The organism is Corynebacterium breve, from assembly GCF_030252165.1.
Lineage (GTDB): Bacteria > Actinomycetota > Actinomycetes > Mycobacteriales > Mycobacteriaceae > Corynebacterium > Corynebacterium breve.
This window is the reverse complement of the sequence record NZ_CP126969.1, coordinates 286,039-398,880: the sequence shown is the minus strand read 5'-3', so window position 1 is coordinate 398,880 and position 112,842 is coordinate 286,039. Positions and strand designations below refer to the sequence as shown.

Below are 112,842 nucleotides of genomic sequence, written 5' to 3'. Positions count from 1 at the left end.
CCGCTGCAGTTGCCGGCTCTTCCCTGCTTTTCGGCGCAGGCGCTGCGCAGGCCGAGCCAGCTCCGGTTACTGTTGTTGCACAGGCTGAAGAGTCTGCAAAGTCCGACGAGGAGGCATACCCGAACTACTCGCCAATGATGAGCGCTGGTCTTCCTTGGGTTGGCGGCCTCATGATTGCAGGTGGCGTCTTCCTAGTCGGCTTGATCGTGACGATCTTCCTGTCCGGTCGCAACAGCCGCCACGTCGGTCAGCTCTAACGCTTCGGGCGCAAGAAGCCCGTCTTTTCGTAGACATCCTCGAGTAGCGGCTCCGATACTTCGCGAGCACGCTCCGCACCCTGCGCGAGGATGTCTTCTAGTTGTGCCCTGTCGGCCATCAGCTCGTCGAAACGCGCCTTGAGCGGGGTGGTAAACGCCTCCAAGGCATCAGCCGTGTCGCCCTTCAGCGCACCGTAGCCCTGCCCCTCATAGCCTGCGACGATGTCGTCGATCGGTTTACCGGTCAGAGCGGACTGAATCGCCAGGAGATTAGACACACCGGGCTTCGCCTCGCGGTCAAAAGCGATCACGCCGTCGTTGTCAGTAACGGCGGACTTGATGCGCTTGGCCGAGGTCTTCGGTGCGTCGAGCAGGTTGATGATGCCCTTCGGATTCGCACCAGACTTACTCATCTTGGCAGTTGGCTCCTGTAGGTCGTAAATCTTTGCGGAGCCCTCCGGGATCAATGCTTCCGGAACCACGAACGTCTCTCCGTAGCGAGAATTAAACCGCTCTGCAAGAGTGCGGGTCAGTTCAAGGTGCTGACGCTGGTCTTCGCCCACCGGCACGAGCTGTGGCTTGTACAGCAAGATATCCGCTGCCATTAGGACCGGGTAGGTGAACAGACCCACGGAAGTCCTATCTTGGCCCTGCTTCTGGCTCTTGTCTTTGAACTGGGTCATGCGCGACGCCTCGCCAAATCCCGTTAGGCACTGCAGCACCCAAGTCAGCTCTGCGTGTTGTGGGACATGCGATTGGACAAACAAAGTCGACTTCGCTGGGTCGATGCCGAGCGCGATCAACTGTGCTGCGCCCGCAACCGTGCGGTGGCGCAGTTCTTCCGGATCCTGATCAACAGTGATCGCATGCAGGTCAGGGATGAAATAGAACGCATCGAAATCCTCTTGCAGGTCAATCCACTGCTTCAGCGCTCCCAAGTAATTGCCCAAGTGGTAGGAGTCGGCCGTGGGTTGGATTCCGGAGAGGACGCGTTGCTTTTCAGTCATGTGTTGAAAGTGTAGTCGCAACACTATTGCCATTTCAGCAAGCCCGTTATATGGTTATCCACATGAGTGGTAAACCCATATACCAACAGATAGCCGACGAACTCCTTAACCTCATCGGCTCTGGAGAACTCGGACCAGGCGATCGAGTCCCCTCCACCAACGAACTATCCAAGTTTCACTCCGTCAACCCCACCACGTCAGCAAAGGCCCTCACAGAACTTTTCGATGCCGGCCTCGTCGAAAAGCGACGCGGACTCGGCATGTTTGTCCTCCCCGAAGCACGCGACAAGGTCCTCCATGCCCGACGCGCAGCCTTTGCCCAGCGCTTCATCCATCCCCTGCTCACCGAGGCCGACCACCTCGGCTTGAGCGCCGCCGAACTCCAGCAACTGATCGATCACGAAAGGTCCGCACGATGAAACCCGGAAACTATGGCCTCATCGGCCCCAACGCCGCAGGAAAAACGCACTACCTGCGCTCCCGCTTCACTCACGGCGCGGCGTTCGTACCCGCGGCAGCCGATGCCCACTTCGCAGGGCGCACCGTCGCCGACCACCTCCGCGCCGCACACGCCGTGCGCCCGCTTAACGACGACCTCCTGGCCGACTTCAACCCTGGCGCTAAGATCCGAGACCTCTCCGTCGGCCAACGCCGTCTGCTCACCATCTGCACGGCACTCGCGGCAGAGGAAGACCTCCTCCTTCTCGACGAACCATTCGACGGCCTCGACGTGGACAACCGCGCACGGATCCGCGAACTGCTCATCGACACCTACACGCCAGAGCGCACCATGATCATCGCGTCGCATCGCTCTGACGACCTCGCAGGCCTGGTCGATAGCGTCATTACTGTCTTTGACCAAGAGGTCTCCGAGCCGATCTCACTCGACAAAGTGCGCCGGAACTTCCCTACCCTGCTCGGCCGAAAGGATGAGGTGCGGCAGCTCGTCGAGAAGCGAAAAGTTGTCCGCGAAGACGTCCTTGGCCCCACTGTGCGCGTCACGTTTGCGGAACCGCTTGACCATCCCAGCGCCACCTACCCCTCCGATCAAGAACTGATCGATCTCCTCGCATCCGGAAAGGCAAACCGATGAAACTATTCACCAGCCCAGTACACCCTGCGCTTCCGTGGGCGATCTTCCTCCTTGCTGCTATCGTCGCGGCCGTCGGTCGCGAGTGGACCTTCGACGGGCAGTCATGGACCGTCGGCGCCGGCCTAGTACTCGCTACAACCATGGCTTACTTCGCCTCCCGATGGCCCGCCCTCGACCAGTTAGGAGCCAAGTTCAGCGCATGGCTCGCAGGAGCCCTGTCCACCGGAGTTGGCGGCGCTGCAATCATGGCGCTGTTCATCACCCCGATGACAATCTGGAATTCACTGCGCAACCCTTGGTACAACCGCTTTGACGCCTTGCTAGTCACATCCGGCGATGCCCCGTTCTTCGACACGAACGGCGAGCCCTACCTAGTCCCCAATGCCGGCCAGAATCCGACAACGATGGCGCTTACAGCGCTGATCATCTTCCTTTTCCTTGCCACCGCTGCGTTGGTCGGGCTCGCGATTGGGCTCGCTACAACCGTGACCACCAAAGTCATCATTGTCGGCGCGGCAATTGTTGCCGGCTTCGCTACTGTGGTGTGGTCTTCCGCCCCAAGCTTCTACAACATGTGGCAAAAACCTGTCGCGATAGCAATCGGCTGCGGAGTCTCCCTCCTTGCGTGCGCATGGGTCTTCACGCGACAACGCAAGCAGGCGTCCTACTCCTGATCGTCCTTCTTACTCATTCGTCGCAATGCACGGTACGCCTTTCGCGCCCCCGGAACACGGTTTGCATTGCGTCGAATTTGGTACGACAGCGCCATCTTCGGATCGAACTGCGCCGCGACTTCATCATCAAACTCAAACACCGGCAGTGACCAGTTGTACTTCAACGAAAGCAAGCGCACCGCCAAGACAAACACCACTGTCGCGATGGCATTGATCCAGCTCGGCACGCCGATCCACATTAAGCAGAAATACAGCAACGTGCCCATCACAGCGATCGACGCGTAGAGCTCCTTACGGAACACCAGCGGGACCCGGTCGGACAGCACATCGCGCATCACGCCACCGGACACGCCGGTAAGTACGGCAGCTACCGCGGCGATGATAATCCCGTAGCCAAGATTCAATGCTACTTCGATGCCGAGCACCACGAACGCCGCTAATCCGATGGCATCGGCCACCAAGAAGAACTTACGCAAGTGATACATCAACCAGTTGATCTTCACCGTAAGAACCGACGCCACGATCACGACGATCAGATACCGTGGCTCCTCGACCCAGGTCAACGGATAGTCGTCGAGGATAATATCGCGCACCGTTCCACCGCCAAGCGCCGTCAAAGCACCCAGCGTGATCACGCCGAACAGGTCCATGCGCATGCGTCCGGCGGCCACCGCGGCAGTCATCGACTCGGCAGTAATCCCGATGATGAACAGCGCAGTGAGTAGGTGCGCGGTATCTGCACTACTCATAGGTCACCAGCAATGGAGAGTGATCCGACCAGCGCTCCTCGACGCTCTGCGCCTTTTCCACCCAGGTCTTTTCAGCCCGGTCGAGCATGCTCTTCGTCGCCGCTTGGTAGTCGATGCGCCACCCTGCGTTGTTGTTAAACGCCTGGCCACGGTAGGTCCACCAAGTGTACGGCGCGTCCTCCGGCTGCAATCTACGAGCCACGTCGAACCATTTCGGATCCGCGTTTGCTTCACGACGACGATCCGAACTGTATTCCACCGCACCAAAGTAATCTCCGGCCGTCGGCTTCGGTTGCGCTTCCTCATCAGGGAAGGACCCGAATACCGCGTCCATGAAGGCACGCTCGTCCGGCAGGACGCCTGACTTCTTTTGATTGGTCTTAAAGTTCTTGAGGTCCTGCTCGCGGTGGCAGATGTTCCAGTCCCCGCCGATCACCATGTCGTCGTAAAGCCCGGCCCATTCTTCGAGCTTGACCTCGAACTCGTCGAGGAAGCGGTACTTCTCGTCCTGCTTCTCGGTGTTCTCACTGCCAGACGGTAGGTAGAGGCTGGCCACACGAACACCCTCAAAGTCACCCGCAACGTAGCGACCTGCGTCGGAAAAGCTGCCGAACCCGATTTCGATGTCAGTGAGCGGCTTCCGCGACAAGATGCCCACGCCAGCACGTCCTTTCGCCTGGGCTGGCGCGACGATCAGGTGCCACCCTGCTTCCAGAGCGGGTGCCAAGGCTTTCTCTGACTGGTCTTCGGTGGCGCGGACTTCTTGCATGAGCACGATGTCCGCTGGGGTTTCCTGCAACCAAGTGTTCATGCCCGGGTTGATCTCGCTGCGCTGCTTGGTGGCCGCGCGGATTCCGTTGACGTTGACGCTAGCAATCGTGACACTCATGGCTGCCTATGCTAGTCGAGACCGCACCTTGACTACCATCCACACCGCACCCGCGATGACTGCGACGAGCAGGATAAGCGCCAGGATCGGCGCGAGGATTCCCAGTACAGAAAGTGACAAGCTCGCAGCGTCGCCCACTGACGACACCACCACTGTGCCTGTGCCCAGCGTGCCCGCATCAACCACAGGCCTTGTCGTTGCTTTAGTAAGGTGCACAACCAGGGCAATCGCTACGCCCGCAGCGACCGCCCACCAATTGATCTCGCCGGTGCCATCGATCGCGGCACTCGAACCAAACATGATGCCGCCCGAAGTAGGCCTGATCAGTGTCTGAATGATGTCATTGACGGAATCCACCGCCGGGATTTTGTCTGCGACCAGCTCCACGATCAGGAGCAACGCGACGATTCCCAACAGAATCGGGTGCGCGAGCCACTCCCAGCCCGCAGGTAAAACCACGAGGTCGGAATAGCGGGCCAGCAGTCCAAAAACGAGCAGGGGGATATACGCGTTCAGCCCCGCAGCTGATGCAAGGCTAATGGCAGTCATGAGAGTCATAAGGGAAACCTTACTAGCCGTTCCGGGGGTACAAATCTATGATCTGTCCCACCTATCTGCGGGGATCGGGGGTGAGCAGGTACGCTGGCATGCTGAAGAATTATCACATATTTACAGGGAGTGACATTGGCTAAGATCATTTGGACCCGTACTGACGAGGCCCCGCTTCTGGCGACCTACTCGCTGAAGCCTATTGTTGAGGCTTTCGCATCCAACGCAGGCATCGACGTAGAGACCCGCGACATCTCTCTCGCAGGCCGCATCATCGCACTGTTCCCGGAGCGCCTGACCGAAGAGCAGAAGCTTTCCGACGACCTTGCCGCGCTCGGTGAACTTGCGAAGACCCCTGAAGCGAACATCATCAAGCTTCCAAATATCTCCGCTTCTTTGGTCCAGCTCAAGGCTGCTATCGCAGAGCTCAAGGCTGCTGGCTACGACATCCCTGAGTACGAAGAGGCTCCTGAGAAGTACGCCAATGTTATCGGCTCCAACGTGAACCCAGTTCTGCGTGAGGGCAACTCTGATCGTCGTGCGCCGCAGGCAGTCAAGAACTTTGTGAAGAAGCACCCGCACTCCATGGGCGCATGGTCCGCAGATTCCAAGACCAACGTTGCAACCATGGATGAAAACGACTTCCGCCACAACGAGAAGTCCGTCATCATGCCTTCCGCTGACACGCTCCAGATCAAGCTGGTCAAGGAAGACGGATCCGAGGAGATCCTCAAGGAGGAACTCAAGGTCCTTGAAGGCGAGGTCATCGACGGCACCTTCATGTCTGCGAAGGCTCTCGACGAGTTCCTGCTCGCCCAGGTCAAGCGCGCAAAGGAAGAGGGCATTCTCTTCTCCGCTCACCTGAAGGCAACGATGATGAAGGTCTCCGACCCGATCATCTTCGGCCATGTTGTGCGCGCATTCTTTAAGGACGTGTACGACAAGTACGGTGAGGAGCTCCTCGCTGCGGGCTTGAACGGCGAGAACGGACTCGGCGCAATCTTCACCGGTCTGGAGCAGCTGGACAACGGCGCTGAGATCAAGGCGGCTTTCGACCAGGCTCTGGCTGACGGCCCTTCCCTGGCAATGGTGAATTCCAACAAGGGAATCACCAACCTGCACGTTCCTTCCGACGTCATCATCGACGCTTCCATGCCTGCGATGATCCGCACCTCTGGTCACATGTGGAACGCAGATGACGCTGAGCAGGAAGCACTGGCTGTCATTCCGGACTCCTCCTACGCCGGCGTTTACCAGGTTGTCATCGATGACTGCAAGGAAAACGGCGCATACGACCCAACCACTATGGGCACCGTTCCAAACGTTGGTCTGATGGCTCAGAAGGCTGAAGAGTACGGCTCCCACGACAAGACTTTCAAGATTCCTGCAAACGGCACCGTCCAGGTAGTCAACTCCGCAGGTGATGTCCTCATTGAGCACAACGTAGAGGAGGGCGACATCTGGCGCGCATGCCAGGCCAAGGACGCTCCGATCCAGGACTGGGTCAAGCTCGCCGTCAACCGTGCTCGCCTGTCCGGCATGAAGACCATTTTCTGGCTCGACCCAGAGCGTGGTCACGACGCAAACCTGGCAACCCTCGTTGAAAAGTACCTCAAGGACCACGACACCGAAGGCTTGGACATCTCCATCATGTCCCCAGTCGAGGCAACCAAGGTCACCGTCGAGCGCATGCGCCGTGGCGAGGACACCATCAGCGTTACCGGCAACGTGTTGCGTGACTACAACACCGACCTCTTCCCAATCCTCGAGCTTGGCACCTCCGCGAAGATGCTTTCCGTTGTTCCGCTGATGGCTGGCGGCGGTCTCTTCGAGACCGGTGCAGGTGGCTCCGCTCCAAAGCACGTCCAGCAGGTTCAGGAAGAAAACCACCTGCGTTGGGATTCCCTGGGCGAGTTCATGGCGCTGGCAGAATCCTTCCGCCACGAGCTCAACGAGAACGGCAACGCGAAGGCTGGCGTTCTCGCGGACGCTCTGGACCGCGCAACCGAGTCCCTGCTCAACGAGGGCAAGAGCCCATCCCGCAAGGTTGGCGAGATCGACAACCGTGGTTCCCACTTCTACCTGGCCAAGTTCTGGGCAGACGAACTCGCAGCACAGACCGAAGACGCTGAAATTGCAGCAGCGTTTAAGCCTGTCGCTGAAGAGATCAACGCCAATGTTGAGGCGATCGACAAGGAGCTCCTCGACGCACAGGGAGAACCTGCTGACCTCGGCGGCTACTACTTCCCTAACGAGGAGAAGCTGTCCGCAGTCATGCGTCCTTCTGAGACCTTCAACAAGCTTATCGACGAGCTGAAGAAGTAATCACCAACCGCGTGAGGCGAGGCGGTGTGGCGCAGGAACGTCAGCGACGTTGATTCCCACCATCGCTTCGCCTAGTCCGCGCGACACCTCCGCGAGAATCGCCGGGTCGTCGTAGGCAGTCGCAGCCTTAACGATGGCCTTGGCGCGCGCCTCTGGGTTTCCGGACTTGAAGATTCCCGACCCAACGAAGATGCCTTCCGCGCCCATCTGACGAACGAGGGCTGCGTCGGCCGGAGTAGACACACCACCGGCAACGAAGAGCACTACAGGAAGCTTTCCTGTCTCCGCCACATTGCGAACTAAGTCATACGGTGCCTGCAGTTCCTTGGCAGCTACGAAGAGTTCGTCGCGATCAAGCTTTTCCAATCGTGAGATGTCCGCTTTGATTGTGCGCAGGTGACGCACGGCCTCGGACACATCGCCCGTTCCCGCTTCGCCTTTAGAGCGGATCATGGCCGCGCCCTCTGTGATGCGGCGCAAGGCCTCGCCCAGATTGGTCGCACCGCAGACGAACGGCACTGTGAAATCCCACTTGTTGATGTGGTGGGTGAAATCCGCTGGAGAGAGTACCTCGGATTCGTCGATGAAATCCACGCCGAGTTCGGCAAGAATCTGCGCTTCCACGAAATGGCCGATGCGCGCCTTCGCCATCACTGGGATCGACACAGCATTGACGATCCCATCGATTAAATCTGGATCCGACATCCGAGCGACGCCGCCTTGTGCGCGGATATCTGCCGGGACGCGTTCCAGCGCCATGACCGCGCTGGCTCCTGCATCCTCGGCAATCTTCGCCTGTTCGGCGTTGACCACGTCCATGATGACGCCGCCCTTGAGGTTGTCCGCGAGTGTTGAAGTCTTGATTTCAGTCATGAGATCTATCCAACACCGCCAAAGTGGTGCAACGCCAGATCCATTTTCCGCGAGTTGAAGTGGACCACTTATGCTGATGCCATGACGCTGCCCCTAAGAATCGCCGCCGAAATCCGCACCGCTGTTGCCAAAGGCGCGCTCCTGCCCGGCGACCCCGTAGAATCCACCCGCCAGGCGGCTCGTCGTCTAGGCTGCTCACGCGGAACCGTAGTCAACGCCTATGAACAACTCATCGCCGAGGGCTACCTCGTCGCCGAAGCCGGCTCCGGGACGCGTATCAACCCCGAGCTGACCACGCTGCATCCCACGCCATCTAGCTTGCCGGAGAGCAAGCCAATTGAGCCTTCCGCTCTGACCGAACTCACCCCTGGCCGTCCTGACGTCTCCGGCATCATCACCCCGGAGTGGCGCGCAGCTTGGCGCGAAGCCGCATCACACCCACCAACCCCAACCGACCCGCTCGGTTCGATGCCTTTTCGCCGAGAGATCGCCAACCACTTGCGGCTCATGCGTGGATTGATTGTGGATCCTGCACGAGTCGTCGTCACCGCGGGCGCGAGAGAGGGGCTGGCCCTATTCCTTCGTGCACTCCGCATCTCGAGCGTGGGTGTCGAGACCCCCGGATACCCCAGCCTGCGTCGTGTACCTGAGGTCTTGGGGTGCAATGTTGTCGAAGTTCCCGTCGATGAATCGGGCGTAACAGCTCCACGTAGCTCGCTCGAAGCGCTTCTTGTCACTCCGAGCCATCAGTACCCGCTCGGGGGATCGATGCCTGCGGCACGTCGCACCGAACTCGTCGCCTGGGCAAGAGACAACGACGCATGGCTGATTGAGGACGACTTCGATTCGGAGCTCCGCTATGTCGGGCATCCGCTTCCTGCCCTCGCCGCTCTCGCGCCCGAGAAGACGGTATTGCTCGGCACGTTTTCGTCGGTCATTTCTCCAGCGCTGGCATGCGGTTACCTGGTTGTGCCCGAGCAAACGCTCCCGTCTGTGGCCCAGATCAGAGCGATCCTCGGACAGCCCGCGAGTGCGATCACCCAGGAAGCACTTGCCCAGTTCCTGGCTAGCGGCGCTCTTCGTCGGCATACCGGCCGAATGCGAAAGGCCTATCAGCGTCGTCGCGACGTCTTGACCGGCGCCCTCGATGACTGCCCCAATCTTCAATTAGTCCCCGTCGTCGGAGGCTTACATGCGGTAATTCGATGCCTCGATGTCGATGCCTCCGACGTAGTCGCACGCTGCGCAGCCCAGGGCATCGGAATCACCGCCCTGCAGGATTATTGGGCCGGAGTCGGCGCTGACAACGGCCTGGTCTTAGGATTTGGACAGCTTGACGACGAGCACCTGCGCTTTGCACTTGATGTGCTCATCCAAGCGGCTTCCGCCTCTCCCCGGCTATCGTCGGGAACATGAACATCATTCTTCTCGGACATTCCACCGTTGCCGTCGATGCGCCAGAAGGCCGCTTTGTCATCGACCCAGGCAACCTAACCGATGACCCGCAATTAGAAAAAGCCCAGGCAGTTCTCATCACCCACATCCACCCTGACCATTGCGATACTGCAGCAATCCGAGCCTCGGGTCTACCGGTTTTTGGTCCGCACGCCGTAGTCGACGAATTGGGTACGGGCACCGTCGTCCGGTCCGGCGAGCAGATTACGGTGCTTGGCCAGGAAATCTCCTGTGTGGGAGAAATCCATGAGATGATCCATCCAGATCTTCCCCGTCCAGAAAACGTTGGCTATTTCTTTGACGGCGTTCTCCACCCCGGCGATGAATTCATCGAGATCGAAGGCGTGCGAACTCTTCTCATGCCGATTGCTTGCCCTTGGGTAAAGGGAGAGTTTGCTGCAAATTGGGCGCGTGAGATCAACGCCGAGCGAACGATCCCGATTCACGACGAAGTCTTGTCCGACAAGGGCCGCAACCTGTACGACAACGTATATGAGAACCTTGGCGTTCCAGGCTACACAAGGGTCCCCCAGGGAAAGAACTTCAAGACTGCTTAGTCTAATTATATTCATGCCCCTACCCCGAGGTTATTGGCGAAAATAGACCGCTTAGTTTGCACCGGCACAGCGTCGACGTACACTCTTACAAAACCGACGTAGTTTCATTGCAAGGAGGGCCACGATGCCTCAGTACGATAACGCCAACGCCTCTGAATGGGCTTTTGAGACCCAGTCCATTCACGCAGGTCAGCACTTAGATTCCGATTTCGGCGCACGCAATCAGCCGATTTACATGACCACCTCGTACGTCTTCGATGATGCACAACACGCGGCCAACCGCTTCAACCTTTCCGATGCCGGCCCGATTTACACCCGCCTGGGCAACCCAACGACCAGCGCTCTCGAGGACCGCATCGCAACCTTAGAGGGTGGCGTCGCAGCCGTCGCGTTTGCGTCCGGCCAAGCAGCCCAGACTTCTGCGCTGATCAACCTCGCGTCTGCGGGTGATCATATCGTGACCTCACCACGCCTCTACGGTGGCACTCATACCCTGTTCTTTACCACCCTCGCCCGTTTAGGCATTGAGGTGTCCTTCGTAGAGAACCCTGACGATCCTGAGTCTTGGCAAGCCGCGGTCCGCCCGAACACCAAGGCATTCTACGGTGAGACTTTTGGCAACCCGATCGCTGATGTCCTTGACATTCCAGCAGTAGCCGAGGTCGCACACAAGAACGCCGTCCCCTTGATCGTCGATAACACGATGGCTACCGCTGCTCTCGTGCGTCCGATTGAGCTTGGCGCCGACCTCGTTGTCGCGTCCTTGACCAAGGTCTACTCCGGCAACGGCTCCGTTATGGGCGGCATTGTCGTCGATGGTGGCAAGTTTGATTGGACAGTAGAGCGCGAGGGCGAACCTGTCTTCCCGTACTTTGTAAACCCTGATGCCGCGTACCACGGCCTGAAGTACGCAGACCTTGGCGAGGCAGCCTTCGCACTCAAGCTCCGCGCAGGCGTCCTTCGCGATACCGGCGCATCCCTTTCTCCATTCCATGCGTGGGTCACGCTCCAGGGCCTAGACACCCTGAGCCTACGAATTGAAAAGCACAACGAGAATGCACAGAAGGTCGCAGAGTTCCTCGCGTCCCACGACAAGGTTGAGTCCGTCAATTTCGCAGGCCTCGAAGCTTCTCCGTGGTTTGCAACCAAGGAGAAGCTGGGCCTCAAGTACACCGGCGCAGTTCTCTCCTTCAACATTGCCGGTGACCAGAACGACCGCACCAACGCTTGGGCATTTATCGATGCGTTGAAGCTCCACTCCAACGTCGCCAACATCGGTGACGTTCGCTCCCTCGTCGTCCACCCGGCATCAACCACACACTCCCAGTCCGACGAAGAGGGCTTGGCGCTCGCGGGCATTTCTCAATCCACCGTCCGCCTGTCCGTCGGCATCGAGAACGTCGACGACATCATCAACGATCTCAAGCTCGGTTTCGAGGCCGTCCAGTGCTAAATCTCCCCAAAGAGGGAGTTCTCAGCCACCAACCCATCGGCGATTTCATCACCGAGGCTGGTGCCGTAATCAACGACGCGACAGTTGCTTTCCAACGATGGGGCGAGTTTCGCGGTGACCCTCATGGCAAAAACAACATCGTGCTTGTCGAGCACGCCCTCACCGGCGATTCCGACGCCGCGACATGGTGGGAAGGGCTCATCGGTCCTGGCCTCGCTTTGGATACCGATGAGTGGTGCATCATCTGCACCAACGTCATCGGCGGCTGCTCGGGGACTACCGGCCCTACCAGCATCCATCCTGACGGCACGCCTTGGGGATCACGGTTTCCCGCTACCTCAATCCGCGATCAGGTCCGCGCGGAGCAAATCTTCCTAGAAGAACTCGGGATTACGCGATTTCACGCCGTCCTCGGCGGTTCCATGGGCGGTGCCCGCGCGCTTGAGTGGACGATTCTCTTCCCCGACGCCATGGGGTACGCCTGCGTCATCGCTGTTTCCGCGCGTTCCAGCGCTTGGCAGATTGGCATTCAGTCCGCCCAGATTTCTGCGATTGTCCGTGACCCAGCCTGGGCGAACGGCGATTATTACTCCACCGGTGCCTCCCCGCAGAACGGCCTCGCCGCCGCTCGTCGCATCGCCCACCTTACTTATCGCGGTGAGCAGGAGTTAGACGAGCGATTCGGCACCATCCCGCAGGCCGGAGAAAACCCGCTTGGAGCTTATCGACGAGACGATCAGCGGTTTGCAGTGCAAAGTTACCTTGATTACCAAGGAGACAAGTTAGTCGAGCGTTTCGATGCTGGGTCCTACGTCGCGCTGACCGACGCGCTCAACAGGCATGACATTGGCCGCGGGCGTGGTGGGTTGAACAAGGCCCTAGCTAGCTCAATCGTTCCGACCATGATTGTCGGAGTAGACACAGATATTCTGTATCCTTACCACCAGCAGGAACACCTATCACGCAACCTTGGCAACCTACTTGCGATGGCCAAGATTGTATCCCCTGTGGGACACGACGCTTTTCTCGTCGAAACGCGCCAGATGGATCGCATCCTGCGCAACTTCATCGCGCTTACCCAGCAAGTCCCCTCCCCGAATGAGCTTGCCGAGCGCAACGGTATCTATGACATCTAGCTACCCAGCGAGTCGATAGATACCGACATCCAAATCATTGCTGCGCCGAGAAGGCTGCTGAACAGCACATCAAACCGCCTCGACCGTACCGCGATGAGTCCGATCACTTTTGAATCGCAGGTTATCCGCAGCACTGCTACCCAGAGCATTGACGCGCCAAGGACAAACGTGGCTCGTCGCCAATGCTCTGTTAGCGCGTATGCCGTGGCCACAATCAATCCGACGAACAGCGCAACGACCCCGCCCCACTGTGCCCACTTGGGGAATACAGAAGGACGGTTGTCTAGGTCGTGTGGGTTGTCCAGCGAGAGGTTAGCCAAGCTGTTCCGCCCGTTCCACAACGTTGCGTACCAAGAACGCACGTGTGAGCGGGCCGACGCCACCTGGGTTCGGGGACACCGCGCCGGCAACCTCCCATACGTCTGGGTGAACGTCGCCAGTGGTTTTTCCGTCCACGCGTGAAACGCCCACATCCAACACAGCTGCGCCCGGCTTTACCATGTCCGCTGTGAGCATATGCGGGACGCCAGCCGCCGCAATAATGACGTCTGCCTCGGTGGTTTCTGCTTTCAGATCCTTGGTGCCGGTATGACATAGAGTCACGGTTGAGTTTTCGCTGCGACGGGTCAGGATCAAACCAATCGGACGACCTACGGTCACGCCACGGCCAATAACAACAACCTTCGCTCCATCGAGCTCCACGCCGAACCGCTTGAGTAGGTGAATCGAACCGTTTGGTGTGCAGGGCAGCGGAGCCGGCTCATTGAGCACCAGCTTGCCTAGGTTCACCGGATGCAATCCGTCCGCGTCCTTCGCAGGGTCGATGCGTTCTAGGATCGCGTTTTCGTCAATATGCTTCGGAAGCGGAAGCTGCACAATGTAGCCGGTGACCTCGTCGTCCGCGTTGAGCTCGTCGATAAGCGTTTCAACATCTTCCTGCGTTGCATCTGCCGGGAGCTGCTTTTGCACCGAGCGAATGCCCAGCTTCTCGCAATCCTGGTGCTTCATGCGCACGTAATTCTGCGACGCAGGATCCTCGCCGACCAGCACTGTCGCCAGCCCTGGGATGATGCCCTTTTCACGCAAAGCGGCAACGCGCACCTGTAGATCCGCGAAGATTTCGTCGCGGTAGAGTTTTCCGTCCAATTTGATAGCAGTCACGTTCCCTATCCTAGACTGAAGCGCGTGTCAGAATTGCATGTCATCTTCGATAATCCCGTCATCCCGCCGAATACTGGCAACGCCATTCGCATGTGCGCCGGAACGGGTGCCACACTTCACCTTGTTGAACCGCTGGGCTTCTCCCTCGATGACAAGCATCTACGCCGTTCAGGACTGGATTACCACGACCTCGCACACGTTGAAGTCCACCCTGATATCGACGCATGCTTCGATGCACTGCCAAACTCCCGCATTTTTGCATTTACGACGAGAGCTACCACCCGATTCACTGATATCGAGTTCCGCCCCGGAGATGCATTGCTGTTTGGCACGGAGCCTACTGGCTTGCCGGACGAGCATCTCGCGAAAACTCGCGTCACGGCCGAGCTGCGAATTCCGATGTTGCCTGCGCGACGCTCGATGAATCTGTCCAACTCTGCGGCCGTTGCGTGTTACGAAGCGTGGCGACAGCTCGGCTTTCCCGGCGGGGTTTAAGAATGTAACGCTTTGATAACAAACACGTTCCCGACTAGAACTACTGTTCGAATCGGGTATTGTTGAAGACAGAACATCAGAGCGATTCCACGTCAGGGGGTGACGTGTCCGTGTCTTCCAACTTTTATTCCATCTGCTCAACGCAGCATCCGCTAGCAATCCACCAAACAGAGATTCGCCGCGCCGAATACAACATGTGGCAAAGCATCTACGCCTCTGTCCAAACTCAAGCCGACGTTCGCGATTGGACCGAACACGCCGCATCCTTACGTGCGCACATCGGGGGCTCCGACCACGCCAATGCAAACAACCTTCTTGCGCTCGAGACGCTCGAGTACCTTCCGAATTTCTCAGCGCTAGTCGAATCGATGATGCATGTCAGCATCCATGTTTTACGTCGTATCGGTCTTACTCTTTGCTGCGATACCTTCTGGGGCGATACAGACAATCAGGCCTCAATTGACCAGTTTCTGGTCGAATTTCTTACGCCAACACGCCCAAATCAGGCGATGCCTGGCACGACGAAAATCTGCAATAAACTCACCGAGTTCCTCCGGCTACTTGCCGTTGAAGAAGGCACAGAACCCGAGGACCCTTATGCCAGATACTCGAATGTAGAGAATTCGGACGGCACGTTCACAGTTTCATCCACTTGGGATCCGGTTACTGCCGGGCGAGTCGACGCGCTCATCCGCAAGCACGCAGCGAACAACGATCTCACCTTGGCGGAAGCACACGCCGAGCTTTTGCTGGGCAAGGCCGATATCAAGATCGTCATGAACCTTTATCGTGCCTCCGACATAGTCGACTCTCCCGTCTGGATGCCTGGTGTCGGATTCCTCGGTCAAAGTGGCTCCGCTCTCGCCGACGAGTTGACCACCTACTCCCGCGACATTCTCGCGGCTGCAACCGAACAGACCACTGCCTATCGCGTCACTTCTCGGATCCGTGCCTACCTTGAGGGCCGCGACGGTACATGTCGCTGGCCTGGGTGCTCACGGCCTGCACACCGCACTGAGAAAGACCACCGCGTGAACTGGGACGAAGGCGGCCCAACTACGCCGTGGAATATGGTGTGCCTCTGCGCTCACCACCACAATCGCAAAACTGACGGGGTCATCAACTACATCCTCGACCCCATTACAGGTGATGTTTACTGGCTTTTTTCTGACGGCACTTGGTCAGTCGATGAAGCTTCGGGGCCTCTCGCACCCAAGAACGCACGTTGGATTAGCACACTTAACCACCGCAAACAACGTCGCAGGATGAGGAAAGGGCCACTACGCCCACCGAAAGACCCGCGACGGTACGCCAGCATCGGTGATCCCAACGCCCCGCCGTTCTAGCCAAAACGACGATCGAGACGATGCTGCAACATTGGCGGAAGTATCCGCGCTTCCCACACCTTTCTTGCTAGCTCCTGATCCCCCATCTTGGCTCGGAACGCCATTCCCATGGTGATGCCATGATCGGGGCGATCAAGGAGCTCTAAGCCGTCCCCGGCAACGATTTCACCTGGCTGGATCACGCGAAAGTACGCTCCGCAATCGCCACTTGCGGTGAACCGTTTCTGCCACTTGTCAACCCCAATCCAGCCCGCGAAAGTACGGCATGGACTGCGCGGAACCGACACTTCCAGGACAGTCGATCCCACGGCAATGCGCTGGTTAATCAACAATTCCGCGAGATCAATACCAGTTGTGGTGAGATTCTCCCCGAAGGAACCGCATGCAAACGAGCGATCAAGCTTTCGCTCCCACCAGTCCAAGCGTTCCCGCGAAAATGCGTAAACGGCTTTATGCTCACCGCCGTGATGCTCAGTATCACCGACTGTGTCCCCCGCGACACCGGAACCATCACCGTAGTTTGGTCCTGGCTTATCGACGACCAATCGCGCCACTGGACGCTTATCGATTCCACTAACCCGCTCTGCCCCACCTGGATCAAGGCGAGCGACCGCAACGTTGGTACTGAGAATCCTCATGTGCCCAGTGTAAGGCTTGGCAACTCACGTGTGCGTAGCCTGTCGACCAGAATCTCAGCTTCCTGGACGTCCATATCGCGAGCAACCATTTTCACGGGGCCAGGAACCAAGTCGAAGCGGACGTTCGACAGTCCCAACAGATTCTGAACTGGTCCTCGACGGAGCGACAACTCTTGGATGTGTTCGACCTCGATCATGGAGACACGCCGCACGAACTTCCCGCAATGAGTGATAGCAACGTTTCGATGCATCGTGGTCGCCTGTTGACGCAGGTCGATCGGTGAAACTATCCAAGCGCGCTTCGGAGAGGTGAACGTAGGATGTGTCGCTCCTTCGGGTGCAGCGTACCCCTCTAATTCGGCACGATCTAGGGCGCCCACGAGAGCAACAAGGCTCATTGCCTGCTCACGAGTACCCACCGGAAGAATCTTGGTAGTGCCAGAGCTTTTGTTTGACGCACCTCCATAGCCCGCAACAGAGACGGACACGCTCCACCACCCAAACAATCGCCACAACATGGGCTGCGAGATCGAGATTCCATGGAAGTGAGCAAGTGGGACGGATTGGCGTCGTCGAGAAGCAAGCCCGTACGACAGGTGCAGTACTTCGTCGTCTAAGCGTGCGTTGAAGCGCCATGAACGATCAATCATTTCCCAAGCAGGAGGAACGAAAGCTACCAATAATGGGATGATCGTGGCGGTAGCCAGCGGGGCCGCGAGCGTCAGCAAGATCCACACGATACCCACTGCAGTTGAGCCGCGAAGCAGCGCGCCGACGAGAGAGCGCATGATCGGGATCGGCTCGATGACATAATCTGGGTTCTCGATCGTCTCGCCACCGACTCGGATGAGAAGTTCCTCTCGGAGCGACTCGGCCTCGTGGCGATTGAGGTAGCCGATTTCGATTGCGGAGGAGGATCCGCCGGCGGTTTCGACGCGGACGGAAGCGAGTCCGAAAAGCCGGGCAATCAGTGGCTCGACGACATCGACAGCTTGGATTCGGTCGAACCTGGCCGTGCGCAAGTGCTTGGAGATGACACCGTGCTTAAGACGCACTTCCTCGTCGTCAAGCTGAAATCCGATTGCAGCCCACCAGATTTGCGAAACCACGAACACTGCCAAGAAAACTAGCGTTACGCCACCGACGATGTACCAGTTGAACGCGTCACTCAGTCGGTTGAGCATAGCCTCGTTGAGGTTCGCAAGGAGCGCTGCGGCGAGGGCGAGGAGAACCGTCCAGAAGCGCAACAGCGGAGTAAGCCGGTGAACGCGACGATATGTCACAGGCCGCTCATTCTCTCGCGGGCCTTCACTGTAAGTCGTTGGCGCAGAGCGTCAGCGTCGGCAGCGGGAAGGCCCTTAATCTTGGAGTCAGATGTGGAGGAGGCAGTGTGCAGGACGACATTCTTCAGCCCAAAGATACGCATGATGGGGCCGGCCTTTACGTCGACGAACTGGATGCGACCATATGGAACCACGGTGAATTTATGCCAGAAACGACCTTTGGCGATGAGCAACTCGTCGTCGGTTTCCTGCCATTTCATCAGTTTGACCTGGTTCGGAATCAGCCACGCCTCCCAAAGTGCAAGCATCGCCGTGGCTGCAATGCCAATCCACCACCACGCGTCAAAACGCCCGTACGCAATCACGAAGCCGATGAGCAAAAGCACGAGCCACAGCAAGCTGGAGAGGTACTTGACGTAGGTCAGTTTCGGCGAAACCGGGTTCATCGTGTGACTCGAATCGCGCCGAGGGAAGATTCGGACAGCGGGATGGTGTCACCGGAGCTGTTGGTCACCTGGAGGATTCCCGCGACCGCAGCTTCAGGCACTGTCAATGTAGCCTCGGGGATCAAGCCATGCGATGCCAGGTAGCGCAGGAGCTCGGGGTCGCTGTCATCGACTTGAGCAATCGTGACGGTTGCGCCCGGCTCAATTGTTGCAAGGGTGTGCACGTCCTGGCGAGGAAACGCACCGGTTGCATCCGGGATCGGATCGCCATGTGGGTCGCGGGCAGGATGCCCTAGGTAATCGTCGATACGCTTAAGCAGCAGGTCAGAGACACCATGCTCGAGCATGTCGGCATCGTCATGGACTTCATCCCAAGAGTACCCGAGCACTCGGACCAAAAACGTCTCGATGAGGCGGTGGCGACGCACCATCTGCAACGCGAGGTCTTTGCCCGAGGGGGTAAGCGTGACGCCCGCGTATGGCTCATGGTGGACCAGTTGTTGATGGCCCAGTCGCTTGATTGCCTCAGATGCGGTGGATGTCTTCTGCCCCACTCGCTTAGCGATTTCCCCCAACGCCGCAGGCCCACCGGTGTATTCGGTGATGTCCCAGACGACCTTGATGTAGTCTTGGGTGCGGTCAGGGAGATCACGAATGTGCATGCACTCATCCTAACGAAAGTCCCTTGAGCCCCGCGAAAGCACTTCGCCCAGCTCTAGTGGCTCGAGCTTGTCCGCGACCACGGTGACCGCGCCGGAGGCATTTTGCACGATGCCACGAACAACCAGCGCGCGAGCGGTCCGTGCGAGGATGCGATGCCGCTTCCACAATCCAGGGGTCACCATTACGTTGATCAGACCAGTCTCGTCCTCCATCCCAAGAAAAGTCACACCCGACGCTGTTTGCGGCCGCTGCCTATGCGTTACCACCCCGCCGACACGAATCCGGCTGCCGTCTTCGGCCGTGCGCAGATCAACGGCGGAAAGGATCCCCCGCTGAGTCAGACTTTCTCGCAGATATGCAATCGGTTGAGTCTCGGGCGTCACTCCAGTAGCGACAACATCTGCCGCGAGCAGTTCCAGCGCAGTCATCCCCGGCAATGCGGGGGCCTCGATGGCGCTGATGTGCGGAAGCATTCCTTCTTGCTCGGTCGCTGCCACTCCTGCCTGCCACAACGCTTGCCGACGATCCACCCCGAAACAATCTAACGCCCCCGCACGGGCAAGCGCCTCTACATGCTCAACTGTGAGGTCCGCACGACGAGAAAGGTCAGGGATCCCCCTATAAGGCTGGTGGCCCTCGATTCGTTGGGCAGGTTTCTCCCCAAGACCATTGATTAGGTTCAGCCCCACTCGGATGGTGGAGGAATCGATGACACGCGCCTCGCAGCCAGAATCATTGACAGATACGGGAAGGACGGTCACCCCGTGGCGTCGGGCATCCTGGATCAGCGACTGCGGGGAATAGAACCCCATCGGCTGCGCGCGCAACAGGCCCACGCAAAACTCCGCAGGGTGATAGCACTTGAACCACGCCGAGAAGAACACGATCGAGGCGAACGACTGCGAGTGCGATTCCGGAAAACCGTAGGCGGCAAACGCTACGATCTTGTTCCACAGCTTCAGCGAGGTGTCATGGTCAATGCGGTTGGTGTCCCAGCAGCCATCAAAGAACCGCTGCCGGAGTGCTTCCATCTTTGCGGGTGAACGTTTGGACCCCATGGCTCGTCGTAAAGCATCTGCCTCGGTGCCGGAAAAGCCCGCGGCATCCACTGCGATTTGCATGAGCTGTTCTTGGAACAGTGGGATTCCCAGTGTCTTGCCCAGCGCTTTCTCCAACACGGGGTGGTCATAAGTCACAGGCTCCTGGCCATCACGGCGACGCAGATACGGGTGCACGCTGCCGCCTTGGATCGGACCGGGACGAATCAGTGCGACCTCCACCACAAGGTCGAAAAATGTGCGCGGCTTCAAGCGCGGGAGAGTGGAAAGCTGTGCGCGGGACTCAACCTGGAACACTCCCACGGCATCGGCGCGGCACAACATGTCGTACACATTGGCATCTGCAAGGTCGAGGTCCCAGAGGTTCACGCGCCGCCCCGTGGTCTGTTCCACAAGGTCGATCATGTGATGCAGCGCCTCGAGCATGCCCAAGCCGAGGAGGTCGAACTTGACCAGGCCCGCAGAGGCGCAATCGTCCTTGTCCCACTGCACCACCGAGCGATCCTCCATGCGTGCCCACTCGGTGGGAACAACGTCCGCGATGGGGCGATCACAGATCACCATGCCACCGGAATGGATTCCTAGGTGGCGAGGCTGCCCCTTAAACTCGGCAGCCAGCTCAGTGACATCGTTGGGCGGATCGGTCAGCCCCTTTGACCACGAATCCGCCGCGCCCTGCGGGTAGCCCAGCGCGCGGGCGGCATCACGCACAGCGCCTTTCGTGCGGTACGTAATGACATTGGCTACCTGCGCCGCGTTATCTCGGCCGTATTTGGTGTACACATACTGGATGACCTGCTCACGGCGACCAGATTCGATATCAATGTCGATGTCCGGTGGCCCGTCGCGCTCCGGAGAAAGGAAGCGCTCGAACAGCAAACCGGCGCTGATCGGCTCAGCATTAGTGATCCCCAGTGCAAAACACACAGCGGAATTCGCTGCGGAACCTCGTCCCTGCGCCAGGATGTTATTCTCGCGACAAAAATCCACCAGATCCGTAACGATCAAGAAATACCCTGGAAAATTGAGCTGTTGAATGACGCTCAACTCGTAATCGATCTGCCTTTCGGCACGTTCGCGCACTTCAGCGGAACGATTCTCGTAGCGGTGCTTACCCCTTTCCCGCACAAGCTGTCGCAGCCAGCTCATCTCATCATGCCCCGGAGGCGTTTCGCATTCGGGGAGATTCGGCGCGACAAGATTCAGGGTGAAAGCGCATTCATCTGCAATCGCAACGGTGTGGGCGATCTGCGCTGCTCGATCGGGAGCCATCGCAAGGATTTGCTCGCCCGAGCGGAGCCAATTGGCTCCCATTGGATGCAGACTACTGTGGGCCTCCGCAACCGATTGCCTGCGCGCCAACGACCGCTTTGCCACCGCCAGGCCGGTCTGGGCTCTCGTCGCCGCCGCGGGTTGAGCAGTGACAATCCCAGGAACGTGCGGGTAAGCATCAAGAAGCGCGTGATGATCCGCGTCCTCCGGAGTCATCGACACTTCATATTCCAAAACCACTCGGTCTAACCCAAAAACGTCGATCATATGATCGATCTGCCCCGCCCATTGCCAACCAGCCAGCACATAACATTCCCCCGCCAAGCGTTCCGCGATTTCGCTTAACGACGAATAGTTCACCTTCCCCTTCTCGCCGGTCAGCATATGCGCGTCCGCCATCAGACGCGAAAGCCGTTTATACCCCTCGGGACTGCGCGCAAGCACAGGAAGGACCCGATCGCCAAGTGTGAGTTCCGCCCCGAAAATTGTCGGCAGATCAAGCTTGGCCGCAGCCTCCGCAAACTTCACCGCGCCGTAAAACCCATCACGATCTACCAGCGCCAATGCATGGAGGCCAAGCTCTTTAGCGCGCCGCACGAGGTCTTCCGGCTCACTCGCGCCACCGAGAAAGCTATAAGACGAGACCGCATGCAGTTCGGCGAACGGAACAATTGAAGATCCGGAGACGTAGGCCTCGTCGTCAAGCAGGTGCTCTACCGAGACTGGCGTGGGCGAAGGGCGGCCCGACAGAATGCGTTCGAGCCGCGACCACGAGAGCGGTGCACCACCGTTAAACCTCATGGAGGAAAGCGTAACCCATTTCGAACATTTGTGCTATATTTAATTATATTCAACCTTTAGACCCCAACTAGACTAAGCTGTCCGTTAAGTGCTAGGTTGACCCCCATCGAAACACGTTAAATCACCAAGGAAGTTACCCATGCGTTTTACACGAATCGTTGCAACCGCCGCAGCGGCAACCATCGCTGCAACCGGACTTGTCGCCTGCTCCGGCGCTGACGACAGCTCCACCATCAAGATCGGTACCACCGACGCGGACCAGAAGGCTTGGTCAGTCTTTACCGACATCGCGGCTGAAGAAGGCATCGAACTCGAAGTAGTCCCATTCTCTGACTACTCCCCCGTCAACGAGGCTCTCGCGCAGGGCGAACTCGACGTGAACAAGTTCCAGCACATCAAGTACCTCGCTGAATACAACGTCGGCTCCGGCCAGGATCTCAAGATCGTCGGATCCACCGAGATCTACCCACTGGCACTGTTCTGGAAGGATCACTCCTCCATCGACGGCATCGACGGCGAAGAGGTAGCGATCCCGAACGACCCATCCAACCAGGGTCGCGCAATCAACGTTCTCGTACAGGCTGGCCTCGTCACCCTCAAGGAAGGTGAAGTAACCGACCCAACCCCAGCCGACATCGATGCGGCAGCTTCCAAGGTCAAGGTCACTCCGATCGACGCAGCGCAGACTCCAACCGTATTCAACGAGGGCAAGCCAGCGATCATCAACAACTCCTGGCTCGACCGCGCGGGCATCACCCCAGATGAGGCGGTCTTCGAGGACGATCCGAACTCCACCCAGGCAGAGCCATACATCAACGTATTCGCTTCCCGCTCCGAAGACATCGACGACGAAACCCTGAACAAGCTCGTCGAGCTGTGGCACTCCGCCGAGGTCATGGCCGCAGTAGACGAGGACTCTAAGGGCACCGCCGTAGAGGTCTCCCGCGACAAGGAAGAGCTCAACGACGTCCTCGCACGCCTTGAGGAAGAAGCCAAGTAGTGAGTTCCACCGGCACACGGATCGAATTCCGAGACATCACCAAAGTCTTCACCTCCGGATCACAGGAGATCAAGGCCCTCGACAACATCACGCTCACCGTCGAACCTGGCGAGGTACTCGGCGTCATCGGATACTCCGGTGCCGGCAAATCCACCCTCGTCCGCCTCATCAACGGCTTGGACACCCCCACATCCGGTGAGCTTCTGCTCGACGGCACCGACATCGTCGGCATGCCCGAATCAGAGCTGCGTGGCATCCGCCGCAACATCGGAATGATCTTCCAGCAGTTCAACCTGTTCTCGTCTCGCAACGCCGCTGCGAATATCGACTACCCACTCAAGCTCGCAGGAATGGACAAAGCTAAGCGGAAAGCGCGCGTGGCTGAACTTCTCGATTTCGTCGGACTTGGCGACCGCGGCAAGAACTACCCCGAGCAGCTCTCCGGTGGCCAGAAGCAGCGCGTGGGCATTGCACGTGCTTTGGCGACCAACCCAACGCTCTTGCTTGCCGACGAAGCAACAAGCGCCTTGGACCCCGAGACCACGCAAGAAGTACTTTCGCTGCTACGCCGCGTGAACGAAGAACTCGGTCTTACGATTGTCGTCATCACACACGAGATGGATGTCGTGCGTTCCATCGCCGACAAGGTCGCAGTAATGGAAGACGGACGCATCGTGGAATATGGCAGCGTCTACGAGGTCTTCTCCGACCCACAGACGCATGTGGCGCAGCGCTTCGTATCTTCGTCGCTACGCAATACTCCAGATCTAGTCGAAGCTAAGGACCTCCTCGCCCACGAGGGCAGACTGTTCACCATCGATCTCACTGAAAACTCCGGATTTTTCGAAGCCGCCTCGGCGCTGAAGGACAACGGTGGAAGCATCTCGATCGTGCACGGTGGCGTGACAACGCTGCAGCAACACTCCTTTGGCAAGATGACCGTTCGTCTAGGAGGAAATCCAGAGGCAGTGAACAATTTCTACAACTCACTGCAGCACACCACCGAGATCAAGGAGATTGTGCGATGAACCAGATGATCCTTGCTGAAGCCGATTGGGACCGCCTTGGCCCCGTATACGTCGACGCGATCGTCGACACGCTGTACATGGTGGGCATCACGATGGTTGTTGGCGGATTCCTCGGCCTTATCTTGGGTACGCTGCTGTACACGACACGCCCCAGCGGAATCCTGAAGAACAAAGCCATTTACTGGACCATCAACGTCCTAGTGAACTTCTTCCGCCCCATCCCTTTCATCATCATGATCGCAATGTTGTACCCGCTCACAATCAACGTGGTGGGCACCTCCATCGGGCGTGATGCGGCGACATTTGTCATGTGCTTTACAGCGACATTCACGGTTGCGCGTATCGTCGAGCAGAACTTGGTCTCGATTGATCCGGGCATGATCGAGGCAGCTCGTGCGATGGGTGCTGGACCGTGGAAGATCATCACGTCGGTGATTTTGCCGGAAGCTCTCGGCCCGTTGATTCTGGGCTACACCTTTATCTTCATCGCGGTGATTGATATGTCCGCGATGGCTGGCTACATCGGCGGTGGTGGCATCGGTGACTTTGCCATTGTCTACGGCTACCGTTCCTTCGAACCACAAGTTACATTCGCCGCGGTGCTCGCGATTGTCGTGATCGTGCAGCTTGCGCAGTTCCTGGGTAACTGGCTCTCCAAAAAGGTGATGCGCCGATAAGGTAGGCGGCATGCCTGTCAAAATTGCCGCCCTAGATTTCGACGGAACACTACACCGCGGTGGAACCATTGCCCCACAAGACATCGCAGCAATTGATGCCTGGCGTAAAGCCGGGCATCTTGCCATTTCTGCTACCGGGCGATCACGCTCGTCGCTTACGCGGGGCCTTACAGGGCTTAACCGCACCTTCGACTACAACGTACTTTCCAACGGCGGATCCTCTACCGATGCCGAAAACAACCTGCTCTTCGGCCACCCACTGCCAAGCTCGGCGGTACGTACACTGGTGTCCACGTTTCACCAGCTTGATGGATTAGCGGTCTACGGCACCACCTTGGGCGATAACGACGGCGTGTTCAGCAACAACACTGGCCAGAAAAGAAACAAACTCACCGAGGGTTTCATCGAGATGACAGTTGACGATATCCCCTTCCATGACTTCGCCGTGGTGCCATTCTGGGTACCCACGGATATGAATCTGCGTGAGATAGTCATTGACTGGATTCGCAAGCATCTGCCACACGTAGCAATTACGACGAACCACAACTTCATCGACATCATGGCTGCGGGAGTAAACAAGGGTAGCGGGATCCAGCAGCTCTTGGCCTATCTGGGAATCAATGACTACGAGTTGTACACCTTCGGTGACTCGTGGAATGACATCCCCATGCATGAAATCGCGCACCGCTCGCACAGTTTCGACTTCTCTCCTACTGATGTGAAGGATGCGTCGCATCAGGTCATCAGACGCGTCTCCGACTGCCTGATGGACTACGCGTAAATCTCGATCGATCCCGTCAAAGTATTCAGATCGACCACAGCCCGACCGCCAGTGAATTCGCGGGAATACTGGCCCGGCTCATGGGTTGTGAACAAGGGCGATAAAGGATCGCCAAGGTCAACGTCGCCCAAAGGAGTCCACGGCATGGCGTCCGCGTGGTCATTCCATGTGGCTGTCACCGCAAGATCGGCCTGCGGTGCGAACACCCAGGCTGCTGCTAGGGCGAGTTCAACGTTGGTTCCAGGGATGCGCGCGATCACCAAACCGGGCCCATGGAGTTGATCTACCTGCGCAAGCATGTCGTCGAGGGATAGGCGCTCCCCTGGCTCGGTGCCCCAGGCGAAAAGACATTCTTCAAAGCCACCACCGAACCTCGCGTGTGAGCGCCAACGACCGGGTTTGACACGGCCTTCAGCGATATTCGGGATCAGTAATTTTCCACGGTCATTCAACGCTTGACCAGCCTTGGTGATCAACGCATCAAGCCCCCGACGCATCAGTCGGATGTCGATGCCTGTGCCGTAATAGTCGTCGAACACATCGTTGTCTGCAAAGACACCGTCGAAGGGGCTTTCGTCGATGAGCGAGACCACGTTGTTTACCCAAGCGTCGGCGTAGTCGTCTCGCCACACCTCCTGTTGGAAATGGCCGGGATAGCCCTGCCATTCCATACCAGTGTTGGTTCCCAACGCGGAAGCTTGCGCAGCAGACAGCCCTGAGCTGAAAACTGGTCCGGGCTCGTAAACCCGCACGCTGGAAAGGCACTGGTACGCCAGCACGGTAGTGCCGTGCTCAGAGAGGTAGCGTGCGGCCTCGGTTTCCCAAGGCTGAACGATTGCTACTCGGAATTTCCCGGCGGCTTGCTGCACCTCTTCCGGCTCAATCGGATTACCGTTTCTCAACCAAGCAAGGCATGGCATCTAGAATCCTAGAAGTCGGCGTCTGAAGTAGCTGCCCCCGAACAGGCTTCGCTTTCTGCCCGGATAGACCTCGATAGGATCCCTGCGCGGTGCGGGTGACTCGGGCAGCATCGGCTCGCGTTGACGCTCGCCACGTGCGCGACGCGATTGGGGAAGCTCGTGCTCGGAAGTTCTGCCTGGCACGAGCGGGGTGCCAGCTCCAAGTTCGCGGTACAAGGAGTTGTAGCGCTTCATGATCTTTTCCATCATGAACGCGGCGCGCACACGTTCCAAAGCGTTTTCGTGGAACGTCGTATACAAGCCAGGGGTTGCGATGAGTTCCTCGACTGCATCGGCAAACGCAGACACATCGCCGGGGGCCACCAGGCGGCCTGCGGGACCGATGGCGGTGCCGTCGTCGGCACGCAGTGGGCGCGTGACAGTCATCGCCATGCCGCCGACTTCGGTGCCGATCACAGGGAGTCCAGCAGACATCGCTTCGAGGACGACGATCGGCTGGCCTTCGTTATAGCTAGAAAGGACTAGCGCGTCATAGTCGTGGAGGACTTCCGGGACGACTTGTGTACCGCGGAAGCGAATGATTCCTTCGAGATTGCGCTTTGCTACGTGCTGCTGGCACTTTTCGGCGTACTCGAGATCATGCTCAAGTGGGCCGAGGATGTCTAAGGAGAGGTTGTTAATGCCGCGGTCCCGCAACACCGCAATGGAGTCGATCATCTCGATAATCGCCTTAATCGGGACGACACGGCTGATCGCAACAAGATTCCAGTGGTGGTGCGCGCCTGCTGCGATATCAGCAACGACGTCTTCACGTTCGCGGCGAGTGTGCTCGAATTTTGACCACTCAAGGCCGTTGGGAAGGATCTCGGCTTTGGACTCGTTCGCACCCAGCGACTGAGCTTCGCGCACCGCACCTGGGTACAAGTAGGTCAAGTGATCGGCTGCTGGGTAGGCCCACGCGCCAAGCGCGGTCCACCACAGGGCCCACATCCGCTCGGTAGTCGTGGTCGGCAGTTCTTTCCAGCTGTCTTGAGTCACGATTTGATCTTGACGACGACCAAACAAGGCGTTGATGGTATCGCGAATGTGCAGGTTGTGTTCCGTGAGCAGGACTGTCGCCTCGTGTTGGCGAGCAGCGCACGCAGCGACGAGTGCCGCGTAGCCCTGAGTATGTGCGTGGTAAACGTGCGCTGGGGCGTGTACCCGATCCATTAGGGCGTAGGACAATGTGAAGAAGTCACGAAGAGTCCAGAAGAGTTGTCCGATACTAGTGTCATCGTCGTTCGGCAGCATGCGCATAATGCTGTCCATGAATGGTTTGGTCGACAGAACTGGCCAGAGGCGCCACGTGCGGGTCTGCGGGTTGATTGCTTCGTCGTAAAGCTCCCACATCGGCTGTGTTTTGCCGTTGCTCAGCGAGCGTGCTGCGCGAAGGAGTTCGTTGGTGGCCTCTTTGGCGTCAAGTTTTGGCCGGTCGAACATCTCAAGGAAGTCTTGCTTGAACTCGTTGAGCGACAGGTAGATGACGTCGACCCAGGCGACGTTGGCGGGCATGCCATAAATGTCTTTGCCCACGGTTTTGGAATCCCACGAAATGTGTATCACGCCGAAAGTGAGATCGGGATTATTCACCACAATATCGTGGACAACTGCCGAAACTCCGCCCTTCAGAAATGGGTAGGTGGACTCCATGACGAGGGCAACGTCAACGCAAGGGAGGTCAAAGTCGTCACCGGGAAAACGGAAAACAGGTCCGCTCACGACAACACCACCTCTCCTGCGACGACAAGCAAGCTCTAGTCTATATTATGCAATAACTTAGGCCATTTCCTTAAGTTATTCTTTTCTTAATATTTTCTTTCGGCTAATTAATTTGCGTAACGGACTCGACTTCCCACACGTCCGCCTGTTTTGGTTCTGCGCCGCATGAAGAAATGACCCCATCGACCGTGCGCGCACTTAGGACCACAGTGTAATTATCACCAGTATCGATATCTGTAACGCCAACCGTTGCGACTCCGGCAATGGCAACTACTGCGTCATCCCCTACATCGAACTGCCCATATCGCACAGGTTTACCGGCCTGGGAAAGCTGACGAGCAACCGCGATCTCGGCAACTTGGCCTGTCGGACTGAGTGTGCCTCGTCCGCGATTACCAGGGACAAAGTACTCCCCCGCCAATGCAGCTTGAAGCATCGCAAGAGTCGCTGTCTCATTCATCCGTCCGAAACTGTACCCCCACGGTATCAGCAGCAGTGATGGCGCAAAGCGGTGTCCTTTTGTGTGCGATGTTTCCCACACCACGTCGCCATTCTCTGCGAAGGGGTACATCGACTCCATTTCCATCACCAATGGGCGCCCCTTTATCGCGCAGCAGGCATCGCGCTTCGCATGGGTGCAGATCAGCAGAAGTGGTTTCTCCCGTTCCTCTGCACCGTTGCGGCCAGGCCCCGAAAGATCGAGGTGAAGAATTGCTCCCGGCCCATCGACGTGCAGAACTTCGGTGACTGCCTCGTCGGCGAAAACAAGATAGAGGTGGTGGTCCTTGATCTGGCGGCCTTCTCGCGTCGGATGACGGATCAATTGCAGGCTCGCACCATAGCTATCTAGGTGGGCTTTCAGTTTTTCGGTCAGCTCAGGGCCGAAGGTGCCACCGTCTAGAACATCGTGGCTCCACCCGCCTGTCCACTCAAAGATCACATAGACGCGCGCTCTTTTGGCAGTTCCTGGCAGAGGCTCAGGTGCTACGTCGGAGCACCTCACCATGGAATCCGTCATCTTGGCCATATTCCTAGGCTAGTAGTTTTGCAACGTTTCGGTTAAGTTTCCTGAATTACGCCCACTCAATTGTGCATTCATCACCAATCTCGCTAGCGTATTTATTCATGGAACATCTGCGCTCGCTACTCGGTAGCGTTGTTGTGCTGTCCGCAGCACTAACGCTTTCCGCATGCGCTGGCGACGAAGCAGATTCAGCCCATTCTCTCTCCGCAGCCCTGCCTCACAGCACCGGAGGAGTCACACCGCTTGGCGATGCCGACGTTGCATCCAAAACCCATCGCCCCGAAGCTCCTTCGCAGCTGGTTGTCACCGATGTCCGTTTAGGCACCCACGATGGTTTCGATCGCGTCGTCTTTGACCTTGAGGGCGAGGGCAAACCCGGCTGGTTCGTCGACTATACAGTTGCTCCGGCACGCCAGGGATCCGTGTACCCGATCGAAGTTGAAGGCAATGAGTTTCTCTCTGTCAACATCGACGGCATCGTATTCCCCGACGACATCGGGATTGACGACCCGCAATTAACCACCACCCCCGGTGTCGGCAACATCACCGAAGTAGTAAACACTGGCGTCTTCGAAGGTCGCAACCGCTTCATCGTCGGACTGGATAACGAATCCCCCTACTCGGTCCAGATCCTCGAAGACCCGCTGCGCATCGTCATCGACATCATCTACCACTAGCTATACATCGCCTCCACCCGCCACCGGCCTCGCATCCAAACAAGAAGCCAGGCACACGGAACGTCGTCGCCCTCTCGCTTGCCGACGACCTGCAGGCGCGCCACACGCTGCGGAAGCGCTACCGGCCACGGCCCCGCCCACCCAGTGACTAAGTAGTATTGCGAGCCCCATCGCAACGCATATGGAACCGAACTCAGCAGCGCTTCGGCATTGACGATGATCCGGTTGGCGTGTTCGTCGATAAGCGTCACTTGCGCCGCTGGGTGAAGACGCGCAGGAAGTGGCGCTGGAATAGCACCAGGCCAAGATGCCTCTTTGGTTTCTGGAAGCTGCTCGCCAAATGGCACAAGCGCGATACGCTCCGCGACTCCCCTTCCGCCTACGCGGACCGGTTGCACCACCGCGTCGCTACCTAGTGTTGATTGCACCCTCTCAACCACTCGGCGGGCGATATCGGTGTTCGTGCCGTCTCGCCAGAGCTCACCCACAGGCTCCGGGGCTGCAAGTTCCAGCGGCTCCAAGATAAGCGAGGTGATCTCGCCCGCCCCTCCATTGGTCAGCCAACCATCTAGCTGCCAGCGGACGCGGTCGGCGGTGGCAGCTTCAGTCAACGCTTCGCGGGTGCGCCAGATCCGCTCGACCCGGGTTCCATCGGCCAGCTCGGCTACTATTTTCAGGCGCAGACAGTTCTGCCCGATCGCCGCAAGCTTGCTGTGCAGAGCTGCCGCCATTTTACGCGCGGCGAAAGCGGCCGCATCAACGCGCTCGATCGGCTCTTCCGGCGTAACCGCAACCGCCAAGTCAGCCATGGGCAGCTCGGGTGCTACGCGACGATCCGGTGCGGCACGTGCGATTCGATGCGCCAGCAGCCCGGCAGCACTAAAACGCGTGGCGACTGCGGTCGAAGGCAGCTCTGCCAGTTCGCCCAAAGTGCGCACGCCAAGTTGGGACAGCGAACGAACAAGCTCTGGGTCCACCCCCAGTGCCACTTCTGCCGCCAGCGATTCGATCGGCTGCACTGAAAGGAAAGCCCGGGAGCCCTCAGGATCAACCACTGTGTTGGAGCGCGTCGCGATGATGGCCGTGGCGATCTCATCCGCTGCTCCTGCGAATGCATCGATCCCCTTACGTGCTGCGGCATCGAGCATCATTTCCAGCGCGGCAGATTCACTCCCGTGGAACTTTGCTGCGGCTGCAAGGTCGATGACAACAAGGCCGGGGCGCACGACCTCCACAGACGCGGCGACATCATCAAAACTCGCGGCTAGGGCAGAAAACATCCGGCCATCGCGGTCGGGATCGTCCTCGATCACAGTCACTTGCGGACACACAGCTTGCGCTGCCCGCACCTTCATCTCCCGTCGGATTCCCTCCCGGCGCGCCTGCGCCGAACACACCTTGACTCGGTGGTGCTGGACGATCGCCACGGGCCCGCTCACATCTTGGACAGCCTGGATCGGCCAGTCAGGGAACCAGATCGCTGCCACACGCATCTTATGGCACCGCCTTCAGTCGGCGTTGCGGAGCAGCACCCAACGCCACCGTGCCACGCCCAGGCCGGTACCCCTTGGCTTCAGCGCGGATCGCAATGTCCATCCCGGTGATCCGCCCGCTGCCCTGTCCGATCCCCCGGAAAGCTGTCACCTCCGCTTCCACCGTGAGCGTTGGCGACTGTACTTGAGTGCCGACGAGCAGCAATGCAGCATGTCCTGCTCGCAGTTTTCCCAGCAGCGGCCTCGCACGTGTAGGCGAGAGCTGAGCTGCCGCCCCACGATAGACAACTAGATCCAACCCCTCCACTAGAACGGTCAAAACAGACAGGGGATCCATGCCAGGATCAGGCACCGCCACCACATGGTGCAGGTTATTGATGCCCGCATAAGAAAGTTCAGGCCAGCCCACCACACCGGCGTAGCTCCCCTGTCGCGTTGCTTGCTCTAAAAGCTCGACTACCAGCGACGGAGTTTCACTCATGTGGGTCACGGATCTGCGGGGAAGGCCTCGCATGGGAAGTACCCTCCCGAGCCCCTCCCCCACAGAAAGCACGTCAGTGGCATCAAGAACGCGTTCAGGGACTTCGCCACCGAGTTCGGCCATGCGGGAGCGCAGGGCTGCGACCTTCTCAGCCTGACTAAGCCCCTCCACTTTCCGAACAGATGTTCCCCTCATGGGTGCCAGTATGCTCCGGCATGCTCACTAAGTCAACCTGTTGGTAGCGTTAGGTTTTATGACCTCTTACGGCGATATGCGCGCACGGATCACTCCGATCCCCACACCCCCTGCAGTACGTCTCATTGGTGCTGCCCTAGTCGGGCTTTCCGTCGCAATTCTCACCTCTGACCTTGGCATGGGCACCCGCGTGACTATTGCGCTGGTCGCTGTAGTCGCAGTCTTTCTCCTTGTGCTGCGACACCCTTACCGCACAAAAATGAATCTTTTCGCCCTAAGCAAAAACGTCTCTCGCATGCCGACGATTGGCCAAGCCATTCCCCTCATGATCTGGTGGCTATTGCTGATGCTCGCACCGGTTGTAGCCCCTTGGCCGCCGATCGGTGTCACCGTGGCATGGGTCGCCCTCTCCGCCTTAGCGTGGGTGGTTTTCCCCCACGTCGACGGGACTCGGAAACTGGCTTTTGCTTAGTCTAGGTCGCGATCCGCTGCCCAGCGTGTGAGCTGGTGACGGTTGGACATCTGCGTCTTGCGCAAGATATTTGAAGCATGCGTTTCCACAGTCTTAATGGAGATGAACAGTTCCTCTCCAATCTCCTTGTAGGTGTATCCACGCGCAAGGAACCGCAAGACTTCCAGCTCACGACGAGTTAGAGCATCCACCACGGGATCATCAACCTTGACCGGCTCGCCCACTGGGTCTTCCGCCACGTGGCCGGTAGCAAAAGCATCGAGCACAAAGCCGGCTAGCCGTGGGGAGAAGTACGCATCGCCACCGTGGACACGCTCGACAGCCTGGGCGAGTTCGTCGCCGTTGATGTTCTTGGTCACGTAGCCACGGGCACCCGCACGGATCAGTGCGATGACATCCTCCGCAGCGTCAGACACGGAGAGGGCGAGAAACTTCGCGTCGGTGTGCGCGTTCTTAATCACTGCCCGGCCACCCCCATCGGGCATGTGTACGTCGAGAAGCACTACGTCAGGGTGCGTGCTTTCAATCCCGGCGATGGCTTCGCGTACCGTGCCCGCGTCTCCGACGATCTCTACTTTGTCGACAAGCTCGGCTTTTACTCCAGCACGAAATACGGAATGGTCATCGACCAGGAAGACTTTCACCATAAGCTTTAGGATACCGGCAAGCTCACAGCAATTTCTGTACCAGACTCATTTGAGCGGATCTTTGCCGAGCCTCCGGCACGCTCCATCCGCCCGATAATGGAATCACGGATACCATGACGATCTTCCGGGATCGCGTCGGGATCAAAACCGGGGCCTCGATCGCGCACGTAAATACTCAACTCCCCCGCAATGTTCTCCGCGTACACATCCACGGTGTCCACTCCAGCGTGTTTGCCGGCGTTCACCATGGCCTCGCGCGCAGCCATCACAAGCGGATCGGTCATCTCCGTGTATTCCATATCGTCGCCCACTGTCACCGGGACGATGCGCACCCCGAGAAGGTCCTCTACCTCTCCGGCTGCCTTGTTCAAGGCGGCGAAAACGGTGGTTGAGGTCTTCTCTTCTGCGTCGAAAAGCCAAGCACGCAGCTCACGCTCCTGTCCGCGGGCAAGGCGTGTGACCTCGGCGGGATCGTCGGCACGCTTTTGGATCAGCGCCAAAGTCTGCAACACCGAGTCGTGCAGTTTAGAAGCGATCTCTGCGCGCTGGTTTGCCACTGCCTTTTCCTCACGCGCAGCGACTAGCGACGAGGTTAAGCGCACACCAAGCGGGACGACGAGAACACTCACGCCCAGCAAAGTGATGACAACCGATGCAATAACTCCGCCGAGATCACCATCACCTTCGAGGAACGCCATGGCGATCACGCCCAAAAACACCAAGACCACACCAACAACCAGCGCGATCACGTTGCCAGCCGACTTCTTGCCCCGGTCGAAGGACTGCCAAGACAACCACGCACCTACCGCTACAACGCCGAGCGCGACAAGGACAACCCCGTTGATTCCGGAAAGGACGCTCATGGTCAGAAAGGCTCCGGCGATGCCAACGAGCGCCAAGACGGTGTACGTGCCCTTGCTGAAGTTCTTGTCCGACGGAACCGGCTTATTCAAGTCGTTCGGCTCCGAGAACATCCACAGCAACGCATAGGCTCCGATGCCAGCACCGGAGACAAACGCAGCGACGACTAAGACGATGCGCACCCAGCCAACATCTACGCCCAAGTGCTGGGCCAGCCCCGCGGCGACGCCTGCAACCACGCGCCCGTTCTTGGGACGCGTGTAGCGCGGATACATCATGACCGGCTCGATCGATGCGTACGGAGAGAGTTGTGCCATGCGTTAATTGTCGCACGCAGGAAAGGAAAAAGAATCGGGGGAAACCCTGAGCCAGAAGATCAGGGCGGATCCCGATTCACAAGGGGCACACAGCACGCGACAATTGAGTCATGGACAACTTCGAAAGCACTCTCAAAGAAATGTGGGCTACGCGCCCACCCCGCATCCCTAAAGACCAAGGCGGCAACGCCTTCCTCGGCGGCGTCTGCGAAGGCATTGGCGCTCGCTACCAAATTGATCCGACAATCGTCCGAATCATCTTCGTCATCACCACACTAACCTTCGGCGGAGGGTTGGCATTGTACCTGGCGATGTGGCTTGTGATGCCTCGCTTCGGTATGCCAAAGAGCCCATGGGACAGCATTAACGCCAACAAGGCTGCGCTGAACCCTACTGAACTGAAGGAACGCTCCACTGGCTGGTGGTTGGTCGTTGGCGTAATCTTCTTCGGAATGAGCTTCACCGCTGGCTCCGAAGGCGGATTCTTCTTCTCCGGACTGTTCACGGCAGCGCTGTTCTTTGCAGGCTGGTACTTGCTGCACCAAAGACTCCCGAATCCTCCAGAAGGGCTGTTGGTAACCGATCACGCAGAGGCCACAACCGTAACCGCGGATTTCTCTAGCCTCACCCCGGCGGAGGGTTACCCGCACCCCGACGGGGGACGCCCATCTCCCCCATCATGGGACCCGCTGGGCACGGTGCCTGAACTGTGGAGCCTCCCAGATCCGGAGGAACCAGCACCTACACCTCCGAAAAAGCAAGGCAACGCCTGGGGCTGGGTACTGGGCGTGGGCGCAATCGTCGCGGCTCTGGCATACGGGACCTTCGGCGTCAGTACCAACTTCTCGGACGAAGGAATGGGCGATGTCACCTACACCATGTCTACCGAGGAATCGCTGAAAGACGTTACCCACGAAATGGGAACTCTCACCGTTGATTTCAGTGAGCTGCCACGCCTTGATCAGGATCACGAAATCACCGTAACCTCGGATATGGGCGAAATCGAAATTATCCCACCGACCGATGTCCGCACGGTCTTTGATTGCGAAACCGACCTCGGAGACGAAAATTGCCCACCTGTTGTCAACGACGACATCGAAGGCAAAACCCTGACGGTCCACGTGCACAACAGCATGGGCGAAATTTTCGTGCGGAGCTAATTACTCCCACTCGATGGTTCCGGGTGGCTTGGACGTAATGTCCAGGACCACTCGGTTTACATCATCAACCTCGTTAGTGATGCGGGTCGAAATTGTCTCCAGCACCTCGTATGGCACGCGGACCCAGTCCGCGGTCATCGCGTCTTCACTGGCTACAGGGCGCAGCACGATTGGGTGGCCATAGGTGCGGCCATCGCCTTGGACGCCAACGGAACGAACATCTGCAAGCAGGACAACTGGGCACTGCCAGATGATGTCGTCAAGGCCAGCGTTGGTTAGCTCTTCGCGGGCGATTGCATCGGCCTTGCGCAGGATGTTCAAACGGTCCTCGGTAACTTCGCCGATAATGCGGATTCCCAAGCCAGGGCCTGGGAACGGCTGACGGTTCACGATCACCTCAGGCAGGCCAAGTTCGCGTCCGACGGCGCGGACTTCGTCCTTAAACAGCAGGCGCAAAGGCTCCACCAGTTCGAATTCAACGTCGTCTGGCAGGCCTCCAACATTGTGGTGGCTCTTGATGTTTGCGGTGCCGGTGCCGCCGCCGGATTCGACGACGTCCGGGTAAAGAGTTCCCTGGACTAGGTAGTCAACCTGCTCGCCTTCCAGAACTCCCGCGACAGCGCGCTCGAAAGCGCGGATGAATTCCGCACCGATCGCCTTGCGCTTGGCCTCTGGCTCGGTCACACCAGCGAGCTTGTCCAAGAAAGCTTGGCGCTCATCCATCGTCACTAGGCGTACATCGGTAGCGGCGACGTAGTCGGTCTCTACCTGTTCCCGCTCGCCCTGGCGCAGCAGGCCATGGTCAACGAACACACAAGTGAGGCGGTCGCCAATCGCGCGTTGTACGATCGCGGCAGCTACTGCCGAATCGACACCACCCGACAAGCCACAGATAGCCTTGCCCTCAGGGCCGATCTGCTCTGCGACAGAGGCAACCAATTGCTCAGCGATGTTCGCCGCGGTCCACTCCTGCTTCAGACCAGCGACCTCGGTGAGGAAGCGGGAAAGCACCTGCTGACCGTGTGGCGAGTGCATGACCTCTGGATGGTACTGCACACCCGCCATGCGCTTATCAACGTTCTCAAACGCAGCAACCGGAGCGCCGGGAGTCGAAGCGGTAACCTCGAAGCCTTCCGGCGCACGAGTCACGGAGTCACCGTGGCTCATCCAGACCGGGTGTTCGTCGTTAAGCCCTGCATGCAAAACGCCACCAGCCACGGACAGCGGAGTGCGACCGTATTCACGGCTTCCGGTCTTTTCCACGGAACCGCCGAGTGCGTCCGTCATGGCTTGGAAGCCGTAGCAGATACCGAAAACGGGCAGTCCGAGCTCCAGGAAAGCCGGATCGAGTTTCGGAGCGTCGTCGGCATACACCGACGCCGGGCCACCAGACAACACAAGCGCAGCCGGGTTCTTCGCCTTAACCTCCTCAACGGAGGCAGTGTGCGGAATGACCTCGGAGTAAACGTTGGCCTCTCGCACTCGACGTGCAATGAGTTGGGCGTACTGGGCGCCGAAATCAACGACGAGTACTGGGCGCGGATTCGGGATATTCACAGAACAAGAGTCTAGCGGATTAGTTATCCGCGAGCTTCTTCACTCGGTCAATAGCCTCATCGACTCGTGCTGGGTCAACATCGCCACCGATGTTTTGTGAACTGGCCTGAAGCTGCTCATAGGAAACCTCTGCGGCCTTCATTGCCCGCTGCACCTCGCGAACAAGATCACCCACGCCAGGCGCCAGCTCGGTTTGGTCGGTGGCGTCCCACTCCTTAATCAGGCTGTGCGGGACCTCCATGATGCGCCCGATACTTCCAACCTTCATATCAACACGACGCGCCAAGCGCGCGTGGGTGCTGACTGCGCGGTGCATGCTCTCAATATCCACATCAAGCGCCTCGATGAGCAGCCCGATGGCTTCCTCGTGCCCCTCTTCAGCGACAAACCGTGCGGTCACAGCGGTGTGCAGTCGAGCCAGTGCAATGGCAAAACGCGCTTCGGCGCCAGCATCCGCGAGCTGGCTCGCAAGCTCACCCAAGTCGGCGACGTGCTCGTCGATAATGCCTCGCATCGTCGACCACACACCGAGGGGAGCGAGCAGCAATGTGCGCTCAACGCCGTCAACGACGACGGACTCCATCTCCTCTTTCACGCGCGCGGTTGCCTCGTTCTCTGCCTCCAAGGCGCGACCAGCTTCTTGCATTTGCTGGGTTGCGTCAGCGATGGCCGACTGCACACCCATAAACGAGTCCAGCTCGTTGTACAGGGCCACCACCGACTCGTAGAGTTCACCTTCACCCTCTGGCAGGCAGAGGCCTTGCTCTTCGAGCGCCTGAAGCTCTGCTGGGACGATGGCGTACATGAAGTCTCGGTACGTGCCTACGATCTCCAGGATCTTCTCGGCCCCGAGCGCAGCAGCTTCACGACGATTCTTCCCCTCGCCTTTGACCCACGCTTCGAGGTCGTTCGCTTCGTAGTACACCTTCGCCGCGGTATCGAAGTTCTCGGTGACCGGACGGGTGCGCACCGACAAGTAGCCACCAGAAGGCAATGGCGTCACGGTTGCCATCACGTCATAGGTGGAATTGTCCCGCGCGAGGTTGCGAACGTAGCCGGCGAACGGGGCATCACTTTGCAGGTCGTCCCACATCAGCTTGAATACGCCGCCTGGCATATCTGGGTGACGAATGATGTTGTGCGGGCTGCCGATGAGCTCCTCTCTGCTCGATCGGGCAAGTCGCTCGAAAACGCTGTTAACGTGAGTGATCACGCCAGCGTCATCGGTTACGGAGAAAAAGATCTCGTCGCTGCCCACTTCATGCGAAGGGAACTCAGCGGCGTGGCGGGAAATCTGGGGCTTCGTGGACATACGGCACGGGCCTTTCTGACGCCTTTCGGCACTGGGGACACGGTTTCTTACTTATCAAAAACTTAAGTTTCCAGTGACAGTATAAGCATTTCCCGCTAACGTAAGGCTAATTTTACCTTTTGGAAACTCTTAACATCTGTGTAACCACACTTCGCCATCGCACGACGCAAGCCTCCTACCAGATTCTTTGTACCCAAAGCGTCGGCAGAAGGGCCATGCAAAACAACTTCCAAAGATTCACGTTCAGCGCTATCTGCCTCCCGAATGACCACACCGCGGGGGAAGCGGGGGTGGGCTGCGGAGGACTGCCAGTAGTAGCCATCTCCAGTTGCTTCTTCGGCGTAGGTCAGCGGGCTGCCAAGCATGACAGCATCGGCCCCACATGCGATGGCCCGGGCAATATCACCGGAGAGGTTAATCTCACCGTCAGCGATGACGTGAACGTAGCGGCCGCCAGTTTCGTCAAGATACTCGCGACGTGCCGCGGCCGCGTCAGCAATCGCAGTGGCCATCGGAGTGGAGATGCCCAGCGCCGTGTCAGAGGTAGTGTCGCCGGAGCCGACGATAATGCCGGCAGCTCCGGCACGCATGAGGTGCAAGGCAGTGGTGTAGTCAGAAACACCGCCGGCGATGACTGGAACGTCCAAGGAGCCGATGAACTCCTTGAGGTTTAGCGGTTCCCCACCCTGCTGCACATGCTCGGCCGAGATCTGGGTGCCCTGGATGAACAGCAACTCCACACCAGCCTTGACCAGAACCGGAGCCAAGTCGCGAGCGTTTTGAGGGCTGACTCGCACTGCGACAGTAGCGCCGGATTCACGAATCTGCGTGATGCGCTCGACCAAGAGCTCCTCATCAATCGGTGCAGAGTGAAGTTCCTGGAGCACACGGGTTGCCTGGGTGACTTCCTCGCCGAGGAAGAAGTGGTCAGAGTCCTCGGCTGCTGCAACGACACGAGCAAGCGCCGCTTCAACATCAGCGTGCCGCGCCCACAGGCCTTCGGCATTAAGCACCGCAAGGCCACCTTGGTTGTGCATCTCGATGGCAAACTCTGGGCCAACGATCGCATCAGTTGGGTGAGCTACCACAGGAATATCAAAGGTGTACGCGTCAATGTTCCACGTCGTGTCCACGTCCTTAGAGGAACGGGTTCGACGCGATGGAACAAGGGCGATGCTGCTCAAGTGGTAGGTTTTGCGGGCCTCACGGCCAATTCCGATTTCAACGTAGTCACGCATGTAGATCATTCTACGACGTGACCAAAACTAAAGACGCTTAACCGCGGTAGTTCGGAGCCTCGACTGTCTGGGTGATGTCGTGCGGGTGCGACTCACGCAGGCCTGCGGAAGTGATCTGAACAAAGCGCTTGGTCTGCAGCTCCTCGATCGATGCAGAGCCGGTGTAGCCCATCGCAGCGCGCAGGCCACCAACGATCTGATGGATAATGCCGTCGATCTCGCCACGGTAAGGAACGCGTCCTTCGATACCCTCCGGCACGAGCTTCTCTTCGCTGGTGACGTCTGCCTGGAAGTAGCGGTCCTTGGAGTAGGAACGCTTCTCACCAGAAAGCCCACGACCCTGCATAGCACCCATCGAACCCATGCCACGGTAACGCTTGTACTGCTTGCCACCGATGACGACGATGTCGCCTGGGGACTCAGCGGTACCCGCAAGCATCGAACCGAGCATCACGGTCGATGCGCCGGCTGCGATCGCCTTAGCCACATCGCCTGAGTGCTGCATGCCACCATCGGCGATGATTGGAATGCCCGCCTTGTGGGCAGGAACGCTGGCCTCAAGGATCGAAGTGATCTGTGGCGCACCCACACCTGCAACAACGCGGGTGGTGCAGATGGAGCCTGGGCCGATGCCAACCTTGATCGCATCCGCGCCAGCATCCACCATTGCCTGCGAAGCTTCGCGGGTTGCAAGGTTTCCGCCGATAATGTCGCAGCGGTCACCGAAATCGCGTTTCACGCGGGCAACCATTTCGAGTACGCGGTTGTTGTGTGCGTGTGCGGAGTCCACAACGAGGGCGTCAACGCCTGCGTCGACAAGCAAGCCTGCACGAGAGTAAGAATCTTCGCCGGTACCGATGCCTGCTGCAACAAGCAGACGACCGGAAGCGTCCTTGGAGGCATTAGGGAACTGCTCAGACTTTACAAAGTCCTTCACCGTGATCAAGCCGGTGAGCTTGCCCTCGCCATCAACGATAGGCAGCTTCTCCACCTTGTTCGTGGACAGCAGATCGAGCGCTTCCTCCTTGGTCACACCGTCTTTTGCCACAACAAGTGGCATAGGGGTCATTACTTCTTTCACCTGGCGCTCAAAGTCGCGCTCGAAGCGCATGTCACGGTTGGTGATGATGCCTAGGAGCACGCGGTTATCGTCGACAACTGGCAGACCTGAAATACGGAAACGCGCGCACAGAGCGTCGACCTCGTTCAAAGTCATTTCTGGGCGCGCGGTGACTGGGTCGGTAACCATTCCGGACTCGGAACGCTTCACGATGTCGACCTGCTCTGCCTGTTCCTCAGCGGAGAGGTTACGGTGCAAAACACCAATGCCACCTTGGCGGGCCATGCCGATAGCCATTCGCGCCTCAGTCACGGTATCCATTGCCGCGGAAGCGATCGGAGTGCCCAGGCGAATGTTGCGGGTGAACTGAGCGGAAGTGTTGACTTCGCCAGGAACAATGTGCGATTCAGCAGGCAACAGAAGCACATCGTCAAAGGTCAGGCCCTTCAATGCCACCTTGTTTGGGTCATCTCCACCGGTATGCACACGCTGCTCGGTCATGGTTAGCTAATCTCCTATCACACGCACCAAATATTGATTGGTAAACATCTTAGTGCGTTTACCCCATTCCCACCTAGCCGGGGCCGTTTCGCAGGGCATGCGAACAAATTGCCCTTCAGCCCAAAGAACAATAGGGTGACCAGTGTGAATTATGAGTCGATGATGCCCCGCGATCCGTTTGCCGATGATCCCAACGATCCGGCATCGTTTTTGGACGACGAACACATCGAGCCGCTTAGCGACGAAGAGCGCGCCGCCGTCGCACAAGACTTGATCCATGTGCGCGAATGCAAGCGCGTACTCGAACCGCGCGGTATCCTCGGGATCTATTTTCTCTGCGAAGACTGCGACCAGCTGCACTTCTACGACTGGGACATCATGGCAACAAACATGATTGCCACGCTCGAAGGTAATGTCCCTCCGGTCCACGAACCAAGCGTCGAACCTGATCCCAACGCATATGTCCCGTGGGACTACGCGCTGGGCTACCTAGATGGCCTTGAGGCTCGCTAGTCAGTACTCCTGCGGAGCGGCCAGGTCAGGCTCTGGCTCCGCTACTACGGTCGGTTCCGGAGCGGGCACAACCGAGGAGGACGGCTGAATCGGAAGCGGATTCTCGCGCACCGGAGCCGTAGTGGTAACTACGATGGACTCGATCACCGTCTCCGTTACTGTGACGGTGACTGAGGTCGGCGACTTTTCGGTGATGGTTTCTGCCGCTTCCTTCGGCTCATTCTCTTCTGACTTCGGAGCTTCAGAGCGAGCTGTTGGCTCCGCGGTCTTTTCCACTGTCGTGGTCACCGTGGTCACTGTTCGAGACGACTTGGACGGCTTCTTTACCTCGTCCTGTTCGTTTGCAACCTTCTTGTTGTCACCCTTTGGATCCTTCAACTCACTGACGATAATGCGCGCTTGATCCAACAGCTCACGGGTCTCCCCAATGTCGCCGTTATCGGCCGCCACCTGCATCTCGTCAAGAGTGCTTGCAAGCTCAACGGCCGCTGTGCGATCACCGAATACTGCCGCGGAAACCTCCCACAACGGGGTGCCCGGCTCTGCACTGTACAAAACAGCGCCGGAACCTGCGACGACAGTAGTCGCCGCGGCAGCACCAACAAGACCTGCAAGCCAAGGACTGGTTTTGCGACGACGCGCATGCGCGAGCGAAATCACCTGCGGAGCTTCGTCCACACCTTCGATGATTGGTGCTGGCGGCATCTGCTTCTCCACGTCTGTGCGGAGTTCAAGCAGGAGTTCAGCAAGTTGATCGCCTCCGTCAGAAGGATCTTCGCCTTGAGAAAGAGCGGTCAGGAATGCGTCATCCTCAACCAGCGGTCCAAGCTGGGAGGTGACGTCATCCATGTCCTCACCTTTGTTGCGACGTACCATCACGCCTCATCTCCTTCTTCCAGGGCTTTTCTCAAAGTGGCTAGCGCACGGTGCTGTGCCACTCTGACGGCACCTGCTGTACTTCCTACAGCGCTGGCCGTTTCTTCTGCGGAAAGCCCGACGAACACCCTCAAGATGATGATGTCGCGAGCCTTATCACTTAGTAGATCGAGTAATTCCCTCACTCTGTTACTACCGTCTGTGACCAGCGCGTATTCCTCGGGTGTTGACTCGTCATTAACATCATCAGGCACTTCTTCTGTCGGGCTCATTTTGTCGCGCGCCATAGATCGGTGCGCGTCTGCGACCTTGTTAAAAGCGATTCCGTAGACGAATGCCATGAACGGTTTCCCGCGATCGACGTACTTCTCGATCGAGGTTGCTACGGCCAAACAGATTTCTTGGGCAATGTCTTCGGGGGTTGGCGTTCTACCCCCGCCGATCCGTGCGCGCGCGTAGCGCAACACCATCGGGTGAATAATGCGGATAATGTCTTGGAGAGCACGACGGTCGCCCGCAGCTGCAAGTGGCACGAGCCTAGCCAGCTCTGCGTCGGTATCTAGTTCCGCCACAACTCTCCTTCTACGCTCCAATGCAAAGTAATCGAATTTTCACTTTACCCGTGCTCTAATATTTTTCTCATTCAAATGGAAGATTGAAAATGGTTCAAGGGAAATTGGGTTCAAATCGTTACCAACCCAAAAAGTTCACCCAGCTTTAACCTAGAACGTTTACGCAGGTCAAAGCGACCATAACAGGTAGATAAACATTCAGTTCATCTGCAAGAAACACGTCCGCTACCTTTCGTTCATTATCACCTACCACACTCCTTAACTGGTTGCAGTGCAAGAGAACTTGCACGTAGCGATGCACCTTATGTTCCTTCCGGTCCTTGATTAAGGAGTAAAAAAGAATGTCTCAGCCGCAGCAGCTACCCGGACCTAACGCAGATTTCTGGGATTGGCAGTTGCACGGCTCATGCCGTGGACAAGCTTCTGAAGTTTTCTACCATCCGGACGGTGAGCGTGGTCGCGCTCGCACCCAGCGCGAAAATCGCGCAAAGGCGATTTGCTACAACTGCCCTGTACTCAAGCAGTGCCGCGAACACGCACTGAAGGTGGCAGAGCCTTACGGCATCTGGGGCGGCATGAGCGAGTCTGAACGACAGTCGCTCCTACGTGCACGCCAGCCCCGCACCCCACGTATCAAGGTCACCGCAGTTTCTAAGTAAATAAAAATCTCCCCGCCCCACAGCAAGTGTGGGAGGCAGGGAGATGAGGCCGAACCAGCTTTAGTGATGGTGTCCGTGGACACCAGCAGCAGCTTCAGCTGGGTCTGCAGGCTTTTCGACGACAGATGCCTCGGTGGTAAGGATCATGCGTGCCACAGAGGTCGCATTAACTACCGCAGAGTGAGTCACCTTCACAGGGTCGATAATGCCCTGATCAATGAGATTGCCGTACTCCATGGTCTGAGCGTTAAAACCCTCGCCATTTGGAAGTTCTGCAACCTTTGAAACAACAACCGCACCATCAAGTCCGGCGTTCTCTGCGATCCAGAAAGCCGGCTTCACCATTGCACGAGCAACGGACAGAACACCAACCTTCTGCTCGCCTTCGAACTCGTTCGCGAATGCTTCGAGTTCCTTCGAGATCTGCACCAGCGCGGAGCCACCGCCAGCGACGATGCCCTCCTGAACTGCGGCACGAGCGGCGTTGATGGCGTCTTCGACGCGCAGCTTGCGCTCGTTTACCTCGGTCTCGGTTGGCGCACCCACGTGGATGACTGCGACGCCACCGGACAACTTGGCCAGGCGCTCCTCAGCCTTCTCTTTGTCCCAGGTGGAGTCGGTGGTCTCGATTTCGCGTCGGATCTGCTCGCGACGGTGCTCGACATCTTCCGCGGAACCAGCTCCATCGACGATGACGGTGTCTTCCTTAGTTACCGTCACACGACGTGCCGAGCCAAGTACGTCAAGCTCAGCATCCTTGAGGTTGATGCCAACCTCTGGGTCAACCACGGTCGCGTTGGTGACAACCGCTAGGTCATCCATGAATGCCTTGCGACGCTCACCGAAGTACGGAGACTTCACTGCAACAACCTTGATCGCCTTACGGATCGAGTTAACTACCAGCGTCTGTAGTGGCTCGCCGTCAATGTCCTCAGCAATGATGAGGATCGGCTTCTGAGTCTCCACCATTTTTTCCAGCAGCGGCAGGAAGTCCGGCAGGGAAGAGATCTTGTTGCGCACCAGGAGGATGACTGGATCCTCAAGGACTGCCTGACCAGTTTCTGGATCGGTCATGAAGTAGGGAGACAGGTAGCCCTTGTCAAAGGAGATACCCTCGGTGACATCGACGTACGAGTCGATGGACTGGGATTCCTCGACGGTGAGCACGCCGTCCTTGCCTACCTTGTCCATTGCGCCGGCAACCATATCGCCAACGACGACGTCGCGGGAGGACACAGTTGCAACGTTAGCGATCTCGGCTGAAGAAGAAACAGGGGTCGCACGAGCCTTGAGCTCCTCGACAACCTTCTCGCTCGCAGCCTGGATACCCTTATTGAGCTCTACCGGGTTGGCACCTGCAGCGACGTTGCGCAGGCCTTCCTTGACCAGTGCCTGAGCCAGCAGCGTTGCGGTGGTGGTGCCGTCGCCAGCAATGTCGTTGGTCTTGACGGCGACGGATTTCACCAGCTGCGCGCCGAGGTTCTCAAACGGATCCTCAACATCAATATCGCGAGCGATGGTCACGCCGTCGTTGGTCACCAGTGGACCGCCGAACGCCTTCGAAAGTACAACGTTGCGCCCCTTTGGGCCCAGCGTCACCTTGACTGCATCAGCCAAGGTATCAACGCCACGCTGAATACCTTCGCGAGCTTCTTGGTCAAATGCTAAAAGTTTTGCCATAGGTAACCTTACTTTTCGACGATTGCGAGAAGGTCGCGTGCCGAGAGAAGCAGGTACTCTTCGCCGTTGTACTTCAGCTCGGTGCCGCCGTACTTGGAGAAGATAACAACGTCGCCGACCTTGACATCCAGTGGGATCTTGTCGCCATCGTCGTCGGAGCGGCCAGGGCCTACTGCTACAACAGTGGCTTCCTGTGGCTTCTCCTGGGCAGAATCTGGGATGACCAGACCGGATGCGGTAGTGGTTTCAGCTTCGACGATCTGAACCAGAACCTTGTCTTCTAATGGCTTGATGTTTACGTTTGCCACGTTTAAACCCTTTCGTGCGTGAGAATTTAAGCTTTGTTCTTGTGCCGGTTGGTTTAGTCCTGCACAGCCGTCGTCGCGGGTGAACAACTGTGTGTCAAACAACCTGTTTAGCACTCTACCCCCGAGAGTGCTAACTCTCAACATTGCACGAAAGGGTGTGTTTTAGTCCTGCGGAGTTCCCATGTTCAAAACTGCGGCGCGCCACAGTTGGTACTCTTCCGGGTTGTCTTCGCGATATCCACGAACTGCACGGATCGCATTCTTGACGCCAGCGATCGCTTCGTCGGAAATGTCTTCGCCTTCGGAATCCACGAAGATCACTGGGCCGGAAATCGCGGTGGTTGGGTCCTGCAGGAATGAAGGGTTGCCGGTCGCTGCGGTGTTGCGGGACAGGGATGCGACTGGGTTTGGCTCTGCGCGCTGCTCCTTCGCCTGGGTGGAGAAAAGTGCTGCATACTCAGAGCCGTCTTCCTGGAATGCCACGGAGACACGGTCTTCGGTAGCACCACCCAAGAACTGGTTGGCGTGTTCAAGTTCGAATTCGATAGTGCGGTAGGTCAGGTCTGGGTTAACAAGAAAACCGATCGTCATACCACTGAGGGTACCTAGCTTTTGTGAACTAGGGGGACCTCGACTTCCAAAGAGGTGTCAGTGGCTACCCCCAAATCGGAAGGCTGGGCACCTTCGTGGATCAACTGGGCTGCCAAAGCCGCGATCATCACGCCATTGTCGGTACAGAGTTTGAATCGTGGAACGCGCAGCTCAATACCGGCTTTCTCGCATCGTTCCTGGGCCATGGACCGCAGGCGGGAATTGGCCGCCACTCCCCCGCCCAGCAGCAAAGTCTGTGCACCCGTGTCGGTGCAAGCACGAATCGCTTTTGCCGTCAGAACGTCGGCCACTGCTTCCTGGAACGACGCACAAACATCTTCCACGGAAATTACTCGACCTTCCCGTTCAGCAGCTTCCACATAGCGCGCCACGGAAGTTTTCAACCCCGAGAAAGAAAAGTCATGCCGGTGCTCGCCACGCAAGTCATCGGCGCGGCTGAGTCCCCGAGGAAATTTGATTGCCTCCGGATTGCCGCGCTGCGCAAGCTTGTCGACGACCGGTCCGCCCGGATACCCCAGCCCGAGGAGTCGCGACACCTTGTCGTATGCTTCGCCCGCCGCGTCATCCAACGTGGAGCCAAGCTCCTTCATGGGCTTACCCACGGCCTCTACCTCGAGGATCTGAGTATGCCCGCCACTGACCAATAAGGCGATCGAGTGAGGCAGCTCATCGGCCCCGTCGAGATTTGCCACGGCCACGTGCCCACCAAGATGGTTGACTCCATAGAAGGGAACCCCCCACGCTGCTGCGTAGGCCTTGGCCGCAGACGCACCAACAAGGAGAGCACCGGCAAGTCCTGGCCCAACGGTGGCGGCGACGGCATCCGGCTTCTTGATTCCGGCTTCTCGCAACGCGGAGTCCATCACCTGTGGCATAGCCTCAAGGTGTGCGCGGGAGGCGATCTCAGGGACTACCCCACCGAAGCGCGCATGCTGTTCCATGGACGAAGCGACTGCGTCGGCGATGATGTGCATGGCGCCGTCGTCGGAAAGCGAGATGATGCCCACTCCAGTTTCGTCGCAGCTGCTCTCGATACCCAGGATGTTCACTGCTTCGTCCTTTCACTTCTGCTGTCGCGCTTCATTGTGTAAGCGTCTTTGCCAGACGGTTTGTAGTAGTTCTTGCGAATCCCAAGCTGCACAAAACCGTAGCTTTCGTAGAGTGCAATGGCGGGATCGTTGTCTGTACGAACCTCTAAGAACATGGGTCCGTCGTAGAGATCGGCCGCGTGAGTGAGCTGATCCATCAGCGCCCGCCCGACGCCACGGCGTTGGAACTGAGTGTCCACGCCGATGGTGTGAATCTCAAATTCAGGGTCAGTCTTGGGGCCTAACATAGCGATTCCGCCGTACCCCATCATGATCTCTTCGTCGTCGAACGCGCCGACATAGAATGTGTGGGGGTGAGCGAACTCTGTAAGGAAGACCTCGCGCGACCACGGGTTGTCCTCGGAGAAGAGCCTCGCCTCTATGTCGGCAACGCAGGTCGCATCATCCGCGGTGAGTTCCCGAAGGATCACAGCTCAACCTCGGGAATTGCCGGTGATTTGGGCTTCGGAGCAGGTTCCTTGGCATCAGGGCGTCGCAAGTAATGAGGAACAAGCGGGCCCGGTTCGCTTTCTAGGTCGGCCGCGGAGACAAGCCCGAGGGCGCTCGGTGCACGGTAAGTCACGGTGCCTGCATCCACGGAGACAGAGTCGCGAATGTGGTCTGGAACGCTCATGACGTCGACAGGATCAACCGCCAGCTGAGCGGGTGCGATGACGTCAGGGCCAGACACGCGAGAACCGTTGGTATACCTTGCCCAGTACACCTCGCGGCGCCGGGCGTCGGTGACGATGAGGGAGGATGGCTCGTCGATAAGCGCTGCAACGGCGTCGTGGGTAACAACGCCGTGGACTGGGAGGCCGAGGGCCTGGCCTAGTGCGCTAGCAGTTGCCATGCCGACGCGTAGGCCCGTGAACGGGCCTGGCCCGCAGCCGACAGCGATCGCGGAAAGGTCGTCGAATGTGAGCTCGGCGCGCTTGAGCAACAGCTGGATCGTCGGCACCAAAAGCTCGTTGTGCGAGCGAGTGTCGTGGATAACTTCGTCGAAAACCTCACCAGTTGTGGCGTTCACCAGCCCTGTTACCAAGTCTGCTGTCGCCGTATCAAGCGCTAGTACCCACATTAGAGTCGGTAACCCATCGTCCACTTACCGTTTTCCTTGTGCAGTGGAATCGGGTACTGGATCGGCTGTGGCTCCTGCATGATGAATGGCTGACCACCGAGAACTGGGCAAAGGTCAAACTTATCCGCTGGGAGCGCGTCAAGTTTGACTGGCGACGACTCGTCTGCAGGCAAAAGCATGATGTAGTTCTCGTCCGGAGAGATCTTGGTGTCTGCTTCGAGGACGGATTTCTTCGCCTCGACAAGTTCTGGTGGCTCGTTGGAACACAGCGTCATGTAGCCGGCGTAGTCGTCGCCGTAGACCTTGCCTAGGTCGATTTCCATGTCAGTGGCCATTGCTGGCCCCTGCGCTGGGGTCGATTGGTTCACCGCAGCCGCGAGCGACTTGGTGGGAGCCGACTGCACGTTGCCCTTTGGCAAAATGAAGATGAGTGCGAACAAAGCGATCAGCCACAAGGCGATGACGATTCCGAGCCAACCCTTGTCGTCTTTAGTGAGTTTTAGCAAAGCGAACTTCCTACTAGTAATGGATTCTCGTCGATCCTACCGCTGTCTAAACCAGGAGTAAGAAAAGGACCTGCGACGCGACAATTTTGCCGATCATTGTCGTGGGATACACGGTGGCATATCCGCGATCGGGAAGGTCGGTGCCAGTCTGGGTGTTCAGATAGGAAATCACTGCCGGATTCGTGGTCATTCCCGCAGAAACACCCATCGCTTCATCCCATTTGAGGCCGAACAGAGTGCAGCCGACAATGCCGATGAGCAGCGCGCTCGTCAGAGTAATCAGGAGTCCCATTCCCATGTACACCAGCGACGATGGGTCGGTCAGCGCCGAACGGAACCCAGCGCCAGCCGAGGTACCCACGCCAGCAAGGAATAACGCGAGGCCGAGAGTAGAGATGGTCTTATTCGCGTGAAACGGCAGCTGCCAGTGGATCGGGCCGGTGCGGTTGAGGGCGCCAAGAACCAACCCAGCAACGATCGGGCCACCACCAAACCCCAAAGTAAGCGTGGTGCCGCCCGGCAATGGAATCGGAATCGCGCCGATCAACAGGCCCAGCGAGAGCCCGAGCGCGAATGGAAGTAGATCAACATTGCCTAGGGCCTTCTCGCTGTCGCCAACACAGGCGCGTACTTCGTCTACTCGGCCCGGCGCGGTAATCACGCGGATCCGGTCGGAGTAGTTCAACACGGTACCGCGGTTTGGCACGAAGTCGCTATCCCCGCGGCGAACACGGGCCACGAGAAACCCCTTCGACGCAGTATCGATGTCGCCGAGGCGGTGCCCAGCAATCTCCGGATTGGAGACCGTGAACTCCTGAAAAATGAGCTCGGTGTCTTCGATCTTCACCAGGTATGCCTCGCCAAGTCGCGGGATCGCCCGATCGAGCGCCTCTTCAGTGCCGTGGATCAGCAGGATCATCCCCGGTTCGAGTACTCCTGAGGGGTCTGCAAGCTCGTGGTTTTCGGGATCGTTAGCAATGCGTGTCGCCATGACCTCTTCGCCTGCAATCGCTCGCAAATCCCCGATCCGCCCGCGGATCCCAGGGCCGATCTGCACGCCACGCCACTGCAGGCTGGCTGTGATCATTCCCTCCTCTTCCGCGTCTTTCCGGTGATCCACCTTGAGCACCGATGCTCCCACGGCCGCGACGACGATTGCTCCGATGACCGCACCTGGATATGCCAACGAATAGCCGATCACGGGGTCTTGGGACTGCGCCGGATCAACCATCTCGACGATCGCTGCCATACCCGGGGTCGAACTTAGCGCACCAGCAAACATGCCCGCGCCCGTTGCTGGGTCCAAGTCAAGGCCACTAATGATTGCCCAGCCAAGCGCAACCAGCACCACCAACAGCACCAGCATAAACAGGGTGAGTTTCCAGCCTCGCCGCGCGAATTCACGGAAGAACACCGGACCCGCGGATAGGCCAATGACATACACAAACATTGCTAGGCCAAGTTGGTACACCAGCGGCGGGATTTGGATCTCAGGGTTCGCGGTGGCCAAGCCAAGTGCGACGAATAGAACCGCTGCCGCGCCAAGGGAGATTCCGAAGGCGCGGACTTTTCCAAGCGCCAAGCCCAGCGCCAAAATCAGAGCCAACGCCAAAAGTGGGTTGGACGCCAAAAACGTCAGCATGTCACTCCCGCAATCACTGTGACCGGCCAACGAACCTGACGCGTGACACTACCCCAGACGAGTTCTAGGTTCTCAGCGAATCGATCAAGCAAGTAGCCGTGGCCGTCCTTGCGCGCGCTTGTCGACGCCGACCAAGTCTCCACGTACCCCAGGAAGTCATGCACAGTCATCGACTTGATGATGTCCGGGCTGTTGATTGCAACACGTTCAAAGGGGAACGGCAGTCGCGACAGGCCGGTTTCAACATGGATCCGGCGCGGGTCCCAGAAGTCGTGAAATTCACCCGCGTAGAACTCTTGGAAAATGCGGTCGGTCTCGGCGTCGTCGATAATGCACAGGCCGTAGCTGATCAGAGCGATCAAGGCGCCCGGTGTGGCTACGCGCCGGACCTCCTCGTAGAAGGGTTCTACCTCAATCCAATGCGCCGCCTGCGCAACGGTGACTAGATCAACCGAGTGATCTTTCAGAGGCAGTGAGCTGGCATCGGCGACGGTGTAGAGTGCAGTCCCCCGGGCGGCCCTGACCTGCGACAAAGAGATATCGGTACCGATCGTGGTGGCGAATTCGTCGGTGAGAATTTCCGTGAGCTGGCCTGTCCCACAACCCACATCGAGTGCCACGGCACTGCGCGGAGCTTGCGCGGCAAGAAGCGGCCCCAGCTCGGGTGGATACGTTGGGCGAGATTCGGCGTAGTCAGCGCCGTTGTCAAAGGTTACTGCCATTGCTCAAGCCTCCAAGAGATGATGCGGCCTTCGGATTCTGGATCCTCGAGCACGAGGGTTTCACGATCTAGAGTAACCAACAGATAGGACTGTGTAATTTGCTCGACAAGTCCCCCACCCCATTCGGCCACGACCACGCTATCTTCCAGCGCGGAGTCGAGATCAAGGGCATCAAGCTCGCCGAGCGGGTCGCCGGAAGCACCTTCGGCGATCAGCCGGTACGCGTCGACGTGGATGAGCGTGGGTCCGCCCACGGTGCTGCGGTGCTCGCGGGCGATGACGAACGTCGGGCTGGTCACGCGCCCTTTCACCTGCATGCCACGCGCAATGCCTTGCGTGAAGGTGGTCTTGCCTGCACCGAGGGGACCATCGAGGATGATGACATCGCCGGGTTCTACCGCGCGACCAAGCTCCTCGCCAAGCGCTTGGGTTTCGGCAGCAGTATCGCAACGACGAGTTCCTGCAGAGAGAAACTTCATTACTTGCCTTCCGTGTATTCGCGGACGTTGCGGCCGGTAGGGCGGCAAATCACTTCATAATTGATGGTGCCAGCACGATCTGCCAACTCAGTCGCGCTCATACCACCGGATCCGAAAATGATGGCTTCAGCACCAAGATCCACCTGGTCTTGCCCCAACCAGATGAGGAACTGGTCCATGCACACACGCCCCACCTGCGGGTATGCCTTGCCGTTGATTGTGACCTCGATGGCATCCTGCCATGCGCGTGGCACCCCGTCGGCGTAGCCTGCCGGGATACTGGCAGTAAAACCGTCCTCCGGCGCCTGCCAGGTGAGACCATAGCTGACGCTTTCACCTTTCTTGATCGGTTTTACTGTGGCAACTCGCGAAATCCAGCTCATCGCCGGGCGCAAGTCGTGAGTAATGCCCGCCACAGGTTCCAGGCCGTACAAAGCGACACCAGGTCGGACCTGATCGAAGCGGAAATCCTCGCGGGTCAATGTTGCTGGCGAATTAGCAAGGTGATTCGTTGGCAAGGTTAACCCGGCCGCGCGGCCTTGCGTGATCGCCTTGTGGAAAAGCTCCGCCTGTTCGTCGTTCACCGGGTTATCGAGGTCATCGGCGCAGGCAAGGTGTGTCATTAGCCCGTCTACCGTGAGGTGTTCGGCCTTTGCCAGCTCAAATGCCTCGGCCCACGATTCCTCGTCGATGCCCGCGCGATTCATACCCGTATCGACTTTGAGGACGATGGTCCGGGGCGTGGGGTCGTCGACAAGCTTGCGGAGGTGCTGCAAAGTAGGCACGCCCAGCTGCACCCCCTCGGGTAGCTCCGAGTCGATCGCCCAAATCCATGCCAGAACCGGCTTCGTCGTTAAGCCAATGAGCTTCTTGGCTTCGTCGACCGTAGCCACGCCGAATGCGTCTGCGCCGTTGGCCTCCATCACCGGTACGACGCGCTCCACGCCATGGTTGTAGGCATCCGCTTTGACCACGCACATCAGTTTTGCCGGTGCCACCAGGTCCTTGATGGTCCGAGCGTTGTGTGCGATAGCAGAGAGGTCAATGCGCGTGGTTAACAGATTCATGCGCCCCATTGTGCCACTTAGAAGAAATGCAAGACACCAATGGCGATGAGAAGTATCGCCACAAGCCACGACGCCGCGAGGGTGACTTCATCCGGGCGTTGCCGCGCCTTTTCAAAGAGCTTTCCGACGAACGACTGTGGTTCTTTCCTGATCCAGCCCACGAGGAGCGCGGTGATCGTCGGCAAGCTTAATGCGACCGTGGCATACAGGATCAGGCCTGTGTATCGACTGACCGTTTCGATACCACTGGCAGAAAGCACGGCGAGGCCGGCGTAAAACGGCACTGATGTCGCCGACTGGATCAGGCCGAGGATGAAACCCATGATGACGGTGCGCGGGGTGGGCTCTCGCAACGGGGCCATGATGGTGTTCATCAATTTGGAATTGTCGCCGCCCTTAAACGCCATCACACCGACAAGCACGCCCGTGGCGATGAGGAGCCACCCAAACAAGGGTCCCTCGACGAACTGTTTCACCACGTCGCCGAGCCCGTCGAAGATCACCAGCATCAGCAGCGATAGTGAGGCCACGCCGAGCCAATCGCCCGCGACGAGGAGCGAGCTGATCTTCGCGTACTTGCGACGCACAGGAGGCGTAGCGATGCCCACCGCGACGATCACGCCAATAAGAAGGACGTTGATCGAATCGACAAACGCGTAACGGAGGGCTTCAAGCATAGGGTCGAGCGTACTTGATCGAGCAGGGACACCCACGATGCAGGATGTGATTCACGAAACTGGTATAACGGCTTAAACATAGGGAGGTTCGCGTGGCTAATGAGAGCAAACTTGAGTCCTTGACGTTCAGTACGCAGGGCACCCCACCCGGAGATCGGGTCCGCCTGTGGGAGAGTCACAATGCTCTTGCTTTGATACCTCTTGATATTCGTACGCTGGATTCGAAGCCTCTTAAGGCACGGGAAGAAAATATCAACTTGCCGTCGATCCGTTTGGCCGATGTATTCGGATCAGCCCAGATAGTGGAGCGCTCCGAATCCTTCATTAACGACAATCCAACCGACGTCATCGCGATTTTCTTTGCGTTGGAAGGCGATACGTTTTTCTTTCACACCGACGGGCATCTCACCCTCCAGCCCGGCCAAGCGGTTGTCTACGACGCGGACCGACCTTTCACACGTGGGTTTTCCCTGGGGCTTCGCGAGATGGTGCTCACTGTTCCTCGGCACTTGTACACGGAGTTGGTGCCTGCACCTCGACCAAAGTTGCCTTATGTCTTCGATTTCTCTCGCTCATCGCAAAGCCTTCAGCACAATGCGCTTGCCAATTTCGTGCGTCGCAGCCTGAGTGAACGAAGCGCGGACGATATCAGCAAAACCGAACGCAACACCCTGAGCCTGGTGAGCTCGATTTTCGAGCCTGCATCGTCTTCTGATTCCATTCTGCTTGCGGCGCAACACTTCATTTCCCTTAATCTCGGAAACTCTGATCTTTCTGTTGCCGAAATTGCTGCAGCCGCAGGGATCAGCCAGCGCCAACTGGCCCGCGTTTTTGCTGCGGAAAACACAACCGTTTCAAACTATCTCTTGCAGCAACGCCTCAAGATTGCGCGAACAGCACTGGCTTCGCCAACCCATGATCGCTATTCGGTCGCCACTATTGCGGCACTCTTTGGTTTTTCTTCCTCCAGCCACTTCGGCAAGGCCTTCAAACGCGCTTATGGAACGACACCTTTGCAATGGCGCAAAGAATCTCGTGCGGAAATGTGAAATCTTCGCGCTCATTTTGGCCTCCAGCGGACACTAAATCGCCCCCAGCAGACGTGACCGCACTTACCACTACCCAATAAACGTGACCCGCGTTACATTCTCCCCCAAGGTCCATTTCACCTGATCCTAAGGAGAACTAATGCCCGTTTTCAATGATGGTCTCGCTGCAACCGAAGCCCCTGAGCAAACAGATATCGTCACCACTGATGTCTTGATCGTCGGTTCCGGCCCCGCCGGAGCTTCCGCATCGCTCTTCCTGTCCACGCACGGTGTTGACAACATCATGATCACCAAATATCGCTGGACAGCAAACACCCCTCGTGCGCACATTACGAACCAGCGCACCATGGAGGTACTGCGTGACGTGGGCCTCGAAGAAGAAGTTCTTGCAAAGGCTACCCCGCACGACAAGATGGGCGACACCGTCTACTGCGAAACTCTCGCAGGTGAAGAAATCGGCCGCCGCCCAACCTGGGGTTTCCGCCCGGATCGCCGAGCAGACTACGAGCTTGCCTCACCAGCAATGCCTTGCGATATTCCGCAAACGCTGCTTGAGCCAATCTTGGTAGAAAACGCAACCAAGCGAGGCACCCAAACCCAATTCTCCACCGAGTACCTCTCCCACGAGCAAGACGACGAAGGCGTAAGCGTCAAGGTCCGCAATCGCCTTACCGGCCATGAGTACACCATTCGCGCAAAGTACCTGATCGGCGCCGACGGTGCGCGTTCCAAAGTCGCCGAAGACATTGACACGCCTTTTGAAGGCGCAATGGACATCGGCGGTTCCATGAATATCACCTTCAAGGCAGACCTTTCCCACCTCGTCGCTCATCGCCCATCCATCCTCTACTGGGTTTTCTACCCTGGATCCAACATCGGTGGCATCGGCGCAGGCTTGATCCGCGCAGTTCGCATGTGGGACGAGTGGCTCGTTGTCTGGGGCTTCGACATCAACGGTGAGCCACCGGTGCTTAACGACGAAGAAGCGAAGCGCATCGTACGCAATCTCGTCGGTGTCCCTGATCTGGAAATGGAAATTACCGGTTACTCGCTGTGGGGCAATAACGAGCAGTACGCAACCCACATGCAAAAGGGACGTGTTTTCATCGCGGGCGACGCAGCACACCGTCACCCACCAAGCCACGGTCTAGGTTCCAACACTTCCATCCAAGACTCCTACAACCTGGCATGGAAGCTCGCGGCAGTGATCAAGGGGCAGGCAGGACCAGAACTCCTAGACACCTACTCTGTCGAGCGCGCACCAGTTGCAAAACAAATCGTGACGCGTGCGAATGATTCCAGCCGTGAATACGGCCCGATTTTCGAAGCACTCGGCGTTGCTGATGCAAAAACAGAAGAAGAATTCCGTGAGGGTCTGCAGCTGCGTAAACAACCAACAGCGGAAGGCGCTGCTCGTCGCAAAGCACTGCGTGAAGCGCTGGACTACAAAGATTACGAATTCAATGCTCAAGGCACTGAAATCGGGCAATTCTATCAATCCTCCGCGACAGTTTGCGATGGTCGGGGGCGTCCAGAAATCACCGAGGACCCCATGCTGCACCACCAGAAATCCACGTACCCAGGTCTGCGTCTGCCACACGCTTGGTTGGGCAATACCCTGGAGAAGTTCTCCACGCACGACATCGCAACCGGCACCGGCTTCACCATCTTCACTGGCATCACCGGTAAACCTTGGGCAGACGCCGCAGTCCAGGTTGCTGAAAAGCTAGGTATTGAACTGAAGGCAGTTGTCATTGGCGAAGGCCTCGAGATCACCGATCTCTACGGAGACTGGATGCACCAGCGTGAAGTCGAAGAAGACGGAGTAATCCTCGTCCGCCCAGATAAGCACATCGGCTGGCGCTGTCACTCCATGGTCGACGACCCTGTTCAGGCTCTAACAGCAGTGCTGGAATCCATCCTGAGCCGTGCAAAAACAGCAACTCTGTCAGTTGAGGATCTCCAATTGCTCAACGTACCGAGCTAAAAGCACCGGTTGATGGCTGCGATTGCCTCGTCGGGATTGGCCATGGAGACGAGGTACGGAGCGGTGGTGCGCTCGATCTTGATGGTCGGGCCACCCACAATAAGCCCTTCTGCGTTGCCGATGAAGCGGATGCCGGCTCCTTCTTTGAGGCCGGTGGTTGGCCCCAGCGTGACACCCTTGATCGACGACGCTGGTAGGTGCACGTCAGCAATCCCGCCCAGCATTGTTAGGTCAATGCCAGCTTCGTGCACGGTCATCGTCACTTTGATGAGCAGGCAAAGAAAGAAGAACGCTGCCGCGGCAAGGTAGATCACAAGCTCGAGAAGGTTTCGTTGAAACATCCATGAAACCGCTGCGCCGAGGAGGCTTAGAGCTCCGAGCACGAGTATGAAGGTGCGAATACTGCCGTTGAGGCGCTGCTGAAAAACTACCGGCTCCATGCTTTCCAGCCTATCTGAACAGAAGTGACCGTTTATGGGCTGTGGCATCGTCGAAAAGCACCATAAACGGCCGTTTCTGTTCGGTTTTATTCCACAGTGACGGACTTCGCTAAGTTGCGTGGCTTATCGATGTCCTCGTTGCCGCACTCCAGCGCGATGTCGGCCGCAAGGAACTGCAGCGGAACGGTCGCAAGCAGCGGCTGCATGATCGTCGGGGTCTGCGGGATGCGGATGAGCCAATTGGAATATGGCTCGACGGCGGTATCGCCCTCCTCCGCGATGACGATGGTCTTTGCACCACGCGCACGGATTTCCTGGATATTGGAGACGATCTTCGAATGCAGCTGGGACACTCCACGCGGAGAAGGCACGATGACGACGACCGGCAGGTCATCCTCGATCAGAGCGATCGGGCCGTGCTTCAGCTCGCCTGCGGCGAAACCCTCGGCGTGGATATACGCAAGCTCCTTGAGCTTCAAGGCTCCTTCGAGCGCGATCGGGAAACCAACGCCGCGGCCAAGGAACAACATCGTCTTGACCTGGCCCAGCGTCTGAGCGATCTGGCCGATTTGCTCGCGGACCTGCAGCACCTGCTCGATCTTGGCCGGAATCCACTCGAGCTCCTCCCAGATCGCACGGATTTCGTCGGGGTACTTGGTCCCCTTCGCCTGCGCCAGGCCGAGGCCAACGATGTAGTTCGCGGCCACCTGGGCTAGGAAAGCCTTGGTCGATGCCACGCCGATTTCCGGGCCGGCGTGGGTATAAATCACGGCGTCCGATTCGCGCGGAATCTGGGAGCCATTCGTGTTGCACACCGCGAGGACTTTGGCACCCTGAGTCTTTGCATGGCGCACGGCCTCTAGGGTGTCTGCGGTCTCGCCGGACTGGGAGATAGCGAGAACCAAAGTGCGCTCGTCCAGCACAGGGTCTCGGTAGCGGAACTCGCTGGCCACCTCGATCTGCACCGGGATGCGCACCCAGTGCTCGATGGCGTACTTTGCGGCAAGTCCCGAGTGGTAAGCGGAGCCGCAAGCCACGACGAAGACCTGGTTGAAAGACTTCAGGTCGGTGTCGGAGATCGTGTTTTCGTCGAGAGTGACCCGCTCGCCATCCCAGTGACCCGCGAGGGTGTCGCGGACGGCGGCGGGCTGCTCGTGGATCTCCTTCATCATGAAAGAATCGAAGCCACCCTTTTCTGCGGCTTCGAGGTCCCAGTCGATGGTGAACTCGGTGCCTTCAGCGGGGCTGCCGTCGAAGTTCATGATCTCGTATCCATCGGCGGTGATGCTGACAACGGAGTCTTGTCCCAGCTCCACGGCCTGTTTGGTGAACTCAATGAATGCAGCGACATCAGACCCGAGGAACATCTCGCCCTCGCCCACTCCAACGATCAGCGGGGTGGACCGTCGCGCGGCAATGATCTGGTCTGGGTGATCGGCGTGCATGAACAACAAAGTGAATGCGCCTTCGAGGCCGTTAAGCACCTTTAGCGCACTCGCTCGGAAATCGCCCTGCGTGTCGCCTTCGTTGTAAGCCTGAGCCAACAGATGGGCCGCGACCTCGGAGTCAGTCTCGGATTTCAGTTCCACACCGTCGCGCTCAAGCTTGTCGCGCAGCGGGGCGAAGTTTTCGATGATGCCGTTGTGGACAATCGCTACCTTGCCGTCAAACGACATATGCGGGTGCGCATTTTCATCCGTCGGGCGTCCGTGGGTCGCCCAGCGGGTGTGTCCGATGGCGGTGGTGCCTTGGAGAGTGTCCGCCCCTACTTCGGTGATCTTGTCTTCCAGGTTCGCGAGTTTCCCGGCGCGCTTGGCCATCGCGATCGTGCCAGCTCCAGCGACTGCGACGCCTGAGGAGTCATAACCGCGGTATTCCATGCGACGTAGTGCCTCAACTGCAATGTTGAGGGCTTGTTGATTTCCGACATATCCGACGATTCCACACATGGCGTAAAGAATAAACGACGTTTTTCATCACACCTACATTCTGTGACCAGCAAAACGCTGTGAGTTTTTCGCATCTTGGAAAAATTCCTGGTGAGACGGATTTCACGTCACAGCGAAAAGAATCCAGTATCGTGGCTTATGTGTCTGCGAATTTGAAGAAATCGTTAAAGGAACTGTCCAAGCGCGGTCCGCACCATGTGCTTGAAGGCGACCTCGGCTACACCGGCCTCCCTGGAAAGATCTACACCCCGGAAAAGGGAAACGGTTTGCCAGCGATCGCTTTCGGCCATGATTGGACCAAGCCGATCAAGCACTACCACGCCACCCTGCGCCACTTGGCTAGCTGGGGCATCGTCGTGGCTGCGCCCGACACCGAGATCGGGTTTAACCCAGACCACGCCGGGTTTGCCGCGGATTTGGAATCCGCGTTGCAGATCGTCGCTGGTGTCAAGCTTGGCAACGGTAACGTCAGCGTTTCCCCGAAGAAACTTGGCGTGGTTGGACACGGTATGGGTGGCGGCGCGGCGGTCCTCACCGCCGCCGACAACCCGAAGGTAGGCGCGGTTGCGGCGATTTATCCCGCGAACACCAGCCCATCCGCAGCGGCAGCAGCGCGCACAATCGAAGCGCCAGCCCTGGTGATCGGCTCGGGAAAGAGCGAACTATTCGATGCCGGAAACCCAGCGAAACTTGCTTACAACTGGAAGGGCGACGTTGCCTACCGTGAGATCGAAAACGGTAACCAGCAGAGCTTCGCCGAAGATGCTGGCTTCCAGTTCATTCTCGGGGCCGGGTTGCCTAAGACCGCTGCCCGCGAGACTGCATGGGGTCTGGTCACCGGGTTCCTGTTGCACCAACTGGACAACGAGGGCAAGTACTCCGACTTTTCCGACCCTGAGGCAACTGGCCCAAAGGTAAGCTCCTACGCCGGCCTTGAACTCGCCGACAAGGCCGGTTTTGCCAAGGACGACACTCGCCTGTTCTAGTTCATCCCTCCTGGGGCTTCTCTCCGCAGCACGCCCTGGACCTTGCCACCGCGAATTGTGCCCTTTGGGTACATTGTCGGTGGCTTTTTGATGTTCATCTGCCGCGCGATCTCCTGCTGCCGGACTGTTTCCTCCATCTGCTTTTGTGCCTTGAGCAACGCCGCTTCAAAGTCCACCATGCGCTTCGCGGTGCGCCTTTGGAAGTTCTCTGCAAATTCGTAGAAATCCATTACCACTTCTCCACTTTCCGGACGCGACTTGGCTGTACTTCTTCAACTACTGGTGGTTCTTCGATGGGTGCTGCCGCAGGAGCGGTAGCAAGTTTCTCGGCGGGCATCGGAGGCTCTTCAACTTCGGTAGGTTGCACGGACTCGTTGATCGCTGCTGCAGCCCCGAGTAGCGGAGCGCAGTCCTGCGTTGCAAGCGGGCCTGTCATCATCGTCGAGAGCTCCTCGACAAATTCAGACGGAACCGCACAGTTTAGATTGATCTCAAGCTTCAGAGTCAGCTCACCGGTCGCTGACGCTGCATCGGTGGGGATTTCCGCAGCGTCAGCTTGCTTGTCGACGATCCCCTCGGGTTCGACATAAATCGAAGGCTCGGGCATTTCCTTGTCACACAGAGCCTCTGTTTCTTCGATCACCCGGTCCAAACAAGTTTCGATCGACTCATTTTGATCGGCAGCGATGCCTTTCGCCTGGCCGAGACCATTCATGATGAGGTCAATGATGATCCCGATGATCACGCCGGGTGGCGAGAAACGCGCGAACTTCATCAACCGCAGGATCAGCGCGAGCAAGAGATTGATGCCTTGGTCGCCGTCGTCGGCAATGATGTCGATAGAATCGCCGCATTCTTCGGCCCGCGCGCTAAAGTCATCAAGGCATTTTGTGAATTCGCGGTGCTCGTTGTCGATGCGCCTTTCCTGCTCGGCGGGTGCCCCTTCGCCGATGCCTTCGAACAGCGGGGAGAGGTCGTCGATAAGCTGCTTGCCGAATTCGACGATGGTGATGACGTTTCCGATGGTGTCTAGGACCCCGCCGCCGCGACCGCCGAGAGCCGAGGCTGCACTGCGGAGCTGTGAGGTATCAAGCCCCTCGCGTTTGGCCAGATCGCTTCGGATGCCACTGGCGTAATCCTGGATGCCGGCGAGGCTGCCGGAGTCAATGTTGGGGTTGGAGCTGGCCTCGCTAGCGATGGCGTCGAGCAGCTGCAGGTTATTCATCGAGGCCACGCGTCCTCAATTCAGATGCGTTGAGCTCGTCTGTGCCCTGGATGGTGTCATTGAGCTCGCCTAACCTGTCGAAATGATGCAGGCGATTTTGATGGCGGCGTACCGAGGCCTCGTGGAGTCGCTGCAAAGCTAACGCGAGGCGATCGCCCTGCAAAGCGAAACCAGCGCCAGCGGCAGCCGGAGAGAAATTAGGCGGCCGCTGCTCGCTTTCGTCGCGAAGCTGAGCGAACATCTCGGCATGGTTGGCCAGAAGCGAACGAATGCGCTCGGAATCTGCGTCTAACTGGGACATGTAGAACACTCCCCTCTAGTGAGGTGTAGGTGATGAAGGAACTTCACCCCTATTGGACTGTTCTACAACGCAAAAGGTTCCCTGAGTGGCGAAAAAAGTTTAGACCGCGGACACAACCGCAGCTAGACGGCCCGCAACCTTGCGTGCCTGTTCCTTTTCGGCAGCTTCCACCATGACGCGGAAAAGCTCCTCAGTGCCGGAGGGGCGCAGGAGGACGCGGCCGGTGTCGCCGAGCTCCGCTTCAGCCTCTGCGATCGCTTCCTGCACAGTAGGCGCTCCCATGATCGTGGCCTTGTTGGAGACAGGGACGTTGATCAAAACCTGCGGCAGGACCGACATGACGCTAGCCAGCTCAGACAGAGATTTTCCGGTCTCCGCCATGCGCGCCATGAGCATGAGGCCGGACAAGGTGCCGTCGCCGGTGGTCGCGTAGGAAGGGACCACGACATGGCCGGACTGCTCTCCGCCCAAGGAAAAACGGCCAGCGTTGAGTTCCTCGAGGACATAGCGGTCGCCCACTGCGGTTTCGACAATGTCGATGCCTTCGCGCTTCATCGCGATCTTCAGGCCAAGGTTGCTCATGACCGTTGCTACCAAGGTGTTATTGCGCAGCGATGCTTTCTCCTTCATGCCGACCGCGAGAATCGCCATGATCTGGTCGCCGTCGACGATATTGCCTTCAGCGTCCACGGCCAGGCAGCGATCCGCATCGCCATCGTGGGCGAGGCCCAAATCGGCACCGTGCTCCACAACAGCCTTCTGGATCTGATCCATGTGGGTGGAACCGCAATTGTCGTTGATGTTGAACGCGTCTGGTTTGTTAAAGATCGAGATGACCTCCGCGCCAGCTGCCTCGTAGGCCTTCGGAGCAACCTCGCTGGCTGCGCCGTTTGCCGCATCGACGACAACTTTGATGCCCTTCAGCGAGGTCTTGACTGCCTCTGCGAGGTGCGCCAGGTAGCGTCCCTGTGCGTCCGGTGCTTCTTCGATCACGCGGCCAATGCCAGTTCCGGTTGGGCCACCCTCTTCGAGATCGGCGAGCGCCGCTTCAATTTCGTCTTCGACATCGTCGGGAAGCTTGTGCCCGCCTGCGGAGAAGAACTTGATGCCGTTGTCTGGCATCGGGTTGTGGGATGCGGAGATCATCACGCCGATGTCCGCGCCGTAGTCGTCGGTAAGGTACGCCAGGCCTGGGGTGGGGATGACACCGACGCGCAGTACGTCAACGCCACGGGATGCCATGCCTGCTGCCATCGCCGCTGCCAGCATCTCGCCGGAGACGCGCGGGTCACGGCCGATCAGTGCGATCGGGCGGCGCTGGTGCGATCCACGATCCTTGGTTAGGACCACCGCGGCGGCTGCGCCGAGCTTGAGGGCGAGAGGGGCAGTGAGGGTGTCGTTGGCTAGGCCACGGACACCGTCGGTTCCAAACAGTCGAGTCATGCATTTCATTATGGACTGTTTTGGTGAAAATGCGAACGCCGCCCCTCTCCAAAGAATGGAGAGAAGCGGCGAAGTGCGCAAGTACAGCGAAAATTAACGCTTGGAGTACTGAGGTGCGCGACGTGCCTTGTGCAGACCCGCCTTCTTACGCTCAACAGCGCGAGCGTCACGGGTGAGCATGCCAGCCTTCTTCAGGGTTGGGCGCTCAGCCGGGTTGTAGATGTTCAGTGCACGAGCAATCGCTAGGCGCAGAGCACCGGACTGGCCGGTTGGGCCACCGCCGGAGATGTTTGCCTGGATGTCGAACTGGCCTTCACGCTCGAGAAGGGTCAGTGGTAGAAGGATGTCCTGCTGGTGCAGCTTGTTCGGGAAGTAATCCTCGAACTCGCGACCGTTGACAACGATCTTGCCGGAGCCCTCAACGACGGTAACGCGAGCAATTGCGCGCTTACGACGACCAACGGTCTGGATTGGGCCTTCGTGCAGCACAGGAGCTACAACTTCAGCCTCTTCCTCGGTAACCTCTGGAGCTACCGCGTCACCAATGGTGTAGTTGAATTCCTCGGTTGCAGCAGTTGCGGCTTCGATGTCGCCAGCGTCTGCAACGTTGGTCTCTTCGATGTTCTGATTTGGCTCGGTCATTACTGTGCCACCTGCTTGAACTCGTAGGTTTCTGGCTTCTGGCTCTCGTATGGGTGCTCAGAGCCGGTGAAAACGTGAAGCTTCTTAATGGACTGTGCGGAAAGCTTGTTGTGTGGCATCATGCCCTTCACAGCCTCCTCGATGACGCGATCTGCGCGCGTATCCAGTGCACGACCAAGGGTCATGGACTTCAGACCACCTGGGTAACCAGAGTGGCGGTAGCGCATTTCGCGGTCGCGCTTGTTGGACGAGATGTGGACCTTATCAGCGTTGATAACGATGACGTGATCGCCGGTGTCGACGTTAGGTGCGAACATTGGCTTGTGCTTGCCGCGCAGGATGTCTGCGACGGTAGATGCAAGCTTGCCCAGCACCACGTCAGTGGCGTCGATGACGTACCACTTGCGGGCGATGTCACCACTCTTTGGGTGGTAAGTAGACATGCATGACTCCTTGAAAGTCTGTCTTGATGGCTGCCGGCCAGAACAGTACTAAGCGTTCCTCGCACTCCCCCGGCGGCCGGTGGAGACCCGTGGAGTGCTGCATTAATGCAGAAGAACACACAGACACTTAAGGATAGGGCATCTACCACCTAGAAACCAAAACGCCACCTGCACGAATCTGCAAGCGGCGTTGGCCACGGTCCCCCAACCGTGTAGTGATGCTGCCCAGGCATCAGTTTCTCGTCGTTCCCCCTGAGTTATACAGTGCGGTTAGCCACGCCAGCTATCAGCGGCGTTGCTGTTGATGGTTTGCATGCGGCTCGCGCCATCGCGGACCGCATTGCCAATGGTGTTGAGGATGTTGTTGAGCTCGGTCGCAGCGCTATCCCACTTGTCCTGGTGCGCTTGGTAGGCCTCGGCAGCGTCACCTGTCCAGGTCTCTGCAATTGGGCGCAGGAGGTCCTTGAGCTCGTTTAGTTCAGTGCCCACGTTTGTGGAAGATGCGTTGATGTCGTCAGCGAGCCCGTTGAGCTTGCCAAAGCCGTACTGAATTGGTGCAGACATTGGTATTTTCCTTTCGGTTTAAAGAGGTAGGCCTTCAGCTGGGTTGATCGCCTTGAACGCGTCGGCGTTGATGGCTTCTACCCCTTCGAAGTCGCCTGCGTTGGAGTCGATGTTGTTGCCGATATCAGTAAGCGCCTTGAGCAGTTTTGCTTCTTCATCGTCGTAGCGGACCATCAAATCATCGAAGGTCGACTTCGCCTCGCCTTTCCAGAAGCTCTGAGTCTCCATGATCGCTTCCTGCAGGCGACGCAGTTCGCTTTGCACTGCATCGTGCACCACACGGGTGTGGTCTGCGGCAGCGCGCATCACGTCGGCTTCTGTTTGAAATTCCCCAGTCGGTTGGGTCATTGGTGTTTCCCCCTTGCAATTGTTGTGTGTGGAAAGCGCCGAAATGGCCTTTCTACTTCTATTGGACTGTTAAAACATCGCTACGGTTCCCTCAAATTCAAAAGTTCTCGTTTCCGCAGGTCACAGGGCTTCTACCTCGGGTGACTCAGGCGCGTATACCGCTGATTCGTAGGCCATCGCGCAGGTTGCTTGCTGCACGGTCGTCGGAGCGAATTGCGTGTGGCATCCCACTGAAAGTTGCTGTCCGTCGGCCACCCAAGTGAACCAACGTGCCTCCGATCCGTCTCCCGGAAGCTGGTGGTACTCCACCAAGTTCGCTTCTCGACGAATCAATGTCATCGAGGGGTCTTCGCTGAGTTCCCGCTCAACCTGGTTGAATAGCTCCTCCGCAGGCAGCCCGTAGAGATCGTCGGCGGCAAGTTGCAACCTGAAACCTGGGTCTTCGCCCTGGGCGCGCCACATTTCACCATCTGCTTCGAGTTGGAAGCCCAATGGCAACGTCACGGAAAGACCATTTTGTTCCAGCACAATTGATTCTTCCACCGGAACAATGGGCGAAGGTGGTGCCGAGGTCACCTCTCTAACTGGTTCCGATACTTGGGCGACCACAGGTGGCTCGACGGGAAGTTCTTCCGGCCCTGCGAGCCACGCACCAGCTGCAATGACCACCACGACCAATGCCGCGATTCCCAATACCGGCAGTGGCGAAGGCCGCATCGGCTCGTCCACAGGCTCGAATTCCTCGGTGGACGTTTCGGGCTCGGGAGGCGCCGGGGAGTCGTCGATAAGCGGCTCTGCGGTGGCGATGAAGCCACGACGCCGGCACGCCTCTGCGAACTCGTGCGCGGTGGTTTCTTCGGCCTGAATAACTACGTGGTGACCGCCAATTGCGTTATCGACGACAGTGCAGCAAAAATCGGCGACATCATCGGCTGTGGGCTTGTCATAGCGATAGTAAGTGCGGTCGGCCTCGATGATTGTCAAGGCGGGATGAATGACGACGGTGATGGTGGTCATGCGGTTTCCTCGGTCTGAGTTGTCGCGATCTGGACTGTTCCGATGATCTCTCCAGCTTCGATGAGGGTTGCGCGCCCCGGAGGCTGAGCGGTGGGACGATAGCCAAAGAGCGCTCCCTCGTCGCGGTTGCCATCGAGTACAAGAACTGCAGGTTGTTGATCTTTGAGGGCCGACAGGAATCTTCCGAGCAGTGCCCTGGCGGTTCCACCGAACTTCCTGGCGAGGTAGACGTGCATGCCGATGTCGGCTGCGTGTGGGAGCAGGTCGATGAGAGGCCGGATGTGTTCTTCCGGAAGGAGATCAAAGTCGTCGATTACTATGTGGATTTCTGGGCCTGACCACCACGATCTTTTTGCGATTTGTTCCGCTGTAATCTCAGGTCCTGGCAAGCGAGAGCCCAATGTAGTTGCGGCGGATGCGAGCGCTTGGGCAGCTGATTCAGTGGTGGGTGCGTACATCGCTATCATGTTGTCGTCGATGGTTCCCAGGTGTGCGCGACGCGGATCGATGATGACCAGGCGCGCGTCCTCGCGGTCGAAAGCTTGCACGCTTTCCATCACGGTTGCCAACAACGTGGACTTTCCTGAACCCGAGGTGCCAAAAACCATGAGGTGGTGGGAGCATAATCCAATTGTTTCGAGCTTTGGCCCGCCTATTCCCAGCGGAATCATAAATTCGTGATTGCCCAGCTCCGCAACGGTTACCTGCGCTGGGAGCATGCGCAAGGATGGAACGCGTGGCATGACGGCTCGCGACGCGATATGGGCCACGTCCTGTTTCGATGTGGATGCGATCAACATGTAGCCACCGCTGGTGGTCAGTCCCCTGCCGGGGATGGTCGGCAGTTTCTTTTGTGCCTTGCGATCGATCAGGGAATCCATGGCCTCGCCAAGACGAAGTTCAAGGCGGTGCCCAATCAGGTCGCGGACGCTGGCGCGAATTGAGGTCCAACGCTGCGTGGAAATCACCAGGTGAATACCTACGGCTGGGCCTTCGGAGGCGATTCGCGACAGCGCGTTCCGAATGTCATCGAATTCGACATCGTTGCCGACAAGTGCTTGCCACCCGTCAAGAACGAGCACGATGTGGCGCTGCACCGGTTCGTCGAGAAATCCCGCTACTTCGTCGATAATGCGTCGGAGCTTTTCAGGTTCCGTGCGATCAGCAACGCCAGCAACGTGTGGCAACATTTCTAGGTCACGGAATACTCCGTTTCCTGCGTTTATGATGTAAAAGGCAAGGTCATCGGTTGTATGAGTCGCTGCGAGCGATGCAACAATGGTGCGCAGAGCCGTGGATTTGCCGGTCTGGGGACCGCCCGCGATAGCGAAGTGGCCTCCCGACTGTGAAAGATCAAGCACCAGCGGGTCTTGTCGCTGGTGGTACGGCACATCCTCAATTCCGATGATGCATGCCAAGTGTCCTGCGTCTTTACACACGGCAGACAGTTCGATGTTGGCTGGCAGCGGTGGCAACCACACTTGGTGAGCCACCTCCCCCAACGCCTCAGCCTGCGCGGTGGCCAACCTCACGATCTCAGCGACTAGCGTGGTGGAGTCATCGAGCGTCGTACGTACCTCGGGAGCTACTTCTTCCTGGTCCCAGCCGTGAAAGACCTGCACTCTTTGAGCAACGGGCACTGGCGCGTTTGCTTCACGACGAACGAGTGGCCCTGATACATAGGCGGCCTGGAATCGTTGCAGCTGGCCGGTATTTCCTCGAAGAAAACCCGCGCCGGGCTGGCTCGGAAGCTGGTATGCATCGGCCACGCCGAGCACTTGTCGCGACTCCGCGGCGGAGAAAGTCTTGAGCCCGATGCGGTACGAGAGGTGGGAATCAAGCCCGCGCAGTTTTCCTTCTTCGAGCCGTTGGGAGGCCAACAGCAGGTGCACACCGAGGGAACGACCCAATCGGCCCACTGCCACGAACAGTTCGGCAAAATCGGGGTGCTGGCCAAGCAACTCAGAGAATTCATCCACTACTAGAGCAAGGACCGGCAAAGGTGCAAGCTCTGGGTGAAGCGTGAGGCGGGCCTCGGTGTACTCGGTGATATTGGCAAAGTTGCCCGCCCGCCGCAGCAACTCTTGGCGGCGATTGAGCTCACCCGAAATGGCTTCATACATTCTTTCCACCAGAACGGCTTCATCCGCCAGGTTGGTGATTACTGCGGAGGTATGAGGAAGTTCCTCCAGCCCCAAAAAGGTCGCACCGCCTTTGAAGTCAACCAACACGAAGTTCAGCTCGTGAGGTGAATGGGTCGCGGCAAGGGCCACCACGAGTGTGCGAAGCAGTTCCGATTTACCTGAACCGGTCGCGCCAATGCACAAGCCGTGTGGCCCCATGCCACCGTGGGCTGACTCCTTGATGTCCAAGAGCACCGGGTATTTCTTCTCGTCTACGCCAATCGGCACCGTCAGATGCTGTGGAGTCCCGAATCGTCCTGGCCAGAGTTGTTGCGGTGCAAGGTGATCAATTTCCGGCAATCCGAGCAGGTCAAGCAGGTTGTTTCCTGTTTGTGAACTGTGGTGTACATCGGGTCGTCGAAAAGCACTGACAGCGCGTGCTAGCTGCTCTGCTTGGGCATGGCTGTACTCGTCAGGAGTGCCCAAAACTTCGAGTCCAGTCAAGGTGAACACACCGATCTGGTTGTCGGCGTGAAAGTGAATTCCGTCTTCGTCGGCGAAGCGGTGTACGGGATCATCCTGTGATTCCGCAACGACAAGAACACAGGTGACAGGCTCTGCTTCCGCCGAAATGAGCACTTGGGACAGCTGCGGGGAATCGGCATCGACAATGATGAATGTGAATTCGGCACTTGCTGGGCCGCGGGTATGCTCCACCCACTTCAGCCAGCCCATTCGTCCAGTGCTGCACTTGTCGACGAGACCCACCGTCTCAGGCCCGTGAAAAAACAACAGCTGGGCGACGATGGACCGTAACGTGGGCCAGGCGCCTTTTCCCGAGAGAGTGATAATGCGAAAGGCGCGCAGTTGCACCGCGATGGGTATGTCGTGCACTGAGCTAAGCGCGGCGACGGCACGTCTGAGGCTCACCGCGCATACCGGGTCAAGGTCCTCCGTCGAACCGGGATCGTCGACCTCAATTGGCGTGCACAGCGACGCGCTACCAAGTCCAATGCGCACCTCGCAGGCGCGGGGGTCGTCGGAAAGCCGCTCCCACAGCCTTTCTGGGGCAACCCCGTTGGTGAGATCGCCCGGATGCGGATGGTGAAACTGCTCAAAATCGCGCTGCTGGTCGGCATGCGATCGTGCTTTCTTGCTCAAGGCATCGAGGTGACGGAGATAGACGCGGCGCTGCTCATCGATATCGCCTGTCCGCTCGGGCGGTGAGATCATCATCAGCATGCTCATCAGCATCATGAGCGGAAAGATCATCATCATGGGACTCATGCCACGCCCGGATAACGCCATGATGAGCACCATCGCGACGACAGCCGTCACCATGACCACCGGCATGATGATGCGGATGATCGGCTCAGGAATTGCGCGCTGCGCCCCTGGCACCGGCTCCGCTTTCAAACTGCCCTGAGGCATGGCAGGCTCGGGAACCTTTTGCGAAGGATCCCGAGGTACGACAATTGGATCTTGGATGACGCCAAGCACGCTTCCCCCTGATGAACTTTTGCCACAACTACCCCCTAGCTGTGGACACAGTGCCCATATTAAGCCAAGATGAGGATGTTCGGGCGGTACGGGGACCGCCAACTACTGGGGGTAGAACTTTCGTGACTTCAGCAACGCATCACGTGGTGCGATTAACGGTGCGCTTAGACGTGGGTGCGCACCATTCGCACGCCGATTTAACGATCCCGAGCTCTTCGACTTTCGGAGAAGCGCTGCCGGAAATTCTCGGACTGATAGAGGCACCCGTAATCACACAGCCGTGGGAATTCGCCACAGCCGCAGGCTTGGTTTACCCGCTAGATGTCCCAACGCACAACCTGGCACTGCGTAACGGTCAAGTATTGGTCCTGCGACCCCGTGTTGAACAGGCGGCCCCTGTTGTGCGCGACGCGGCGGAATCGCTCTCAGCCCAAGCGGATGCGCACGATCAGGTAGGAAGCGTGGAACGGGCAACATCTGTCTTAGGAATTTTTATCCTGACCCTGTTGTTTTCCCATGTCATGAAGCTGCCGGCCGCCATTACTCTCGGCGCCATCATTGCACTGTTACTCAGCGCATTCGTCCAGAGCCAGTTGATTTCTATATACGCAATCATGGGTGCTGGCACTGCAATCGCACTGTGGGTGATGGGCGCTAATCCGGATGCTTCTAGTGTCGCACTGGGCATCATCGTGGGCAGTGTTGCCAGCTGTATCTTGTTGATTGGTGCCGGTTATGTCAGTCGAATTGGTATCCGGGGGCTGGCCTGCGGAGCTACCGCCGCCTTAGTTCTTATCGGGGGAAGCGTAGGTGTCTGGCTCCCCAGCGACACAGCGCCTGCGGGGTGCGCGATTTTGATCGCCCTTGGAATCGTCATGGCGGCACCCGGGATTGCAACGCGCGTAGTTGGCCTGCACATACCGCGAGTTCCCACTGCGGGGGAAGAAATGCCTGATGCGGACGATCACCAACTAGACGTGGATTCTCGGGCAAAAGTGGCGAAACTAGTTTCCGATGGCATTCCAGTCGGCCTTGCAGTGGGTTTGCTCCCCGCATTCTGGCTGCTCGGGTTTCAAGGTGGCGAGTGGGCATGGGCGCTGTGCAGCTGTTTTGCTGCAGCTTTAGCGGTGCATGCTTCGCGTCACCATTACCCGATTCCCCGCATTTCTTTAGTTGCGATTGTGATGACCGCGTTGCTTACCGGAGTTATCGCACTTATTCGAGTTGATGCACACCCTGGGTTCCTCGTGGCCGCAGGGATTATCGTCTTGATCGCAGTATCGGCTCCCTTGTGGAGCCACGTGGTGTCCGAGTTCGAGCCAACAACTATCGTCTGGTTTGAGCGCGCCGAGCAGGTCGCAATCATTGCCGTGATCCCGCTAGCGATTCATCTGGCCGGTATCTTCGAGCTGATCCGTGGGCTGTAGAAGATGAAGCGTATAGCCCATGCCCTAATGGTTGTTGTCTCTTTGTTCTGGTGTGTCCCGGTTGCCCATGCGCAAGAGGTGCAGTGTGCGATAGCGGAACCAATGACCACACTTGTTGAGCCCGAATCAAAGCCATTTCACGCTTTAGCTACGGGTGCAGGCGTCACCGTCGCTGTCATCGATACTGGTATCACGCCTCACCCACACATTGCTCGGCTCGATCCCGGCACAGATCTAGTCTCTCCGCAGGCTCCGAATTCGCTGCATGATTGCGATGGCCACGGCACCATCGTCGCGGGGATTATCGCAGGCCAAGAGCACGGTATTGCACCCAACGTGCGCATTGTCTCGATAAAGCAAACGTCGGCCTTTACCCAGCAAGAAGACACCGGGGGCAGTCTTGAAACGCTCGCCCACGCTATCCATGACGCGCTTGACCACCAAGCGAAAGTGATCAACGTGTCTGTTGTTTCCTGCGTGCCTCCCGCTGTCGCAACTCAGATCGACGCGTCAATCCTCGATCAAGCCCTCGCCCGCGCTGAACAGGAAAACGCTCTGGTTGTTGCTGCTGCAGGAAATGTCAACCAGGGCTGCGAACCCGGATTTTTCGTCTTCCCTGCGCACTATCCGACCGTGGTCGCCGTTGGCGCTCGCGCGACCGAATACACTCTGGCCGACTATTCTCTTCCCGTGCCACCAGAGCAGGATTTCGTCTCTGCTCCCGGCATGCCCACCGCTGCTTTGTCTCCGTCGGGAGAGGGGTTCGCTATCGGGATGAAGGCACGCTCGAGTGACGTATCGGAGCCCTTCACCGGCACCAGTTTCGCAGCCCCAGTGATCAGCGGCATCGCTGCGCTGCTGGTTGAGCGCTACCCCGACGACTCCGCGGAAGAGCTTCGGCAGCGCATCTACACCGCCGCCGAACCACACGGGGGTTTCCTCTCGCCACACGCCGCGCTCACTGAAGTTGTCTCGCGCGATGCGCCACGGCCGCATCCGGTGGCGTTGAGTCAGCCTCAAGAGCAGCATCCTTTTGCTTATCGACGATCCCTCGTCGCCATCACACTTCTATTGGCAGGCGCAGCCGTGGTTGTTTTCATCGCTGGGCTTAAGCGGACAACAAACCCTGCCCGAGCATCACGAATGCCATCGTGATAACAAAAATTCCGAAGACCTTGCGCAGCTTCGCCGCCGGGATGCGCTTGACCAATCTCACGCCGAGGACAGCGCCGAGAGTTGCAACCAGGGTGATCGCTAAAGCGAACGGCCAATCGATCGGTGTATTGATGAGGTGGGCTACAAAACCCGACGTGGACTGCATGGTGATCACCAGCAGCGAGGTGCCCACGGCGGTTGCCATCGAAACGCCAAAGAGCAGAACCAACGCCGGAACGATGAGGAACCCGCCGCCGGCACCAACCAAGCCGGAGAGTACGCCGATGGCGAACGCCACCGCAGTGACCTTGCCCCAGGGGGTGGGCTCGTCCGGTGATCGTCGTTTAGTGTTTTTTCGCTTGCGCACCATGCCCCAGCCCGATGCCAACATGACCAGGGCGAACATGGTGAGCAGCAGCGCATCGGGAAGGAATGCCGCGAAGAGACCACCTGCGAAGGCACCGGCCATGGCCACCGCGCCGAAAATCAGGCCGAGCCGCCAAGCAACGTTTCCCAGGCGTGCGTGAAGCAGGGTGCTAAAAAGCGAGGTAGCTCCGACGACGAACAGGGACCCCGTAATGGCGTTCGTCGCCGGCCACCCCGCCACGATGGTGAGGAGCGGAACCATCAGGATTGAACCGCCACCGCCGAGCAGGCCGATGGCTAGTCCGACTGCCAGAGAGAGGATAAGGACAAGGACTAGTGCTGGTTCCATTGTGCTCGGTCCGTCGCTCTACGCGTGTTGTTGGCGCAGAGACCACGCGGCGTAGCTGCCATCGAGCTCGACCACATGGAAGCCCGCCTCGCGCAGTGAGCTCGCGATGACGGAGCTGCGCACACCCGACTGGCAGAACGCAACGATGGTGCCGTCCTTGGGCAGTTCGTTAAGGCTCCACATGACTTTACCGGCGCTGATGTGCTGGGCACCTGGGATAGAGCCGTCACGGAATTCAGAGTTATTGCGTACGTCGAGGAGCAGGTCGTGTTCGAAGCCGTCGAGGTCTTCTGGCTGCACCAGCTCGGGGAGGTAGGCAGGAAGCTCATCGCTTAGCGACGTGAAGCCGGTGACGTTGTCCACGCCTACGCGGACGAAGCGGTTGCGCATGTCCTCGGCGAATTCTTCCTCGTCGGTGAGGATGACGATGTCACGCTTGTCTCGCTCTGGGTCGATCGCCCAACCGACGTACATCGATGGCTTGGCGTTCCATGCGACGTTGATCGCACCTGCGACGGTGCCCTGGCGGACGTCGTCGAGCGCGCGGGGGTCAAGGAAGATGACCTCGTTGTCTCGCTGCCCAGCGATGGCTTCGGCGGACGTGTAACGCTTCAGGGGTGCGCGCTCCCCCATGACAGCTGGGCCGTCACGGTTTTCGCGCTTCATGCGGCCGAAGTAGGCGTGCGCGTCAGGCTGACCGTCGAGGAGCTCATCGATAAAGCCCTGCTCGTCGTTGGTCTCTAAGTACTTTGCCCACCAAGCGAAGGTGCGTTCGTAGCCAACAGTGGAGGAAGGGACAGATCCTAGCGCCTTGCCGCACGGGCTGCCCGCGCCGTGCGCGGGGTGGACCTGGACGTAATCCGGCAGGGTGAGGAACTTGTCGCGCAGGGATGCAAAGAGTTGCTTCGCCCCCTCGAATCGGGTGTCGTGGCCACCAGCTGCCTCGTCGAGGAGATCCGGGCGACCCAGGTCACCAGCGAAGACAAAGTCACCGGTGAACATGTAGCCCGGCCGGTCGGTAAAGGCACCGTCGGTAAGCAGGTAGCTCATATGTTCCGGGGTGTGGCCTGGGGTAAACACCGCTTGCAGGGTGAGGTTCCCAATCGTAATGGAGTCGCCGTCCTTGAGGCGGTTGCCTTCGAATCCATAAGACCAGTCCGGACCGCCCTCGTCCGACAGGTAGAGCTCTGCGCCGGTTGCGCTTGCTAGTTCGCGGCTGCCCGAAAGGTAGTCGGCGTGGATGTGGGTCTCGGTGACCGCGCTAATCTTCATGCCGTTCTTCTTGGCAAGGTCGAGGTAGACCTGAATGTCACGGCGTGGATCGATGACGATCGCTTCGCCGCGAGCCTGGCAGCCGATGAAGTAGCTAGCTTGGGAGAGGTCCTCTTCGTAAATTCTTTCAAGCAACATGGTGGAGCTCCTGATGGGTCAGTACTGGGATTAGTACCTCTTACCCTAGATGCATTTATATGACTCAACCAGCACTGAAGCTCAATCAGCCCACTTCACGGGAATACCCACGGGGGTATTTTGCGGAAAGAGTGGGTCAAATATATTCTCCCACCACGGGAAAGCCGGAAATTGACCGCCCACCCCGGCATCTACCCCCTTTCAGGGGCAATTAAGAAAATTCGCTCGACGGAGCATCAGTCCACCAACGACGCTCAGGCACGTCTCCGCGACCGCCTTCGTCGTCAAGCTTGACCCCAAGGAAATGATGCAGAGCAACGACGTTGTACTCAAAGCCCCACTCGGAGCCAGCCATGTACATGGCCCACAGCTTCGCAGTCGGAGCGCCAACTAGGGCTACCGCCTCATCCCAGTTCTCCTGGAGATTGTCACACCAATCGCGAAGGGTACGCATGTAATCGAAACGGAAGTTTTCGGTGTGCAGGACTTCGAAACCGTTGTCCTGCATCGCCTTTGTAATCGTGCCAGAACCCGTGAGCTCGCCATCAGGGAAAATATAGCGATCAATGAACGTGCCCTTGGCCGTTTTGTGATTGTCCGGATAGGTAATGCAGTGGTTTAGCATCAGGCCGCCAACATGCAACTTGTCGGAGAGGAAATTGAAAAAGTCCGGGTAGTTGGCCACACCGATGTGTTCCAGAAGGCCGATGGCAGAGATTGCATCGAAGTCATTCTCTTCAACATCGCGATAGTCCATGAAACGGACCTCGGCAAGGTCTTCAAGCCCCTCCTCCTTGATTTTTTCCTGCGCCCATTCAGCCTGCTCCTGGGACAAAGTGACGCCGAGGGACTTCACTCCCTGCTTGGCGGCGTAACGCACCATGCCACCCCAGCCGCAACCAACATCCAAATGGCGATCACCTGGCTTCAGACGCAGCTTGTCAAAGATCAGGCGGTACTTGTTCTCCTGAGCTTGGTCCAAGCTAGCGTCTTCGGTGGGATACACCGCGCAGGTGTACGTCATCGAATCGCCAAGGAAGAGCTCGTAGAAGTCGTTGCCCACGTCATAGTGATCCGAGATGACATCCGCGTCGCGCTGCTTCGAGTGCTTGGACAAGCCTTGGCGCAGCGTGCGCTCGATCCAGCTAGCGCGCTCCACGTCGGGGACAGGTTGAATCTGGATCGCCCCCATCGACCCGAGGGACCGCATGATGCGCGCCATGGTGCGGAAGTCCGGCTTACGGAACTTCCGGTACAACTCACGCAGCGCGTCGAAAATGCCATAGGGGTGAGCTAGGTGCTCGCCTTCCACGCTCAATCCTTCTGTGACCCACGCGCGAGCCAGCCCCACATCACCAGGTGCAGTTACTACGTAGCTCAGCCCCTCTGGGGAGTTGATGCTCACCGTGTACTTGGCATCTTCGGGACCAGCGGTGGAACCGTCAAAAGCTTTCCAGTAGAAGGGGTTGTCGCCTTCCACGAATGCGTCGACGATTTCGCCGACCGTCATTGGAACAAAGGGGGATGTCATCTTTCCTCGTCTTTCGGATCAGCAATATGTAGTTGTTAGGCGCCGGTGACAGTCTTTTCGTACAACCCAGGGAATCGCCCCTTTGGGTCGTAGATCTTCTTCATTTCATCCGGCAAGTTTCCGCCGTAGAGCTGCTCGAACTCTTCGCGGGAGTAGAACGCCTCGGAGTACAAAGACTTATGTCCACCAAGTTCAGACACTTTCTTCTCAATCACCCGGTTAAACGCGCCGGGCTCGGCGTCGGGCGACACGTGATAGCCTGCGACCGCAGACCAAAATCCCACGTTGATCCAGGTTGTGTCCGGCGTGAGGGGATATAGTGGCCACGGTGCGGTGGCGTCGCGAGTGACATCGCCAGTGCCTACCAGTTCCTCCGAACCTTTGCGCAGGCGGATCGGACACAGCCACAGCGGCTGAATGTCACATGCGGAGAAGAACCACTCGAGCCAATCCGCGACTTTATCCACGGTGACCTCGATGTCTTGGACAACGCGCTCGCGGTGTGGCAGCCCTTTCGGGCGGTTGAGCAGATTGTGCTCAACGTCGAATTTGCGGTCAATGCCGATGAGCTTCCAGTAAAAGGAACTACGTCGAAACTCACGCGGCCACAAAGCACGCAATGTTGGATTTTGTGCGCCAAAGGCGCGGGAGCACCAGAACCAGTCGGTGTCCCAGCGCCAGATGTAGTCGCGGATTGTCAACCTGTCGTAGGTTGTCCCCTCTGGGTGGTGCAGCGACCGATAGAACACACGCTCGCGGGTGTAATCCGAGGTCGGGCCTGGGTCATCCGTGGCGCGGGCGATAGTCAGGTATGCCTCGTCAGGCGCAAAAGCTACACCGTCCAGACCGTGCACCGCTTGGCCTTCGTACTCACCCGAGCGCGCGACCTCTGCCAGTGTGTCCTGGAAGTCTGCCAGGCTGTGGAATCGCACGTTACTTAGCTCGATGAAGTCATTGACCTGCTCAAGCTCGATCTTGAGACGGACCGCGTAGCCCAGCGATCCATAAGAGTTGGGGAACGCGCGAAATAGGTCGACGTTGTGTGTGCGCGACGCTGTGACAATCTCGCCCGTACCGGTCAAGATGTCCATCTCCAGCACGGATTCGTGCGGCAGTCCATTGCGAAAAGATGTCGACTCAACCCCCATGCCAGTCACCGCCCCGCCAAGGGTGATGGTCTTCAATTGCGGGATGACAAAAGGCGCGAGGCGGTGCGGAAGCGTTGCGTCCACCAGATCCTCATAGGTGCACATCCCCTGCACGTCCGCAGTCTTCGCCACTGGGTCAATTTCGATAACACCGTTGAGTCCACTGACATCCAGCCCAGCCGATCCATCTTTGCGGCCTCGGAACAGATTCGAGGTCTTCTTTGCCAGCCTCACTCGCTGACTCGGCCCCGCTGCCTGGAAGCTCTCGGTCAGTGTACGTACGCCCTCATCGTGCTTCATCCACCCAACTGGCTGGATCTTCTCCGCATCGACGCTACGCCGTTGCACCAGGCCGCCTAGGGAATTTGTTGCCTTCCCTACCACATTAATTACGCCCTGAGAAACGCTCATACCATGCCACTCTAACGAGATTTACGTCACGGTGCGGGACTTAAATCCGAAGGGGAGATACACACTGCCTACACAACTTTTGGGCAGCCCAACAATTGACCTTGCATTTCGCATGAAACCAACGTCCACTTTTGCGACCCTCGTCTCAGCCGCGAGCGCCAGTAAAGCTTTACACAGTACTAATAGGTGGCCTTCAGCGCGGCATCGTGCGTCAGCGCCGGCCCCTCCGGAAGCAAGCGCAACAAAGGCCACGCCACCGCATCCACCCGCTGCACACCGAGTACTTGAAAGGTGTCCGAACCGGTTACCTCGTGGCGGATTCCCGACTCAGAAACCACATGAAACCCGTGTCCGGTGTCCACGCCTACCGCCCCATCGGCAAGCCCCCGCAGGTGTGTCGCCACCGAGTCCCCCGACAGCTCCATCTCCGCGCTTGTCGACGACCCCACCGCCCCGAACCCCTCCGAGGTAGCACACACTTCCTCCGCTCCAGGGTCAATGAACTGCGGAATGGTTTCAGGAAGAGTTAAGGGCCCCTGGTCACGTGCATCGGGGTACGCGGCCAGTTCCCCACCGCTGACTTCTCGTTGCCCTGCCCCGGCGGCGACCAGAACATCAGACTGGGCATCCGTGAGTGCTTGCACCCCGCCGCTGGGGTACAGCGCCCACGAGCCGTTTGGTGTTTTGAGAACTTCTGGCACCGGCTGTGGCAGCGCGATGGGAGGACGTTCGTGCAGCACGCTGAGCACCGCCCCGGCAGGTTCCCACCGTGGGGTTTCAGGAGTAATTCCCAGCGCGCGACGAATCGCTCGCCCCTCGGGATCTGTTGCACTTGGCAAAACAGCCCGCCCGGTCGCCGTCACCAGCCATTCTGCGTCATCAACTCTCGCGACGATGCCGTGGTCGTCGCCAAGCACTGCAACTTTCGGCCCCGCAAAGACGGTAATTTTCTCATCCACTTGGCAGACTGCCCACGCAGCGGATGCAGAATATTCTCCGGCAAAGAACTGTGGGGCGGTATCTATCCCGACGGGCACGCCGCGCGCGGTGTTGGCCAGGGTCTCGTCGCCAATGCGGGCGGGAATCTCTGGGGCGCCCGCGACAAGGCGGGCGGAAGCCAAGTTGGTCACCGGATGTAGGGTGCCGTCGACGCGGACGAACAAGGCACCCTGCGAGGATCGCACTACTGGCGCGTCACCCGGATCGGCGTTGGGATTCAGCCAAGCAAGAAGTCCTGCTACCGCTGCGATGAGAACCGTAGCGACGAGTCCGAGGACGGCGGCTCTTCGACGCGATGCCAACGGGTCGTGGATCATACGGATATCGCCGAAGATGAGACCGTGTTCCACACGCCTGCGCAGAAACTTATGCCCCGAAACCTGCGCGCGCGTGGTCGGCAAGAGTTTGCCAGCCATGAGATTCCCCCGAATCAGTGCCACTGCAGGCCCCTCCTGCAGCATCGACTTTCAGATTAAGGGGTGGGCTGGTCGTCGGCAAGCTCTGCGGGCAATGGATCAGAGCCGGCCTTGATCGCGTCACGGCGCATCTTGTTGAGTTCGCCTGGTGTGAACTCGGCATCGACCGCGAAGATCACGGTGTTGCCGCGCTTGTACACGGGTGTGGCGCCGTCAGCGGTCCACAATCCATGCAGCATCTCCCAGCGGGGCTGTTGCTCTGCCCAAAAGTTCCACGGACTCAGGAGATAGAAATTCACTCCGAGCTCTTCGGCGGCGATGTCAACGTCGTTCTTGGCGTTTGGGTCTCCCAAGCGACCCTCGCCGAGCAGGTTCGCCTGCCAGTAAATCTTGTCAAAATTGGATCCGCGCCCACCCGTTGGCCAGAGGTAGTGGCGCGCCGCCGTCGGCAACCCGTTGTACGCGTACGCCCACGAGTAGCCGTCGGAAGGTTCGCCCATGATGAGGCCGTCGAAAGCCGCGGGCTGTGTCGCCAGCCAGTCGTAAGCAGCACGGTCATTGTCATTGACCATGCGATGGTCGTCTCGAGCTGCATAGAACGACAGCTTGGCACCCTTGTCAATGGTGTCTGTGACCCACCACGTCGCTCCCCAGCCGACGAAAATCGCTACGATCGCAGCGACGGCGCTAGTGGAGCGCACCCATGCCGGAGTGTCCCGGCGTGAAGCTACGGGCGCGAGGGTGAGCAGACGGATGAGCACGGCCACACCAATCCCGGCTGCGGCAACCACAATCATGGCCACGCCGATGATCAGTCGGTGCGCCATGTTGTAGTGCAGCGAACCGACGAGCGCTAGGACCTCGCCCACTGTGCCGTCGAAAGAATGAAGTGCGTTGACAGAGAAAAGCACCGACAAAATGTAGAACACGCCGGCCCACACCTGACGGCGCCACAGGATGACAAACAGACCGCCAACGGCAGCAAGGGCTAGCAGGACCGTCGGGTCATAGTCTAAGAAGAAGTCGTCAACGTGGCGCGTATGCATTGTGAGCGTCGTATTCCACGCGGCGGACAAGGACTCAGACTCGTCGCCTGTAAAGGATTGAACTTCCTCCGTCTGCGCCGAGCCGGCGAGCAACTGCGGAGCGTAGGCCGCGATGCCCGCGACGGCCGGCAACGCTAGCCAGAGGAAATCCTTAATCCGGTTTTGCACCGGAGCGAAAAGCAAGTACAGCAACCAGTACAGCGCCACGGGAATCGCCACAATAGTGATGGCCGCCGGATGAAGCTGCACCACGCCAAGTAGCCCCAGCATCGCCGATATGGCTGCCGCGTGATGGTGTACCACGCCGACAAACTGCGCAATGACCATGCCGGTGATCCCGACGGCAACCATATACGGCCACGCGCCGACGTAATTGGTAATCCACACGATCACTGGCGACATGTACACTGCGATCGCAGCGATCCCGGCACCGATCTGAAACACCATGCCGCGGTTGCCCACGAATACCCATGCGAGGCAGGCGACGCTCAGCGGCAGGGCGAGCCCCGGCGCAACGATGCTCATGATGTTCAGCGCTGGAATCGGATCTAGGTTGGCGGCCTCAGCGAACAGCGCGGTCAGGGCGTGGAAAGCCGAGGGGTACAACAGCGTCGCGTTCGTTTCGATGCTCTGCAGCTCACCCATGCGCGTTGGCGATGCAATGCCCTCTTCCATGATAAAGCGCACGCTGTTCGCATGCCATTGCACGTCCCAACCTTGGAAGATGTTGTTGAGCCCATGAGGTGCTTCTTCTAGCCATTGCATCTGCTTGGAAATGAACAGCCAAGCACCAGTGATCACGCCCGCGCCGGGCAAAATCCAGAACGGATCGAGAAAACTGCCTTTCCGAGCCTCCCCTGGGTTAAACGCATCCCACCAGGTCTGCGCACCACGACGGCGCGCCACTAGTGCGAAAGCCCAGCGCCACACAGCCGCAAGAGCCAAGATGATAAGCCAGGTTATCAGGAACGTCACCAAGTTGAATCGCTGTGAAGTTGTCCCCCACATCCATGCTGCAAAGCCCGCGATGCCAAAGGTCACAGGTATCGCACTGGCAATTGCAGCAGGCCCTTTCACGCCAGAAAGCCAGGCCACGAAAAATCCGGGCAAGATAAGGACAGCGATAGCGATCACTATGCTCATGCTTCCCTGCTTTCGTTATTCTGTGACGCAACTTCGGAGCTCTCCCGCTTGTCACGCGTTACCGCGTTGCGGGAAGCCAATTCCTCATCAGGTGGATACGATACGCCCCTCAGGGTCAAGCCTCTAGCAGGCGCGAGCGGAACGTCCGAACTCCGTTGCTCCTGTTGCAGGAGAAGCTTGGCCCAAGGGTAATCCCTGCGTCCTTCCCCTACCGCCAGGCAGGCGCCGACGAGCGCTCGCACCATGTTCCAGCAAAAGGCATCGGCAATGACATCGGCCTCGTACAGCTGAGGCTCTTCGCTTGTCGACGAATCCCTCCACACGAATGATTGCAGCTCACGGATGGTGGTGGAGTGCGGACGCGGGCGGCAGAAGGCCGCAAAATCGTGCAAACCGACGAGTCCCAAAGCGACTTCCTGCATAAGGTTGACATCTACCGGCTTCATCCACGTAGCAGTATCGCGCACGCGAGTAGGCAGTGCTCCTCCTGGATGCGTGGTCACTCGGTAAACATAGGTACGGGTGAGCGCCGAAAAACGCGCATCAAATCCCTCCGGCGCGAAGTCGACGCTTTGGATGCGGATATCCTCCGGGAGAAATTTGCTCAGGCGGCGGACTAACCGTTGTGGGTCGCCGTCGATGGAGCGCTGATCAAGGGCCGTCGCAGGGATATCACAGTGGGCAACCTGGCCACTCGCGTGAACACCCGCGTCGGTGCGCCCTGCCACGGTGAGGTGGACGGGGGTACGCATTATCGTCGTTAATGCGGCTTCGACGGTCTCTTGGACTGTGCGTACTGGGCCTTCTGGAGTTGCCTTCTGGCGGGCCCAACCGTGAAAGTCGGTGCCGTCGTATGCAAGATCGACCCGAAGTCGGACGTGTTGGGGCGGGGTGGCATCGCTCATGATGCAAATAGATTACCAACCCCGCGTACCCAGGGCTTTTACTTGGTGGTGCTAACGCCAAGGAGTTTGTACAGCGGGCAGAAGCCGATTGCCGCGGTCACAGCCATCAGGACTGCAACGATGATGAGAATAATTCCAAGTGGCTTGCCCGGCTCGGTCAGAGTAAATGCTGAGATGCCTGCAGCTACTGCGATGACGGCACGGATGCCACGGTCAAGGCCAGATTCATTGGGGGTCATTCCGGTTCCTTTCTGAGTTTGTTGATACCACTACAAATGGTACCCCTCCGGGTATTTTCTGCGGAAATCTTGTGACCGAAAAGACAGAGCCGCCCCGCACAATGCAGTGCGGGGCGGTATGAGACGGGGAGGAAAATTTACTTCTCCTCGGTCTCCTCTGCTTCGGCTTCCTTTACCTCGGTCTCTTCGACCTCAGCCTCGGTTGCTTCAACTTCGGTCTCCTCAGCCTTGGCTTCCTCTGCCTGCTTGGAAGCAGCTGCGCGGGTAGCGCGGGTAGCCTCAGTGGACACAGTCTCCTCAAGAACGAGGGAGATCTGCGACATTGGAGCGTTGTCACCGGAACGGTTCTCCAGCTTGACGATGCGGGTGTAGCCACCCGCACGGTTCTCAAACTGTGGTGCGAGCTCGTCGAAAAGGTGGTTGACGACAGGCTTGCTTGGGATGTGCTTCAGAACCTCGCGACGGTCGGCAACGGTGCCGCGCTTCGCCTTGGTGATCAGCTTTTCCACGTAAGGACGCAGGACCTTGATCTTTGCGTCAGTGGACTTGATTGCTCCGTGCTCGATGAGGGATGCAGCCATGTTGGACAGAATGTGCTTCTGGTTGGATGCTGATCCGCCGAGACGGGCGCCTTGCTTTGGGGTAGGCATATTCGTACTCCTCGTGTGCGGTTTATTGAGCGCGTGACTCTACAGAATAAGAGTCAAAGTGTCTTTGAGCTTTTTACTCTTCTTCCGCGCCGCCATCGATGTAGTCGCCGGTTTCGGCGTCATAGCCCTCGATCTGGGTTGGGTCGAAATCTTCCGGTGCGTCCTTCAGGGTCAGTCCCAGCGAAGCGAGCTTAATCTTTACTTCGTTGATGGACTTCTGACCGAAGTTGCGGATATCCAGCAGGTCCGACTCGGTGCACTCAGCGAGCTCACCAACGGTGTGGATTTCCTGGCGCTTCAGGCAGTTGTAGGAGCGAACGGAGAAGTTGAGGTCTTCGATCGGGAGGTTGTAAGCAGCGATGTACTCGGTCTCCTGCGGAGATGGACCGATCTCGATGCCTTCGGACTCCACGTTGAGCTCACGTGCCAAGCCGAACAGCTCGACCAGGGTGGAACCTGCAGACGCCAATGCGTCACGTGCACTCATGGAGTTCTTGGTCTCCACATCGATGACCAGCTTGTCAAAGTCGGTGCGCTGCTCGACACGAGTAGCTTCGACCTTGTAGCTGACCTTCAAAACTGGGGAGTAAATCTGGTCAACCGGAATGCGGCCAACCTCTCCACCGGAGTTAGGTACTGCTGGGACATAGCCACGGCCACGCTCAACGATCAACTCCATGTCCAGCTTTGCCTGCTCATTCAGAGTCGCGATTGGCAGATCCGGGTTGTGGATCTCTACACCAGCTGGTGGCTGGATATCGCCTGCGGTGACCTGGCCTGGACCTTCCTTAGACAGGTACATGACTACCGGCTCGTCGGAGTCGGAAGACAGAACGAGCTGCTTGATGTTCAGGATGATTTCCGAAACATTTTCCTTGATGCCGTTGATGGTGGTGAACTCATGAAGAACACCGTCAATCTTGATCGAGGTGACAGCTGCGCCAGGGATAGAAGACAGCAGGGTGCGACGAAGCGAGTTACCCAGGGTGTAACCGAAACCTGGCTCAAGTGGTTCAATGACGAACTTCGAGCGGTTGGTATCGATGAACTCCTCGGTAAGCTGAGGGCGCTGTGAAATAAGCATGGACTTCTCCTTTTTCGGCGACCACTATTTGACGCCGGTAGGGACAAACTTTTTGGAAGATTTTCCGACCACCATACAGCCGAGGCCGTTGGCGAGCGGAGGTGAAGTGATTACTTCGAGTAAAGCTCGACGATGAGCTGCTCCTGGATGGGCACCTCAATCTGAGCGCGCTCGGGCAGCTGGTGCACGAGGATGCGCAGGGTCTCTGGGACGACCTGGAGCCAAGCTGGAACAACGGCGTTAACCAGGTTGTCCTGAGCTTCTTCAAACCAGATCATCTTGCGGGACTTTTCACGAACATCGATGATGTCGTACTGGGTCACCTTGTGAGACGGAACGTTAGTCTTCTTGCCGTTCACGGTGAAGTGACCGTGGGAGACAAGCTGGCGTGCCTGGCGACGAGTGTTAGCCAGACCTGCACGGTATACAACGTTGTCCAGACGGGACTCAAGAAGGATCAGCAGGTTGTCGCCGGTCTTACCTGGAAGGCGGTTAGCCTCCTCGTAGTAACGACGGAACTGCTTTTCCATGACACCATAGGTGAAACGAGCCTTCTGCTTTTCCTGCAGCTGCAGGAGGTACTCGGACTCCTTGATGCGAGCGCGGCCTGCCTGTCCCGGAGGGTACGGACGACGCTCAAACGACATGTCGCCGCCGACTAGGTCGACGCGGAGACGACGGGACTTACGGGTTGCTGGGCCAGTGTAACGAGCCATTATTTAACCTCTTTCCTTTCCCTTAAACGCGACGACGCTTCGCGGGACGGCAGCCATTGAATGGCTGTGGCGTCACGTCGGAGATCGAGGACACCTCTAGGCCTGCGGCCTGGAGAGAACGGATTGCGGTTTCACGACCGGAACCTGGGCCCTTGACGAACACGTCGACCTTCTTCATGCCGTGATCCATTGCCTTGCGTGCAGCGTTCTCTGCAGCCATCTGTGCGGCGAATGGGGTGGACTTACGAGAGCCCTTGAATCCCACGTGACCGGAAGATGCCCAAGAGATCACAGCACCGGTGGTATCGGTGATCGACACGATGGTGTTGTTGAAGGTGGACTTGATGTATGCGTGGCCATTAGCCACATTCTTTTTAACGACGCGACGACGCGCGCCGGAACGAGACTTAGGAGGCATTGATTACTTCTTCTTTCCTGCGATGGTCTTCTTCGGGCCCTTACGGGTACGAGCGTTGGTCTTCGTACGCTGACCACGGACTGGCAAGCTACGACGGTGACGCAGTCCCTGGTAGGAGCCGATTTCAATCTTGCGACGAATGTCAGCCTGGACTTCGCGGCGGAGGTCACCCTCTACCTTCCAGGAAGCTTCGATTACGTCACGCAACGCGGCGACCTGATCATCGGTCAGGTTGTCGGTTCGCAGATCAGGAGAAATGCCGGTCTCTTCGAGCAGTTGCTTGGAACGGGCTGGGCCAATTCCATAGATGTAGGTCAGTGCGATCTCCATACGCTTATTGCGTGGGAGGTCAACACCAGCTAGACGTGCCATGTGGTACGTGCCTTTCGGGTTGTTACGGTGGTTTTCTCCCTATCCGTCCATACCAAGCAACGCTTTACCCGGGCCGTACCGGATGATGGGTTGTGATTCGCATGGCTCCAGCCACCGTGGCCGGAGGTAATAGCAGGCACGCGAAATTGACGCGTGCCCTGGGTAAGGAGGCTTCTGTATCTTACTTGTAGCGGTACGTGATGCGCCCGCGGTCCAAGTCGTATGGAGACAGCTCCACGACGACGCGGTCCTCTGGGAGGATTCGGATGTAGTGCTGGCGCATCTTGCCACTGATGTGAGCAAGAACCTTGTGCCCGTTGTCTAGTTCGACACGGAACATTGCATTCGGCAGAGGCTCGACAATGCGACCCTCAACCTCGATAGCGCCTTCTTTAGCCATAAACTCCGCATTCCCGGTGCCAAGAATTCCTGGGCACCTGCATTCTTTGTGGTCCACTAACTTACGGTGGGCAGCATAGCTACACACCAAGGGCTTACTATAGCGTCTTATGCTGCAAAAACAAAACGCCCTCCTGCGGAAATGCAGGACGGGCGTTTGCTTAACGACGACTTTTCTCGCCTGATGTCTTAGTACACGTACACCATATCGCCGATTTGGAGATCGTTGAAGTACTTCTGTGCGTCCTGACGGTACATGCGCACGCAACCCGCAGACATGTAATCAGGGTTGCCCTCATGGAAAGCAATTCCGTTATAGGTGAAGTAGGTGGCGAATGGCATCGGCGCATTGTTGAATTCGTGGGAGATCTCGTCGCGCACCTTGCGGTTCACGTAGAAGGTACCGCGCGGGGTTTCCTGGCCTGGGCGGCCGGTGGAAACACGTACTGCACCGTAATAGACCTGGCCGTTGTTCTGTAGCCAGGAGCGCTGACCAGCAAGGTCAACGCATGCCTTGGCCTGTGGAGGGCACGATCCGTAATCGAATGCCGGGGTTGGACGCGGTGCAGGTGCTGGTGCCGGTGCCGGTGCCGGTGCCGGTGCCGGTGCCGTATGGCGTGCAATGATGCCTGGGAATGCAGCTTCCAATGCTTGGTCGATTGCGCGACGAATCTGCTGGGTAAGCTGCGGGCTCATCTGGTCTACTACGCCAACGCTTACATGGAGCGCGTTGCGCGCATTCCACGCTGTGGTTTCGGCGTTGGACGACATGTCCGAGGATCCAAGATTAGGGACCTCGAGGGCTGGGAGGCCTGAGCCAGAGTAAAGCTCCTCCACCGCAGTCAGGTCTACACCCGGAATGGCGCTGGAGAGATCCTGTGCAGAAGCTTGCGCCGGACTGACGACCAGCCCAATTGAGGTCAGCAGGGCAAGGACAATGGCACTGAAACGACGAGAAAAGCTATTCATAAGATTTAGTATAGGCCGGAAACGGTTGCCTCATTAACCTTGAGGTTCCCTGGGGGTAAGGATACGGGGGCCCTGTGAAGTTGCTGCCACCGTGTGTTCCCAGTGTGCCGCTGGCGATCCGTCGAGCGTCTTCACGGTCCAGTCGTCGTCAAGCACTACCGAGTCCACTTCCCCACCGAGGATCAACATCGGCTCGATGGCCAAGCAGGAGCCCTCTTGGATGAGCGGTCCACGCCCACCTTTGCCCTCATTCGCAAGGTAGGGGTCTTCGTGCATTGTGCGTCCGATGCCATGTCCGCCATAACCGTCGAGGATGCCCAGCTGCACGCCAAAGTCACGCTCGGCCTTTCGGGTGGCCACTTCGAGGGCATGGGAAACGTCGGTCAAGCGATTTCCTGGAACCATTGCCTGCAGGCCGTCCAGCAAGACCTGCTCGGTTGCACGGTTGAGCTTGTCCACGTCATCGGCAAGGTCTCCTACCCCGAAGCTCCAGGCGGAGTCGCCGACCCAGCCGTCGAGAGTTGCACCACAGTCGATCGAGACAAGGTCGCCATCTCGCAGGACAATCTCGTCGGAAGGAATGCCGTGTACAACGGTGTCGTTTACCGAGGCACAGATCGAGCCTGTGAAACCGTTGTATCCCAAGAATGTCGGAATCGCGCCAAATGAGCGAATGACATCTTCAGCTACCTTGTCTAAGTCTGCGGTCGTGGCGCCGGGCTTGGCTGCGGCGCGGACCTCCTGCAGGGCAATGCCGACGACACGGCCTGCTTTTTCCATCGCGTCGAGCTCGCTAGGAGTCTTGGCAGCGATCACCTTGTTGCGCTTACGAAACACCACGGGTTTCCCTTTCCCTTTGAAGAGCTTTGTGAACAACAAAAGCCGGTACCAATTGTGTACCGGCCGTTGTGTTCGTCGTTAAGCGAGCTACTTGCCCAGCTTGTCCATCGCGCGCTGGTTAACCTCTTCAACTTCACCTTCAGCGTCGATCGAGATGATCTGGTCGCCGTAGTGGTCGATGAGTGGCTTGGTCTCGTCGCGGTAAACCTGCAGACGGGTGCGGATGGTTTCCTCGTTGTCGTCAGCACGGCCACGAGCGAGCATGCGCTGTACCACTACATCCTCGTCAATGTTGAAGTTCAGAACTCCGTCGAGTGCGGTGCCCTTCTTCTCTAGCAGCTCGGTGAGGATGTCTGCCTGCTCCACGGTACGTGGGAAGCCGTCCAGAAGGAAGCCGTTTGCTGCGTCGTCCTCGGCGAGGCGGGACTCAACCATGCGTGCGGTGACGTCAGTTGGAACCAGCTTGCCAGCGTCGATGTAGCTCTTTGCCTCTACGCCGAGGGGGGTACCTTCGCCAATGTTTGCGCGGAAAAGGTCGCCGGTGGAGATGTGCGGAACACCGAGCTTTTCGGAGAGAATTGCTGCCTGGGTGCCCTTGCCAGCGCCGGGAGGGCCGAGGAGTACGAGTCGCATTATTTCAAGAGTCCTTCGTAGTTGGATTGGAGGAGCTGGGATTCAATTTGCTTCACCGTAGTCAGAGCCACGGAAACCATAATCAGAATTGCAGTACCGCCGAACGCCGACATGGTGCTCTGCGAGCCCAAGCCTGCGTCCAAAGCAATGTTTGGCAACACTGCGATGAGTGCGAGGTATAGAGCACCGACAAACAGCAGTCGGTTCATGACGTAGCCCAAGTACTGCGCGGTAGGACGTCCCGGGCGGATGCCTGGAATGAAGCCACCGTACTTCTTCATGTTATCTGCTTGATCGGTCGGATCGTACTGAATCGAGACATAGAAGTACGAGAAGAAGATAATCAGCAGGAAGTAGGTCAGGATGTACTGCCAGGACGACGGCGTCTGCAGCCAGCTCATGACGCTGCGCATCCACCAGTTATCCGGAGGAGTAGGTTGGCTGGAGTAGATGATCTGGGTGATCAGCACAGGTACGTACATCAAAGACGACGCGAAGATGACCGGAATAACACCGGCCTGGTTCACCTTCAGTGGAAGGTAGGTCGAGGAGCCACCGTACTGGCGACGACCAACCATGCGCTTAGCGTATTGCACCGGGATGCGACGCTGGCCCTGTTCAATGAAGATGATGCCTACGACGAGGACGATGACTGCCGCGACAACCAGCGCGAAAATAAGTCCACCGGACTGCTGGAGTACGTTCATGCCGTCGGTTGGGATACGGGTGGCGATACCTGCGAAAATCAGCAGGGACATGCCGTTGCCCACACCCTTTTCGGTGATGATCTCGCCAAGCCACATGACTAGTACGGCACCGGAAGTCATCACCAGAACCATCATCACAAGGGTGAAGATGTTGCGATCCTCCACCAAGACTGGAACGCCTTGGCCAAGGAGCTGTTCACGGTCGGCCAATGCCACGATGCCGGCAGACTGCAGCAGTGCTAGCGCCACTGTGAGGTAGCGCGTGTATTGCGTCATTTTGGTCTGGCCTGACTGGCCTTCCTTCTTCAACTCCTCAAACTTTGGAATCACCACAGTGAGCAGCTGAACGATAATGGAAGACGTGATGTACGGCATGATGCCGATGGCGAAGATCGACAACTGCAGCAAGGCGCCACCCGAGAACAGGTTGATCACGGAGAACACACTCGAGCTCTCGTCGGTCAGTTGCTGCAAACGACCAGCAATCTGAGCATAATCAACGCCCGGGGTCGGGATCTGCGCACCGATGCGGTAAAGAACGATCAACGCAATCGTGATCAGAATCTTCTTCCGTAGATCGGGATCCTTAAAAACCTGAAGAATGGCGGACACAAAGCCTCCTGGCTTCTACCCATCTGGCTGGGGGTAGAAGGTCGTGACAGTAGTTTGGTACGAAAATACGGGTTGCACCAAACAGGATTGACCCCACCACCCTACCAGCTGTTCGCCATATCCTGAATACTGAGGGGGCTTTCGAAGACACGCCGTCGTTCTACGAATCGTTGTAGTTTAGAAGTAGGCCCCACGTCAAAGGAGCACGCCATGACAGATGCACCAGATATCCGCGTCGGTGACGCAGAGCGTAGTCAGGTCCTAGACGATCTCAGCGAACACTTCGCTTCCGGATATCTCGACGTCAACGAGTTCGATCGACGGACTCAGGCAGCCGTAGTCGCAACACACCGCAGCCAACTGGAAGCGTTAAAAGCCGATCTGCCTCAGGCTCACGTTCCTGCTACTCGCTCCTCGTTCGCAGCCGATCAGGAACTAGATCGCTTGGTGGAAAAAGGTGAGAAGCTCAAGGCCATCGACGCGGCCATTGGCATCGTCACCACCATCCTGTTTTTCCTCGGTCTTTTCGTGTTCAGCTGGTCGCATTTCTGGTTAGTCTTCCCTGCCGCGGCTGCGGTGGCCTTGGGTGCTCGATTAATCCTCGGCATCGATGACGACGAAGAGGAGCTTTTCGACGAACTCTCGGAAATTCAGAAGAAAGAGCGGACAGAACGTTTACGTATTGCGGCCCAAAAGCGCAAAGAGCTAGGACGCTAGTTCCTCGAACGGCAAAACGGCCTCGCACACATGACGCAACAGATCATGGTCGTGAGAAATCACCATCATCCCGAGATTTCGCGCCCTTACCTCGTCGACAAGGCCGCGCCAGATGTCGGCCTGCAAAAGCCCGTCCATCATCGTTGTGATTTCGTCCGCCACGAGGTACTCGGTACGCGGATCGAGGGCGCGCGAAATATTCACGCGTTGCAACTGCCCACCCGAGACTTCGAGAGGAAAACGCTGAAGCCATTCTTCACGTACGCCCATCCGTTGCAGCGTCTCGGGAGCAATGTTTTTCACCACCTGGGCAAGACGCCAGTGCGGGTCGATCGCGCGTTCTGGGTGTTGCTGGACCAATTGCACCGGACGATAGGCGTTGCGAGGGAGGGGCTGGTCGTCGACAAGCACGCGTCCTTGGTCGGGCCGTAGGTATCCGGCCAGCAGCTTAGCCAACGTTGTCTTGCCTGAGCCACTGAAACCGTGCAGCCCAATAATCTCGCCGCGCTGCAGCTCAAGGTGGACATTTCGGATTAGATCATTGTCCGCATAGGAGAATGAGAGGTTTTCGGCAACAAGGCTCACGGCAACGCTCCCCAGAATTGGTTGGATGGCTGGGCGTCCCACAAGGCGCGGGAGTATTCGTGTAGTGGTCCGGAGAGATCTCCCGCGACGATGTCGATGATGCGGCCTTCACGCATCACTGCGATCCGATCTGCGACCTTTTTGGCTGCAACCATGTCGTGGGTAATGAAGAGGACGCCGCAGTCTTCGTCGCGAAGCTCACAGAAGAAGTCGAGCACCAGCTGCACCGATTCTGGGTCAAGGCCTGGGGTGGGTTCGTCAGCGATGAGCAGGCGCGTGAGCTTGGGATTGATGGTGGCTAGAGTGGCTCGACGCAGCATTCCGCCCGAGAGCTCGGACGGGTAACGGTTGAGGACTTCCTCGGAAAGTCCAAAACGCGCGAGCCGGCGCGCTGGGTCGACTCGATCCAGCGCGATGAAATCGCCAATGGTCATCGTGGGATCAAAATGGCCAACGCCTTGGGGGACGGAGCGCATCAGCTTGTGATCCACTTCTATCTCACCGTGGATGTGCGTATTTACCGGGAGGAGATCGAGGATGGCATCGGCGAGCAAGGACTTGCCGCCTCCGGACTCACCGACAACAGCAACGATCTCCCCCGCCGCAACATCAAGAGAAACGCCTTGTAGTGCAGTTACATGCTTGCGCCCAAAAAACCCCGTGTACTGGTGAAATGACACTTCAAGGTCACGAACCGACAATACCTTCACGCAATCCTCCTTACTGATGCCTCGTTTTAGGCGCCATGAGGCCACGCAGTAGTTGGCTCGACGCTTCCAAGAGCAAGACAAGGATGAGCAACAAAGCGATCGGTCCCGCAATCGCCCACCATTGATCGTTGGACAGATAGTGCAGCCCCTCACTTAAGATGATACCCAGTGACGGGACATTCGGATCAAACCCGAAACCGAGGAACGTTAGTCCCGACTCGTGCAAGACCGAGTGCGGAACCAGATAGACAAATCCCACGATGACATGCGCCCAGATTGCGGGGAGAAGATGCTTGCCGACGATCCACCCAGTGGATCGCCCCTGTGCTCGGGACATGAGCACGTAGGGCTCGACGCGGATCTTGAGGATTTCTGCACGAATCAGTCGCGCGAGTGGAGCCCACTGCGTCAGCCCGACTCCGAGGACAATTCCAAGCGCTCCGCCTCCAACGGCAAATGAAATCAATAACGAGGCCACAATGTGGGGGACGCCAAGGTTCATATCTGTAAACCAGCGAACTAGCCGATCTGCCCACCGTGGGCCGCTGGCTGCGATCACGCCTAGGGCGAGGGATACCGCGACGGACAGCAGGGCGGTTACCGCGGCAACGCGCAGACTAAGATTCAGGCCTTTGAATGTGCGTGCCATCATGTCGCGTCCAAGCCAGTCTGTTCCCAACGGAAACACCAAGCTGGGCAGCTCGTTCTTTTGCCCGGGTGTCGGGCGAACGCTGGACTCGGGATACCACGACGCCGCAGCAAAGATGAACAGCACCCAGAGGACTGCCAGAGTGGCAAATACGACAAAGGCAAGCCGATTATTCAAGGTTCGGCGCGGCTGCATTGTTCTACGCTGCATGGTTTGCCGCCTCCCCGTGGACTTCTCGGCTCCTCGCGATGCGCGGTTCCAGCACGTCCGCAAGGATGTCTGCAATCGTGTTGCCGATGAATACAACGGACGAAATCACCACGATTGCGCCGAGGAGAAGGGGGACATCGCTGCGCAAACCGGCTTGCGTCACGGTGGACCCAAGACCGTGGTAGGAAAATACTGACTCCGCGAGAACTGAACCGCCGACCAATGTGGAAAGCGACGTGAATTGCAGCATCACCGCCGGAAGGATTGTGTTGCGGAAGCCCTGCTTTCTCACGATCTGCCAGGTGGTCATACCTCGGGAGCGCGCGAAGCGAGCCACGTCTGATTCCATGAAGCTAATCATCGCCTGGCGCGTGTGCAACGTGACCGTTGCGATTCCCACGAGAGCCACTGTGAGCGCCGGGAGGATTGCGTGCGCGAGCCTGTCTGCAAAAGTGACATCGCCACTGGTCACGCCCACTGGTTGCGACATGCCTACCGGAACCCAGCCAAGGTACACAGCAAAGATCGTGATGAGCACCAATCCCACGACAAACGTCGGCGTCGAAGTGAGAACGTATGTAAATACCACAATGATGCGGTCTAGCAGGCTGCCTTTGGACGCACCAGCAACAACGCCGAGACCGTAGCCGATAACGGCTGATAAAGTCCATGCCAAGGCCATGAGCAGCAGGGAGTTGACTACCGCGTAGCTTAAGATGCTTACAACTTCGCGACGGTAAATGTAGCTGGTTCCAAAATCACCTGTTAGCACCCCGCCCAACCAGTTGAAGTAGCGCTGCCACCAGGGCTGGTCTTGTCCCCACAGTTGGGAAATCTGGGCAATTTGTTCGTCGCTAATGCCCTGCATGTCATTGATGTACTGAGCGATGGGGTCTAGGGGCGAAAACTCGACAAGCAAAAACGCCACGAATGACACGCTCAGCAGCAAGCCCGCAAGTCGGGCGAGGGCACTAGCTACGGCTTTCAGCTCCACTCCTCAACGTTGCGGAAGATTTGCAGCCCGTGGCCGTGGCCGTGGATGAGTTCCTCGCCAAGATCAACATTGTCGCCTACAAAGAAGAGATGGTCGCATCGCAGCAACCACGCCATGGACGCATCGCCGTCCGGGGTCGCATTTGCACCAGCTTCCTGCGCCGCCTCCCACTTCGCTAGGGACTCCTCGAAGTCCTCGGAGCCGCGCGCGGACTCAAGTTGCTTGTCTACCTCTGGATTAGAGTAGTTCGGCATGTTGTTGTAGCCGGTATCAAGTGCTTGGGAGGAATAGGCATCCCACAGTTCCTTCGGTGAAAGAGAACCCAACGCGAAAATGATTGCCTTCGTCTTGCCTTCCGCGTAGATGTCGTCCCAGGTCACATGCTCTGGTACAAATTTGATTCCGAATTCCTCTGCTTGCACTGCAATCGACTCGCCAAGATCAATGCGGGTGAGGTCGTTCGACGGGATCATCAGCGGGATCACCGCTTCAAGGCCGTCTTTGTCCACGGTGCCGTCGCCGTTCGAATCAGTCCAGCCCGCATCTTCGAGGATCTGGAGAGCTTGTTCCACCTGGCCATCGTCAAAAGACATGCCACTTGCTTCCCAGGGAAGCTCGTCTGCAACAGACCATGCTGGCTTGCCGTAGCCGTTTAGAACTAGCTCGGCTAGGCCTTCTCGATCAAGGCCGATTGTGATTGCCTTTCTAATCGCGGGATCGGAGGTAACGTCATTGCCTACCTCAACATCCTTGCCGACAGTTTTGCCAGACCCCCCCGCCTTCTGTGTCGGCAGCGTAATGGCCATGGTGTCTACGGATGACCGCACATCAAGTTCCATGCCGCTGATGTTCTGATCCGCGTTGTTGTGCGATACCTTGAGCACGTCCACCTCGCCTGCGCGCGCGGCAGCAATTGCCGATTCCTCGTCAGCTAGCAGGAACGTGAGCTTCTTGTAGTGCAAATTCTTCGGATAGTGCGGGTTGGTTTCCATGATGACCTGTTCGCCTACCTGCTTATCGACGATCATGTACGGGCCGGAACCGATCGGGTTATCGGAGTAGTTTTGGTCATAGGCGTGTTCTGGGACGATGCCGATCAAAGTTGTTAGTGGACCGAATAGCGAATCTACCTCGTGGAGTTCAAACACGACCGTGTGTTCGCCCTCCGCTCGTACCTCTTTCACGGTGGAGACATCGAAATTCGTGCCGTCGTCGAGAAGCATCTGGAATGTGAAGACGACATCGTCTGCTGTAACGGGTTCGCCGTCAGAGAAGGCAAAGTCGGGATTGAGTTGGAAAGTCCATGTAGTTCCGTCGGCCTCATAAGAATCGGCGAGATCTCCGACCAATTCCATGTCGTTATTCCAAGTAAGTAACGACGAATGCAATACCTTGTGTTCCTGGTGAGTGCCCCACCCTTTGGCTGGATCGAATTCGGATTCGTCGAACTCGCCGAGCGCAAGAACCAATTCGTCGGCTGCGCGCTCGACTGCGGTCGGCTTCAGGCTTTGAACGCTGCAACCCGCCAAGGCCAGTGTCAAGGCAATGGTGATGGCACCGAGTGCGCGGGCTGGACTATGCATTGTTCTCCAATCGTGGTGTAGCAATAGCACTACCTTAACATTCCAACATTCAATTAGACAGTTGAATGGGACGAAAAAGAAACCGCCCCGGATCGCTAGGATCCGGGGCGGTTGAATCGTCGTGAAGCGAAATTACGCCTCGGTGACGGAGCCTCCTGCAGCCTCAATCTTTTCGACTGCGGACTTGGAGAACTTGGTTGCGGTGACGTTGAGCTTGACGCCCAAGTCGCCGTTACCCAAAACCTTCACTGGCTGCTTCGCGCGAACCAGGCCAGCTGCAACGATGTCAGCGATAGCTACGTCGCCGCCCTGTGGGAATGCCTTCTCCAGGTCGGAAACGTTGACTACCTGGTAGACAACCTTGTTGCGAGCCTTGAAGCCCTTGAGCTTTGGCAGACGCATGTGAAGTGGCATCTGGCCACCCTCGAATGCGTGTGGAACCTGCTTGCGCGCCTTAGTACCCTTGGTACCGCGACCAGCAGTCTTGCCACCCTTGCCTGCTTCACCGCGACCAACGCGGTGCTTTGGCTTGTTAGCGCCCTTTGCTGGGCGCAGATCGTGGAGCTTAATTACTTCGCTCATGATTTATCTACTCCCCTGCAACTTCTTCAACGGTGACCAGGTGGCGCACCTTGAGAATCTGGCCACGAGTCGCGTCGTTGTCCCTCTTGACAACAGACTGGCCGATCTTACGCAGACCGAGCGCCTCGAGGTTGACACGGTGTACCGGCTTAGTGCCGATCAGGCCATGCTTCAACGTAATCTTCAGAGCCATTGTTTACGCCTCCTGTCCTGCGCGTGCGCGAAGCATACGAGCTGGAGCGACCTCTTCGAGGGTCTTGCCGCGCTTAGCAGCAACTTCCTCAGGTCGAGACAGTTCCTTCAGGCCTGCAACGGTGGCCTTGACCACGTTGAGAGCGTTGTCGGAGCCCAGGGACTTCGCAAGAATGTCCTGGATGCCTGCGCACTCAAGCACTGGACGTGCTGCGCCGCCTGCAATCACACCGGTACCAGGAGCAGCTGGGCGAAGCATAACGATGCCTGCCGCAGCCTCGCCCTGAACTGGGTGAGGAATGGTGCCGCCGACCATTGGGACGCGGAAGAAGTTCTTGCGAGCCTCTTCAGAACCCTTCTGGATAGCAGCTGGAACTTCCTTAGCCTTGCCGTAGCCAACGCCAACCATGCCCTGGCCGTCACCGACGATTACCAGTGCGGTGAAGGACATGTTGCGGCCACCCTTAACGGTCTTGGCAACACGGTTGATGGTTACTACGCGCTCGATGTACTTGTCGCGATCATCGTTCTGACGACGGTCGTCGCGGCCACGGCCACGGCCACCGCGCTCGTTACGCTCGTTGCGGTTGTTCTTGTTCTGGTCGTCGGCGGATCGTCCGCCGTCACGCCGTTCACGTCCCGGCATTACGCAATCCTTCCGTTGATGTTCATGTTCATGGTGGTCATTAGAACTTCAGGCCACCTTCACGTGCAGCGTCTGCAAGTGCAGCGACGCGGCCGTGGTACTTGTAGCCAGCGCGGTCGAAGACAACTTCTTCGATGCCTGCTGCCTTTGCACGCTCAGCGATAAGCTGGCCGACCTTCTCTGCCTTAGCCTTCTTGTCGCCCTCGATGGAACGAACGTCTGCTTCCATGGAAGATGCAGAAGCCAGGGTGTGACCTGCCAGGTCGTCGATGACCTGAACGTGCATGTGGCGGGAGCTGCGGTGCACAACGAGGCGTGGTGCCTCTGGGGTGCCGCGCAGGGACTTGCGGATGCGGAAGTGACGACGAGCGCGAGCTTCGCGGCGGCGGGACGAGATGTCCTTGCCAACCGGGGTGCGCTTGGTGTTCTCTGCAGTGTTGCTCATTGCTTACTTACCCGTCTTTCCGACCTTGCGACGAACCTGCTCGCCCTCGTAACGGATGCCCTTACCCTTGTATGGGTCATCCTTACGTAGACGACGGATGTTCGCAGCGATCTGGCCTACCAGCTGCTTATCAATGCCCTCGATCGAGAGCTTGGTGTTGCCGTCAACAGCAAACTTGATGCCTTCTGGCGCCTCGATGAGGATTGGGTGCGAGTAACCGAGGGCGAACTCAAGGTCCTTGCCCTTCTGCTGCACACGGTAACCAACGCCGAAGATTTCCATCTTGATGGTGTAACCCTCGGTGACGCCAACAACAAGGTTGTTGACCAGCGAGCGAGACAGGCCGTGAAGGGAACGGTTCTGACGGTGGTCGTCCGGGCGGGACACCACGATCTCGGTTCCTTCAATAGCAACAGTAATTGGCTCTGGAACGGTCCAGTTGAGGGTACCCTTAGGGCCCTTGACCTCAACGTTTTGGCCGTCGACCTTTGCTTCTACACCCTTTGGGAGTGCAATAGGTGCCTTACCTACACGTGACATACTTGTTCAACCTTCCCTATTACCAGACGTAAGCGAGGACTTCCCCGCCTACGCCTTTCTCGCGGGCCTGGCGGTCGGTCAGGAGGCCTTGGGACGTGGAGATGATAGCCACGCCAAGGCCGCCGATAACCTGTGGCAGGTCGTTGGACTTTGCATACACGCGCAGACCTGGCTTGGAAACACGGCGAAGACCAGCAATAGATGCCTTGCGGCTTGGACCGTACTTCAGATCGAGGGACAGGGTCTTGCCGACCTTTTCGTCCTCGACCTTGTAGTCAGCGATGTAACCTTCTTGCTTCAAGATCTCAGCGATGTTCACCTTGAGCTTGGAAGAAGGCATGGACACGGTGTCGTGCTGCGCATTGTTTGCGTTGCGCACGCGAGACAGCATGTCCGCGATTGGATCTGTCATGGTCATGGAGGTGACCGTTACCTTTCTCGTTGCGGTTCCCTAACCCACCTGACCCGATGAAAGGTCGCGTTGTCCGTGTGATCTGTTTGGGGCTACTAACGCGTCTTACATTCAGTAATGCAAGATGCTCGCTGCCCAATCCTCCACTCGGTCCGCATGTCGGCGGGGGGCCTGCAACAAAGTTGGAATTTCAATGTTCAGGTAGGATTTACGCACACCAAAATAGGAATACGTAGTCCGTCGCCCAACAATACAGGTAAATTCCCGCAGGACAAAATCACTGTTTTTGCTTGTCGACGAGCCTTCGCACCCGCACCACGGGTATATCTGGAAGGCATGACCTACGACAAGACGCTTTTCAACGAATCCACGGTCAACGTACTTGTTTCACGTCTCGCGTCGACCAGGGCTGAACGAGAATCACTGTACAAGCACTTTCACCAGCATCCCGAGCTTTCGATGCAAGAAGTGGAGACTTCCGCGCGCATCGCGGCAGAGCTTGATGCTAGACAGATCCCCTACTCCCGCGTTGGCAAAACGGGCATCGTCGCCGTCATACAGAATGGTATTGGACCAGTAGTTGCTTTGCGCGGGGACATCGATGCCCTGCCTATGAAAGAGACCTCGGGCAAGGACTACGCATCGCAGGCCACCCAGCTGGATGAGGCCACCGGTGCGGAAGTGCCCACCGCACATGCGTGTGGCCACGACTTCCACACTGTGTGTCTCCTCGGCGCGCTCGATGCCTTCCACACACAGCGCGATCAGTGGTCAGGCACCCTAGTCGGAGTGTTCCAACCTGGTGAAGAAACAGCCTCCGGCGCAAAAGACATGGTTGCGCATGACATCGCCTCCGCTATGCCAGTGCCGGATGTTTACCTGGGGCAGCACGTGTTGGGCACTTTGCCGGGCGGCGCGGTGGGCACCCGTGTTGGCCCAGTGCTGTCTTCCGCTTTCTCCGTGAAGGTCGGGCTCACTGGCAAAGGCTCGCACGGATCGATGCCTGAGCTTGGTGTAGACCCTGTGGTGGTTGCTGCCTCGATCATCGTCCGACTACAAACCATTGTTGCCCGTGAGGTTGCAGCGAGCGAGACAGCCGTAGTTACCGTCGGCGCCATCCACGCGGGCACGAAGTCCAACATCATTCCCGATAGTGCTGAGCTGTTGATTAATACACGTGCCTACAGTTCGGCGACAAGCTCCCATCTCAAGGAGGCGATCGAGCGCATCGTTCGTGCGGAGTGCGTTGCGGCCCGGTGCCCTGTCGAGCCCACGTTTACGTACTACGACGAGTATCCGTTGACGAATAACGACGCTCAAGCGACGGAACGGGTTCGCGGCGCTTTTGATAGCTACTTTGGCGACGCAAGTATGGACCTTGCACCTGTGCCGGCGTCAGAGGACTTCTCGATCATCCCCGACGCGCTGGGAGCTCCCTATTCCTATTGGGGAGTTGGCGGTTTTGCCAACCCAGAGACAGCGCCCGGAAACCATAACCCCGCCTTCGCCCCTGATCTGCAACCCACCTTGGACCGAGGCTCAGAGGCTCTGATTGTTGCCGCTTGCGCCTGGTTGAGTTCCGGTGAGGGTGCAGAGTAATGGGGCGCATCACAAGGTCGTTCGCGGTGACCACGCATTCGCGCAACGACGACACGATTACCACTGATACCCGCGCAGGTTTCGTCGTTGTCGAAGAACCGCTAGAGATCCATGCTGGTGGTCAGCAGTTGGTTCGTCTCATGCGTTCTCCGGGTAATGATCTTGAATTGGTTCACGGCTGGTTGTTTTCTCGTGGGTTGATCACTGCGCAACAGCAGGTCTCGTCAGCACGTTATTGTGCTGGCGCGACAGGCCCGAACGGCGAAAACTCCTATAACGTTGTCGAGGTCGATTTGGTCGCAGCTCCCGAAGAAGCAGTGTCGTCGGCAGCACCCGTTGAGCTCTCCCCGCATGCGATTTACCGAGTGCCTGGACAACTCGCCGAACTGGCCAAGCCCTTTCGGCGTCTTTCGCATGTCCACACCGCCGGGGCCTTTGACCACGAAGGTGGCTTGCAGGAGGGCTTCGCAGACATCAACGCCACGAATGCGGTAGACAAAGTAGTCGGGAGCTTGGTGCTGGAAGGTAATGGGCACATGGCAGAACTGTTCTTGGGTACCACGGCCGATGTTGACCAAAGCCTTGTCCACCTGGTGCGAAACGCTGGCTTCACGGGACTAATCACGCTGGGCGAAGTGTCTTCCGCCGCAGTCGAAACTGCACGGGAATCGGATTTTACCTTGGTCGGCAAGTGCAGTCCCGAGCGTTTTAGCGTTTACGCGGGTAGCGCGCGACGTTGATTCATGCGCGTTTGTCCAATGTCACTGGTACTACCGGCATGGACGCCGCGAGCGTAGGCACTCGCTGAAATGGCCGCCCGAGAATTTTTGGTGTGAAAGTGGAGGTTTTCGGCCTCGGCGAATTCTTGGCGGGCGGCTTCGGCTTTTTCTTCGTCGGAAAGCAGGGCAATCGCGTAGCCGTTGTGTGCATCTGACACAGTTTGCTCCGCCTCATGGAGACGCTCACCGATTCGGTTAGAAAACCCGACCATGAAGGAACGCCGCGTGACCACGGTGGAAATGCCCAGCTCCGGGTCACCTCGCAGTTTTTGGGCCTCGGCGATCATGCGCGGGTTAAGCAAGCTGAAGAGCAAATCGACGCGATCAAGATGGCGACGCACTCCGAAGAGGGTGACTTCGGCGATTCTTGTCGAGCGCTGAATGCCTGTGGAGAACCCCACGCAGTGCAGTGCCATCGCGATGCTGTTCAACAGCCTGCCCTGCATCTCCGTATAGGAGCCGTCCAAGACGTACTTTCTGTGGGTGACGCTGTCCCCATCGTCAGGAGCGGCAAGGTCTCGCTCGTCGAAACCGTAGTTCGCCATAAGCTCGAAAGCCTTTTCATAGAAGGTCTCCCCCTCGGGAGTTCCCTGGCGATCGGCAGCCTGGTTGAGCAGTTTTTGGACGCGTTCTTTGATTTTGTTGTGCGAATTGATGGTCATCGTTCCCCCTGAGATAGTCTGTTGCATTCAGTTCTATCGCAGCAGCCCGACATTTCCGGCGGGCAGAAATATTTCCTGTGGATAACTAGCCGTGGGGCAAAACAAAACGCGTGCTCCGGAAGTAAATCCGGGGCACGCGTTCGTCGTAAAGCAATCAGGGCTTATGCCTGCTGCATCTTGCCGTCCTTGTCCTTGAATGGGAATCCAAGGTGGCGAAGAAGTGCGCGACCTTCGTCGTTGTTGGTCGCAGTGGTGACGACGGTGATGTCCATACCGCGTGGGCGGTCGATCTTGTCAACGTCGATCTCGTAGAACATGGTCTGCTCGGTCAGGCCGAAGGTGTAGTTGCCGTGGCCGTCGAACTGAGAGTCGTTCAGACCGCGGAAGTCACGAATACGAGGAAGTGCAACCGTCAGCAGACGGTCGAGGAACTCCCACATACGGTCGCCGCGAAGGGTGACCTTTGCGCCGATCGGCATGCCTTCACGCAACTTGAAGTTTGCAATGGAGGTCTTCGCACGGCGCAGCTGTGGCTTCTGACCAGTGATCGCGGTGAGGTCTTCGAGAGCACCGTTGATCATCTTGGAGTCACGTGCAGCGTCGCCGACGCCCATGTTGACAACGATCTTGGTCAGGCCTGGGACCTGCATTACGTTGTCGTAACCGAATTCTTCGCCCAGCTTGGTGCGAATTTCTTCACGGTAACGGGTCTTCAAACGAGGGGTGTAGTTGTCAGCCATCTTTAGAGGTCCTTCCCGTTCGACTTGGCCACGCGGACCTTCTTGCCGTTTTCATCAAAACGGTAGCCAACGCGGGTTGGGGTGCCCTCGGAGTCAAGGATCATGACGTTAGAAACGTGGATCGGAGCTTCCTGGGTAACGATGCCGCCGGACTGTGCGCCAGCCTCGGTTGCCGAGTTAGCAACGTGCTTCTTCACACGGTTAACGCCCTCAACGAGGACCTTATCGCGCTGTGGGTAGGACTCGATGACCTTACCCTGTGCGCCCTTGTCTGGGCCAGAAATTACCTGGACCATATCGCCCTTCTTGATCTTCATAGGACTAGATCACCTCCGGTGCGAGAGAAACGATCTTCATGAACTTCTTGTCGCGAAGCTCACGAGCGACTGGGCCGAAGATACGGGTGCCACGTGGCTCGGAATCGTTCTTGATAAGGACAGCTGCGTTTTCGTCAAACGCGATGTAGGAACCGTCTGGACGGCGGGTTTCCTTCTTCGTACGCACGATGACCGCGCGAACGATCTCGCCTTCCTTGACGTTGCCGCCTGGGGCAGCTTCCTTCACGGTGGCGACGATGGTGTCGCCGATGCCGGCGAAGCGTCGAACAGAACCGCCGAGAACGCGGATGCACAGGATTTCGCGTGCACCGGTGTTATCGGCGACCTTTAGACGCGATTCTTTCTGAATCACTATTGGTCTCCTGACCTGGATTAATGTGCGTCAGATTTCCGTCCTGTACGCACGTGGTCAATGTCTTGCAGTGCCTTTGCTTAGCGACGAATACCTTGCGGCATCGAAGGGTCTCGGGATAGTGGAGCGGAAATCACCAGCTAAACCGACCAGCGCAGACAACTTGAGTATTAAACCACGCAGGTCACCGTAATATCAAATCACTTCTGCATCGGGAAAATGCGCGGCCACAATCTCTTTCACACGGTCCTCAGGGATCCCCGCAGTCTTCGCGTGATTTTTTACCGAGACTTGCGCTGGAGCATCTCCCGCACCCTCAATATAGGAAACGATCGCGACATCGCCGCTTCCCTCATGGCGCATCAGCTCTGCCATCATTTCCAACGCACTCGGAACGGAATCTGCTTCCACCTGCTGCAGGTTGAGCTTTGGCCCAACACCTTCGCCTTCATCATCGGCAGCACGCAGGTTCATGATCGGTGCAGCACCAAAGCTTGGCACGTAGGTTTCCACTACCTCGGCCAATCGATCGGAGGAATCTACCAATGCTTGCCAGTCGGATTCGATCGTGACATCGATCCGGTCAGAACGCGGGCCCTCCCCAGGCCCACCGTTGTGCTGGACTGCGGCAACATCGGAAACCGCTTCGATGGGCTCGGCGAACAGCCCCACCAACCAGTCAGGGTTCAGACGAGGGTCAATCTTGTAGGACGTCGGCGGGTTCTCGGTAATGATCCGGCCCGTGACAAAGTCGGGGTCCACCGGATCGTCGGAGTACTGGCTGACAAGGAATTCCGCAGCCTTGCGGATTGCTTCTTCGTCATCGGGCGCGACCGTCGCGTTTGCAGATACTCCACGCCAAATCGTCTTCTTCGGCGCAACTTCGAGGTCGATTCCGCATTCGGCGAGGTCCTCTTTGTCCGCTGCCTCATTGATAGCCTCCACGCCTCTCTGAGCGCGTTCCTCGGCGGTGGGCTCGTCGTTAAGCCACCAGACCACAAGCCCTACCGCGGCGATGAGCGTGATCACAGCGATGAGAGCGGTCATGATGCGATTCGGGGTAGCCATACCTTCATCCAACCATTGATTGAACATTTCCACCGCAGATTCCTATTAATCTGCAACAATGTAATGGTGACTTCCTCAACGATAGAAGCCGTACAGGCGCTGCGCGACGCAGTTGCCTCCACATCGGTACCCGCGGATTCGGATGCTCAAGCGATCGTCGCCCAGCTAGACGATTATATTTTGCCTCGCTTGGCCAACATCGACGCGCCACTTCTTGCCGTCGTCGGCGGCTCCACGGGTTCCGGCAAATCTACGCTGGTCAATGCCATCGTCGGAGAGAAAGTAACCACCTCGGGCGTGATTCGTCCAACCACACGCCAGCCCGTTTTGGTCACCAACCCGCACGATGCTGAGTGGTTCAATTCTCCCCACGTATTGCCTGGGCTTGCGCGTGAACAAGGCGCGGGCAATGAGACCGCGACGTCGCTGCGCATCACCACGACCGAAGCGGTGAGCCCCGGATTGGCGTTGCTGGACGCGCCGGATTTCGACTCGATTGATGACCGCAACCGTGCGTTGGCCTCCCAACTCCTCGCCGCCGCCGACCTCTGGGTGTTCGTGACTACGCCTGCGCGCTACGCCGACCAGTTGGTATGGAACTTCCTCCACGACGCGGCCGGGCGCAACCTCGAGGTCATCGTGATTCTCAACCGGGTCGACGAAAGCTCCGCCGAAACGGTCCCCGATGACCTGCGTCGCATGATGGCCGAGGCCGGTCTAGGCAACTCGACGATGTTTACGGTGCCGCACGTTATGGACTTTGACCTCTTCCTCCCTGACGAGCACATCGCGCCGATCCGCACGCACCTACACACCCTGGCCAACGATGCCGCAGCCCGGCGCGTCATGGCGGGCAAAACTGTGTGGGGCGCAATGGAAACCCTGGTTTCCCGTGTAGACACGCTTGCCGACGAGCGCCAGCGCCAAGAAGAATTCGCCACCCGCTTGGACGAGGCGATCGACTCCACCTACGCCTCTGCCACTGACCACGTGATCGAGGCAACCTCCGACGGCAAGTTGCTGCACACCGAAGTGATGCAGCGCTGGCAGGACTTCGTCGGCACGTCCGATGCTTTCCGTACCGTCGAGCGCTGGTTCGGTTTGGCCGTGGACAAGGTCGGCAGCTTCTTTACCGGCAAACCCGCCCCGATCCGCGAGGTAGAAACGGAGATCGAGTCCGGCCTCCACGCGGTGATCGTCGATGCGGCGGACACCGCGGCGACACGTTCATGGTCCCACCTGGGTTCGCAGGCTCCTGAGCTTCGCGCCCAGGCAGATCAGGCCTTGGCTACGTCGAGCCCCCAGATTTCCGAGGCCGCAGCGCAACTGGTGCGCGATTGGCAGCACAGCCTGGTTGAGCACATCCAAGAGACCGCCGGCGCCAAGCGGATGCGTGCCCGCGTCATGTCGATTGGCCTCAATGTGGTCACGGTGGCGTTGATGCTCGTGGTCTTTGCCTCCACCGCAGGTCTCACCGGCGGCGAGCTTGCCATCGCTGGTGGCTCCGCTGTCGTCGGCCAGAAGCTCCTAGAAACGATCTTTGGCGAGGACACCGTACGTCGCATGGTTAAGCAGGCGCGCGATGACCTTGATCTGCGTGTCCGCGCATTGCTTGCCGACGAACGCGCGCGCTTCCACTCCGTGACTGCTCCACTTATCGAAGGCACTAGCTCCGATGCTCTCCGTGCTGTCGCTGCGGGCGCAGCCCAGGGCGTGAAGAACCAGGCAGGTGCGTAATGGTGTTTAAGAAGAAGGCAACGCTTAATGAGCGCCTCACCGCTCTAGATACCGCAGCCGATCTTGGCGCGGGGTTCCTCACCCCTTCCGAACATGCGCGTTTGGATGCTGTGGCCGCCGCTGGCGCTGAGCGACGCGCACTATCGGCCGAGCACACCGTCGTTGGGTTCTTCGGAGCCACCGGTTCTGGAAAAACGTCGCTGTTCAATGCTGTCGTCGGCGAGAACATCGGCAAGGCTGCGGCTCGCCGCCCAACGACCTCGTCGCCGCTGGCAGCGGTGTGGGAGCCTGAGGGTTCCGAGGAGTTGCTCAACTGGCTGGATGTGGAGGATCGTCGCAACCGCCAGGGTGAATTCGCCCCAGGAGCGGGTCCCCTAATCCTGCTGGACCTGCCCGACTTTGACTCTGTCGAGCCAATCCACAGGGAGATCACTACCCGACTGGCCGGCCAGGTTGACGTTTTGGTGTGGGTCACTGACCCGGAAAAGTACGCGGACAGCATCATCCACGATCACTTCATTCGTCCGCACGCGGCACACTCCGCGGTCACGCTAGCAGTGCTGAATAAGTCGGACATGCTCAAAGAGTCCGACCAACGCGCGGTGGCAGATTCCTTTGCTGCTTTGCTCCACGAAGACGGCCTGAAAAAAGTAAAGGTGATCAACACCTCCGCAAGAACCGGCATGGGTGTTGACCAGCTACGCACTGCGATCGCCAAGGTGGCCCAAGCCCACTCGGCACAAACAAAACGAATCGAAGCGGACCTCGTGGCAGCCACCTCCCCATGGGCCGAAAGCAAGGCACCGGCGGAGCCACCGAAGCAGGCGAAACGTGAGATGGACAACGTTCTCTCCCAGGCTGCAGGTGCCGATCGGCTGGCCTCGGCCACCGCTGCGGCTTATCGCAAGCGTTTAGGGCAGCAAACTGGCTGGTTGCTTACCTCGTGGATGCTGCGGTTCCGACCTGACCCGCTCAAGCGCCTTGGTTTGCGCGAAGAGGCCGACGAGCTGGGTGTGCACCGCACCTCGATGCCGGAACTCGATGCGTCGAGCAAGGCTATCGCAAACCGTGGTGTGCGCGGGTACGCCTCCGCAATCTCCGACGGTCTGCCCCAAGCATGGTCATCTGCCATCGCCGACCGCGCCGAAGACATTATCGACGAGCTCCCCGCCGAACTCGACCGCACTGCCGCTAAGACTCGACTACCTGCTCAGCCATCCAAAGCATGGGGCATTATGACTGTGATCCAATGGTTGGCGCTGCTTGCAGCCCTCGTTGGCGTAATCTGGTACCTCATGGTGGCGTTTTTGCCAGGTGCACTGACTCCGCTACTGGGCGACGAGCTGGTACCGGAAGTCGAGGGCTGGCCGATCCCAACGCTATTGATCATGGGAGGCTTGCTACTCGGTATCGTGCTGGGTCTACTCACCGCCGTCTTCGGCGGGGTGATCGGCGCAAATATCAAGAGCAGAACCAAACGCGCTCTGCGCAAGGAAGTCGCCGAAACTTCGCAGGCGAAGGTAGTCGAGCCATTGGGAGAAATCCGCTCACAGTACATTGACTTCTTGGCGGCGATCCGCACCGCCGCTGGAGGCTAGGTGGAACCGAATTTACGGGAAAAGTCCCCTTATGTTTCCGCAGCAACAGATGTCGATTAGATTCATTCCTGACACCGAATCACTGTGTGTTTCCCAGTCAAGACATTCCCGTCGCTCTAAAAGGAGTATTCAATGTCCGGCCTTCGCAGAACCCTAACTATCGCAGCAGCCTCAGTAGCTCTTGTATTTTCGGCCCCTAGCGTAGCTACTGCCTCCGAACTATCCAGCAATATCGAAGGGGAAACAAGCATTCTCCAACTTTTCGGTGGACCGTACCACACCCGCTTTGCTTGTGAATACGACAAGCAAGGCACGCCGCTCGCCCAGGTTTCCAGCGTAAAGGATGATTGCGTCCGCCTCGCTGGCCCGTACTACTTCTACATTCCTGTGATCGGCAAGTTCATCAAGTAGGAAACTGCCTGCTCTAGGGGCGCAGCGTAGCAAACTGATCCGTAATCTCCAGACTGCGCTGCGCAAAACTAAACAGCTTCGCCGGGCGGCCCCCTTCTGCACCAGGGGCCGCCTTTTTTCCTGTCGCCTTCAGCTGTCCTCGACGAGCCAAGATGCGTTGCAGGTTCGTCGCCGACACCTCGTGCCCCATTATCGCCGCGTAGCTTTGGGCCAGGTCAGACATGCGAAATTCCTCAGGCGTCAAGGCGAAACCGATGTTGGTATAGGACAGCTTCGCTTGCAAACGAGCGACCGCGAGTTCCACTATCTCCTGATGGTCAAAAGCCATGGGCGGGAGCTCGTCGACAAGCAACCAAGATGCGTCAACAGGAAGGTCCCATTCCTGATCCCAGGGGATTAGAACCAGGTAGGCTGTGGCGATTGTGCGATCGAACGGGTCACGAGCTGGGTCGCTTCGGGTGCCAAGCTGTTCAGCGTACGACATGCTGGTCAGGTTCACCTTGGCGGCCAAATGGCGTGTGATGGCATCCTCGAGCGATTCGTCAACTTCCATCGCACCGCTAGGCAAAGACCACTTATCGACGAACGGTTCGCGCGTTCTCTGAACGCAGAGCACCCGGCATTCCCCTGTCGGGCAAGACTGCAATACGACAGCGATGGCTTCATGGCGATACTTGGCTACACCAGCTTCGTCGCGCACGGGACCCGAAGGCGCGTGCACGTGTTCGGAAGCTTGAATCTGTGACATAAAAGGTATGCTACCGTGTACCCAGGTTTTCGCCCCAAAGACGGAAACCTACGTTTTAGGAACACCGACACTGAGCACCGACGCGTGCCCTGGAGGCAACAATGACTTCAACCGCAGTAGCCCTCGACAACAACTGGGAGACCTGGTCTCCCGCACAGTGGGACGCTTGGCAGGCGGAAGTACTCACACTCGCCGAGCAGAACAACGCAGTGATCCTGGCTCATAACTACCAAATCGCACAGATCCAAGACATCGCACATCACGTTGGAGACTCCCTGGCGCTATCCCGCATCGCGGCGAGCACTGATGCCGAGCAAATCATTTTTTGCGGTGTTCACTTCATGGCCGAAACCGCGAAGATCCTCTCCCCCACGAAGCGTGTTTTTATCCCAGATGCCAAGGCTGGATGTTCCCTTGCTAACACCATCGACGCTGAACAGCTGCGCCAGTGGAAGGCCGACAACCCCAACGCGAAGGTGGTCAGTTACGTCAATACCACCGCAGCGGTGAAGGCTGAGACCGACATTTGCTGCACCTCGTCCAACGCGGTCGATGTGGTGCGATCAATCGACCCGGAAACCCCGATCCTCTTTTGCCCAGATCAGTTCCTAGGTGCGCATGTGCGTCGCGAAACAGGGCGAGAGAACATCCAGGTCTGGCTTGGCGAGTGCCACGTGCACGCTGACATTTCCCCACAGGACCTCACCACGACGGTGCGGAATAATCCCGAGGCTCAACTGTACGTTCACCCCGAATGCGGATGCACGACCTCTGCATTGTGGATGGCTGAATCCGGCGAGTTCCCCTCAGACAACACTCACGTACTATCCACTGGCGGCATGCTCGACATGGCCAAGCAGGAGTCTGCAGACAAGGTGCTGGTAGCTACCGAGGTAGGCATGCTGCACCAGCTACGCAAGGCCAATTCGAGGACGGAATTCATCCCAGTCAACCCCGAGGCCGAGTGCCCATACATGCAGATGATCACCCCGCCGAAGCTGCTTGACTGCCTGCGCAACCAGCGCGATGAGGTATTTGTAGATGAAGAAACCGCCGCCAAGGCACGCGGATCGCTCGATGCAATGATCTCGATCGGTACCCCAGGCGGCGGCGAGTAGTTCCGTTTAAGCCTCGGCGGTTGCCTCTTCCACTACCGGCTTTGGCTCGATAGTGAGCAACGGCTGACCTGCCTCAATGGCTTCGGGCAGGCTCAAGGCTGCTGAGCGCTGGATGTGGCCGACTTTCTTGGTGTTGGAGACAACGATGGGAGTAGTCACTTCGTAACCGGCAGACTTGATGCCCTCGATGTCGAACTCTGCAAGCAGCTGCCCCTTGGATACAACGTCACCCTTTTCCACGTGCGCGGTGAAGTATTTGCCTTCGAGGTTGACCGTGTCAAAACCGATGTGCATCAGTACGTCAACGCTCTTTCCGTCCGATCCCTTGCCCCGGATTGCGTAGGCGTGACCTGATTTGAAGGTCACTGCAACCTTGCCGTCCATTGGGGAGACCAATCGTCCCACCGTGGGCACAACAGCGATTCCATCACCGAGCTTGCCTTGAGAGAACATCGCATCAGAAACGGTGTTCAGCGCTACGGCTTCTCCGGTGAGTGGCGAAGCCAATTCAAGGGCATCGTCACTGACAGGCTCCAGTTCGGAACTGGCAAGGACTGCGGCCGCTGCCGCTGCTGCTTCAGGGCTATCGGTGGCATCTGGGTCGATGGTACCGTCGCGGCTGATCAGGTAGCGGCCGTAGACGAACGCGCCAATGAACGCGATCAGGAACGAGATCACGCAGACCACCAGGAACATCGGAATGTCTTCGGCGCGGATAGAAACTGCGCCGATGAAGCCTGCAGCGCCAAGCGCAACAGCCTTGATGTCAAACAGTGCGACGAGTGCGCCACCGACAGCAGCGGAGGCCATGCCGATGTAGAACGGCCAGCGTAGACGAAGGTTAACACCGAAGATGGCGGGCTCGGTGATGCCGAATACTGCGGAAATACCGGAAGATCCTGCAAGTCCCTTGAGTTTTTCAGACTTTGCCAAGAAGTACACAGCCAGCGCCACAGCGCCTTGCGCGATGTTGGCCATCGACGCGGTTGCGAAGATGAACGAGCCGCCCTGGTTGAACAGCTCTAGCTCCACTGGCGGGAAGGACTGATGTAGGCCCGTAATGACGATCGGTGAGTAAACAAGGCCGAAGAGGAAGCCTCCGATTGGGCCACCGAAGTCGTACATGTTCTGCAGCCCGACAATCAAGAGTTCACCCAGCCAACGCATGAACGGCCCCACCGCGACAAAGGTGATAAAGCCGGTAACCAAAAGGGTGAGGACGGGAGTGACCAGGAAGTCGACGGTGCCCTTGAGATGACGGTGGAGGAATTTCTCGATGGTGGCAAGCACCCAGGCGACCGCCAAAACTGGCAGCACCGATCCTTGGTAACCGGCCTGTGCCACTTGAAGTCCAAAGACGTCCCAGTAAGGCATGGCACCTTCGGCCATTGTGGTTGCTACCTCGTAACCATTAACAAGCGCTGGCGAGACCATCGCCATGCCCATGCCCGCACCGAGGTATTCGTTGCCACCGAAGCGCTTTGTCGCCGTGAACCCCACTAGCACTGGGAGGAAGGCGAACGGCGCTGAGGCCAACAGGTTCACCATGCCGGAGAAGCCTTCGATCGCCGGGTACATAGCGATGAGAGATTCGGACCCGAATAGGCCTTCGGCTGTCAGCACGTTGTTCAGTGCCATGAGCAAACCGCCACCGACCAGGATCGGGATCAGCGGAACGAAAATGTCTGAGAGCACCTTGATGGCGCGAGTGAACCAGTTTCCTTGGTTCGCCGCGACGTCTTTTAGTTCATCGGTAGAGACTGCAATGTTCTTGGATGTCATTGCAGACATTTCATCGAAAACAACATCCACATCACCCGGGCCGACGATGATCTGGAACATGCCACCTGTCTCGAAAATCCCCTTGAGGTCGGGATCATTCTCCAACGCGGCTGTATCTACTTTTTGCGGGTCCTTCAGCACCATACGCAGGCGAGTGGCGCAGTGAGCAGCACCGACGATATTTTCCTCGCCCCCGATGGCTTTCAATACGCGGCCCGCTACGGCTTTATGTTGCATATTTGTCCTTTTGTGGTTTCTCGCGCCCACTTTCCAACATAAGCGGGCATGTTCTCCACATATTCAAACATACAACTCGGGACAAAAGCCACACCTAGAGCCTTAAGTGCCCTGGGTCACTTGGATTTCGCCCCATGGATTACCCCCGCTAGAGAACACAGCGGACGATGCAGCAACGTATCCGTTTCCTGCGGTAACTTCCACCGCACATCCGTCAGCAGTAAAGACAAGCTGGCCCGGAATGCACGCCACCCGGTTCACTTCGCTCTCCCGCCCAAATTCCAGCACCCCTTCCCCGTCCCACGACACGGAGAATCCTGGGACGGAGGAGTCGTCGATAAGCTCGATGAGCACTGGGGTCTGGTCGAGTTCCACGCTTTTGACTAACATCCCCTCGTGCGATCTCGGCAACACCAGCTCTTGGAATAGTAGTCCGCCATCAAGCCAGACACGCCGCGGCAACGTCAGCTGGTGAACCCACCCCTCGCTTTCCAGCGTCGGAGTGTCGTCGCGACCAGGAAGGCCCATCCACCCCAGCATGAGGGCATCTTCCTCATATGGAATCAGCTGCGGGGCGTAAAACTCATGTCCATGATCAAGGGTGCGGTAAGTGGTCACGTGGAAGTCCAAGCCATCGAGACGGCCGACCACATAGACGCACTGGTCCGACTCTGGATACTGCGGGCAAAACACCAGTACCTGATACTCCTGCCCATCTGCGCGATCTCGGAGAGTCAATAGATTCGGACACTCCCACATATAGGAATGCGACACAGCCTCAGGCATGTCATGAAAGCGAAGTTCGCCCGCAAAGTCCCACGATTCTAGGTCGTCAGAAAAGTACAGGACTATCGCACCGGTTTCGTCCGTGCGCTGTGCCCCGATGACCATGCGCCAACGCTCACCCTCGCGCGAAACCTGAGGATCACGGTAGTGCGCAGTGTAGCCCTCAGCTGGGCCGTCGATGATCGGGTTCTTCGCACTGCGCCGATAGAAGCCACCGGCTGGGCCCGTCAGGTCGTCCACGTCCACGATGTTCTGCGAGGTCACGCGTTCCCCATTCACTTTGAGGTTGCCGGTGTAGAAGAGTCTCACCTGCCCCTCGTGGAATACCGAAGAGCCTGAATAGCAACCGTTCGCGTCGTAAGGGAAGTCCGGGTACAGCGCATCTGGAAGGTGACGCCAGATACCCTCTCCAAGGGTGGTCACCGCATGGCCCCACCCGGTGCGCTTGGGTGCGTGAGGAAAACCAGGATCGTGCTGGTAGAAGACGTGCAAGGTGTCGTCGATAAGCGTGATGCCGTTCGGATCGTTCAGGCGCCCGCTCGGAGGAGACAAGTGATAATTTGGCCGATACGTCATAACAATGAGTGTACGGTTTGAAACATGATCACTGTGTATGGCGAAGGCCTCATCGACCTGGTTCCACTCTCCCCGACCGAGCTCGCGCCACTACAGCCAGCACTTGGTGGCGGGCCATTCAACGTCGCCCGTGCCTTAGGTCGGTTCGACGCTCCCGTGGCTTTTCAATCCAGGTTGTCGCGCGATGGTTTCGGTGAAGCGCTGGTCAGCTCGCTTGTCGACGAAGGCGTTGACGTTTCCCAGCTTCAACGAGGTGACGA

General features: G+C 58.1%; 119 protein-coding genes (2 of these 119 cut by a window edge). 33 read left to right on the top strand and 86 right to left on the bottom strand.

Going from position 1 to position 112,842, the window contains the following annotated elements; genetic code table 11:
• Positions 1-257: the 3' portion of a hypothetical protein gene (locus tag QP027_RS02040; protein WP_284825596.1), read on the top strand. The gene continues 34 nt to the left of window position 1, outside the view; only the last 257 of its 291 coding nucleotides appear in the window; its start codon lies beyond the left edge, outside the window; its stop codon occupies positions 255-257.
• Here QP027_RS02040 and trpS read toward each other — a convergent pair.
• Positions 254-1,264 (bottom strand): tryptophan--tRNA ligase, encoded by a 1,011-nt coding sequence (gene trpS, locus QP027_RS02035; RefSeq protein WP_284825595.1) that lies wholly within the window; start codon positions 1,262-1,264, stop codon positions 254-256. The two genes, QP027_RS02040 and trpS, sit on opposite strands and share 4 nt — an antisense overlap.
• Positions 1,265-1,326: 62 nt before the next feature.
• On the opposite strand from trpS, the gene QP027_RS02030 reads away from it, so the two are divergent.
• Genes QP027_RS02030 through QP027_RS02020 form a run of 3 tightly spaced genes read left to right on the top strand, consistent with a single transcriptional unit; the run spans position 1,327 to position 3,031 of the window.
• Positions 1,327-1,683, top strand: coding sequence for a GntR family transcriptional regulator (locus tag QP027_RS02030; protein ID WP_284825593.1), 357 nt, complete (start codon positions 1,327-1,329; stop codon positions 1,681-1,683).
• Positions 1,680-2,357 carry an AAA family ATPase gene (locus QP027_RS02025; protein ID WP_284825592.1) on the top strand — a complete coding sequence of 226 codons (678 nt, stop codon included), beginning with the start codon at positions 1,680-1,682 and terminating at the stop codon, positions 2,355-2,357. The genes QP027_RS02030 and QP027_RS02025 overlap by 4 nt, the downstream gene beginning before the upstream one ends.
• Entirely contained in the window at positions 2,354-3,031 is a 678-nt protein-coding gene (locus QP027_RS02020; RefSeq protein WP_284825591.1) for a hypothetical protein, read from the top strand. Before QP027_RS02025 ends, QP027_RS02020 begins: the two co-directional genes overlap by 4 nt.
• Here QP027_RS02020 and QP027_RS02015 read toward each other — a convergent pair.
• The 3 genes from QP027_RS02015 to QP027_RS02005 are packed head-to-tail and all read right to left on the bottom strand — an operon-like array spanning position 3,022 to position 5,227.
• Positions 3,022-3,780 carry a trimeric intracellular cation channel family protein gene (locus tag QP027_RS02015; protein WP_284825590.1) on the bottom strand — a complete coding sequence of 253 codons (759 nt, stop codon included), beginning with the start codon at positions 3,778-3,780 and terminating at the stop codon, positions 3,022-3,024. The two genes, QP027_RS02020 and QP027_RS02015, sit on opposite strands and share 10 nt — an antisense overlap.
• On the bottom strand, positions 3,773-4,669 hold the full coding sequence (locus tag QP027_RS02010) for an exodeoxyribonuclease III (RefSeq protein WP_284825588.1): 897 nt from the start codon (positions 4,667-4,669) through the stop codon (positions 3,773-3,775). The genes QP027_RS02015 and QP027_RS02010 overlap by 8 nt, the downstream gene beginning before the upstream one ends.
• A 6-nt stretch (positions 4,670-4,675) precedes the next feature.
• Positions 4,676-5,227, bottom strand: a complete 552-nt coding sequence (locus QP027_RS02005; protein WP_284825586.1) for a DUF4126 domain-containing protein — start codon at positions 5,225-5,227, stop codon at positions 4,676-4,678.
• A gap of 126 nt (positions 5,228-5,353) precedes the next feature.
• Here QP027_RS02005 and QP027_RS02000 point away from each other — a divergent pair, with 126 nt between their 5' ends.
• The gene (locus QP027_RS02000) at positions 5,354-7,543 is read left to right on the top strand and encodes an NADP-dependent isocitrate dehydrogenase (protein ID WP_284825584.1); all 2,190 of its coding nucleotides are present in this window, start codon (positions 5,354-5,356) and stop codon (positions 7,541-7,543) included.
• Here QP027_RS02000 and pdxS read toward each other — a convergent pair whose 3' ends face one another.
• Positions 7,544-8,416 (bottom strand): pyridoxal 5'-phosphate synthase lyase subunit PdxS, encoded by an 873-nt coding sequence (pdxS, locus tag QP027_RS01995; RefSeq protein WP_284825583.1) that lies wholly within the window; start codon positions 8,414-8,416, stop codon positions 7,544-7,546.
• 81 nt (positions 8,417-8,497) lie between these two features.
• On the opposite strand from pdxS, the gene pdxR reads away from it, so the two are divergent.
• From pdxR to metX, 4 genes are all read left to right on the top strand, one after another.
• Positions 8,498-9,832 (top strand): MocR-like pyridoxine biosynthesis transcription factor PdxR, encoded by a 1,335-nt coding sequence (gene pdxR, locus QP027_RS01990; protein ID WP_284825582.1) that lies wholly within the window; start codon positions 8,498-8,500, stop codon positions 9,830-9,832.
• Positions 9,829-10,428 carry an MBL fold metallo-hydrolase gene (locus QP027_RS01985; protein ID WP_284825580.1) on the top strand — a complete coding sequence of 200 codons (600 nt, stop codon included), beginning with the start codon at positions 9,829-9,831 and terminating at the stop codon, positions 10,426-10,428. The genes pdxR and QP027_RS01985 overlap by 4 nt, the downstream gene beginning before the upstream one ends.
• Before the next feature lie 124 nt (positions 10,429-10,552).
• Entirely contained in the window at positions 10,553-11,881 is a 1,329-nt protein-coding gene (locus QP027_RS01980) for an O-acetylhomoserine/O-acetylserine sulfhydrylase (RefSeq protein ID WP_284825579.1), read from the top strand.
• Positions 11,875-13,017, top strand: a complete 1,143-nt coding sequence (gene metX, locus QP027_RS01975; RefSeq protein WP_284825577.1) for a homoserine O-acetyltransferase MetX — start codon at positions 11,875-11,877, stop codon at positions 13,015-13,017. The genes QP027_RS01980 and metX overlap by 7 nt, the downstream gene beginning before the upstream one ends.
• Here metX and QP027_RS01970 read toward each other — a convergent pair.
• On the bottom strand, positions 13,014-13,337 hold the full coding sequence (locus QP027_RS01970) for a DUF3017 domain-containing protein (RefSeq protein ID WP_284825576.1): 324 nt from the start codon (positions 13,335-13,337) through the stop codon (positions 13,014-13,016). The two genes, metX and QP027_RS01970, sit on opposite strands and share 4 nt — an antisense overlap.
• On the bottom strand, positions 13,330-14,178 hold the full coding sequence (locus tag QP027_RS01965; protein ID WP_284825575.1) for a bifunctional methylenetetrahydrofolate dehydrogenase/methenyltetrahydrofolate cyclohydrolase: 849 nt from the start codon (positions 14,176-14,178) through the stop codon (positions 13,330-13,332). Before QP027_RS01965 ends, QP027_RS01970 begins: the two co-directional genes overlap by 8 nt.
• Before the next feature lie 24 nt (positions 14,179-14,202).
• Here QP027_RS01965 and QP027_RS01960 point away from each other — a divergent pair, with 24 nt between their 5' ends.
• Entirely contained in the window at positions 14,203-14,673 is a 471-nt protein-coding gene (locus tag QP027_RS01960; protein WP_284825574.1) for a tRNA (cytidine(34)-2'-O)-methyltransferase, read from the top strand.
• Between the two features lie 110 nt (positions 14,674-14,783).
• Positions 14,784-16,019 (top strand): HNH endonuclease signature motif containing protein, encoded by a 1,236-nt coding sequence (locus tag QP027_RS01955; RefSeq protein ID WP_284825572.1) that lies wholly within the window; start codon positions 14,784-14,786, stop codon positions 16,017-16,019.
• On the opposite strand, the gene QP027_RS01950 is transcribed toward QP027_RS01955, so the two are convergent.
• Genes QP027_RS01950 through QP027_RS01930 form a run of 5 tightly spaced genes read right to left on the bottom strand, consistent with a single transcriptional unit; the run spans position 16,016 to position 22,180 of the window.
• The gene (locus QP027_RS01950) at positions 16,016-16,657 is read right to left on the bottom strand and encodes an MOSC domain-containing protein (RefSeq protein ID WP_284825571.1); all 642 of its coding nucleotides are present in this window, start codon (positions 16,655-16,657) and stop codon (positions 16,016-16,018) included. The genes QP027_RS01955 and QP027_RS01950 overlap by 4 nt on opposite strands.
• Entirely contained in the window at positions 16,654-17,940 is a 1,287-nt protein-coding gene (locus QP027_RS01945; RefSeq protein ID WP_284825569.1) for a PH domain-containing protein, read from the bottom strand. Before QP027_RS01945 ends, QP027_RS01950 begins: the two co-directional genes overlap by 4 nt.
• On the bottom strand, positions 17,937-18,386 hold the full coding sequence (locus QP027_RS01940; RefSeq protein WP_284825567.1) for a PH domain-containing protein: 450 nt from the start codon (positions 18,384-18,386) through the stop codon (positions 17,937-17,939). The genes QP027_RS01945 and QP027_RS01940 overlap by 4 nt, the downstream gene beginning before the upstream one ends.
• Positions 18,383-19,048, bottom strand: a complete 666-nt coding sequence (locus QP027_RS01935; RefSeq protein WP_284825566.1) for a metal-dependent transcriptional regulator — start codon at positions 19,046-19,048, stop codon at positions 18,383-18,385. Before QP027_RS01935 ends, QP027_RS01940 begins: the two co-directional genes overlap by 4 nt.
• 9 nt (positions 19,049-19,057) lie before the next feature.
• Positions 19,058-22,180, bottom strand: coding sequence for an error-prone DNA polymerase (locus tag QP027_RS01930; protein WP_284825564.1), 3,123 nt, complete (start codon positions 22,178-22,180; stop codon positions 19,058-19,060).
• A 139-nt stretch (positions 22,181-22,319) separates the two neighbouring features.
• Here QP027_RS01930 and QP027_RS01925 point away from each other — a divergent pair, with 139 nt between their 5' ends.
• Genes QP027_RS01925 through QP027_RS01910 form a run of 4 tightly spaced genes read left to right on the top strand, consistent with a single transcriptional unit; the run spans position 22,320 to position 25,666 of the window.
• A complete protein-coding gene (locus QP027_RS01925; RefSeq protein WP_284825563.1) occupies positions 22,320-23,180 on the top strand; it encodes a MetQ/NlpA family ABC transporter substrate-binding protein in 861 nt (286 codons plus the stop codon).
• Positions 23,180-24,208 carry a methionine ABC transporter ATP-binding protein gene (locus QP027_RS01920; protein WP_284825561.1) on the top strand — a complete coding sequence of 343 codons (1,029 nt, stop codon included), beginning with the start codon at positions 23,180-23,182 and terminating at the stop codon, positions 24,206-24,208. Before QP027_RS01925 ends, QP027_RS01920 begins: the two co-directional genes overlap by 1 nt.
• Positions 24,205-24,885, top strand: coding sequence for a methionine ABC transporter permease (locus tag QP027_RS01915; RefSeq protein WP_284825559.1), 681 nt, complete (start codon positions 24,205-24,207; stop codon positions 24,883-24,885). The genes QP027_RS01920 and QP027_RS01915 overlap by 4 nt, the downstream gene beginning before the upstream one ends.
• Positions 24,886-24,895: 10 nt before the next feature.
• Positions 24,896-25,666 carry an HAD hydrolase family protein gene (locus QP027_RS01910; RefSeq protein ID WP_284825558.1) on the top strand — a complete coding sequence of 257 codons (771 nt, stop codon included), beginning with the start codon at positions 24,896-24,898 and terminating at the stop codon, positions 25,664-25,666.
• Here QP027_RS01910 and QP027_RS01905 read toward each other — a convergent pair.
• The 3 genes from QP027_RS01905 to QP027_RS01895 form a co-directional block, all read right to left on the bottom strand.
• Positions 25,657-26,586 carry a putative glycoside hydrolase gene (locus QP027_RS01905; RefSeq protein WP_284825557.1) on the bottom strand — a complete coding sequence of 310 codons (930 nt, stop codon included), beginning with the start codon at positions 26,584-26,586 and terminating at the stop codon, positions 25,657-25,659. The genes QP027_RS01910 and QP027_RS01905 overlap by 10 nt on opposite strands.
• A complete protein-coding gene (gene pelF / locus QP027_RS01900) occupies positions 26,587-28,347 on the bottom strand; it encodes a GT4 family glycosyltransferase PelF (RefSeq protein WP_284825556.1) in 1,761 nt (586 codons plus the stop codon).
• A gap of 103 nt (positions 28,348-28,450) precedes the next feature.
• Entirely contained in the window at positions 28,451-29,365 is a 915-nt protein-coding gene (locus tag QP027_RS01895; protein ID WP_284826886.1) for a sucrase ferredoxin, read from the bottom strand.
• A 107-nt stretch (positions 29,366-29,472) separates the two neighbouring features.
• Here QP027_RS01895 and QP027_RS01890 point away from each other — a divergent pair, with 107 nt between their 5' ends.
• Entirely contained in the window at positions 29,473-30,048 is a 576-nt protein-coding gene (locus tag QP027_RS01890) for an AMIN-like domain-containing (lipo)protein (RefSeq protein WP_284825555.1), read from the top strand.
• Here the strand turns inward: QP027_RS01890 and QP027_RS01885 are convergent.
• Positions 30,045-31,541, bottom strand: coding sequence for a Y-family DNA polymerase (locus tag QP027_RS01885; RefSeq protein WP_284825553.1), 1,497 nt, complete (start codon positions 31,539-31,541; stop codon positions 30,045-30,047). The two genes, QP027_RS01890 and QP027_RS01885, sit on opposite strands and share 4 nt — an antisense overlap.
• A 1-nt stretch (position 31,542) precedes the next feature.
• The gene (locus QP027_RS01880; RefSeq protein WP_284825552.1) at positions 31,543-32,217 is read right to left on the bottom strand and encodes a hypothetical protein; all 675 of its coding nucleotides are present in this window, start codon (positions 32,215-32,217) and stop codon (positions 31,543-31,545) included.
• A 58-nt stretch (positions 32,218-32,275) separates the two neighbouring features.
• Here QP027_RS01880 and QP027_RS01875 point away from each other — a divergent pair, with 58 nt between their 5' ends.
• Positions 32,276-32,689 (top strand): hypothetical protein, encoded by a 414-nt coding sequence (locus QP027_RS01875; protein ID WP_284825551.1) that lies wholly within the window; start codon positions 32,276-32,278, stop codon positions 32,687-32,689.
• Here the strand turns inward: QP027_RS01875 and QP027_RS01870 are convergent.
• On the bottom strand, positions 32,686-33,336 hold the full coding sequence (locus tag QP027_RS01870) for a LuxR C-terminal-related transcriptional regulator (protein ID WP_284825550.1): 651 nt from the start codon (positions 33,334-33,336) through the stop codon (positions 32,686-32,688). The genes QP027_RS01875 and QP027_RS01870 overlap by 4 nt on opposite strands.
• 5 nt (positions 33,337-33,341) lie before the next feature.
• Complete coding sequence (locus QP027_RS01865) at positions 33,342-34,514, bottom strand: ATP-binding protein (RefSeq protein WP_284825549.1); 1,173 nt, start codon at positions 34,512-34,514, stop codon at positions 33,342-33,344.
• A 110-nt stretch (positions 34,515-34,624) separates the two neighbouring features.
• Between QP027_RS01865 and QP027_RS01860 the strand changes: the two genes are divergently transcribed.
• Positions 34,625-35,674: a PspC domain-containing protein gene (locus QP027_RS01860; RefSeq protein ID WP_284825548.1), complete on the top strand. Its 1,050-nt coding sequence runs from the start codon at positions 34,625-34,627 to the stop codon at positions 35,672-35,674.
• Here the strand turns inward: QP027_RS01860 and guaA are convergent, their stop codons facing one another.
• From guaA to guaB, 4 genes are all read right to left on the bottom strand, one after another.
• Positions 35,675-37,231 (bottom strand): glutamine-hydrolyzing GMP synthase, encoded by a 1,557-nt coding sequence (gene guaA, locus QP027_RS01855; protein ID WP_284825547.1) that lies wholly within the window; start codon positions 37,229-37,231, stop codon positions 35,675-35,677.
• 19 nt (positions 37,232-37,250) lie between these two features.
• Positions 37,251-38,543: a PAS domain-containing protein gene (locus QP027_RS01850; RefSeq protein WP_284825545.1), complete on the bottom strand. Its 1,293-nt coding sequence runs from the start codon at positions 38,541-38,543 to the stop codon at positions 37,251-37,253.
• A gap of 95 nt (positions 38,544-38,638) precedes the next feature.
• Complete coding sequence (locus tag QP027_RS01845; protein WP_284825544.1) at positions 38,639-39,781, bottom strand: GuaB3 family IMP dehydrogenase-related protein; 1,143 nt, start codon at positions 39,779-39,781, stop codon at positions 38,639-38,641.
• Between the two features lie 37 nt (positions 39,782-39,818).
• Positions 39,819-41,342: an IMP dehydrogenase gene (guaB, locus tag QP027_RS01840; protein WP_284825541.1), complete on the bottom strand. Its 1,524-nt coding sequence runs from the start codon at positions 41,340-41,342 to the stop codon at positions 39,819-39,821.
• A 159-nt stretch (positions 41,343-41,501) separates the two neighbouring features.
• On the opposite strand from guaB, the gene QP027_RS01835 reads away from it, so the two are divergent.
• Positions 41,502-41,855 (top strand): DUF5319 domain-containing protein, encoded by a 354-nt coding sequence (locus QP027_RS01835; RefSeq protein WP_432418616.1) that lies wholly within the window; start codon positions 41,502-41,504, stop codon positions 41,853-41,855.
• On the opposite strand, the gene QP027_RS01830 is transcribed toward QP027_RS01835, so the two are convergent.
• Positions 41,856-42,734 (bottom strand): hypothetical protein, encoded by an 879-nt coding sequence (locus QP027_RS01830; protein ID WP_284825536.1) that lies wholly within the window; start codon positions 42,732-42,734, stop codon positions 41,856-41,858.
• A complete protein-coding gene (locus tag QP027_RS01825; RefSeq protein ID WP_284825535.1) occupies positions 42,731-43,303 on the bottom strand; it encodes a sigma-70 family RNA polymerase sigma factor in 573 nt (190 codons plus the stop codon). The genes QP027_RS01830 and QP027_RS01825 overlap by 4 nt, the downstream gene beginning before the upstream one ends.
• A 341-nt stretch (positions 43,304-43,644) precedes the next feature.
• Here QP027_RS01825 and QP027_RS01820 point away from each other — a divergent pair, with 341 nt between their 5' ends.
• Complete coding sequence (locus tag QP027_RS01820; RefSeq protein WP_284825533.1) at positions 43,645-43,962, top strand: WhiB family transcriptional regulator; 318 nt, start codon at positions 43,645-43,647, stop codon at positions 43,960-43,962.
• 60 nt (positions 43,963-44,022) lie between these two features.
• On the opposite strand, the gene groL is transcribed toward QP027_RS01820, so the two are convergent.
• The 12 genes from groL to QP027_RS01760 all read right to left on the bottom strand — a co-directional run bounded on the left by groL (position 44,023) and on the right by QP027_RS01760 (position 53,824).
• Positions 44,023-45,642 carry a chaperonin GroEL gene (groL, locus tag QP027_RS01815; protein ID WP_284825532.1) on the bottom strand — a complete coding sequence of 540 codons (1,620 nt, stop codon included), beginning with the start codon at positions 45,640-45,642 and terminating at the stop codon, positions 44,023-44,025.
• An 8-nt stretch (positions 45,643-45,650) separates the two neighbouring features.
• Positions 45,651-45,950 carry a co-chaperone GroES gene (gene groES, locus QP027_RS01810; RefSeq protein WP_284825530.1) on the bottom strand — a complete coding sequence of 100 codons (300 nt, stop codon included), beginning with the start codon at positions 45,948-45,950 and terminating at the stop codon, positions 45,651-45,653.
• A gap of 162 nt (positions 45,951-46,112) precedes the next feature.
• On the bottom strand, positions 46,113-46,541 hold the full coding sequence (locus QP027_RS01805) for a hypothetical protein (RefSeq protein WP_284825528.1): 429 nt from the start codon (positions 46,539-46,541) through the stop codon (positions 46,113-46,115).
• A gap of 14 nt (positions 46,542-46,555) precedes the next feature.
• The gene (tsaD, locus tag QP027_RS01800) at positions 46,556-47,611 is read right to left on the bottom strand and encodes a tRNA (adenosine(37)-N6)-threonylcarbamoyltransferase complex transferase subunit TsaD (protein ID WP_284825526.1); all 1,056 of its coding nucleotides are present in this window, start codon (positions 47,609-47,611) and stop codon (positions 46,556-46,558) included.
• A complete protein-coding gene (gene rimI / locus QP027_RS01795) occupies positions 47,608-48,081 on the bottom strand; it encodes a ribosomal protein S18-alanine N-acetyltransferase (RefSeq protein ID WP_284825524.1) in 474 nt (157 codons plus the stop codon). The genes tsaD and rimI overlap by 4 nt, the downstream gene beginning before the upstream one ends.
• A complete protein-coding gene (tsaB, locus tag QP027_RS01790; protein ID WP_284826885.1) occupies positions 48,078-48,731 on the bottom strand; it encodes a tRNA (adenosine(37)-N6)-threonylcarbamoyltransferase complex dimerization subunit type 1 TsaB in 654 nt (217 codons plus the stop codon). The genes rimI and tsaB overlap by 4 nt, the downstream gene beginning before the upstream one ends.
• A complete protein-coding gene (locus QP027_RS01785) occupies positions 48,731-49,237 on the bottom strand; it encodes a hypothetical protein (protein WP_284825522.1) in 507 nt (168 codons plus the stop codon). The genes tsaB and QP027_RS01785 overlap by 1 nt, the downstream gene beginning before the upstream one ends.
• Before the next feature lie 46 nt (positions 49,238-49,283).
• Complete coding sequence (locus tag QP027_RS01780) at positions 49,284-50,879, bottom strand: aspartate:alanine exchanger family transporter (RefSeq protein WP_284825521.1); 1,596 nt, start codon at positions 50,877-50,879, stop codon at positions 49,284-49,286.
• Complete coding sequence (locus QP027_RS01775) at positions 50,873-51,601, bottom strand: class I SAM-dependent methyltransferase (RefSeq protein WP_284825520.1); 729 nt, start codon at positions 51,599-51,601, stop codon at positions 50,873-50,875. The genes QP027_RS01780 and QP027_RS01775 overlap by 7 nt, the downstream gene beginning before the upstream one ends.
• Positions 51,592-52,080: a tRNA (adenosine(37)-N6)-threonylcarbamoyltransferase complex ATPase subunit type 1 TsaE gene (gene tsaE / locus QP027_RS01770; RefSeq protein ID WP_284825518.1), complete on the bottom strand. Its 489-nt coding sequence runs from the start codon at positions 52,078-52,080 to the stop codon at positions 51,592-51,594. Before tsaE ends, QP027_RS01775 begins: the two co-directional genes overlap by 10 nt.
• Positions 52,080-53,147, bottom strand: a complete 1,068-nt coding sequence (gene alr, locus QP027_RS01765) for an alanine racemase (RefSeq protein ID WP_284825516.1) — start codon at positions 53,145-53,147, stop codon at positions 52,080-52,082. Before alr ends, tsaE begins: the two co-directional genes overlap by 1 nt.
• Positions 53,148-53,164: 17 nt before the next feature.
• Entirely contained in the window at positions 53,165-53,824 is a 660-nt protein-coding gene (locus QP027_RS01760) for a GAP family protein (protein WP_284825515.1), read from the bottom strand.
• A gap of 92 nt (positions 53,825-53,916) precedes the next feature.
• On the opposite strand from QP027_RS01760, the gene QP027_RS01755 reads away from it, so the two are divergent.
• Positions 53,917-54,873, top strand: coding sequence for an AraC family transcriptional regulator (locus QP027_RS01755; RefSeq protein ID WP_284825513.1), 957 nt, complete (start codon positions 53,917-53,919; stop codon positions 54,871-54,873).
• Positions 54,874-55,012: 139 nt separating this feature from the next.
• Positions 55,013-56,860: an FAD-dependent oxidoreductase gene (locus QP027_RS01750; RefSeq protein ID WP_284825511.1), complete on the top strand. Its 1,848-nt coding sequence runs from the start codon at positions 55,013-55,015 to the stop codon at positions 56,858-56,860.
• Here the strand turns inward: QP027_RS01750 and QP027_RS01745 are convergent.
• Positions 56,857-57,300 carry a hypothetical protein gene (locus tag QP027_RS01745; RefSeq protein ID WP_284825509.1) on the bottom strand — a complete coding sequence of 148 codons (444 nt, stop codon included), beginning with the start codon at positions 57,298-57,300 and terminating at the stop codon, positions 56,857-56,859. The genes QP027_RS01750 and QP027_RS01745 overlap by 4 nt on opposite strands.
• A gap of 86 nt (positions 57,301-57,386) precedes the next feature.
• A complete protein-coding gene (gene glmS / locus QP027_RS01740) occupies positions 57,387-59,249 on the bottom strand; it encodes a glutamine--fructose-6-phosphate transaminase (isomerizing) (protein WP_284825508.1) in 1,863 nt (620 codons plus the stop codon).
• 140 nt (positions 59,250-59,389) lie between these two features.
• Here glmS and QP027_RS01735 point away from each other — a divergent pair, with 140 nt between their 5' ends.
• Positions 59,390-60,235, top strand: coding sequence for a dienelactone hydrolase family protein (locus QP027_RS01735; RefSeq protein ID WP_284826884.1), 846 nt, complete (start codon positions 59,390-59,392; stop codon positions 60,233-60,235).
• Here the strand turns inward: QP027_RS01735 and QP027_RS01730 are convergent.
• The 10 genes from QP027_RS01730 to eccCa form a co-directional block, all read right to left on the bottom strand.
• Entirely contained in the window at positions 60,232-60,465 is a 234-nt protein-coding gene (locus tag QP027_RS01730) for a hypothetical protein (RefSeq protein WP_284825506.1), read from the bottom strand. The genes QP027_RS01735 and QP027_RS01730 overlap by 4 nt on opposite strands.
• Complete coding sequence (locus QP027_RS01725; protein ID WP_284825504.1) at positions 60,465-61,460, bottom strand: hypothetical protein; 996 nt, start codon at positions 61,458-61,460, stop codon at positions 60,465-60,467. Before QP027_RS01725 ends, QP027_RS01730 begins: the two co-directional genes overlap by 1 nt.
• Positions 61,453-61,761, bottom strand: coding sequence for a hypothetical protein (locus QP027_RS01720; protein ID WP_284825501.1), 309 nt, complete (start codon positions 61,759-61,761; stop codon positions 61,453-61,455). Before QP027_RS01720 ends, QP027_RS01725 begins: the two co-directional genes overlap by 8 nt.
• Positions 61,762-61,860: 99 nt before the next feature.
• Positions 61,861-63,204: a phosphoglucosamine mutase gene (gene glmM, locus QP027_RS01715; protein ID WP_284825499.1), complete on the bottom strand. Its 1,344-nt coding sequence runs from the start codon at positions 63,202-63,204 to the stop codon at positions 61,861-61,863.
• A 93-nt stretch (positions 63,205-63,297) separates the two neighbouring features.
• A complete protein-coding gene (gene rpsI, locus QP027_RS01710) occupies positions 63,298-63,846 on the bottom strand; it encodes a 30S ribosomal protein S9 (protein WP_284825497.1) in 549 nt (182 codons plus the stop codon).
• Complete coding sequence (gene rplM / locus QP027_RS01705) at positions 63,846-64,289, bottom strand: 50S ribosomal protein L13 (protein ID WP_284825495.1); 444 nt, start codon at positions 64,287-64,289, stop codon at positions 63,846-63,848. Before rplM ends, rpsI begins: the two co-directional genes overlap by 1 nt.
• A 270-nt stretch (positions 64,290-64,559) precedes the next feature.
• Complete coding sequence (locus QP027_RS01700; protein WP_284825493.1) at positions 64,560-64,853, bottom strand: WXG100 family type VII secretion target; 294 nt, start codon at positions 64,851-64,853, stop codon at positions 64,560-64,562.
• An 18-nt stretch (positions 64,854-64,871) separates the two neighbouring features.
• Entirely contained in the window at positions 64,872-65,201 is a 330-nt protein-coding gene (locus QP027_RS01695) for a WXG100 family type VII secretion target (protein WP_284825491.1), read from the bottom strand.
• Positions 65,202-65,321: 120 nt separating this feature from the next.
• Positions 65,322-66,218: a type VII secretion-associated protein gene (locus QP027_RS01690; protein WP_284825490.1), complete on the bottom strand. Its 897-nt coding sequence runs from the start codon at positions 66,216-66,218 to the stop codon at positions 65,322-65,324.
• A complete protein-coding gene (eccCa, locus tag QP027_RS01685) occupies positions 66,215-69,772 on the bottom strand; it encodes a type VII secretion protein EccCa (RefSeq protein WP_284825488.1) in 3,558 nt (1,185 codons plus the stop codon). Before eccCa ends, QP027_RS01690 begins: the two co-directional genes overlap by 4 nt.
• A gap of 191 nt (positions 69,773-69,963) precedes the next feature.
• Between eccCa and eccD the strand changes: the two genes are divergently transcribed.
• Entirely contained in the window at positions 69,964-71,268 is a 1,305-nt protein-coding gene (eccD, locus tag QP027_RS01680; RefSeq protein WP_284825487.1) for a type VII secretion integral membrane protein EccD, read from the top strand.
• Between the two features lie 102 nt (positions 71,269-71,370).
• Positions 71,371-72,423 carry a S8 family serine peptidase gene (locus QP027_RS01675; protein WP_284825485.1) on the top strand — a complete coding sequence of 351 codons (1,053 nt, stop codon included), beginning with the start codon at positions 71,371-71,373 and terminating at the stop codon, positions 72,421-72,423.
• Here the strand turns inward: QP027_RS01675 and QP027_RS01670 are convergent.
• The 18 genes from QP027_RS01670 to secY all read right to left on the bottom strand — a co-directional run bounded on the left by QP027_RS01670 (position 72,377) and on the right by secY (position 89,786).
• Positions 72,377-73,138: a sulfite exporter TauE/SafE family protein gene (locus QP027_RS01670; protein WP_284825483.1), complete on the bottom strand. Its 762-nt coding sequence runs from the start codon at positions 73,136-73,138 to the stop codon at positions 72,377-72,379. The genes QP027_RS01675 and QP027_RS01670 overlap by 47 nt on opposite strands.
• A gap of 18 nt (positions 73,139-73,156) precedes the next feature.
• Positions 73,157-74,548 carry an MBL fold metallo-hydrolase gene (locus tag QP027_RS01665; RefSeq protein ID WP_284825481.1) on the bottom strand — a complete coding sequence of 464 codons (1,392 nt, stop codon included), beginning with the start codon at positions 74,546-74,548 and terminating at the stop codon, positions 73,157-73,159.
• Positions 74,549-74,759: 211 nt separating this feature from the next.
• Positions 74,760-76,079 (bottom strand): class I SAM-dependent methyltransferase, encoded by a 1,320-nt coding sequence (locus tag QP027_RS01660; protein WP_284825479.1) that lies wholly within the window; start codon positions 76,077-76,079, stop codon positions 74,760-74,762.
• Positions 76,080-76,114: 35 nt separating this feature from the next.
• Positions 76,115-77,638 (bottom strand): FAD-binding oxidoreductase, encoded by a 1,524-nt coding sequence (locus QP027_RS01655; RefSeq protein ID WP_432418601.1) that lies wholly within the window; start codon positions 77,636-77,638, stop codon positions 76,115-76,117.
• 179 nt (positions 77,639-77,817) lie between these two features.
• Positions 77,818-79,053, bottom strand: coding sequence for a type VII secretion protein EccB (gene eccB, locus QP027_RS01650; RefSeq protein ID WP_284825477.1), 1,236 nt, complete (start codon positions 79,051-79,053; stop codon positions 77,818-77,820).
• Positions 79,054-79,109: 56 nt separating this feature from the next.
• Positions 79,110-81,242 (bottom strand): DUF6541 family protein, encoded by a 2,133-nt coding sequence (locus QP027_RS01645; RefSeq protein WP_284825475.1) that lies wholly within the window; start codon positions 81,240-81,242, stop codon positions 79,110-79,112.
• Positions 81,239-82,147 (bottom strand): tRNA pseudouridine(38-40) synthase TruA, encoded by a 909-nt coding sequence (gene truA, locus QP027_RS01640; protein WP_284825474.1) that lies wholly within the window; start codon positions 82,145-82,147, stop codon positions 81,239-81,241. The genes QP027_RS01645 and truA overlap by 4 nt, the downstream gene beginning before the upstream one ends.
• 38 nt (positions 82,148-82,185) lie before the next feature.
• Positions 82,186-82,386, bottom strand: a complete 201-nt coding sequence (locus QP027_RS01635) for a YgaP family membrane protein (RefSeq protein ID WP_284825472.1) — start codon at positions 82,384-82,386, stop codon at positions 82,186-82,188.
• A gap of 137 nt (positions 82,387-82,523) precedes the next feature.
• The gene (gene rplQ, locus QP027_RS01630; RefSeq protein WP_284825471.1) at positions 82,524-83,036 is read right to left on the bottom strand and encodes a 50S ribosomal protein L17; all 513 of its coding nucleotides are present in this window, start codon (positions 83,034-83,036) and stop codon (positions 82,524-82,526) included.
• Positions 83,037-83,109: 73 nt separating this feature from the next.
• Complete coding sequence (locus tag QP027_RS01625; RefSeq protein ID WP_284825469.1) at positions 83,110-84,120, bottom strand: DNA-directed RNA polymerase subunit alpha; 1,011 nt, start codon at positions 84,118-84,120, stop codon at positions 83,110-83,112.
• 110 nt (positions 84,121-84,230) lie between these two features.
• Complete coding sequence (gene rpsD / locus QP027_RS01620; RefSeq protein ID WP_284825467.1) at positions 84,231-84,836, bottom strand: 30S ribosomal protein S4; 606 nt, start codon at positions 84,834-84,836, stop codon at positions 84,231-84,233.
• Positions 84,837-84,858: 22 nt separating this feature from the next.
• A complete protein-coding gene (rpsK, locus tag QP027_RS01615) occupies positions 84,859-85,254 on the bottom strand; it encodes a 30S ribosomal protein S11 (RefSeq protein WP_284825466.1) in 396 nt (131 codons plus the stop codon).
• 3 nt (positions 85,255-85,257) lie between these two features.
• The gene (gene rpsM / locus QP027_RS01610; protein WP_284825464.1) at positions 85,258-85,626 is read right to left on the bottom strand and encodes a 30S ribosomal protein S13; all 369 of its coding nucleotides are present in this window, start codon (positions 85,624-85,626) and stop codon (positions 85,258-85,260) included.
• A gap of 181 nt (positions 85,627-85,807) precedes the next feature.
• A complete protein-coding gene (infA, locus tag QP027_RS01605; protein WP_284825462.1) occupies positions 85,808-86,026 on the bottom strand; it encodes a translation initiation factor IF-1 in 219 nt (72 codons plus the stop codon).
• A 188-nt stretch (positions 86,027-86,214) separates the two neighbouring features.
• The gene (locus tag QP027_RS01600) at positions 86,215-86,994 is read right to left on the bottom strand and encodes a L,D-transpeptidase (protein ID WP_284825460.1); all 780 of its coding nucleotides are present in this window, start codon (positions 86,992-86,994) and stop codon (positions 86,215-86,217) included.
• 33 nt (positions 86,995-87,027) lie between these two features.
• Positions 87,028-87,834: a type I methionyl aminopeptidase gene (map, locus tag QP027_RS01595; protein WP_284825459.1), complete on the bottom strand. Its 807-nt coding sequence runs from the start codon at positions 87,832-87,834 to the stop codon at positions 87,028-87,030.
• A gap of 87 nt (positions 87,835-87,921) precedes the next feature.
• Entirely contained in the window at positions 87,922-88,467 is a 546-nt protein-coding gene (locus tag QP027_RS01590; protein ID WP_284825457.1) for an adenylate kinase, read from the bottom strand.
• A complete protein-coding gene (gene secY / locus QP027_RS01585; RefSeq protein WP_284825455.1) occupies positions 88,467-89,786 on the bottom strand; it encodes a preprotein translocase subunit SecY in 1,320 nt (439 codons plus the stop codon). The genes QP027_RS01590 and secY overlap by 1 nt, the downstream gene beginning before the upstream one ends.
• A gap of 210 nt (positions 89,787-89,996) precedes the next feature.
• Here secY and QP027_RS01580 point away from each other — a divergent pair, with 210 nt between their 5' ends.
• Complete coding sequence (locus QP027_RS01580; protein ID WP_284825454.1) at positions 89,997-90,503, top strand: DUF1707 SHOCT-like domain-containing protein; 507 nt, start codon at positions 89,997-89,999, stop codon at positions 90,501-90,503.
• Here QP027_RS01580 and QP027_RS01575 read toward each other — a convergent pair.
• From QP027_RS01575 to rpsH, 11 genes are all read right to left on the bottom strand, one after another.
• Positions 90,492-91,088: an ABC transporter ATP-binding protein gene (locus QP027_RS01575; protein ID WP_284825452.1), complete on the bottom strand. Its 597-nt coding sequence runs from the start codon at positions 91,086-91,088 to the stop codon at positions 90,492-90,494. The genes QP027_RS01580 and QP027_RS01575 overlap by 12 nt on opposite strands.
• Positions 91,085-91,798 carry an ATP-binding cassette domain-containing protein gene (locus tag QP027_RS01570; RefSeq protein ID WP_284825450.1) on the bottom strand — a complete coding sequence of 238 codons (714 nt, stop codon included), beginning with the start codon at positions 91,796-91,798 and terminating at the stop codon, positions 91,085-91,087. The genes QP027_RS01575 and QP027_RS01570 overlap by 4 nt, the downstream gene beginning before the upstream one ends.
• 10 nt (positions 91,799-91,808) lie before the next feature.
• On the bottom strand, positions 91,809-92,657 hold the full coding sequence (locus tag QP027_RS01565) for an ABC transporter permease (RefSeq protein WP_284825448.1): 849 nt from the start codon (positions 92,655-92,657) through the stop codon (positions 91,809-91,811).
• Complete coding sequence (locus QP027_RS01560; RefSeq protein WP_284825446.1) at positions 92,647-93,651, bottom strand: ABC transporter permease; 1,005 nt, start codon at positions 93,649-93,651, stop codon at positions 92,647-92,649. The genes QP027_RS01565 and QP027_RS01560 overlap by 11 nt, the downstream gene beginning before the upstream one ends.
• Entirely contained in the window at positions 93,642-95,234 is a 1,593-nt protein-coding gene (locus tag QP027_RS01555) for an ABC transporter substrate-binding protein (RefSeq protein WP_284825444.1), read from the bottom strand. Before QP027_RS01555 ends, QP027_RS01560 begins: the two co-directional genes overlap by 10 nt.
• 132 nt (positions 95,235-95,366) lie before the next feature.
• Positions 95,367-95,816, bottom strand: a complete 450-nt coding sequence (gene rplO, locus QP027_RS01550; RefSeq protein WP_284825442.1) for a 50S ribosomal protein L15 — start codon at positions 95,814-95,816, stop codon at positions 95,367-95,369.
• A gap of 7 nt (positions 95,817-95,823) precedes the next feature.
• Positions 95,824-96,009: a 50S ribosomal protein L30 gene (gene rpmD / locus QP027_RS01545; RefSeq protein WP_284825440.1), complete on the bottom strand. Its 186-nt coding sequence runs from the start codon at positions 96,007-96,009 to the stop codon at positions 95,824-95,826.
• A gap of 3 nt (positions 96,010-96,012) precedes the next feature.
• Entirely contained in the window at positions 96,013-96,654 is a 642-nt protein-coding gene (gene rpsE / locus QP027_RS01540) for a 30S ribosomal protein S5 (RefSeq protein WP_284825438.1), read from the bottom strand.
• A gap of 40 nt (positions 96,655-96,694) precedes the next feature.
• The gene (gene rplR, locus QP027_RS01535) at positions 96,695-97,099 is read right to left on the bottom strand and encodes a 50S ribosomal protein L18 (RefSeq protein WP_284825436.1); all 405 of its coding nucleotides are present in this window, start codon (positions 97,097-97,099) and stop codon (positions 96,695-96,697) included.
• Between the two features lie 3 nt (positions 97,100-97,102).
• Positions 97,103-97,639 (bottom strand): 50S ribosomal protein L6, encoded by a 537-nt coding sequence (gene rplF / locus QP027_RS01530; protein ID WP_284825434.1) that lies wholly within the window; start codon positions 97,637-97,639, stop codon positions 97,103-97,105.
• A gap of 19 nt (positions 97,640-97,658) precedes the next feature.
• The gene (gene rpsH, locus QP027_RS01525; RefSeq protein ID WP_284825433.1) at positions 97,659-98,057 is read right to left on the bottom strand and encodes a 30S ribosomal protein S8; all 399 of its coding nucleotides are present in this window, start codon (positions 98,055-98,057) and stop codon (positions 97,659-97,661) included.
• Between the two features lie 330 nt (positions 98,058-98,387).
• Here rpsH and QP027_RS01520 point away from each other — a divergent pair, with 330 nt between their 5' ends.
• Both QP027_RS01520 and QP027_RS01515 read left to right on the top strand, forming a co-directional pair.
• Positions 98,388-99,650 carry an amidohydrolase gene (locus tag QP027_RS01520; protein ID WP_284825432.1) on the top strand — a complete coding sequence of 421 codons (1,263 nt, stop codon included), beginning with the start codon at positions 98,388-98,390 and terminating at the stop codon, positions 99,648-99,650.
• The gene (locus QP027_RS01515) at positions 99,650-100,390 is read left to right on the top strand and encodes a formate dehydrogenase accessory sulfurtransferase FdhD (protein ID WP_284825430.1); all 741 of its coding nucleotides are present in this window, start codon (positions 99,650-99,652) and stop codon (positions 100,388-100,390) included. The genes QP027_RS01520 and QP027_RS01515 overlap by 1 nt, the downstream gene beginning before the upstream one ends.
• Here the strand turns inward: QP027_RS01515 and QP027_RS01510 are convergent.
• From QP027_RS01510 to QP027_RS01490, 5 genes are all read right to left on the bottom strand, one after another.
• Positions 100,366-101,091 (bottom strand): DUF2786 domain-containing protein, encoded by a 726-nt coding sequence (locus QP027_RS01510; RefSeq protein ID WP_284825428.1) that lies wholly within the window; start codon positions 101,089-101,091, stop codon positions 100,366-100,368. The genes QP027_RS01515 and QP027_RS01510 overlap by 25 nt on opposite strands.
• Before the next feature lie 161 nt (positions 101,092-101,252).
• Positions 101,253-101,831: a 50S ribosomal protein L5 gene (gene rplE, locus QP027_RS01505; protein ID WP_284825427.1), complete on the bottom strand. Its 579-nt coding sequence runs from the start codon at positions 101,829-101,831 to the stop codon at positions 101,253-101,255.
• Between the two features lie 2 nt (positions 101,832-101,833).
• Positions 101,834-102,148, bottom strand: coding sequence for a 50S ribosomal protein L24 (rplX, locus tag QP027_RS01500; RefSeq protein WP_284825425.1), 315 nt, complete (start codon positions 102,146-102,148; stop codon positions 101,834-101,836).
• 4 nt (positions 102,149-102,152) lie between these two features.
• A complete protein-coding gene (gene rplN / locus QP027_RS01495) occupies positions 102,153-102,521 on the bottom strand; it encodes a 50S ribosomal protein L14 (RefSeq protein ID WP_284825424.1) in 369 nt (122 codons plus the stop codon).
• A 195-nt stretch (positions 102,522-102,716) separates the two neighbouring features.
• Complete coding sequence (locus QP027_RS01490; protein WP_284825423.1) at positions 102,717-103,589, bottom strand: hypothetical protein; 873 nt, start codon at positions 103,587-103,589, stop codon at positions 102,717-102,719.
• A 63-nt stretch (positions 103,590-103,652) separates the two neighbouring features.
• Here QP027_RS01490 and QP027_RS01485 point away from each other — a divergent pair, with 63 nt between their 5' ends.
• The 3 genes from QP027_RS01485 to QP027_RS01475 all read left to right on the top strand — a co-directional run bounded on the left by QP027_RS01485 (position 103,653) and on the right by QP027_RS01475 (position 107,335).
• Positions 103,653-105,326, top strand: coding sequence for a dynamin family protein (locus tag QP027_RS01485; RefSeq protein ID WP_284825421.1), 1,674 nt, complete (start codon positions 103,653-103,655; stop codon positions 105,324-105,326).
• On the top strand, positions 105,326-106,924 hold the full coding sequence (locus QP027_RS01480) for a GTPase family protein (RefSeq protein ID WP_349293173.1): 1,599 nt from the start codon (positions 105,326-105,328) through the stop codon (positions 106,922-106,924). Before QP027_RS01485 ends, QP027_RS01480 begins: the two co-directional genes overlap by 1 nt.
• A gap of 132 nt (positions 106,925-107,056) precedes the next feature.
• A complete protein-coding gene (locus tag QP027_RS01475) occupies positions 107,057-107,335 on the top strand; it encodes a hypothetical protein (RefSeq protein ID WP_284825419.1) in 279 nt (92 codons plus the stop codon).
• A 13-nt stretch (positions 107,336-107,348) separates the two neighbouring features.
• Here QP027_RS01475 and QP027_RS01470 read toward each other — a convergent pair whose 3' ends face one another.
• Positions 107,349-108,083, bottom strand: a complete 735-nt coding sequence (locus tag QP027_RS01470) for an NUDIX hydrolase (protein WP_284825417.1) — start codon at positions 108,081-108,083, stop codon at positions 107,349-107,351.
• 101 nt (positions 108,084-108,184) lie between these two features.
• Between QP027_RS01470 and nadA the strand changes: the two genes are divergently transcribed.
• A complete protein-coding gene (gene nadA / locus QP027_RS01465) occupies positions 108,185-109,201 on the top strand; it encodes a quinolinate synthase NadA (RefSeq protein WP_284825416.1) in 1,017 nt (338 codons plus the stop codon).
• Between the two features lie 6 nt (positions 109,202-109,207).
• Here nadA and QP027_RS01460 read toward each other — a convergent pair whose 3' ends face one another.
• Both QP027_RS01460 and QP027_RS01455 read right to left on the bottom strand, forming a co-directional pair.
• Positions 109,208-111,220 (bottom strand): sucrose-specific PTS transporter subunit IIBC, encoded by a 2,013-nt coding sequence (locus QP027_RS01460; RefSeq protein ID WP_284825414.1) that lies wholly within the window; start codon positions 111,218-111,220, stop codon positions 109,208-109,210.
• A 102-nt stretch (positions 111,221-111,322) separates the two neighbouring features.
• Positions 111,323-112,582, bottom strand: a complete 1,260-nt coding sequence (locus QP027_RS01455) for a glycoside hydrolase family 32 protein (RefSeq protein ID WP_284825413.1) — start codon at positions 112,580-112,582, stop codon at positions 111,323-111,325.
• Positions 112,583-112,606: 24 nt separating this feature from the next.
• On the opposite strand from QP027_RS01455, the gene QP027_RS01450 reads away from it, so the two are divergent.
• Positions 112,607-112,842: the start of a carbohydrate kinase family protein gene (locus QP027_RS01450; RefSeq protein WP_284825412.1), read on the top strand. Its footprint extends 649 nt past the window's final position; only the first 236 of its 885 coding nucleotides appear in the window; it begins with the start codon at positions 112,607-112,609; its stop codon lies beyond the right edge, outside the window.

Excerpts from the sequence above, each read along its gene's own strand:
- trpS (WP_284825595.1), bottom strand. The coding sequence starts at position 1,264 with ATGACTGAAAAGCAACGCGTCCTCTCCGGAATCCAACCCACGGCCGAC.
- QP027_RS02030 (WP_284825593.1), top strand. The coding sequence starts at position 1,327 with ATGAGTGGTAAACCCATATACCAACAGATAGCCGACGAACTCCTTAAC.
- QP027_RS02025 (WP_284825592.1), top strand. The coding sequence starts at position 1,680 with ATGAAACCCGGAAACTATGGCCTCATCGGCCCCAACGCCGCAGGAAAA.
- QP027_RS02020 (WP_284825591.1), top strand. The coding sequence starts at position 2,354 with ATGAAACTATTCACCAGCCCAGTACACCCTGCGCTTCCGTGGGCGATC.
- QP027_RS02015 (WP_284825590.1), bottom strand. The coding sequence starts at position 3,780 with ATGAGTAGTGCAGATACCGCGCACCTACTCACTGCGCTGTTCATCATC.
- QP027_RS02010 (WP_284825588.1), bottom strand. The coding sequence starts at position 4,669 with ATGAGTGTCACGATTGCTAGCGTCAACGTCAACGGAATCCGCGCGGCC.
- QP027_RS02005 (WP_284825586.1), bottom strand. The coding sequence starts at position 5,227 with ATGACTCTCATGACTGCCATTAGCCTTGCATCAGCTGCGGGGCTGAAC.
- pdxS (WP_284825583.1), bottom strand. The coding sequence starts at position 8,416 with ATGACTGAAATCAAGACTTCAACACTCGCGGACAACCTCAAGGGCGGC.
- pdxR (WP_284825582.1), top strand. The coding sequence starts at position 8,498 with ATGACGCTGCCCCTAAGAATCGCCGCCGAAATCCGCACCGCTGTTGCC.
- QP027_RS01985 (WP_284825580.1), top strand. The coding sequence starts at position 9,829 with ATGAACATCATTCTTCTCGGACATTCCACCGTTGCCGTCGATGCGCCA.
- QP027_RS01980 (WP_284825579.1), top strand. The coding sequence starts at position 10,553 with ATGCCTCAGTACGATAACGCCAACGCCTCTGAATGGGCTTTTGAGACC.
- QP027_RS01950 (WP_284825571.1), bottom strand. The coding sequence starts at position 16,657 with ATGAGGATTCTCAGTACCAACGTTGCGGTCGCTCGCCTTGATCCAGGT.
- QP027_RS01940 (WP_284825567.1), bottom strand. The coding sequence starts at position 18,386 with ATGAACCCGGTTTCGCCGAAACTGACCTACGTCAAGTACCTCTCCAGC.
- QP027_RS01935 (WP_284825566.1), bottom strand. The coding sequence starts at position 19,048 with ATGCACATTCGTGATCTCCCTGACCGCACCCAAGACTACATCAAGGTC.
- QP027_RS01930 (WP_284825564.1), bottom strand. The coding sequence starts at position 22,180 with ATGAGGTTTAACGGTGGTGCACCGCTCTCGTGGTCGCGGCTCGAACGC.
- QP027_RS01925 (WP_284825563.1), top strand. The coding sequence starts at position 22,320 with ATGCGTTTTACACGAATCGTTGCAACCGCCGCAGCGGCAACCATCGCT.
- QP027_RS01915 (WP_284825559.1), top strand. The coding sequence starts at position 24,205 with ATGAACCAGATGATCCTTGCTGAAGCCGATTGGGACCGCCTTGGCCCC.
- QP027_RS01910 (WP_284825558.1), top strand. The coding sequence starts at position 24,896 with ATGCCTGTCAAAATTGCCGCCCTAGATTTCGACGGAACACTACACCGC.
- QP027_RS01905 (WP_284825557.1), bottom strand. The coding sequence starts at position 26,586 with ATGCCATGCCTTGCTTGGTTGAGAAACGGTAATCCGATTGAGCCGGAA.
- QP027_RS01895 (WP_284826886.1), bottom strand. The coding sequence starts at position 29,365 with ATGACGGATTCCATGGTGAGGTGCTCCGACGTAGCACCTGAGCCTCTG.
- QP027_RS01890 (WP_284825555.1), top strand. The coding sequence starts at position 29,473 with ATGGAACATCTGCGCTCGCTACTCGGTAGCGTTGTTGTGCTGTCCGCA.
- QP027_RS01885 (WP_284825553.1), bottom strand. The coding sequence starts at position 31,541 with ATGCGTGTGGCAGCGATCTGGTTCCCTGACTGGCCGATCCAGGCTGTC.
- QP027_RS01880 (WP_284825552.1), bottom strand. The coding sequence starts at position 32,217 with ATGAGGGGAACATCTGTTCGGAAAGTGGAGGGGCTTAGTCAGGCTGAG.
- QP027_RS01875 (WP_284825551.1), top strand. The coding sequence starts at position 32,276 with ATGACCTCTTACGGCGATATGCGCGCACGGATCACTCCGATCCCCACA.
- QP027_RS01870 (WP_284825550.1), bottom strand. The coding sequence starts at position 33,336 with ATGGTGAAAGTCTTCCTGGTCGATGACCATTCCGTATTTCGTGCTGGA.
- QP027_RS01865 (WP_284825549.1), bottom strand. The coding sequence starts at position 34,514 with ATGGCACAACTCTCTCCGTACGCATCGATCGAGCCGGTCATGATGTAT.
- QP027_RS01860 (WP_284825548.1), top strand. The coding sequence starts at position 34,625 with ATGGACAACTTCGAAAGCACTCTCAAAGAAATGTGGGCTACGCGCCCA.
- QP027_RS01850 (WP_284825545.1), bottom strand. The coding sequence starts at position 38,543 with ATGTCCACGAAGCCCCAGATTTCCCGCCACGCCGCTGAGTTCCCTTCG.
- QP027_RS01845 (WP_284825544.1), bottom strand. The coding sequence starts at position 39,781 with ATGCGTGACTACGTTGAAATCGGAATTGGCCGTGAGGCCCGCAAAACC.
- guaB (WP_284825541.1), bottom strand. The coding sequence starts at position 41,342 with ATGACCGAGCAGCGTGTGCATACCGGTGGAGATGACCCAAACAAGGTG.
- QP027_RS01835 (WP_432418616.1), top strand. The coding sequence starts at position 41,502 with ATGATGCCCCGCGATCCGTTTGCCGATGATCCCAACGATCCGGCATCG.
- QP027_RS01820 (WP_284825533.1), top strand. The coding sequence starts at position 43,645 with ATGTCTCAGCCGCAGCAGCTACCCGGACCTAACGCAGATTTCTGGGAT.
- groL (WP_284825532.1), bottom strand. The coding sequence starts at position 45,642 with ATGGCAAAACTTTTAGCATTTGACCAAGAAGCTCGCGAAGGTATTCAG.
- QP027_RS01805 (WP_284825528.1), bottom strand. The coding sequence starts at position 46,541 with ATGACGATCGGTTTTCTTGTTAACCCAGACCTGACCTACCGCACTATC.
- tsaB (WP_284826885.1), bottom strand. The coding sequence starts at position 48,731 with ATGTGGGTACTAGCGCTTGATACGGCGACAGCAGACTTGGTAACAGGG.
- QP027_RS01780 (WP_284825521.1), bottom strand. The coding sequence starts at position 50,879 with ATGCTGACGTTTTTGGCGTCCAACCCACTTTTGGCGTTGGCTCTGATT.
- QP027_RS01775 (WP_284825520.1), bottom strand. The coding sequence starts at position 51,601 with ATGGCAGTAACCTTTGACAACGGCGCTGACTACGCCGAATCTCGCCCA.
- tsaE (WP_284825518.1), bottom strand. The coding sequence starts at position 52,080 with ATGAAGTTTCTCTCTGCAGGAACTCGTCGTTGCGATACTGCTGCCGAA.
- alr (WP_284825516.1), bottom strand. The coding sequence starts at position 53,147 with ATGAATCTGTTAACCACGCGCATTGACCTCTCTGCTATCGCACACAAC.
- QP027_RS01760 (WP_284825515.1), bottom strand. The coding sequence starts at position 53,824 with ATGCTTGAAGCCCTCCGTTACGCGTTTGTCGATTCGATCAACGTCCTT.
- QP027_RS01750 (WP_284825511.1), top strand. The coding sequence starts at position 55,013 with ATGCCCGTTTTCAATGATGGTCTCGCTGCAACCGAAGCCCCTGAGCAA.
- QP027_RS01745 (WP_284825509.1), bottom strand. The coding sequence starts at position 57,300 with ATGGAGCCGGTAGTTTTTCAGCAGCGCCTCAACGGCAGTATTCGCACC.
- glmS (WP_284825508.1), bottom strand. The coding sequence starts at position 59,249 with ATGTGTGGAATCGTCGGATATGTCGGAAATCAACAAGCCCTCAACATT.
- QP027_RS01730 (WP_284825506.1), bottom strand. The coding sequence starts at position 60,465 with ATGGATTTCTACGAATTTGCAGAGAACTTCCAAAGGCGCACCGCGAAG.
- QP027_RS01725 (WP_284825504.1), bottom strand. The coding sequence starts at position 61,460 with ATGAATAACCTGCAGCTGCTCGACGCCATCGCTAGCGAGGCCAGCTCC.
- QP027_RS01720 (WP_284825501.1), bottom strand. The coding sequence starts at position 61,761 with ATGTCCCAGTTAGACGCAGATTCCGAGCGCATTCGTTCGCTTCTGGCC.
- glmM (WP_284825499.1), bottom strand. The coding sequence starts at position 63,204 with ATGACTCGACTGTTTGGAACCGACGGTGTCCGTGGCCTAGCCAACGAC.
- rpsI (WP_284825497.1), bottom strand. The coding sequence starts at position 63,846 with ATGACCGAGCCAAATCAGAACATCGAAGAGACCAACGTTGCAGACGCT.
- rplM (WP_284825495.1), bottom strand. The coding sequence starts at position 64,289 with ATGTCTACTTACCACCCAAAGAGTGGTGACATCGCCCGCAAGTGGTAC.
- QP027_RS01700 (WP_284825493.1), bottom strand. The coding sequence starts at position 64,853 with ATGTCTGCACCAATTCAGTACGGCTTTGGCAAGCTCAACGGGCTCGCT.
- QP027_RS01695 (WP_284825491.1), bottom strand. The coding sequence starts at position 65,201 with ATGACCCAACCGACTGGGGAATTTCAAACAGAAGCCGACGTGATGCGC.
- QP027_RS01690 (WP_284825490.1), bottom strand. The coding sequence starts at position 66,218 with ATGACCACCATCACCGTCGTCATTCATCCCGCCTTGACAATCATCGAG.
- eccCa (WP_284825488.1), bottom strand. The coding sequence starts at position 69,772 with ATGCCTCAGGGCAGTTTGAAAGCGGAGCCGGTGCCAGGGGCGCAGCGC.
- QP027_RS01675 (WP_284825485.1), top strand. The coding sequence starts at position 71,371 with ATGACCACACTTGTTGAGCCCGAATCAAAGCCATTTCACGCTTTAGCT.
- QP027_RS01670 (WP_284825483.1), bottom strand. The coding sequence starts at position 73,138 with ATGGAACCAGCACTAGTCCTTGTCCTTATCCTCTCTCTGGCAGTCGGA.
- QP027_RS01665 (WP_284825481.1), bottom strand. The coding sequence starts at position 74,548 with ATGTTGCTTGAAAGAATTTACGAAGAGGACCTCTCCCAAGCTAGCTAC.
- QP027_RS01660 (WP_284825479.1), bottom strand. The coding sequence starts at position 76,079 with ATGACATCCCCCTTTGTTCCAATGACGGTCGGCGAAATCGTCGACGCA.
- QP027_RS01655 (WP_432418601.1), bottom strand. The coding sequence starts at position 77,638 with ATGAGCGTTTCTCAGGGCGTAATTAATGTGGTAGGGAAGGCAACAAAT.
- eccB (WP_284825477.1), bottom strand. The coding sequence starts at position 79,053 with ATGGCTGGCAAACTCTTGCCGACCACGCGCGCGCAGGTTTCGGGGCAT.
- QP027_RS01645 (WP_284825475.1), bottom strand. The coding sequence starts at position 81,242 with ATGAGCATAGTGATCGCTATCGCTGTCCTTATCTTGCCCGGATTTTTC.
- truA (WP_284825474.1), bottom strand. The coding sequence starts at position 82,147 with ATGAGCGATGCCACCCCGCCCCAACACGTCCGACTTCGGGTCGATCTT.
- QP027_RS01635 (WP_284825472.1), bottom strand. The coding sequence starts at position 82,386 with ATGACCCCCAATGAATCTGGCCTTGACCGTGGCATCCGTGCCGTCATC.
- rplQ (WP_284825471.1), bottom strand. The coding sequence starts at position 83,036 with ATGCCTACCCCAAAGCAAGGCGCCCGTCTCGGCGGATCAGCATCCAAC.
- QP027_RS01625 (WP_284825469.1), bottom strand. The coding sequence starts at position 84,120 with ATGCTTATTTCACAGCGCCCTCAGCTTACCGAGGAGTTCATCGATACC.
- rpsD (WP_284825467.1), bottom strand. The coding sequence starts at position 84,836 with ATGGCTCGTTACACTGGCCCAGCAACCCGTAAGTCCCGTCGTCTCCGC.
- rpsK (WP_284825466.1), bottom strand. The coding sequence starts at position 85,254 with ATGCCTCCTAAGTCTCGTTCCGGCGCGCGTCGTCGCGTCGTTAAAAAG.
- rpsM (WP_284825464.1), bottom strand. The coding sequence starts at position 85,626 with ATGGCACGTCTAGCTGGTGTTGACCTCCCACGCAATAAGCGTATGGAG.
- infA (WP_284825462.1), bottom strand. The coding sequence starts at position 86,026 with ATGGCTAAAGAAGGCGCTATCGAGGTTGAGGGTCGCATTGTCGAGCCT.
- QP027_RS01600 (WP_284825460.1), bottom strand. The coding sequence starts at position 86,994 with ATGAATAGCTTTTCTCGTCGTTTCAGTGCCATTGTCCTTGCCCTGCTG.
- QP027_RS01590 (WP_284825457.1), bottom strand. The coding sequence starts at position 88,467 with ATGCGACTCGTACTCCTCGGCCCTCCCGGCGCTGGCAAGGGCACCCAG.
- QP027_RS01580 (WP_284825454.1), top strand. The coding sequence starts at position 89,997 with ATGACAGATGCACCAGATATCCGCGTCGGTGACGCAGAGCGTAGTCAG.
- QP027_RS01565 (WP_284825448.1), bottom strand. The coding sequence starts at position 92,657 with ATGCAGCGTAGAACAATGCAGCCGCGCCGAACCTTGAATAATCGGCTT.
- QP027_RS01555 (WP_284825444.1), bottom strand. The coding sequence starts at position 95,234 with ATGCATAGTCCAGCCCGCGCACTCGGTGCCATCACCATTGCCTTGACA.
- rplO (WP_284825442.1), bottom strand. The coding sequence starts at position 95,816 with ATGAGCGAAGTAATTAAGCTCCACGATCTGCGCCCAGCAAAGGGCGCT.
- rpmD (WP_284825440.1), bottom strand. The coding sequence starts at position 96,009 with ATGGCTCTGAAGATTACGTTGAAGCATGGCCTGATCGGCACTAAGCCG.
- rpsE (WP_284825438.1), bottom strand. The coding sequence starts at position 96,654 with ATGCCGGGACGTGAACGGCGTGACGGCGGACGATCCGCCGACGACCAG.
- rplR (WP_284825436.1), bottom strand. The coding sequence starts at position 97,099 with ATGAGCAACACTGCAGAGAACACCAAGCGCACCCCGGTTGGCAAGGAC.
- rplF (WP_284825434.1), bottom strand. The coding sequence starts at position 97,639 with ATGTCACGTGTAGGTAAGGCACCTATTGCACTCCCAAAGGGTGTAGAA.
- rpsH (WP_284825433.1), bottom strand. The coding sequence starts at position 98,057 with ATGACCATGACAGATCCAATCGCGGACATGCTGTCTCGCGTGCGCAAC.
- QP027_RS01520 (WP_284825432.1), top strand. The coding sequence starts at position 98,388 with ATGACCTACGACAAGACGCTTTTCAACGAATCCACGGTCAACGTACTT.
- QP027_RS01515 (WP_284825430.1), top strand. The coding sequence starts at position 99,650 with ATGGGGCGCATCACAAGGTCGTTCGCGGTGACCACGCATTCGCGCAAC.
- QP027_RS01510 (WP_284825428.1), bottom strand. The coding sequence starts at position 101,091 with ATGACCATCAATTCGCACAACAAAATCAAAGAACGCGTCCAAAAACTG.
- rplE (WP_284825427.1), bottom strand. The coding sequence starts at position 101,831 with ATGGCTGACAACTACACCCCTCGTTTGAAGACCCGTTACCGTGAAGAA.
- rplX (WP_284825425.1), bottom strand. The coding sequence starts at position 102,148 with ATGAAGATCAAGAAGGGCGATATGGTCCAGGTAATTTCTGGCCCAGAC.
- QP027_RS01490 (WP_284825423.1), bottom strand. The coding sequence starts at position 103,589 with ATGGCTACCCCGAATCGCATCATGACCGCTCTCATCGCTGTGATCACG.
- QP027_RS01485 (WP_284825421.1), top strand. The coding sequence starts at position 103,653 with ATGGTGACTTCCTCAACGATAGAAGCCGTACAGGCGCTGCGCGACGCA.
- QP027_RS01480 (WP_349293173.1), top strand. The coding sequence starts at position 105,326 with ATGGTGTTTAAGAAGAAGGCAACGCTTAATGAGCGCCTCACCGCTCTA.
- QP027_RS01475 (WP_284825419.1), top strand. The coding sequence starts at position 107,057 with ATGTCCGGCCTTCGCAGAACCCTAACTATCGCAGCAGCCTCAGTAGCT.
- QP027_RS01470 (WP_284825417.1), bottom strand. The coding sequence starts at position 108,083 with ATGTCACAGATTCAAGCTTCCGAACACGTGCACGCGCCTTCGGGTCCC.
- nadA (WP_284825416.1), top strand. The coding sequence starts at position 108,185 with ATGACTTCAACCGCAGTAGCCCTCGACAACAACTGGGAGACCTGGTCT.
- QP027_RS01460 (WP_284825414.1), bottom strand. The coding sequence starts at position 111,220 with ATGCAACATAAAGCCGTAGCGGGCCGCGTATTGAAAGCCATCGGGGGC.
- QP027_RS01455 (WP_284825413.1), bottom strand. The coding sequence starts at position 112,582 with ATGACGTATCGGCCAAATTATCACTTGTCTCCTCCGAGCGGGCGCCTG.